This is a genomic window from Dysosmobacter welbionis (genome assembly GCF_005121165.3).
In the GTDB taxonomy this organism is placed as follows: domain Bacteria; phylum Bacillota; class Clostridia; order Oscillospirales; family Oscillospiraceae; genus Oscillibacter; species Oscillibacter welbionis.
This window is the reverse complement of record NZ_CP034413.3, coordinates 457898-569844: the sequence shown is the minus strand read 5'-3', so window position 1 is coordinate 569844 and position 111947 is coordinate 457898. Positions and strand designations below refer to the sequence as shown.

The 111947-nt window shown below is 59.8% G+C and carries 115 protein-coding genes, 1 tRNA gene, 1 other RNA gene and 5 pseudogenes (1 of these 122 cut by a window edge); 66 read left to right on the top strand and 56 right to left on the bottom strand.

The features are described from left to right. The 5 genes from EIO64_RS03015 to EIO64_RS02995 form a co-directional block, all read left to right on the top strand. A protein-coding gene (locus EIO64_RS03015) for an NADH-quinone oxidoreductase subunit NuoE family protein (protein WP_025545751.1) crosses the window boundary here: on the top strand, nucleotides 1-263 show its 3' portion. The gene continues 220 nt to the left of window position 1, outside the view; only the last 263 of its 483 coding nucleotides appear in the window; its start codon lies beyond the left edge, outside the window; it ends in the stop codon at nucleotides 261-263. 11 nt (nucleotides 264-274) lie between these two features. Then, nucleotides 275-2158: a (2Fe-2S) ferredoxin domain-containing protein gene (locus tag EIO64_RS03010; RefSeq protein ID WP_119311925.1), complete on the top strand. Its 1884-nt coding sequence runs from the start codon at nucleotides 275-277 to the stop codon at nucleotides 2156-2158. A 13-nt stretch (nucleotides 2159-2171) separates the two neighbouring features. Beyond that, the gene (locus EIO64_RS03005) at nucleotides 2172-3878 is read left to right on the top strand and encodes a [FeFe] hydrogenase, group A (protein WP_119311313.1); all 1707 of its coding nucleotides are present in this window, start codon (nucleotides 2172-2174) and stop codon (nucleotides 3876-3878) included. A gap of 147 nt (nucleotides 3879-4025) precedes the next feature. Further along, entirely contained in the window at nucleotides 4026-4433 is a 408-nt protein-coding gene (locus EIO64_RS03000) for a ribonuclease Z (RefSeq protein ID WP_119311312.1), read from the top strand. Next, a complete protein-coding gene (locus tag EIO64_RS02995; protein WP_021750920.1) occupies nucleotides 4430-5284 on the top strand; it encodes a DNA/RNA non-specific endonuclease in 855 nt (284 codons plus the stop codon). Before EIO64_RS03000 ends, EIO64_RS02995 begins: the two co-directional genes overlap by 4 nt. A gap of 46 nt (nucleotides 5285-5330) precedes the next feature. Here the strand turns inward: EIO64_RS02995 and EIO64_RS02990 are convergent, their stop codons facing one another. Beyond that, the gene (locus EIO64_RS02990; RefSeq protein WP_021750919.1) at nucleotides 5331-5564 is read right to left on the bottom strand and encodes a hypothetical protein; all 234 of its coding nucleotides are present in this window, start codon (nucleotides 5562-5564) and stop codon (nucleotides 5331-5333) included. A gap of 223 nt (nucleotides 5565-5787) precedes the next feature. Here EIO64_RS02990 and EIO64_RS02985 point away from each other — a divergent pair, with 223 nt between their 5' ends. The 3 genes from EIO64_RS02985 to EIO64_RS02975 are packed head-to-tail and all read left to right on the top strand — an operon-like array spanning nucleotide 5788 to nucleotide 7634. After that, on the top strand, nucleotides 5788-6291 hold the full coding sequence (locus tag EIO64_RS02985; protein ID WP_025544457.1) for a GreA/GreB family elongation factor: 504 nt from the start codon (nucleotides 5788-5790) through the stop codon (nucleotides 6289-6291). A 30-nt stretch (nucleotides 6292-6321) separates the two neighbouring features. Next, entirely contained in the window at nucleotides 6322-6672 is a 351-nt protein-coding gene (locus tag EIO64_RS02980; RefSeq protein WP_021750916.1) for an arsenate reductase family protein, read from the top strand. Beyond that, a complete protein-coding gene (locus EIO64_RS02975; protein ID WP_249390778.1) occupies nucleotides 6651-7634 on the top strand; it encodes a tRNA dihydrouridine synthase in 984 nt (327 codons plus the stop codon). The genes EIO64_RS02980 and EIO64_RS02975 overlap by 22 nt, the downstream gene beginning before the upstream one ends. 65 nt (nucleotides 7635-7699) lie before the next feature. On the opposite strand, the gene EIO64_RS02970 is transcribed toward EIO64_RS02975, so the two are convergent. Then, complete coding sequence (locus tag EIO64_RS02970) at nucleotides 7700-7990, bottom strand: PPC domain-containing DNA-binding protein (protein ID WP_346730068.1); 291 nt, start codon at nucleotides 7988-7990, stop codon at nucleotides 7700-7702. Continuing rightward, the gene (locus tag EIO64_RS18955) at nucleotides 7987-8118 is read right to left on the bottom strand and encodes a PCC domain-containing protein (RefSeq protein WP_346730067.1); all 132 of its coding nucleotides are present in this window, start codon (nucleotides 8116-8118) and stop codon (nucleotides 7987-7989) included. The genes EIO64_RS02970 and EIO64_RS18955 overlap by 4 nt, the downstream gene beginning before the upstream one ends. 142 nt (nucleotides 8119-8260) lie before the next feature. Here EIO64_RS18955 and EIO64_RS02965 point away from each other — a divergent pair, with 142 nt between their 5' ends. Continuing rightward, nucleotides 8261-8809: a helix-turn-helix domain-containing protein gene (locus EIO64_RS02965; RefSeq protein WP_158629681.1), complete on the top strand. Its 549-nt coding sequence runs from the start codon at nucleotides 8261-8263 to the stop codon at nucleotides 8807-8809. Between the two features lie 149 nt (nucleotides 8810-8958). Here the strand turns inward: EIO64_RS02965 and EIO64_RS02960 are convergent, their stop codons facing one another. From EIO64_RS02960 to EIO64_RS02905, 11 genes and pseudogenes are all read right to left on the bottom strand, one after another. Beyond that, the gene (locus EIO64_RS02960; protein ID WP_021750912.1) at nucleotides 8959-10068 is read right to left on the bottom strand and encodes a PTS sugar transporter subunit IIC; all 1110 of its coding nucleotides are present in this window, start codon (nucleotides 10066-10068) and stop codon (nucleotides 8959-8961) included. A 112-nt stretch (nucleotides 10069-10180) separates the two neighbouring features. Then, on the bottom strand, nucleotides 10181-10693 hold the full coding sequence (locus tag EIO64_RS02955; protein WP_036631139.1) for a transcription repressor NadR: 513 nt from the start codon (nucleotides 10691-10693) through the stop codon (nucleotides 10181-10183). A 94-nt stretch (nucleotides 10694-10787) separates the two neighbouring features. Beyond that, a complete protein-coding gene (locus EIO64_RS02950) occupies nucleotides 10788-11489 on the bottom strand; it encodes an ABC transporter ATP-binding protein (RefSeq protein ID WP_036631146.1) in 702 nt (233 codons plus the stop codon). 11 nt (nucleotides 11490-11500) lie between these two features. Further along, a complete protein-coding gene (locus tag EIO64_RS02945) occupies nucleotides 11501-12322 on the bottom strand; it encodes an ABC transporter ATP-binding protein (RefSeq protein WP_249390888.1) in 822 nt (273 codons plus the stop codon). A 19-nt stretch (nucleotides 12323-12341) separates the two neighbouring features. Then, on the bottom strand, nucleotides 12342-13418 hold the full coding sequence (locus tag EIO64_RS02940; RefSeq protein WP_119311309.1) for a branched-chain amino acid ABC transporter permease: 1077 nt from the start codon (nucleotides 13416-13418) through the stop codon (nucleotides 12342-12344). 9 nt (nucleotides 13419-13427) lie between these two features. Beyond that, entirely contained in the window at nucleotides 13428-14348 is a 921-nt protein-coding gene (locus tag EIO64_RS02935) for a branched-chain amino acid ABC transporter permease (RefSeq protein ID WP_021750907.1), read from the bottom strand. A 150-nt stretch (nucleotides 14349-14498) separates the two neighbouring features. Next, entirely contained in the window at nucleotides 14499-15695 is a 1197-nt protein-coding gene (locus tag EIO64_RS02930; RefSeq protein ID WP_119311308.1) for an ABC transporter substrate-binding protein, read from the bottom strand. Nucleotides 15696-15776: 81 nt separating this feature from the next. Beyond that, nucleotides 15777-16058 carry a hypothetical protein gene (locus EIO64_RS02925; protein WP_119311307.1) on the bottom strand — a complete coding sequence of 94 codons (282 nt, stop codon included), beginning with the start codon at nucleotides 16056-16058 and terminating at the stop codon, nucleotides 15777-15779. A 249-nt stretch (nucleotides 16059-16307) separates the two neighbouring features. After that, nucleotides 16308-17395: pseudogene (locus tag EIO64_RS02915) on the bottom strand (4-hydroxybutyrate dehydrogenase). Nucleotides 17396-17558: 163 nt separating this feature from the next. Beyond that, a complete protein-coding gene (locus EIO64_RS02910; protein WP_021750902.1) occupies nucleotides 17559-18533 on the bottom strand; it encodes a transketolase family protein in 975 nt (324 codons plus the stop codon). Nucleotides 18534-18547: 14 nt separating this feature from the next. Continuing rightward, on the bottom strand, nucleotides 18548-19381 hold the full coding sequence (locus EIO64_RS02905; protein ID WP_021750901.1) for a transketolase: 834 nt from the start codon (nucleotides 19379-19381) through the stop codon (nucleotides 18548-18550). A 649-nt stretch (nucleotides 19382-20030) separates the two neighbouring features. On the opposite strand from EIO64_RS02905, the gene EIO64_RS02900 reads away from it, so the two are divergent. The 3 genes from EIO64_RS02900 (at nucleotide 20031) to EIO64_RS02890 (ending at nucleotide 22339) form a co-directional block, all read left to right on the top strand. Beyond that, the gene (locus EIO64_RS02900; RefSeq protein ID WP_136890763.1) at nucleotides 20031-21035 is read left to right on the top strand and encodes a LacI family DNA-binding transcriptional regulator; all 1005 of its coding nucleotides are present in this window, start codon (nucleotides 20031-20033) and stop codon (nucleotides 21033-21035) included. A 61-nt stretch (nucleotides 21036-21096) separates the two neighbouring features. Further along, nucleotides 21097-21828, top strand: a complete 732-nt coding sequence (locus tag EIO64_RS02895) for a PHP domain-containing protein (RefSeq protein WP_119311199.1) — start codon at nucleotides 21097-21099, stop codon at nucleotides 21826-21828. A gap of 112 nt (nucleotides 21829-21940) precedes the next feature. Next, complete coding sequence (locus tag EIO64_RS02890) at nucleotides 21941-22339, top strand: hypothetical protein (protein ID WP_025544447.1); 399 nt, start codon at nucleotides 21941-21943, stop codon at nucleotides 22337-22339. A 69-nt stretch (nucleotides 22340-22408) separates the two neighbouring features. Here EIO64_RS02890 and EIO64_RS02885 read toward each other — a convergent pair whose 3' ends face one another. Beyond that, nucleotides 22409-23773, bottom strand: a complete 1365-nt coding sequence (locus EIO64_RS02885; protein WP_136890762.1) for an MATE family efflux transporter — start codon at nucleotides 23771-23773, stop codon at nucleotides 22409-22411. A gap of 190 nt (nucleotides 23774-23963) precedes the next feature. On the opposite strand from EIO64_RS02885, the gene EIO64_RS02880 reads away from it, so the two are divergent. The 11 genes from EIO64_RS02880 to EIO64_RS02835 all read left to right on the top strand — a co-directional run bounded on the left by EIO64_RS02880 (nucleotide 23964) and on the right by EIO64_RS02835 (nucleotide 31549). Then, entirely contained in the window at nucleotides 23964-24971 is a 1008-nt protein-coding gene (locus EIO64_RS02880; protein ID WP_158629679.1) for an adenosine deaminase family protein, read from the top strand. A gap of 89 nt (nucleotides 24972-25060) precedes the next feature. After that, a complete protein-coding gene (locus EIO64_RS02875) occupies nucleotides 25061-25396 on the top strand; it encodes a hypothetical protein (protein WP_021751899.1) in 336 nt (111 codons plus the stop codon). A gap of 143 nt (nucleotides 25397-25539) precedes the next feature. Further along, nucleotides 25540-26313, top strand: a complete 774-nt coding sequence (locus tag EIO64_RS19150) for an aminotransferase class I/II-fold pyridoxal phosphate-dependent enzyme (RefSeq protein ID WP_429835470.1) — start codon at nucleotides 25540-25542, stop codon at nucleotides 26311-26313. Continuing rightward, a complete protein-coding gene (locus EIO64_RS19145; protein ID WP_429835468.1) occupies nucleotides 26280-26813 on the top strand; it encodes a PLP-dependent aminotransferase family protein in 534 nt (177 codons plus the stop codon). Before EIO64_RS19150 ends, EIO64_RS19145 begins: the two co-directional genes overlap by 34 nt. After that, a complete protein-coding gene (locus EIO64_RS02865; RefSeq protein ID WP_025544024.1) occupies nucleotides 26810-27679 on the top strand; it encodes a radical SAM protein in 870 nt (289 codons plus the stop codon). The genes EIO64_RS19145 and EIO64_RS02865 overlap by 4 nt, the downstream gene beginning before the upstream one ends. Before the next feature lie 365 nt (nucleotides 27680-28044). Further along, the gene (locus tag EIO64_RS02860; protein WP_136890761.1) at nucleotides 28045-28482 is read left to right on the top strand and encodes a helix-turn-helix transcriptional regulator; all 438 of its coding nucleotides are present in this window, start codon (nucleotides 28045-28047) and stop codon (nucleotides 28480-28482) included. Between the two features lie 19 nt (nucleotides 28483-28501). Then, a complete protein-coding gene (locus tag EIO64_RS02855; protein WP_136890760.1) occupies nucleotides 28502-28909 on the top strand; it encodes a hypothetical protein in 408 nt (135 codons plus the stop codon). Nucleotides 28910-28933: 24 nt separating this feature from the next. Continuing rightward, nucleotides 28934-29356: a hypothetical protein gene (locus tag EIO64_RS02850; RefSeq protein ID WP_136890759.1), complete on the top strand. Its 423-nt coding sequence runs from the start codon at nucleotides 28934-28936 to the stop codon at nucleotides 29354-29356. Nucleotides 29357-29754: 398 nt separating this feature from the next. Beyond that, nucleotides 29755-30354, top strand: a complete 600-nt coding sequence (locus tag EIO64_RS02845; protein ID WP_136890758.1) for a hypothetical protein — start codon at nucleotides 29755-29757, stop codon at nucleotides 30352-30354. Nucleotides 30355-30748: 394 nt separating this feature from the next. Beyond that, on the top strand, nucleotides 30749-31021 hold the full coding sequence (locus EIO64_RS02840) for a CD3324 family protein (protein WP_021748380.1): 273 nt from the start codon (nucleotides 30749-30751) through the stop codon (nucleotides 31019-31021). Nucleotides 31022-31147: 126 nt separating this feature from the next. Next, nucleotides 31148-31549, top strand: coding sequence for an RNHCP domain-containing protein (locus tag EIO64_RS02835; RefSeq protein WP_081692079.1), 402 nt, complete (start codon nucleotides 31148-31150; stop codon nucleotides 31547-31549). Nucleotides 31550-31594: 45 nt separating this feature from the next. On the opposite strand, the gene EIO64_RS02830 is transcribed toward EIO64_RS02835, so the two are convergent. From EIO64_RS02830 to EIO64_RS02775, 12 genes and pseudogenes are all read right to left on the bottom strand, one after another. Continuing rightward, entirely contained in the window at nucleotides 31595-32464 is an 870-nt protein-coding gene (locus EIO64_RS02830) for a YitT family protein (RefSeq protein WP_158629678.1), read from the bottom strand. Between the two features lie 193 nt (nucleotides 32465-32657). After that, nucleotides 32658-33083, bottom strand: a complete 426-nt coding sequence (locus tag EIO64_RS02825; RefSeq protein WP_025544033.1) for an aspartate carbamoyltransferase regulatory subunit — start codon at nucleotides 33081-33083, stop codon at nucleotides 32658-32660. Between the two features lie 18 nt (nucleotides 33084-33101). Beyond that, the gene (pyrB, locus tag EIO64_RS02820; protein ID WP_025544034.1) at nucleotides 33102-34022 is read right to left on the bottom strand and encodes an aspartate carbamoyltransferase; all 921 of its coding nucleotides are present in this window, start codon (nucleotides 34020-34022) and stop codon (nucleotides 33102-33104) included. Nucleotides 34023-34115: 93 nt separating this feature from the next. Next, nucleotides 34116-34757, bottom strand: coding sequence for an orotate phosphoribosyltransferase (gene pyrE, locus EIO64_RS02815; protein WP_136890756.1), 642 nt, complete (start codon nucleotides 34755-34757; stop codon nucleotides 34116-34118). A gap of 35 nt (nucleotides 34758-34792) precedes the next feature. Further along, nucleotides 34793-34963, bottom strand: a complete 171-nt coding sequence (locus tag EIO64_RS02810; protein WP_021748387.1) for a hypothetical protein — start codon at nucleotides 34961-34963, stop codon at nucleotides 34793-34795. A gap of 21 nt (nucleotides 34964-34984) precedes the next feature. Then, entirely contained in the window at nucleotides 34985-35689 is a 705-nt protein-coding gene (gene pyrF, locus EIO64_RS02805; RefSeq protein ID WP_136890755.1) for an orotidine-5'-phosphate decarboxylase, read from the bottom strand. Nucleotides 35690-35729: 40 nt separating this feature from the next. After that, nucleotides 35730-36643 (bottom strand): annotated as a pseudogene (locus EIO64_RS02800) (dihydroorotate dehydrogenase). Continuing rightward, entirely contained in the window at nucleotides 36637-37374 is a 738-nt protein-coding gene (locus EIO64_RS02795) for a dihydroorotate dehydrogenase electron transfer subunit (RefSeq protein ID WP_021748390.1), read from the bottom strand. Before EIO64_RS02795 ends, EIO64_RS02800 begins: the two are co-directional and overlap by 7 nt. Further along, complete coding sequence (locus tag EIO64_RS02790) at nucleotides 37371-38687, bottom strand: dihydroorotase (protein ID WP_119311191.1); 1317 nt, start codon at nucleotides 38685-38687, stop codon at nucleotides 37371-37373. Before EIO64_RS02790 ends, EIO64_RS02795 begins: the two co-directional genes overlap by 4 nt. 128 nt (nucleotides 38688-38815) lie before the next feature. After that, complete coding sequence (locus EIO64_RS02785) at nucleotides 38816-39454, bottom strand: superoxide dismutase (RefSeq protein ID WP_119311914.1); 639 nt, start codon at nucleotides 39452-39454, stop codon at nucleotides 38816-38818. A gap of 137 nt (nucleotides 39455-39591) precedes the next feature. Continuing rightward, nucleotides 39592-39999 carry a NifB/NifX family molybdenum-iron cluster-binding protein gene (locus EIO64_RS02780; protein WP_249390777.1) on the bottom strand — a complete coding sequence of 136 codons (408 nt, stop codon included), beginning with the start codon at nucleotides 39997-39999 and terminating at the stop codon, nucleotides 39592-39594. Next, nucleotides 39996-40358, bottom strand: coding sequence for a DUF134 domain-containing protein (locus tag EIO64_RS02775; RefSeq protein WP_249390776.1), 363 nt, complete (start codon nucleotides 40356-40358; stop codon nucleotides 39996-39998). Before EIO64_RS02775 ends, EIO64_RS02780 begins: the two co-directional genes overlap by 4 nt. A gap of 144 nt (nucleotides 40359-40502) precedes the next feature. On the opposite strand from EIO64_RS02775, the gene EIO64_RS02770 reads away from it, so the two are divergent. The 4 genes from EIO64_RS02770 (at nucleotide 40503) to EIO64_RS02755 (ending at nucleotide 42216) form a co-directional block, all read left to right on the top strand. Next, the gene (locus tag EIO64_RS02770; protein ID WP_119311190.1) at nucleotides 40503-40913 is read left to right on the top strand and encodes a hypothetical protein; all 411 of its coding nucleotides are present in this window, start codon (nucleotides 40503-40505) and stop codon (nucleotides 40911-40913) included. An 18-nt stretch (nucleotides 40914-40931) separates the two neighbouring features. Beyond that, nucleotides 40932-41267, top strand: coding sequence for a hypothetical protein (locus EIO64_RS02765; RefSeq protein ID WP_119311189.1), 336 nt, complete (start codon nucleotides 40932-40934; stop codon nucleotides 41265-41267). A 99-nt stretch (nucleotides 41268-41366) separates the two neighbouring features. Next, a complete protein-coding gene (locus tag EIO64_RS02760) occupies nucleotides 41367-41747 on the top strand; it encodes a hypothetical protein (RefSeq protein ID WP_119311188.1) in 381 nt (126 codons plus the stop codon). 49 nt (nucleotides 41748-41796) lie between these two features. Next, nucleotides 41797-42216, top strand: a complete 420-nt coding sequence (locus EIO64_RS02755) for a nuclear transport factor 2 family protein (protein WP_119311187.1) — start codon at nucleotides 41797-41799, stop codon at nucleotides 42214-42216. 68 nt (nucleotides 42217-42284) lie between these two features. Here EIO64_RS02755 and EIO64_RS02750 read toward each other — a convergent pair whose 3' ends face one another. The 10 genes from EIO64_RS02750 to EIO64_RS02705 all read right to left on the bottom strand — a co-directional run bounded on the left by EIO64_RS02750 (nucleotide 42285) and on the right by EIO64_RS02705 (nucleotide 52723). After that, nucleotides 42285-44012: a phospho-sugar mutase gene (locus EIO64_RS02750; RefSeq protein WP_119311186.1), complete on the bottom strand. Its 1728-nt coding sequence runs from the start codon at nucleotides 44010-44012 to the stop codon at nucleotides 42285-42287. A gap of 46 nt (nucleotides 44013-44058) precedes the next feature. Then, a complete protein-coding gene (locus tag EIO64_RS02745) occupies nucleotides 44059-44367 on the bottom strand; it encodes a putative signal transducing protein (RefSeq protein WP_119311185.1) in 309 nt (102 codons plus the stop codon). Between the two features lie 13 nt (nucleotides 44368-44380). Beyond that, nucleotides 44381-44863, bottom strand: a complete 483-nt coding sequence (gene rlmH, locus EIO64_RS02740) for a 23S rRNA (pseudouridine(1915)-N(3))-methyltransferase RlmH (protein ID WP_021748402.1) — start codon at nucleotides 44861-44863, stop codon at nucleotides 44381-44383. Beyond that, nucleotides 44851-45651 (bottom strand): MBL fold metallo-hydrolase, encoded by an 801-nt coding sequence (locus tag EIO64_RS02735; protein ID WP_025544043.1) that lies wholly within the window; start codon nucleotides 45649-45651, stop codon nucleotides 44851-44853. Before EIO64_RS02735 ends, rlmH begins: the two co-directional genes overlap by 13 nt. Nucleotides 45652-45813: 162 nt before the next feature. Next, a complete protein-coding gene (gene murA / locus EIO64_RS02730; RefSeq protein ID WP_036629797.1) occupies nucleotides 45814-47112 on the bottom strand; it encodes a UDP-N-acetylglucosamine 1-carboxyvinyltransferase in 1299 nt (432 codons plus the stop codon). Between the two features lie 328 nt (nucleotides 47113-47440). Next, entirely contained in the window at nucleotides 47441-48241 is an 801-nt protein-coding gene (locus EIO64_RS02725; protein WP_021748406.1) for a two-component system regulatory protein YycI, read from the bottom strand. Between the two features lie 47 nt (nucleotides 48242-48288). Beyond that, on the bottom strand, nucleotides 48289-49572 hold the full coding sequence (locus EIO64_RS02720; protein WP_119311184.1) for a hypothetical protein: 1284 nt from the start codon (nucleotides 49570-49572) through the stop codon (nucleotides 48289-48291). A 39-nt stretch (nucleotides 49573-49611) separates the two neighbouring features. Then, nucleotides 49612-51390: an ATP-binding protein gene (locus EIO64_RS02715; RefSeq protein ID WP_249390775.1), complete on the bottom strand. Its 1779-nt coding sequence runs from the start codon at nucleotides 51388-51390 to the stop codon at nucleotides 49612-49614. A gap of 56 nt (nucleotides 51391-51446) precedes the next feature. After that, nucleotides 51447-52160 carry a response regulator gene (locus EIO64_RS02710; RefSeq protein ID WP_021748409.1) on the bottom strand — a complete coding sequence of 238 codons (714 nt, stop codon included), beginning with the start codon at nucleotides 52158-52160 and terminating at the stop codon, nucleotides 51447-51449. 14 nt (nucleotides 52161-52174) lie between these two features. Further along, nucleotides 52175-52723, bottom strand: coding sequence for an NUDIX domain-containing protein (locus EIO64_RS02705; protein ID WP_021748410.1), 549 nt, complete (start codon nucleotides 52721-52723; stop codon nucleotides 52175-52177). A 104-nt stretch (nucleotides 52724-52827) separates the two neighbouring features. Here EIO64_RS02705 and smpB point away from each other — a divergent pair, with 104 nt between their 5' ends. From smpB to ssrA, 4 genes and pseudogenes are all read left to right on the top strand, one after another. Continuing rightward, complete coding sequence (gene smpB, locus EIO64_RS02700) at nucleotides 52828-53346, top strand: SsrA-binding protein SmpB (protein WP_081692081.1); 519 nt, start codon at nucleotides 52828-52830, stop codon at nucleotides 53344-53346. A gap of 10 nt (nucleotides 53347-53356) precedes the next feature. After that, nucleotides 53357-53878: a peptidylprolyl isomerase gene (locus EIO64_RS02695; protein ID WP_119311913.1), complete on the top strand. Its 522-nt coding sequence runs from the start codon at nucleotides 53357-53359 to the stop codon at nucleotides 53876-53878. A gap of 15 nt (nucleotides 53879-53893) precedes the next feature. Then, nucleotides 53894-54651 (top strand): annotated as a pseudogene (locus EIO64_RS02690) (SDR family NAD(P)-dependent oxidoreductase). A gap of 221 nt (nucleotides 54652-54872) precedes the next feature. Next, nucleotides 54873-55236, top strand: a transfer-messenger RNA (tmRNA) gene (ssrA, locus tag EIO64_RS02685). Between the two features lie 215 nt (nucleotides 55237-55451). Here ssrA and EIO64_RS02680 read toward each other — a convergent pair. From EIO64_RS02680 to EIO64_RS02650, 7 genes are all read right to left on the bottom strand, one after another. Then, complete coding sequence (locus tag EIO64_RS02680; RefSeq protein ID WP_136890754.1) at nucleotides 55452-55913, bottom strand: integrase core domain-containing protein; 462 nt, start codon at nucleotides 55911-55913, stop codon at nucleotides 55452-55454. A 433-nt stretch (nucleotides 55914-56346) separates the two neighbouring features. Next, the gene (locus EIO64_RS02675; protein WP_207754063.1) at nucleotides 56347-62721 is read right to left on the bottom strand and encodes an S-layer homology domain-containing protein; all 6375 of its coding nucleotides are present in this window, start codon (nucleotides 62719-62721) and stop codon (nucleotides 56347-56349) included. 38 nt (nucleotides 62722-62759) lie between these two features. Beyond that, nucleotides 62760-62939, bottom strand: coding sequence for a hypothetical protein (locus tag EIO64_RS02670; protein ID WP_158629676.1), 180 nt, complete (start codon nucleotides 62937-62939; stop codon nucleotides 62760-62762). Between the two features lie 164 nt (nucleotides 62940-63103). Beyond that, nucleotides 63104-63970, bottom strand: coding sequence for a tyrosine-type recombinase/integrase (locus tag EIO64_RS02665; RefSeq protein ID WP_158629675.1), 867 nt, complete (start codon nucleotides 63968-63970; stop codon nucleotides 63104-63106). Nucleotides 63971-64311: 341 nt separating this feature from the next. Further along, the gene (locus EIO64_RS02660) at nucleotides 64312-65157 is read right to left on the bottom strand and encodes a tyrosine-type recombinase/integrase (protein ID WP_119311179.1); all 846 of its coding nucleotides are present in this window, start codon (nucleotides 65155-65157) and stop codon (nucleotides 64312-64314) included. Nucleotides 65158-65884: 727 nt separating this feature from the next. Continuing rightward, complete coding sequence (locus EIO64_RS02655; protein ID WP_136890752.1) at nucleotides 65885-66421, bottom strand: hypothetical protein; 537 nt, start codon at nucleotides 66419-66421, stop codon at nucleotides 65885-65887. Continuing rightward, complete coding sequence (locus EIO64_RS02650; protein WP_158629674.1) at nucleotides 66418-67620, bottom strand: helix-turn-helix domain-containing protein; 1203 nt, start codon at nucleotides 67618-67620, stop codon at nucleotides 66418-66420. The genes EIO64_RS02655 and EIO64_RS02650 overlap by 4 nt, the downstream gene beginning before the upstream one ends. A 413-nt stretch (nucleotides 67621-68033) precedes the next feature. Between EIO64_RS02650 and baiCD the strand changes: the two genes are divergently transcribed. From baiCD to EIO64_RS02615, 7 genes are all read left to right on the top strand, one after another. Continuing rightward, on the top strand, nucleotides 68034-69992 hold the full coding sequence (gene baiCD / locus EIO64_RS02645; protein ID WP_119311177.1) for a bile acid Fe-S flavoenzyme BaiCD: 1959 nt from the start codon (nucleotides 68034-68036) through the stop codon (nucleotides 69990-69992). Between the two features lie 62 nt (nucleotides 69993-70054). Next, entirely contained in the window at nucleotides 70055-70855 is an 801-nt protein-coding gene (locus EIO64_RS02640) for an SDR family oxidoreductase (RefSeq protein ID WP_136890751.1), read from the top strand. 25 nt (nucleotides 70856-70880) lie between these two features. Then, a complete protein-coding gene (locus tag EIO64_RS02635) occupies nucleotides 70881-71213 on the top strand; it encodes a nuclear transport factor 2 family protein (protein ID WP_025543945.1) in 333 nt (110 codons plus the stop codon). Between the two features lie 82 nt (nucleotides 71214-71295). Next, the gene (locus tag EIO64_RS02630; RefSeq protein WP_119311175.1) at nucleotides 71296-72789 is read left to right on the top strand and encodes an NAD-dependent epimerase/dehydratase family protein; all 1494 of its coding nucleotides are present in this window, start codon (nucleotides 71296-71298) and stop codon (nucleotides 72787-72789) included. A 14-nt stretch (nucleotides 72790-72803) separates the two neighbouring features. Next, a complete protein-coding gene (locus EIO64_RS02625; RefSeq protein ID WP_119311174.1) occupies nucleotides 72804-74198 on the top strand; it encodes a 2-carboxy-D-arabinitol-1-phosphatase in 1395 nt (464 codons plus the stop codon). A gap of 475 nt (nucleotides 74199-74673) precedes the next feature. Further along, nucleotides 74674-74802, top strand: a complete 129-nt coding sequence (gene tnpB, locus EIO64_RS02620; RefSeq protein WP_249390774.1) for a transposase — start codon at nucleotides 74674-74676, stop codon at nucleotides 74800-74802. Nucleotides 74803-75054: 252 nt separating this feature from the next. Further along, nucleotides 75055-75327 carry a hypothetical protein gene (locus EIO64_RS02615; RefSeq protein WP_119311172.1) on the top strand — a complete coding sequence of 91 codons (273 nt, stop codon included), beginning with the start codon at nucleotides 75055-75057 and terminating at the stop codon, nucleotides 75325-75327. A 170-nt stretch (nucleotides 75328-75497) separates the two neighbouring features. Here the strand turns inward: EIO64_RS02615 and EIO64_RS02610 are convergent, their stop codons facing one another. Beyond that, entirely contained in the window at nucleotides 75498-75641 is a 144-nt protein-coding gene (locus EIO64_RS02610) for a hypothetical protein (RefSeq protein ID WP_155979280.1), read from the bottom strand. 447 nt (nucleotides 75642-76088) lie between these two features. On the opposite strand from EIO64_RS02610, the gene EIO64_RS02605 reads away from it, so the two are divergent. Next, nucleotides 76089-76751 carry a manganese catalase family protein gene (locus EIO64_RS02605; protein WP_021748435.1) on the top strand — a complete coding sequence of 221 codons (663 nt, stop codon included), beginning with the start codon at nucleotides 76089-76091 and terminating at the stop codon, nucleotides 76749-76751. A 219-nt stretch (nucleotides 76752-76970) separates the two neighbouring features. On the opposite strand, the gene EIO64_RS19140 is transcribed toward EIO64_RS02605, so the two are convergent. The 3 genes from EIO64_RS19140 to EIO64_RS02600 form a co-directional block, all read right to left on the bottom strand. Further along, nucleotides 76971-77198: a DDE-type integrase/transposase/recombinase gene (locus tag EIO64_RS19140; protein WP_353866958.1), complete on the bottom strand. Its 228-nt coding sequence runs from the start codon at nucleotides 77196-77198 to the stop codon at nucleotides 76971-76973. Between the two features lie 78 nt (nucleotides 77199-77276). Continuing rightward, nucleotides 77277-77708 (bottom strand): IS3 family transposase, encoded by a 432-nt coding sequence (locus tag EIO64_RS19135; protein ID WP_119311170.1) that lies wholly within the window; start codon nucleotides 77706-77708, stop codon nucleotides 77277-77279. After that, nucleotides 77705-79486, bottom strand: coding sequence for an ABC-F family ATP-binding cassette domain-containing protein (locus EIO64_RS02600; RefSeq protein ID WP_136890749.1), 1782 nt, complete (start codon nucleotides 79484-79486; stop codon nucleotides 77705-77707). Before EIO64_RS02600 ends, EIO64_RS19135 begins: the two co-directional genes overlap by 4 nt. A 140-nt stretch (nucleotides 79487-79626) precedes the next feature. Between EIO64_RS02600 and EIO64_RS02595 the strand changes: the two genes are divergently transcribed. Genes EIO64_RS02595 through EIO64_RS02585 form a run of 3 tightly spaced genes read left to right on the top strand, consistent with a single transcriptional unit; the run spans nucleotide 79627 to nucleotide 81104 of the window. Continuing rightward, nucleotides 79627-79872: a hypothetical protein gene (locus EIO64_RS02595; RefSeq protein WP_136890748.1), complete on the top strand. Its 246-nt coding sequence runs from the start codon at nucleotides 79627-79629 to the stop codon at nucleotides 79870-79872. After that, complete coding sequence (locus EIO64_RS02590) at nucleotides 79872-80795, top strand: RluA family pseudouridine synthase (protein ID WP_021748441.1); 924 nt, start codon at nucleotides 79872-79874, stop codon at nucleotides 80793-80795. The genes EIO64_RS02595 and EIO64_RS02590 overlap by 1 nt, the downstream gene beginning before the upstream one ends. A 24-nt stretch (nucleotides 80796-80819) precedes the next feature. Then, nucleotides 80820-81104, top strand: a complete 285-nt coding sequence (locus EIO64_RS02585; protein WP_025543952.1) for a putative quinol monooxygenase — start codon at nucleotides 80820-80822, stop codon at nucleotides 81102-81104. Nucleotides 81105-81393: 289 nt separating this feature from the next. On the opposite strand, the gene EIO64_RS02580 is transcribed toward EIO64_RS02585, so the two are convergent. Then, on the bottom strand, nucleotides 81394-82056 hold the full coding sequence (locus tag EIO64_RS02580) for a CatA-like O-acetyltransferase (RefSeq protein ID WP_136890747.1): 663 nt from the start codon (nucleotides 82054-82056) through the stop codon (nucleotides 81394-81396). A 191-nt stretch (nucleotides 82057-82247) separates the two neighbouring features. Between EIO64_RS02580 and EIO64_RS02575 the strand changes: the two genes are divergently transcribed. From EIO64_RS02575 to cysK, 8 genes and pseudogenes are all read left to right on the top strand, one after another. Continuing rightward, a complete protein-coding gene (locus EIO64_RS02575; protein WP_021748444.1) occupies nucleotides 82248-82937 on the top strand; it encodes a 3'-5' exonuclease in 690 nt (229 codons plus the stop codon). Nucleotides 82938-83129: 192 nt separating this feature from the next. Next, nucleotides 83130-83771 carry a TetR/AcrR family transcriptional regulator gene (locus tag EIO64_RS02570; protein ID WP_021748445.1) on the top strand — a complete coding sequence of 214 codons (642 nt, stop codon included), beginning with the start codon at nucleotides 83130-83132 and terminating at the stop codon, nucleotides 83769-83771. A gap of 1 nt (nucleotide 83772) precedes the next feature. Beyond that, entirely contained in the window at nucleotides 83773-85416 is a 1644-nt protein-coding gene (locus EIO64_RS02565) for an RND family efflux transporter (protein ID WP_021748446.1), read from the top strand. 4 nt (nucleotides 85417-85420) lie between these two features. After that, a pseudogene (locus EIO64_RS02560) lies at nucleotides 85421-86160 on the top strand (ABC transporter ATP-binding protein). After that, nucleotides 86157-87380, top strand: coding sequence for an ABC transporter permease (locus EIO64_RS02555; RefSeq protein ID WP_136890746.1), 1224 nt, complete (start codon nucleotides 86157-86159; stop codon nucleotides 87378-87380). Before EIO64_RS02560 ends, EIO64_RS02555 begins: the two are co-directional and overlap by 4 nt. A 129-nt stretch (nucleotides 87381-87509) precedes the next feature. Further along, a complete protein-coding gene (locus tag EIO64_RS02550) occupies nucleotides 87510-88007 on the top strand; it encodes an RNA polymerase sigma factor (protein WP_036627189.1) in 498 nt (165 codons plus the stop codon). Next, nucleotides 88004-88846: a DUF3298 domain-containing protein gene (locus tag EIO64_RS02545; RefSeq protein ID WP_119311165.1), complete on the top strand. Its 843-nt coding sequence runs from the start codon at nucleotides 88004-88006 to the stop codon at nucleotides 88844-88846. The genes EIO64_RS02550 and EIO64_RS02545 overlap by 4 nt, the downstream gene beginning before the upstream one ends. Nucleotides 88847-89010: 164 nt before the next feature. Further along, nucleotides 89011-89940: a cysteine synthase A gene (cysK, locus tag EIO64_RS02540; protein ID WP_136890745.1), complete on the top strand. Its 930-nt coding sequence runs from the start codon at nucleotides 89011-89013 to the stop codon at nucleotides 89938-89940. 58 nt (nucleotides 89941-89998) lie between these two features. Here cysK and EIO64_RS02535 read toward each other — a convergent pair whose 3' ends face one another. Both EIO64_RS02535 and EIO64_RS02530 read right to left on the bottom strand, forming a co-directional pair. Then, nucleotides 89999-90793: a TIGR04255 family protein gene (locus EIO64_RS02535; RefSeq protein ID WP_025543959.1), complete on the bottom strand. Its 795-nt coding sequence runs from the start codon at nucleotides 90791-90793 to the stop codon at nucleotides 89999-90001. 60 nt (nucleotides 90794-90853) lie between these two features. Further along, nucleotides 90854-91648 carry a cell wall hydrolase gene (locus EIO64_RS02530; protein WP_025543960.1) on the bottom strand — a complete coding sequence of 265 codons (795 nt, stop codon included), beginning with the start codon at nucleotides 91646-91648 and terminating at the stop codon, nucleotides 90854-90856. Between the two features lie 179 nt (nucleotides 91649-91827). Between EIO64_RS02530 and EIO64_RS02525 the strand changes: the two genes are divergently transcribed. The 6 genes from EIO64_RS02525 to EIO64_RS02500 all read left to right on the top strand — a co-directional run bounded on the left by EIO64_RS02525 (nucleotide 91828) and on the right by EIO64_RS02500 (nucleotide 97131). Beyond that, nucleotides 91828-92181 carry a PadR family transcriptional regulator gene (locus tag EIO64_RS02525; protein WP_119311164.1) on the top strand — a complete coding sequence of 118 codons (354 nt, stop codon included), beginning with the start codon at nucleotides 91828-91830 and terminating at the stop codon, nucleotides 92179-92181. Then, nucleotides 92178-93305 carry a DUF2812 domain-containing protein gene (locus tag EIO64_RS02520; RefSeq protein ID WP_136890744.1) on the top strand — a complete coding sequence of 376 codons (1128 nt, stop codon included), beginning with the start codon at nucleotides 92178-92180 and terminating at the stop codon, nucleotides 93303-93305. The genes EIO64_RS02525 and EIO64_RS02520 overlap by 4 nt, the downstream gene beginning before the upstream one ends. A gap of 18 nt (nucleotides 93306-93323) precedes the next feature. Then, nucleotides 93324-94499 (top strand): DUF2812 domain-containing protein, encoded by a 1176-nt coding sequence (locus EIO64_RS02515; protein ID WP_136890743.1) that lies wholly within the window; start codon nucleotides 93324-93326, stop codon nucleotides 94497-94499. Next, nucleotides 94450-95640, top strand: coding sequence for a DUF2812 domain-containing protein (locus tag EIO64_RS02510; RefSeq protein WP_136890742.1), 1191 nt, complete (start codon nucleotides 94450-94452; stop codon nucleotides 95638-95640). The genes EIO64_RS02515 and EIO64_RS02510 overlap by 50 nt, the downstream gene beginning before the upstream one ends. 24 nt (nucleotides 95641-95664) lie before the next feature. Continuing rightward, nucleotides 95665-96882, top strand: a complete 1218-nt coding sequence (locus EIO64_RS02505; RefSeq protein ID WP_136890741.1) for a DUF2812 domain-containing protein — start codon at nucleotides 95665-95667, stop codon at nucleotides 96880-96882. Nucleotides 96883-96948: 66 nt separating this feature from the next. Then, entirely contained in the window at nucleotides 96949-97131 is a 183-nt protein-coding gene (locus EIO64_RS02500) for a DUF6774 domain-containing protein (RefSeq protein ID WP_021748458.1), read from the top strand. Between the two features lie 59 nt (nucleotides 97132-97190). On the opposite strand, the gene EIO64_RS02495 is transcribed toward EIO64_RS02500, so the two are convergent. The 5 genes and pseudogenes from EIO64_RS02495 to EIO64_RS02475 all read right to left on the bottom strand — a co-directional run bounded on the left by EIO64_RS02495 (nucleotide 97191) and on the right by EIO64_RS02475 (nucleotide 102651). After that, nucleotides 97191-97442, bottom strand: a complete 252-nt coding sequence (locus EIO64_RS02495) for a hypothetical protein (RefSeq protein ID WP_021748271.1) — start codon at nucleotides 97440-97442, stop codon at nucleotides 97191-97193. A gap of 12 nt (nucleotides 97443-97454) precedes the next feature. Further along, nucleotides 97455-97822 (bottom strand): annotated as a pseudogene (locus tag EIO64_RS02490) (RidA family protein). A gap of 60 nt (nucleotides 97823-97882) precedes the next feature. Then, nucleotides 97883-99142 (bottom strand): dicarboxylate/amino acid:cation symporter, encoded by a 1260-nt coding sequence (locus EIO64_RS02485; protein ID WP_021748273.1) that lies wholly within the window; start codon nucleotides 99140-99142, stop codon nucleotides 97883-97885. A gap of 46 nt (nucleotides 99143-99188) precedes the next feature. Next, nucleotides 99189-100358 carry a MalY/PatB family protein gene (locus tag EIO64_RS02480; protein ID WP_021748274.1) on the bottom strand — a complete coding sequence of 390 codons (1170 nt, stop codon included), beginning with the start codon at nucleotides 100356-100358 and terminating at the stop codon, nucleotides 99189-99191. 244 nt (nucleotides 100359-100602) lie between these two features. Next, nucleotides 100603-102651, bottom strand: coding sequence for a sigma-54 interaction domain-containing protein (locus tag EIO64_RS02475; protein ID WP_025543966.1), 2049 nt, complete (start codon nucleotides 102649-102651; stop codon nucleotides 100603-100605). 192 nt (nucleotides 102652-102843) lie between these two features. Here EIO64_RS02475 and EIO64_RS02470 point away from each other — a divergent pair, with 192 nt between their 5' ends. From EIO64_RS02470 to EIO64_RS02425, 10 genes are all read left to right on the top strand, one after another. After that, entirely contained in the window at nucleotides 102844-104121 is a 1278-nt protein-coding gene (locus tag EIO64_RS02470; protein ID WP_136890740.1) for an L-cysteine desulfidase family protein, read from the top strand. 492 nt (nucleotides 104122-104613) lie between these two features. Continuing rightward, nucleotides 104614-105312 (top strand): response regulator transcription factor, encoded by a 699-nt coding sequence (locus EIO64_RS02465; protein WP_119311154.1) that lies wholly within the window; start codon nucleotides 104614-104616, stop codon nucleotides 105310-105312. Then, nucleotides 105309-107345, top strand: a complete 2037-nt coding sequence (locus EIO64_RS02460) for a sensor histidine kinase (protein WP_119311153.1) — start codon at nucleotides 105309-105311, stop codon at nucleotides 107343-107345. Before EIO64_RS02465 ends, EIO64_RS02460 begins: the two co-directional genes overlap by 4 nt. Nucleotides 107346-107497: 152 nt before the next feature. After that, a complete protein-coding gene (pepD, locus tag EIO64_RS02455) occupies nucleotides 107498-108715 on the top strand; it encodes a beta-Ala-His dipeptidase (protein ID WP_346730066.1) in 1218 nt (405 codons plus the stop codon). Then, nucleotides 108715-108936: a hypothetical protein gene (locus EIO64_RS18950; protein WP_346730065.1), complete on the top strand. Its 222-nt coding sequence runs from the start codon at nucleotides 108715-108717 to the stop codon at nucleotides 108934-108936. The genes pepD and EIO64_RS18950 overlap by 1 nt, the downstream gene beginning before the upstream one ends. A 127-nt stretch (nucleotides 108937-109063) precedes the next feature. Beyond that, nucleotides 109064-109495, top strand: coding sequence for a PPC domain-containing DNA-binding protein (locus EIO64_RS02445; protein ID WP_119311151.1), 432 nt, complete (start codon nucleotides 109064-109066; stop codon nucleotides 109493-109495). A gap of 4 nt (nucleotides 109496-109499) precedes the next feature. After that, nucleotides 109500-110039, top strand: coding sequence for a phosphodiesterase (gene yfcE, locus EIO64_RS02440; protein ID WP_346730064.1), 540 nt, complete (start codon nucleotides 109500-109502; stop codon nucleotides 110037-110039). Nucleotides 110040-110053: 14 nt separating this feature from the next. Then, nucleotides 110054-110758: a DNA alkylation repair protein gene (locus EIO64_RS02435; protein WP_119311149.1), complete on the top strand. Its 705-nt coding sequence runs from the start codon at nucleotides 110054-110056 to the stop codon at nucleotides 110756-110758. After that, nucleotides 110755-111507 (top strand): class B sortase, encoded by a 753-nt coding sequence (gene srtB, locus EIO64_RS02430; RefSeq protein WP_021750077.1) that lies wholly within the window; start codon nucleotides 110755-110757, stop codon nucleotides 111505-111507. Before EIO64_RS02435 ends, srtB begins: the two co-directional genes overlap by 4 nt. Nucleotides 111508-111738: 231 nt before the next feature. Further along, nucleotides 111739-111814, top strand: a tRNA-Ala gene (locus tag EIO64_RS02425). Nucleotides 111815-111947 lie beyond the last annotated feature (133 nt).

Genomic DNA, 111947 nt, shown 5'->3' with positions numbered 1-111947 from the left:
TCATCAAGGTATGCACCGGCACGGCCTGCCACGTGCGCAAATCCGGACCCATTTATGACAGCCTGCGGGACGCTTTGGGTCTGACCGGAAAGCGGAAGACCTCCGCGGACGGCCTGTTTACCCTGGAGACCGTGGCCTGCTTGGGCGCTTGCGGACTGGCACCGGTCATGACCATTGACGGAGAGGTCCACGCCAAGATGACGCCGGAAGATGCGCTGGCGCTGGTGGAGGATATCCGCAGAAAGGAGGCGGCCACCGCATGAGACAGGTAAAGATGACGCGGGACAGCTTCCACGTGTTCCAGGCTAACGCCCGCAACGCCCTGAAGCAGAGCGAGCAGGTGCCCTCTATCCTGATCTGCGCCGGCACCGGCTGCATCGCCGGCGGCGCCATGAAGATCTATGACAATTTGAAGACGGAGTGTGAAAAACGGGGTCTGCCGGTCTACGTGGGCCTCAAACACGACACGGACGCGGAGAAGAGCCTCCATGTAAAGATGAGCGGCTGCCACGGCTTCTGCGAGATGGGGCCTCTGGTCCACATCGAGCCTATGGGCGTCATGTACATCCATGTGAAGCCGGAGGACTGCCATGAGATTCTGGAGAAGACCGTGCTGGGCGGCGAGATCATCGACCGGCTGGTGTATCACCTGGACGGCGTAGCCTACCCCCGGCAGGAGGACATCCCCTTCTACAAGAAGCAGCATCGGGTGGTGCTGGAGAACTGCGGCAGCAGCGATGCCGAGGACATTGAGGAGTACATCGCCAAGGGCGGTTACGCCGGTTTTGAAAAGGCCCTCTTTGAGATGACGGATGAGGAGATCTGCCGGTCCATCATCGACTCCGGCCTCCGGGGCCGCGGAGGTGGAGGCTTCCCCGCGGGCCAGAAGTGGGACGGTGCCCGGAAACAGAAGTCAGAGAAAAAATACATCGTCTGCAACGGCGACGAGGGCGATCCCGGTGCGTTCATGGACCGCTCCATTATGGAGGGTAACCCCCACAGCGTGCTGGAGGGCATGATGATCGCCGGCCGCGCCGTGGGCAGCGACGAGGGGTATATTTATGTCCGGGCGGAGTATCCGCTGGCCGTGAGCCGGCTGAAAGCGGCCATCGCCAAGGCGGAGGAGTACGGTCTTCTGGGCGATCACGTCATGGGCACAGACTTCTCCTTCCGGATCCATGTAAACATGGGCGCCGGCGCCTTCGTCTGCGGCGAGGGCAGTGCCCTGACAGCTTCCATCGAGGGCAACCGGGGCATGCCTCGGGTCAAGCCGCCCCGGACCATCGAGCACGGTCTCTGGGCCGAGCCCACGGTGCTGAACAATGTGGAGACTTTTGCCAACGTGCCCCTCATCATCCGCAAGGGCGTGGACTGGTACCGCTCCATCGGCACCAAGACCAGCCCCGGCACCAAGGCCTTCGCGCTGACAGGCAACGTGGTGAATACCGGCCTCATTGAGGTACCCATGGGAACCACTATCCGGGAGGTGGTGTTTGACATCGGCGGCGGCATCCGGGGCGGCAAGAAGTTCAAGGCCGTTCAGATCGGCGGCCCCTCCGGCGGCGCCACCACCGCCAGCCGCGAGCACCTGGACCTGCCCCTGGACTTCGACAGTCTGAAGAGCATCGGCGCCATGATCGGCTCCGGCGGCTTGGTGGTCATGGACGAGGACACCTGCATGGTGGAGACGGCCCGGTTCTTCATGGAGTTTACACAGAAGGAGTCCTGCGGCAAGTGCGTCCCCTGCCGGGAGGGCACCAAGCGGATGCTGGAGATCCTGGACCGGATCATCGACAACAAGGGCACACTGGAGGATCTGGACCTGCTGGAGGAGCTGGCGGACACCATCAGTAAGACAGCCCTGTGCGGCCTGGGGCAGAGCGCCTGCAAGCCCGTCCAGAGCACGCTGAAGTATTTCCGGGATGAATATCTGGCCCATGTAGTGGACCACCACTGTCCCATCTGCAACAAGGAAAAACCCCACCCCACCATCGACCCGGAGAAATGCAAGGGCTGCGGCAAGTGCCGGAAGAACTGCCCCATGGAGGCCATCACCGGCGCGGCCAAGCAGGTCCACGTCATCGATCCGGAGAAGTGCATCAACTGCGGCGCCTGTGTGACCAATTGTCCCTTCGGCGCCATCGCGGCCAGTAAGTGAGGAGGGGAGTACCATGGCAAAGGGAATTATGTACATTGACGGCCAGCGGGTGCCCTTCGACGGGGAGAAAAACGTCCTGGCTGTGATCCGGAAGGCCGGCATCGATATGCCCACCTTCTGCTATTATTCGGAACTGTCTGTTTACGGCGCCTGCCGGATGTGCGTGGTGGAGGACGAGCGGGGCAAGATCGACGCCTCCTGCTCCATGGAGCCCCGGGATGGCATGGTGATCCGCACCAATACCGCCCGGCTCTTAAAGCACCGGCGGATGATCCTGGAGCTGATGCTGTCCTCTCACTGCCGGGACTGCACCACCTGCGAAAAGAATGGCAGCTGCCGCCTGCAGGAGCTGGCCCTGCGCTTCGGCGTGCGGCACGTCCGCTTCAAGGACACCCGGCCCCACTATGAGATCGACACCTCCTCTCCGGCCATCGTCCGGGATCCCAACAAGTGCATCCTCTGCGGCGACTGCATCCGGGTGTGCGAGGAGATGCAGGGCATGGGTATCCTGAACTTCGCCCACCGGGGCAGCGACCTGGTGGTGTGCCCGGCCTTTGACCGCAAGCTCGGAGAGACCAACTGCATCAGCTGCGGCCAGTGCGCAGCCGCCTGCCCCACCGGCGCCATCACCATCTTTAACGAGATCGGCCGGGGGTGGCGGGCCCTCCACGACCCGAAGAAGCGGGTGGTGTTCCAGATCGCCCCGGCGGTCCGGGTGGCGGTGGGCGAGGCCTTCGGCCTGGAGCCCGGCGTCAATGCCATCAACAAGCTGGTGTCCGCCCTGAAGATGATGGGCGCCGACGAGGTGTACGACACCACCTTTGGCGCAGACCTGACCGTCATGGAGGAGGCGGACGAGTTCCTGGAGCGGCTGAAAAAAGGCGGCCCCTTCCCCATGTTCACCAGCTGCTGCCCGGCATGGGTGAAGTATGTGGAGGAGGAGCGGCCCCACTTCCTGAAGAACATCTCCACCTGCAAGTCTCCCATGGAGATGTTCGCGGCGGTGCTGAAGGATCAGTACGCCAGGAAGGACGAAGAGGACGGCCGCACCACCTACCACATCGCCATCATGCCCTGTACCGCCAAGAAAATGGAGGCCAAGCGGCCGGAGTTCCAGCATGACGGAAAACCGGATGTGGATCTGGTGCTGACTACGCAGGAGATCATCATGATGATCAAGGAGTCCGGCATCCGTTTCGCAGAGCTGGAGGGGGAGTCCCCGGACCTGCCCTTCGGCATGGGCACCGGGGCGGCTACCATCTTCGGCACCACCGGCGGCGTGGCGGAGGCCGTGGCCCGGCGGGTAGTGGAGGACAAGTCCAAGAACACCCTGCAGGCCATCCAGTTCTCCGGCATCCGGGGCAGCGAGACCATCCGGGCGGTGACGCTGCCGGTGGGGGACCGGGCGCTGCGGATCGCGGTGGTCCACGGCCTGGTGAACGCACAGAAGCTGCTGGACGATATCGAGAGCGGTCAGGAGTACTTCGACCTGGTGGAAGTCATGACCTGCAAGACCGGCTGCGTAGGCGGCGCTGGCCAGCCCTACGGGCTGATCCCGGTGAAGCAGCAGCGGGCAGAGGGCCTCTATGAGGCGGACCGCACCGCCCTCATCAAGCGGTCTGAGCGGAACCCCATCGTTACAAAGCTCCTGGAGGGAGCGATGAAGGGCCGCACCCATCAGCTGCTCCATGTGGAGTACAAGCGTCCGGACAAGGCGTAAGGATATCTTCCAAAGGGAAGCCCCTCCCAGGCGGGAGGGGCTTCCGCCCGGTACGGCGGCTTCCCCCGGCGGAAGCCGAAAAATTTTCCTTGCGTTTCGAGCGGAATTTGGGTATCGTAGAGAAAGAGCGCGAAGGGAGGATGCAGCATGATCCTGATGGCCTGTGTGGACGGCCGGAACGGCATGGCCTTCAACTGCCGCCGGCAGAGCCGGGACCGGGCGGTGCGGGCGGACCTGCTGGCAGAGGTCGGGGAGGCCTGCCTCTGGGTGAGTGGGGCCACGGCTCGCCAGTTCCCGGCGGAGGAGCAGAGCCGCCTTTGTGTGGACGAGTCGTTTTTGGAAAAGGCGGGGCCAGGGGAGCCCTGCTTTGTGGAGGACCGCTCTGTGGCGCCCTTTGCCGGGCGTGTGGAGCGGGTGGTGCTGTACCGCTGGGACCGGGCCTATCCGGCGGACCTTTACTGGGACCTGTCCCTGGAGGGCTGGACTCTGGCCCGGCGGGAGGAGTTCCCCGGCTTCTCCCACGAGATCATTACAAAGGAAGTCTATATCCCATGAATCGAACCCGCATTTCCCTGACGGCGGCGCTGCTGTCCTTGTGCCTGCTCCTCTCCGGCTGCATGATGCCCCCGGCGGAGGGCACCGTCACCTCCTTTTCTCTGGAGGATATTCCCGCCTGGTCCGGGGAGCCCTACGTGGCCGTCGATGGCAACCAGCCGGATTTTCCGGAGGAGGACATGACCTCTGTGTCCTTTGAGACGTACAGTGAGTTGGACACTCTGGGCCGTTGCGGCGTAGCCTATGCCAACGTGGGACAGGATCTGATGCCCACAGAGGACCGGGAGAGCATCAGTTCCGTCACACCCTCCGGCTGGATCAACCGGGAGTACGACGGGGAGTACCTGTACAACCGCTGTCACCTGATCGGCTTTCAGCTCACCGGAGAGAACGCCAACGAGGAAAATCTCATCACCGGCACCCGCTATATGAATGTGGACGGGATGCTGCCCTTTGAAAATCTGGTGGCGGACTATGTAAAGGAGACGGACAACCACGTCCTCTACCGGGTGACCCCGGTGTTCGAGGGTCAGAACCTGGTAGCCAGCGGTGTCCAGATGGAGGCTTGGTCTGTGGAGGACGAGGGGGAAGGCGTCTGCTTCAATGTCTATGTGTACAACGTCCAGCCCGGCATCACCATCGACTACGCCACCGGCGAGAGCTGGCAGGAGGGAGCGGAGCCGCAAAGCGGCGAGACCACGTACATCCTCAATACCAACAGCCACAAATTTCACGACCCGGACTGTTCCAGCGTGTCCGGCATGAGCACCGCCAACCGGCAGGAGTATACCGGCAGCCGGGAGGATCTGATCGCCCAGGGCTATACGCCCTGCGGCCAATGCAACCCATAAGCCGAAGCCGCCCGGGGATTCGCCCCCGGGCGGCTTTTTCAAATGTTCAACAGCAGCAGTTCACCGGCCGGACACAGTCGGCGGTGATCTGGGGCGGACAGCTCCGGGTCATGGCGCCGCTGAACTCGATGCAGACCTGCTGGCCCACCCGGAAGCAGCAGGCGTTGTCTGTATGGACCAGGACCTGCTGGCAGTTCTCGTGGTCGCAGACGCACAGTTCGCAGGGGCAGACCCGCAGGACGGTGGCGCACATGGTGACTGCGCTGGAAGTGCTTTCCATTTCAATTGCCTCCTCGACTCGTGATACACTTCATTCTATTCCCGGCGGAGGAAAGGGTGCCGGGGCAGGGAGCCGCCGGGGTTGTGCTTTCCTGCCGGACGTGGTAGAATAGCCGCAGAGCGGCGATTTCGCATTTCACCTGCGCCGGGTTCCCCACACCTGTGAGAGACCTGCAAAGCAAACGGACCCGGACCGCGACCCCAGCCTGAAAAGGAGCTGTGTCATGTACGACGAACTGACGGAAGTGGACATCAAAAAGATGCAGGAGGAGATCAACTACCGGACCCGGGTCCTGCGTCCTCAGCTGATCGAGGAGGTGCAGACGGCCCGGGCCTTCGGCGACCTCAGCGAGAACTACGAGTACAAGTGCGCCAAGCAGGCCAAGAACCGCAACGACAGCCGCATCCGCTACCTGGAGCGGATGATCCGCACTGCCAAGGTCATCGAGGTGAAGGACCAGGGTGACCGAGCGGGATTGTTCGACAAGGTCACGATCTACAACGAGCTGGCGAAGCAGGAGATGACGCTGCAGATCGTCACCACCTTGCGGCAGGATGCCTTAAAGGGCCTCATCAGCAAGGAGTCCCCTGTGGGAAAGGCTCTGCTGGGCCGTCAGGTGGGAGACCGGATCCAGGTGGAGGTGAGTCCGGAGGTGAAATACTGGGTGGAGATCCGGGCCATCGAGAAGGGCCGGGACGACGAGAGCCTGGAGATCAGCAGCTACTGAGCAGACAGATCAAAAGAAGGAGAGAGCATCATGTTGTTTTTGTGGTACCCCAAGTGCACCACCTGCCAGAAGGCGAAAGCCTTTCTGGACGAGCGGGGCGTCTCTTACGAGGCCCGGGATATTAAGCTGGAAAATCCTACGGCGGAGGAGCTGCGGGGCTGGTGGGAGAAGAGCGGAATGCCCCTGAAGAAGTTCTTCAACACCAGCGGCCTCCAGTACAAGGCTCTGGGCCTGAAGGACAAGCTGCCGGAGATGAGCGAGGAGGAGCAGCTGGCCCTGCTGGCCACCGACGGGATGCTGGTAAAGCGGCCCATTCTGGTGGGGGAGGACTTCGTCCGCACCGGCTTCCGCCAGGCGGAGTGGGAGACGGCACTGGGATGATCCAGCGGTACGACTTCGCCCCGCTGGATGGTATCACCAAGGTGGTGTTCCGGCAGGTGTACCACCGGATGTTCGGCGGGGCGGACCGGTATTTCATCCCGTTTTTCTCCCCTACGGATCAGCATATCCTGACCAAGCGGGATCAACGGGAGCTGGACCCGGCGGCCAACGCAGGGCTTCCTGTGGTGCCCCAGGTGATGACCTGCCGGGCACCGGACTTTCTGTGGGCGGCGGAGATCGTGGCAGACATGGGCTATACGGAGGTGAATCTGAACCTGGGCTGTCCCTCTGGCACCGTCACCGCCAAGGGCAAGGGTGCGGGCTTTCTGGCAAAGCCGGAGGAGCTGGAGCGGTTCTTTGACGAGGTATTCGCCGCCGTGAAGCTGCCGGTGTCCATCAAGACCCGGCTGGGGGTGAAGGAGCCGGAGGAGTTCGAGCGGCTGCTGGACATTTACAACCGTTATCCCATCGCCTGCCTCACCATCCACCCCCGGGTGCAGAAGCAGTTCTACAAGGGGACCGTGCACCGGGACTGGTTCGCCTGGGCGGCGGAGCGCAGCCGGAATCCCCTGTGCTACAACGGGGATCTGGTGACCGTGGAGGACTGCACAGTCTTTGCGGTGGACTTTCCTGCCATCGACGCGGTGATGATCGGCCGAGGGGCCATCGCGGACCCGGCCCTGCTGCGGAAGCTCCGGGGCGGCGTCCCCACCACCCGGCAGGAGCTCCAGACCTTCACCCGGACGCTGTATCAGTCCTACCAGGACTTCTATGGCCAGGTGGGCCCGGCGGCCCAGCGGATGAAGGAGGTCTGGTTCTTCCTGATCCACCTGTTCGAGGGCGGCGAACGCCATGACAAGAAAATGCGCCGCCTTCGGACGCCGGGGGAGTACGAGGCGGTGGAGGCATCCATTTTCCAGGAGCTGCCTCTGCGGGACCACGCGGCAGGGGCCTTCGGGTGAGGACAGCGTCCCCCAAAAGCGGAAAAGAGGCTGAGGAATACTCCTCAGCCTCTTTTCCGCGGATTTCAGAAGGAGATCAGATTCAGTCCCACCTCGTCGCTGAATACCCGGTTCGTCTCTCCGGGCAGGCAGGTGACCACTAGCTCGCAGGTGGCGCTGATGACGGCCTCGTTCAGATGCCCGCCGAAAGCGTGGCCCTCCTGGTCGGCGGCGCACATGTGGAGATGGCAGTAAAACGCGTCGTTCATCGTGTTGATGGTCCCCACCAGAGAGACGATCTCATAGACCCCCTGGAAGCGGTTGGACTTGTAAGCCTTGGCGCTGGAGTCGAACACTCCTACGGTGAAGTCCTTCACAGCCCCAGGCCGGTGACAGAGGCCAGTTTGACCTGTTCCTTTTCTGCGAAGATCTTCAGCTGGGCCAGGATCTCCTCGTCCCGGTCCAGGCGGACGATGTAGGCGTCCCCAAATTTCCGGTATTCCATGACAGTTCCTCCTGTTTTTGATCTCGGATATCCTAACGATACCATATCCCGCGGTCCGCCGCAAGCCCTTGCAGGGCGCGCAACACTTTGTTGCGTGACAAAGCGCCGGGACTGTGGTACGCTGGCAGCAGGAGGCGAGGTTGTGAACGCGGTGGGAAAAAATCTGAAGCAGCTGCGCCAGCGGGAGAAGCTGACCCAGGACGCCCTGGCGGAGCGGCTCCATGTGACCCGGCAGGCGGTGTCCTCCTGGGAGACCGGAAAGACCCAGCCGGATATCGAGACCCTGACCACCTTGGCGGAGGCGCTGAACGCCGACGTCCGGGAGCTGATCTACGGCCCGGGGCGAGAGGAAAGTTATCGACGCGGTCAACGGAAGTATGCAGCTTTGGCAGCCATCTGTGTAGCGGTGTTATTCATATTCTGCGTGCTGGAAACAGTATTAAGGCCCTTTGTGCAGCAGATTTGCTGGGAAACATATGACCTTATGCCGTGGGTATGGTACGCTTTGACTGTGCCGTCAGCTGCTGCTCTGGCGGCTGGAGGCCTTTTGATGTCCGGTACGGCATTGGTTGTCGACCTCCGCCTGCCATCCAAGCGGCTTCGGATGATGGCTTTGATATTTGGCGCTGTTGCCATTGGGTATTATCTAATATTTGTGATTTATTGTTTTGGGCATAGATTCATTTTTTAGCAAATATTCCTGGGTTTGTTGATTGGATCAAAAATATGAACTACTATACACTTATGCGATACAGCCCGTGGTTCTTGACTGGCTGTCTCGTGTTCCTTGGCCTGAACAAATAAAATTACCCGGACCGCATCGCGGTCCGGGCATTTTACCTACTGCGGCAGGGTCAGATCCCCCGGCTTGATCCAGCCGATCTTCCGGAAGAACAGCCCGAAGGCCCAGGTGAGGACAGCGGGGAGGACGAAGGAGATCAGGATCAGTCCCACCCAGTCAAAGGCGGTGGGGGCCATGGCGGCGGCCCCATTGGCCAGAGCCGCGTCACTGGGATTGACCCAGCCGGTCCAGACCCCCAGCTGGCCGCACAGGCCGCAGGTGCCCATGCCGGAGTTGATGGGGTCTCCGTTCATCTCCAGCTTGAAAAAGCAGGTGGCCAGGGGTCCGGTGACAGCGGAGGTGAGGATGGCAGGGAGCCAGATGCGGGGGTTCTTCACGATGTTGGGCATCTGCAGCATGGAGGTGCCGATGCCCTGGCTCACCAGTCCGCCCCAGCGGTTTTCCCGGAAGGAGAGGACGGCGAACCCCACCATGTTGGCGCAGCAGCCCGCTACGGCGGCGCCGCCTGCCAGTCCGGTCAGTCCCAGCACGGAGCAGATGGCGGCGGAGGAGATGGGCAGCGTCAGGGCGATGCCCACCAGCACGGACACCAGAACGCCCATGAAGAAGGGCTGCAGCTCCGTGGTCCGCATAATCAGCTGGCCAAAGGCGCTGGCTGCTCCGCCGATGGGGGGCGCAATGATCCAGGCCGCTCCCACGCCCACAAGGATGGTGACGATGGGCGTCACCAGGATGTCCACCTTCGTCTCCTTGCTGATGGCCTTGCCCACCTCAGCGGCGATGATAGCCACGAACAGCACGGCCAGCGGTCCGCCCGCCCCGCCCAGGGCGTTGCAGGCATAGCCCACCGTCACCAGGGAGAACAGCACCATAGGCGGCGCCTGGAGAGCGTAGCCGATGGCCACCGCCATAGCGGACCCGCTCATGAACGACGCCAGTCCACCGATGGTATACCCCACGCCATTGATGGTGATGACCTGGGCGGTGAGAAAGCCAATGTGGAACTGGGTGCCGATGGTGTTGAGGATCGTGCCGATCAGCAGGGAACAGAAGAGTCCCTGAGCCATGGCGCCCAGGGCGTCAATGCCGTACCGCTTGGCGGAGATCACAATGTTTTTGCGCTTCAGAAAGCCTTTGACCTGTTCCATGGGAGACACCTGCTTTATGTAGAATCAAAAAATACGGTTTACAGGTGTCTTGACACCTGCAAACCGTATCATACACAAAATCCCGGTTCCTGTCAACTGCTTTTTTACATGTTCAACCTTCCAGCAAGACGCCCAGCCGCCGCAGCTCCCGGCACACCCGGCCGAATGCCGCCTCATCCGGACAGGAGAGAGTGTGGAGATGGATCCCCTCCGTCAGTTCCGACAGCGGGCGGGCGTCGGACTGCGCACAGCGGGAGAGGAACTGCCCCACATCATAGCGGTTGGAGAGCTGCAGAGGGCCGGTCAGCTGCCCGTAAATGGGGTGGTCCACAATGACATCCAGTACCGTGCAGCCCTGGTCCACCATAGCGTTTAGCTCCTCTCCCATACCAGCGGCATCGTGCTGGACGGCCACCTGCCGCACCAGACCTCCCGTCTCTCGCAGGATCACGTAGCCCCGGGGCGTAGCGGAGATGTCTGCTCCAGCCGCCCGCAGCAGGGCAATATCCCCCACGATGATCTGTCGGCTGACGGAGAATTGAGCCGCCAGGGCCGTTGCGCTGACAGGCTGCTTTGCCCGCTGCAGAAGCTCCCGAATGGCCTGCCGCCGTTCTTCCGCGCGCATGGGATCCCTCCTTTCCGTCATGACAGCAGTATACCACATGCCCGGCAGATTGCAAAGAAAAAAGGAGAGCACACGCTCTCCTTTTTCTGAGACTTCAGCCGCCCAGATAGGCTTTTTTGATTTCCGGGGAGGCCAACAGCTCCGTTCCGGTGCCGGAGGTGACGATTTTTCCGGTCTCCAGCACATAGCCACGGTCGGCGATACTCAGGGCTGCCTGGGCATTCTGCTCCACCAGCAGAATGGTGGTGCCCGCCTCATGGAGGGTTTGGATGATCTTGAAGATCTGCTCAACCAGAATGGGTGCCAGGCCCATGGAGGGCTCATCCAGCATCAGCAGCTTGGGACGGCTCATCAGCGCCCGGCCCATGGCCAGCATCTGCTGTTCGCCGCCGGAGAGGGTGCCAGCGATCTGCCGCCGCCGCTCCATCAGCCGGGGGAAATAGGCGTAGACCTTTTCCAGATCCGCGTCGATGTCGCCGCCGGACCGGGTATAGGCGCCCATTTCCAGATTCTCCTCTACGGTCATCTGCAGGAAGACCCGCCGCCCCTCCGGCACCTGGGCGAGTCCCTTGGCCACGACCTTGTGGGCTGGGACGCCCATCAGGTTCTCCCCCAGAAATTCGATGGAGCCGGTGCGGGAGTGGAGCAGGCCGGAGACAGTCTGCAGCGTGGTGGATTTGCCGGCGCCGTTGGCGCCGATCAGGGTGACGACCTCTCCGGGATTTACCTCGAAAGAGACGCCCTTGATGGCGTGTATGGCGCCGTAGTAGACGTTGATGTCGCTGACTTTCAGAATCGGTTCCATGGTCACGCCTCCTTCTGTTTACCGAGATATGCCTCAATGACGGCGGGGTTGGATTGAATCTCTTCGGCGGTGCCCTTGGCGATGACCTGCCCGAAGTTCAGGACGCAGATGCCCTCGCAGATGCTCATGACCAACTTCATGTCGTGCTCGATCAGCATGACGGCGATCTGGAACGTGTCCCGGATCTTGACGATATTCTCCATCAGCTCCGCCGTCTCAGAGGGATTCATGCCCGCGGCGGGCTCATCCAGCAATAGAAGAGAGGGATTGGTGGCCAGGGCCCGGACAATCTCCAGCCGGCGCTGGGCGCCGTAGGGAAGGGAACCGGCCTGATGGTCCGCCAAGTCCGCCATCCCGAAGAGGGACAGCAGTTCCAGTGCCCGCTCATGAGCGGCCTTTTCCCGGCTCCAGTACCAGGGCAGGCGCAGAACGCCGGTGATGGCGGAGTAGCGCTCCTGATTGTGGAGACCGATCTTCACATTGTCCTCCACGGAGAGGTTGTTGAACAGGCGGATGTTCTGGAAGGTCCGGGCAATGCCCATGCGGTTGATCTGAGCTGTGGTCTTGCCGGAGGTATCCAGTCCATCCAGCAGGATGGTGCCCCGGGTGGGCTGATAGACCTTGGTCAGCAGGTTGAAGATGGTGGTTTTGCCGGCGCCGTTGGGGCCGATGAGGCCGGCGATCTCCGTCCGGCCGATGGTGAGGTTGAAGTCATTCACCGCCCGCAGGCCGCCGAAGTCGATGCCCAGGTGGCTGCACTCCAGAATGGGGGATTTGTCGATGTCCCGCTCCGGAATGATGGCATGGCTGGGAACAGGGACCATCTTGCCCTTTTCAAATTTCTTACTCATCGAGGGCTGCCCCCTTTCTTCTGGGAATGATCCGGCTAATCAGCGTCCGCACCTGCGGGTTGTTGGTGGCCAGCATCACCAGAATCAGCACAATGGCGTACACCAGCATCCGATAGTCAGAGAACTGCCGCAGGGCCTCCGGCAGCACATACAGGACAACTGTTGCCACGATGGAGCCCCAGATGTTGCCCAGACCGCCCAGCACCACATACACCAGCACCAGAATGGAGGTGTTGAAGTCGAACTGTACGGCAGTGACATTGGAGTAGTTCAGGCCGAACAGGGCACCGGCGGCACCTGCCAGGGAGGCAGAGGTGACGAAGGCAATCAGCTTGTACTTGGTGACGTTGATGCCTACGCTCTCGGCGGCGATCCGGTTGTCCCGGATGGCCATGATAGCCCGGCCGGTCCGGCTGCGGACCAGATTCAGCACCACCACCAGGGTAATCATCACCAGTGCAAAGCCCATAGCAAAGGTGGCGATGCGGGCGTTGCCCGTGGCGCCCTGGGCGCCCTTGATGATTTCGATGCCGTTTTCGCTGAGGCCGAGAGAGGACATGCTCTTGGTGCCGTCCACGTTCAGGGCGATGTGCAGGCCGTTCTCATCCCAGCCCACCAGAAGGCAGTTGATCAGATCCTTGATGATCTCGCCGAAGGCCAGGGTGACAATGGCCAGGTAGTCCCCCCGGAGCCGCAGCACCGGAATCCCGACGATGAAGCCCACGATGGCGGCAAAGAAGGCGCCCACCACCAGGGCGACGATCATCCGCACCAGATCATTTGGGACAGCAGATTGCAGGCTCATGGCGGCAATGATGCCGGAGAAGGCGCCCACGCTCATGAAGCCGGCATGGCCCAGAGACAGCTCTCCCAGAATGCCGACGGTCAGGTTCAGGGAGATGGACATGCACACGTAGCAGCAGATGGGAACCAGCATACCGCCCAGAGAACGGTTCACCAGTCCCTGGGCCTGGCAGACCGACACCACAATAAAGGCTAGGATCACGCCCAGATAGGTGGCGAAGTCCACCTTGGTGATGGTTTTCATGTTTTTGAAATAGCCTTTCATACCGCCACCTCACACTTTCTCAGGCACATACTTGCCCAGCAGGCCGGACGGTTTGACCAGCAGCACCACGATCAGCACGGCGAACAGGATCGTGTTGGACAACTGCGTGGAGATATAGGCCTGCGCCATGGCCTCAATGACGCCCAGCAGCAGTCCGCCCAGGAAGGCGCCGGGGATGGAGCCGATACCGCCGAACACCGCAGCGGTGAAGGCTTTGATGCCGGGCATGGAGCCGGTGGTGGGCTGGAGCACCGGAGAGTAAGAGCACAGCAATACCCCGGCGATGGCCGCCAGGGCGGAACCGATGGCAAAGGTCATAGAGATGGTGGCGTTGACGTTGATGCCCATCAGCTGGGCTGCGCCCCGGTCCTCCGAGCAGGCCCGCATGGCCTTGCCCATCTTGCTCTTTCCAGTGAAGGCGGTCAGCCCCAGCATGATGACCACGCAGGCCGTGATGGTCAGCAGCGCCACATAGGAGATCCGAAGCTGTCCGTCAAACAGCGTCAGCTGGCCGCTGACCACGGGGGTGAAGTTCTTGGGATTCGCGCCGAACAGCAGCTGCGCTGCGTTCTGCAGGAAGTAGCTGACGCCGATGGCGGTGATCAGCACCGCCAGGCTGCCGGCCTGGCGCAGGGGGCGGTAAGCCAGCCCCTCGATGACCACGCCCAGAACCGTGCAGACCACCATAGCCAGCAGCACGGACACCAGAGCCACAGCGCCGGTGGTCAGTGCGGAGGGATCCTCTCCCAGCAGGTTGCTGCCTGCAAACATGGTCACGTAAAAGGACACATAGGCGCCAACCATGATAACGTCGCCGTGGGCGAAATTCAGCATCTTGGCAATGCCGTATACCATGGTGTAGCCCAGGGCGATGATGGCGTAGATGCTTCCCAGACTGATGCCCGTGATCAGGTAGGATAGAAATTCCATAAGTATTTTCCTCTCTTTCCCCTTCTATGGCAGAAACCGGGGCGGTGACAGCTCCCCGCGTCGGTTTCCACCATAGAAGTCCAGGGAGGGCTGCCGGAGTTCCGGCAGCCGATCCCTGTCCTCTATTACAGTGGAGTGTGTGTTCCGCTGTCAGGGAGTGACATAGGTACCGTTTTCGATAATGACTGCGGTGGGGTCCTTGGACACAGCACCGTTTTCGTCCCAGGTCATCTCGGAGCCGGCGCTGGTCAGGCCGGTGACGGCCAGGGTGGGCATGACCTCGATCAGAGCATCGCAGATCTCCTCATTGGACATGTCGGCGGTGGCGCCGGCGGCCTGGATGGCTTGATACAGGGTGTAGATGGCGTCATACGCATCGGCACCGAACTGATTGGGGATCTCGCCGAACCGGTCCTGATACTCCGCCACGAAGTTCTGGGTCATCTCGTCCTCAGAGTCGGCGGAGAAGGGAGTCAGCAGGTAGACGCCTTCAGCCAGAGAGGCATCGAAGTTCTCGGCGGTCAGGATGCCGTCCATGCCGTCCACGCCGAAGAAGGTGGGGGCGTAGCCCATGGCGTTGGCCTGGGTCAGAATGACAGAGGCGGGGGTATAGTAGATGGGCAGGAACAGCAGATCGGCGCCGGCGGACTGGGCACCAGCCAGCTGGACGTTGAAGTCGGTCTGGCTGGCCTCGGTGAAGGTGCCCTCATAGACGATGTCCATACCGCGGGAATCGGCCTCTGCCTTGAAGTTGTCCCGGATACCGATGGAGTATTGGTCATCGTTTTTGTAGATGATGGCGATCTTCGGACTGTCGAAGTTCTCATCGATGTACTGGGCGGAACGGGAGCCCTGGTTGGAGTCGGTGAAGCAGATCTGGAACACGTTATCATTGTCGTTGATGGAAATGACATCGTCGCCGGAGGCGGAGGGGGTCAGGGTGAACACCCGGTCCTCATAGGACAGCGGGACCACGGAAAGGGCCGGCTGGGTGGTGACGGTGCCCACCAGGATCTGCATGCCGTCGTCCATCAGGGCGTTGTAGGCGTTGACGGAGGTCTCAGCGTCGTTGACGTCGTCCTCAGTCATCAGCTCAAACTGGATGTCGCCGCCCAGGGCATTGATTTCGTCCACCGCGATCTGGGCGGAATTGGCCACGCAGGTGCCGTAGATGGCGGCGCCGCCGGTCAGGGGGCCAATGACGCCGACTTTGAAGGCGCTGCTGCCGGAGCTCTCCCCGCCGGCAGAATCGCCGGAGTTGGAGTCGGCTTCATCCGAGCCGCCGCAGGCGGCCAGGCTGAGGACCATAACCATGGCCATCATGAGGGCAAAGAACTTCTTTTTCATCTTGCAATCTCCTTTTCTTGGTTCAGATTATACAAAAAAGCGGCCCCGCCAGATGCGGAGCCGCTTTACTGTATCAAACAGTTATGCACCTCGTCGCGATCTCGGCGTATGATGATACTCTGCTGCCAACAATACCAGTACCAGAACAAACAGGGCCACTGCCAGTACGGATACCAGAATGGCAAGGGGAATCAGGGCGCAAATAATAATGGACGCCAGCAGAATGGCGTCCAGAATCAGAGCAATATTCATCATGGAAGCACGGGACATCTCCGTGGAATAGGCGCAGGAAGCAGACGCCGCCTGGCGAGCGGACGCACCATTCATCATCATGGACTGGGAAGACGTCGTGTAAAATGCCATGGTGTTCCACTCCTTTCAAAACAGACAACCCGTTGATGTTGTTTCCAATTGTAGCGGCTCTCTTTCGGAAAGTCAATCCTCAATCTCAAAAAGAACGCCCATAAAATGTTTTTGATTTCATTATATTTTTGTGTGTACTGTACAAAAATGCAAAGAAAGGTGCGGTGTATAGAGGAAAGAAACCGCGTGGCGAAAGGAAAAAAGGAGAGACGGCAGCCGCCGTCTCTCCCTTCGTTGTCTGGAAAAATTTTAATAGCACTTGCGGTAGATGGCCTCTTCGGACTCCAGGTCGAAGGGGTAGTAGGCGTTGGTCATGAGGCGCTGCTGGTTGGCCTCGACGGACAGGGGGAAGGCCTTGAAGTCCGCCTCAGTGAAGCCGCAGTCCCGCAGGGGCCGCAGGGGCAGGATGCGCTGCAGCAGGGCGTTCATCTCGGGGATGGCGTCCTTGACCTCGCAGCCCAGGATGCTGGACACCAGCTCCTTGAACTTCATGATCTCACCGTCGGGCTTGTGCTCGTCATAGTAGTCCATGATGGCGCCGAAGAGCATATAGTTGCTCTCGCCGTGGGGCACGTGATAGGTGCCGCCCAGGGGAAGCTCATGCCGTGGACCGGGCCGCAGCCGGCCTTCAGGAAGGCAATGCCGGCGTAGAAGCTGGCGGTCACGAACTGATCCATATACTCGAACCGGGCGTCCTGGCCCTTTTCGTCGATCAGCTTGAAGCCTTTCAGAATCACATCCATAGCCTTCTCGCTGAAGAGCTCGGAGGTCATGGTCTTGCGGTGGGGGCTCAGGAAGGACTCGGTGGCGTGGACCAGGGCGTCGATGGCGGAGCAGGCGAAGGGCTTGTAGGGCAGGGTCTTGAGGAGCTCCGGGATCAGGCACACCTTGTTGGGGATGATGTCGTCGGACACCAGGCCCAGCTTGGTCTCACCGCCGGTGAGCACACCGTCCTTCTCGTCCTTGACGATAGCCACAGAGATGTTGGTGCACTCAGAGCCGGTGCCGCAGGTGGTGGGGATGGCGATGACGTCCTTCTCGTGCACCACGGGGAATCGCTTGAAGTACAGGTTGTGGACGGTATCGGGGCGCTTGCAGCCCAGCAGCTTGCACAGGTCCATAATGGCGCCGCCGCCCACGGCGATGACGCGGTCGTAGCTGTCGTAGGGGATGGCGTCGTACATGACCTGGATCATTTCCTCGCTGGGCTCGCCGGCACCGAACTTCTCCTGGAATACATAATGGCACTTGAGGCCCAGATCCTTCATGAAGGGGGTATAGATGAACTCGTTGGTCAGCACCACGTCCCGCTCGTTCAGCTTGAACTCCTCCGCCATCTGGGCGAAGGTCTGGAACTTGTACACTGTGGGAGCGAAAATAATCTCCCGCTTGTCAGCCATCAGGGAAGCGGAAAAAGCATCCATGATTCTTGTCTCCTTTTCAAAATGATATATGGCGATACAGGCAGGGCCCCTGAGGGACCCCGCCGGGTATCTGAACTTATTTGCGGGCGATGGCCTTCTTGACGGCGGCCACGATGTTGGCGGCGCGGAGGCCGTACTCGTCCATCAGGAAGTCCTGGGGACCCACCTGACCGAACTGGTCCTGCACGCCCACAAATTCCTGTACGGTGGGGGCGTTCCTGGACAGGCAGTTGGCCACAACAGAACCCAGGCCGCAGGTGACGTTGTGGTTCTCGGCGGTGACGATGGCACCGGTCTCCTTGGCGGCCTTGACCACCAGCTCCTCGTCCAGGGGCTTCCAGGTGAACATGTCGATGACCCGGACAGAGATGCCCTCTGCCTGCAGAGCCTCATAGGCCTTCAGGGACTCGTCCACCATGATGCCGGAGGTGATGATGGTGGCCTGATCCTTGTCGGACTCATGCAGCACCACACCCTTGCCGATCTCGAACTCGCTTCCCTCGCCGTACACCTGGATGATGCCCTTGCGGACGAACCGGGTGTAGGTGACGCCCTTGTCGATGTTCACCAGTTGGCGGGTGATACTGGCAAGCTGGTCATAGTCGGCGGGGTCCAGCACTGTGGTTTCGGGGATGGAGAGGTACATGGCTGCATCCTCCAGCGGCATGTGGGTGCCGCCGTTGAACGCGGCGGTGACGCCGGCGTCGGAACCCAGAACATGGACCGTCAGCCCGGCATAGGCAGCTGACATATAGATCTGGTCATAGCACCGGCGGGAGGAGAAGGTACCGAAGGAGTGGAAGAAAACCTTCTTGCCGGTGGCGGCGAGACCCGCAGACACACCGGCGGCGTTGCCCTCGGCGATGCCGGCCTCAAAGGCCCGGTCGGGATAGTGCTCCCGCAGCCGCTTGGTGTTGATGCAGCCCATCAGGTCGCAGTCCACATAGCAGATGGACTTGTCCTGCGCCATCATCTCGTCCAGGGTCAGGGCGAGACCGTCCCGGCAGGCCCGGGAGTCCTTTTCATGCTTACCGATCAGTTTCACGTTCATTGCTCTCACCCTCCTCAAGCGTTCTTGGCGTCTTCCAGAGCCTTTTCCGCGGCGGCCAGCGCCTCGGCCCACTGCTCCTCATTGGGCTGGGAGGAGTGGTCGTGCTTGGGCTCAGCGAAAGTGGCGCCCTTGCCCTTGCAGGTGTCCAGCACGATGCAGCTGGGCACGCCCTTCTTGGCGTAAGCGTTCTGGATGGCGTCGTAGATAGCCTTCACATCATGGCCGTCGATCTCCTGGGTATACAGGCCGAAGGATTCCGCCTTCTTGGCAATGTTGCCGTGGTCCAGGATGTCGGCGGTGGGGCCGTCCAGCTGATAGCCGTTGTTGTCGATGAAGTAGATGATGTTGTCCAGCTTGTGGGCGTATGCGAAGTGGAATGCCTCCCAGACTTGGCCCTCGTCGGCCTCGCCGTCGCCGATGACGCAGAACACGTGGCTGTCACGGCCATCGATCTTGTTGCCCAGAGCGGCGCCGGTGGCGGTGGAGGCGCCCTGGCCCAGAGAGCCGGTGGTCAGATCCACGCCGGGGGTCAGCTTCCGGTCGGTGTGGCTGGGGAACTTGGTGTGAGGATGGTTGAGGGTATAAGCTTCCTCCATGGGATAGTAGCCCATCAGGCCAAAAGTGGCGTAAGCCACGGGGCCCGCGTGGCCCTTGGACAGGACCAGCCAATCCCGATCCTCCCACCGGGGGTTCTTCGGGTCAAACTTCATAACCTCTCCGTACAGGACGGCCATCAGGTCCGCCAGGTCCATGGAGCCGCCCACGTGGCCGAAGCCCCGGGAGTGGATGACCTTCAGCGTTTCCAGCCGGATCTCAGCCGCCAGAACTTTGCACTTTTTTTCGTTCATGGGGTGTTTCTTCCTTTCCTTCACTTAAATTGCACGCCGCGCGGAAACCTGCGCCGCATAGGTTCGACAGGGGGACAGGTCGCTGAGAAGTGAGAATGCAATGTGTGTGCGCCAACAGAAAAAGCAAAACGATTACTTCGCTTTCAGAATACCACAAATTCCAAAACATGAAAAGGGGGTTATCAAAGGTTTTTGAAAATTCGTCCCGCCGGTGGTGCCGTGGGGCGAACCTGAAGAAGCGTGTATCGGCGGATTTCCCAATGTCTGCACAAAAATATGGTGGTTTTGACCAAAAATCAACCCTGACATTTTCTATATTTTACCCCATCCTCCTATACGGAGTCAATATGAGTTTGAATTTTCACAAGAATAACTTCCGGAGATAGGAAGGTACACAGGCGCAGGGGGAGTGACTCTCCAGAGAAAGGAAAACCATGGAAAGCAGCACTTCAAGGTTTTCCTCGATTTTCCAGAAACACCTACGGGCGGCAAGGCTTGCGGCGGAAGGCCCTGCATCGTTCTGTAATTGACAAGCCCCGGCAAATTCGCTATTCTATATGGGACGGCATACGCCTCCGGCCGGCTTTGGCGGGTGGGGAAAGCGTTTGCGCAGAATGCGCCGCACCGGCGGCGGGAAAGGCAGAGTCAGATGAAGAACGTCACGCTGAAGGACGTGGCCCGAGCGGCGGGCGTCTCTTATTCCACAGTCTCTCGCTCTCTGTCAGGCGGCCCACAGATCGGGCGGGAGACCCGGGAGCGGATCCTGCGCCTGTGCGACGAGATGGGCTACACCAAAAACTATGTGGCCCGCTCCATGGTCATGCGGAGGACGGAGCTGATCGGTCTGGTAGTGCCTTCTATTGACAATCAGTTCATGGCAGAGCTGGCGTACCACGCGGAGATGAGCGCCCGGGCGCGGGGCTACAATCTCATGCTGTGCAACTCCGGGCCGGATCTGCGGCAGGAGAAGGCGGTGGTAAAGCTGCTGGTGGGCCGCCAGGTGGACGGGATGCTGATCGTCCCCCAGGAGCACCGGAGCTGTGAGGAGCTCCGGGTCTACACGGAGCAGGTGCCCACGGTCTTCCTCAGCGAGGATCTGCGGGACGAACCCCTCAGCTGTGTGACCACGGACAATACCGGGGCCACCTACCTGGCCATGGAATACCTGCGGAGCCTGGGGCACCGGGAGATCCTGTACTTCGGCCGCAGGCACACCGTCACCCACCAGCTGCGGGCAGAGGGCTACCTGCGGGCCTGCCGGGACATGGGGCTGACACCGCGGATTGTGGACAGCAGCTTTCCCCGCTCCTCAGTGGCCGGCGGCTATGAGCTGGCCCGGGAGCTGTTTACCAAGCCCCTGGACTATACGGCCATCCTGGCCTCCACGGACTCCAACGCCCTGGGGATTCTGCGGGCGGCGGACGAGCTTGGGATCAGGGTGCCGGAGCAGCTGAGTCTGATGGGATTTGACAACATCGCATCTGCCGCCATGCCGCGGATCGACCTGACTACGGTGGAGCAGTCCAAGCGGGAGATGGCCCTTCAGGCGGTGGAGATTCTGTTGGATAAGATCGAGCGGGGCACCCAGGGCTACGTCCATCAGATCCTGATGCCCAGTCTGGTGAAGCGCAGCTCCTGCAGGGCGTTGACATGAGAGACGTCTGCCGTTCTGCGGCGCGGCGCACTGCTTGACGGATAAGAAGAGGCGATCAGCTATGAAAGAGTATCTCTACGACCCCCACACCCACACGGCGGAGACCAGCAAATGCGGCCATCTGCCGGCGGCGGAGGTGGTGGATCGCTATGCCGGGCACGGATTTTCCGGCCTGGTGGTGACAGATCACCTCCACCCGGAGTACTTGTCCCGGATTGACACGGACCACAACTGGGACCATGTGATCGACCACTATCTTGCCGGCTACCGGGCCTCCAAGGCCCGGGGAGACGAACTGGGGCTGGATGTGATCCTGGGGGCGGAGCTGCGCTTCCCGGAGAACGACAACGACTATCTGGTCTATGGCATTGACGAGACGTGGCTGCGGGCGAACCCATATCTGTGCTGCATGAGCGCCCGGGAGTTCTACCGGAAATTCCACGACCAAGTACTGATCGTCCACGCCCACCCTTACCGCGACGGCAATACCACGGTATTTGAAGATGCTGTCCACGGCACGGAGATCCTCAACGCCCATCCCCGCCATGAAAACCATAACGACCGGGCCCTGGAGCTGGCGAAGCGCCACCCGGAGTATCTGCGCTTGGCAGGGTCTGACACCCACGAGGATGGTGACGAGTGCCGGGCTGGCGTCCTCCTGCCGGAGCGGGTGCGGGATTCCTTTGCCTACCGGCGCATGATCGAAGGGCGGTGCTTCCGCCTCTGGTCGCCCGTCTTTCCGGAGCTGGCGGCGGCGGATGAGGCTCTGCGCCGGGCAGAACCTGCGGAATAACAGCTTGTCCGCGCCGCGGAGCCGAACAGAAAAGCGCTGCCTTTGGCGGCGCTTTCTTGCTTGACAGCGGGGAGCGGAGCCGGATATAATGGAAAAAACAGGAGGTGATGGGATGCGAAAGAGCATTGTGGTGCTGATCGTTGCGGTGCTGGCAGTGGCGGCCGGAGCGGTGGTGCTGTCCCTGTCGGCTCCCGTGTTGGACGAGGAGGTGGAGTACCGGCTCACCTCGCTCTATTACCGGGGACAGGAGATCTCGTCCCAGGTGGACGGGGACGAGGTGCTGGATCTGCTGGAGGGCGCCTCCCGCGGTCTGATTTCCCGGGGCGGACTCCCGGCGCATTCCTTCCGGGATATGGTGGAGGTGAACGTCGTCGGCGGAGAGGAGGCCCTGCACGTGGTACTCTCCATGGAGGACGGGCTCTTCGCCGTCTATCAGGATCCGGACTGGAGTTATGCCATTCGGGAGGGTGAGGCGCTGGCCGCCGCGGTGGAGGCGCTGCTGCCCGCATGAGAGGACCGTAAGACAACCTGAAAGCACCCCGCGGCCGTCGGCCGCAGGGTGCTTTTTCCTGTTTCGGGTTCAAATCTTGGCGGGCTGCATCTGTGACATCTGGCGCAGTACATACAGTTGAATGGGGACAGCCGCCGCCAGAGTGAGAAGATCGGAGACGGACTGGGCCATCTGGACGCCCAGAAGTCCCAACGGGGACAGGGAGAGAAGCCACACCAGGGGAATGAAGAAAATGCCCTGCCGGGCCATGGCGACAAAGGTGGCGGGAACGGTCCGCCCAATGGTCTGGAGCATCATGTTGCTCATGGTGATCCACGCCTGGAAGAAGAAAGTCACGCGCTGGAACCGCAGGGCTACCGTGCCGATGGCGATGACCCCCGGGTCATCCCGGAACAGGGCGATGAGCTGCGGTGCAAAGGCGAACCCCAGTGCCCCGATCACCAGCAGAAAGACGGCGGCCACCTTCACGCAGAACCAGAAGCCCTCCTTCACCCGGTGATACAGCCGGGCACCGTAGTTGAAGCCGCACACCGGCTGGAAGCCCTGGCCGAATCCGATCATGGCGGAGGCGCCGAAGGTGGTGATCCGCTGGACCACGCCCATGGCGGCGATGGCCGCGTCTCCGTAAGGCATGGCGGCGTGGTTGAGGCAGATGGTGGCCACGCTGGCCAAGCTCTGCCGGGCCAGGGAAGGCAGCCCGCCCTGGATGATGAGCTTGAAGTAGGACCATTTCAGCTGGACGCGGGAGATGTGGATGTGAAGGGTGGCGCCCCGGGTGCAGCCCGCCAGCAGCAGACAGAACCCGGCGAACTGGCTGATGATGGTGGCCCAGGCGGCGCCCGCCACTCCCAGGTCAAAGACGAAGATCAGCAGGGGATCCAGCCCGATGTTCAGCACGGCGCCGCTGGCGATGCCGATGGTGCCGTAGATGGCGTTGCCCTGGAAGCGCAGCTGGTTGTTCAGTACCAGGGAGGCGGTCATCCACGGCGCGCCGATGAGGATCACGCGCAGGTAGTCCTTGGCATAGGGCAGAATGGTGGGGGAGGAGCCCAGGAACGCGGCCAGGGGCGTCAGGAAGATCTCGCCGAAAACGCAGATGAGGAGTCCGGTGAACAGGGCGGAGAAAAAGCCGGTGGCCGCCATGTTAGAGGCCGAATCCGTATTGCGCCGCCCCAGCTCCCGGGAGATGAAGTTGCCGCTGCCGTGGCCGAAGAAAAAGCCCACAGCCTGGATCACCGCCATCATGGAAAACACCACGCCCACAGCGCCAGTGGCAGCGTTGCTGCGCAGCATCCCCACAAAAAAGGTGTCCGCCATGTTGTAAAAAGCGGTCACCAGCATACTGATGATGCAGGGAACGGCCAGATGGGAGATCATCCGGCTCACCGGTTCTTCTGTGAGCTGGTGGAATTTCTGTTCCTGTTCTTCACCCATGGAGAGCCCTCCTCCTGAAATATTTACATGATCCTAACAGAATTATAGCACGGCTCTGACAAAAGGGAAGGGTATTTTCCGGGGATTGGCACATCGGCGCCGGTATGGTATAATGGAAAACAGCGGGTCCGGTGGTTCCCTCCGGTGCCCTACATTCATTATAGAAAAAACAACCAGAGGAGCAAACGCAATGGAACATCTGACTGCCTTTTTGACGCGCATGCCCAAGGTGGAGCTCCATGTCCATCTGGAGTCCACCATGCCGGGGGAGATGCTGGCGCGGTTCGCGGCCCGGCAGGGGCGGGAGCTGCCCCGCCCGGCGGAGCGGCTGTACGACTGCTCTGCTGAGGACCTGAGCGACTTCCTCGCCTTTCTGGACAACATCTGCTCCTTTGTGGGCACGCCGGAGGAGCTGGCGGAGGCGGCGGAGCACGCTGCGCTGGAGAGTGGACGGGAGCATATCCTGTACAGCGAGATGATCCTGAACCCCACCCACTGGCCCCAGTTCTCGGTACCGGAGATCATCGCCGCGGTGACCGCTGGGTTTGACCGGGCTGCGGCACAGGGCGGCGCAGACTGCCGATTCACGCTGTCTCTCTCCCGCACCCAGACGGGGGCGGAGGCCATGGCCCTGGTGGAGGATATGAAAGCCCACCGGACCCACCGGCTGGCGGGCCTCTCCATTGACGGGAACGAGGCCCTGGCGGGCCGAACGGGGGAGCGGTTCCGTCCGGCGTTCCTGGCGGCGGGTGCGGCGGGCTTCGGCCGCACCGCCCACGCCGGGGAGAGCAGCGGGCCGGATGGCGTGCGGGACGCCCTGGATCTCCTGGAGGCGGACCGGCTGGACCACGGCGTCCGGGCGGCAGAGGACGCGGATTTGACGGCCCGGCTGGTGCGGGAGCGGGTGCCGCTGAACATCTGCCTGACCTCCAACCTGACACTGCTGTACCGGCGGCGGGAGGATCATCCCCTGCGGCGTCTGCTGGATGCAGGGGCGGTGGTGACCCTGAGCCGGGACGATCCTACCTTCCTGGGCGGGCTGACCCTGACGGAGGAGCTGCGCCGGGCCGCAGAATTCGCCTATATGAGTCGTGAGGAACTGCTGGCCTGCCAGGAGGCGGCGGTGGACGCCGCCTTCTGCGGACCGGAGACCAAGAACTTCCTGCGGCGGGCCCTTGCAGAATTTCAGCAGAGCTGACAGGCGCAGTCAGGCGTTGCCGCGCATAAGATGGGTTGTATCCAGGGCGGAAACGCCGGATATAATTTCCATGAAACGAGGGAATTCCTTTGCGTATCAATGAAGCCTATGAGCATGAGCCCATTTTACCATATCAGTCCGAAGAATCCTGCCCCCTGAACGGCTGCAACAAGGTCAGTACCCAGTGTGTGGATGTGACTGCCTCCGTGATCCTGTCCCCCACCGCAGTCATGGGCAGCCCCACCGTCACCTGTCAGGGCAATCCCACCATCACCTGCGCCACCAATGCAGACGGAACCATGTGCACCGTGACTATGACCCAGAAGGTCTGTGTCTCCATCCCGGTCCGCTACGGCACGACCATTTCTACCTGCGACCCCACCATCACCTGCGCAGAGAGCTGCATCGGCTGCGGCGGCTGCTGAGGAAAGCGGAACAGGGTCCCCGCCCATTTCGGCGGGGCCCTTTTCGTGTTTGCGCCCAGGAGAAATGGGGTTGCAAGTTTGTTGAAAAAACGATATACTGAATTGGATTTGTAAAGATTTTTCAACAGAAAGGAAGCGCTGTAATGACTGCTTATCCCAAGATGACCGCCGAGGAGCGGAAGGCGGAATACGCCGAGGTGACCCGGGAGTACGAGGAGCTGAAGGCCCGGGGACTGAATCTGAACATGGCCCGGGGCAAGCCCGGTAAGGCGCAGCTGGATCTGGTCAGCGATATTTTCAGCCTGATGCAGAAGCCGGAAGACTACGTGTCCGACGGCGTCGACGTGCGTAACTACGGCGAACTCAGTGGCCTGCCCGCCGCCAAGCGGCTGTTCGCGGAGATCCTGGGCTGCCGGCCGGAGCAGGTGTTCGTGGGCGGCAACGCCAGCCTGCAGCTGATGTACGATACCATCTCCAAGGCCTATACCCATGGCCTGCTCCACAGCGAGCGCCCCTGGTGCAGGGAGCCCGTGGTGAAGTTCCTGTGCCCCGCCCCCGGCTATGACCGGCATTTCAAGGTGACGGAGTCCTTTGGCTTTGAGCTCGTCACCATCCCCATGACGGACGAGGGACCGGACATGGACGCGGTGGAGAAGGCTATCCAGGACCCGGCGGTCAAGGGCATGTGGAACGTGCCCAAGTACTCCAACCCCGACGGCATCATCTACTCCGCCGAGACCATCCGGCGCATCGCCTCTATGAAGCCCGCCGCCCCGGACTTCCTGCTGATGTGGGACAATGCCTACTGTATCCATGAGTTCGAGGGGACTATGTGGAGTTCCCGGACATCCTGGCGGAGTGTGAAAAATACGGCAACGCCGACATGGTGTTCGAGTTCGCCTCCACCTCCAAGGTGACCCTGCCCGGCGCCGGCATCTCCTGCTTTGCCTGCTCCGAGGCCAACATGGCTTACATGGAAAAGCTCCTCACCGTTCAGGTCATCAGCTTCGACAAGGTGAACCAGCAGCGCCATGTGCTCTATCTCAAGGACAAGGCCCACACCCTGGAGCTAATGAAGAAGCACGCCGCCATCATGGGCCCCAAGTTCCGCTGTGTGGTGGACGCGCTGGACCGGGAGATCGCGCCGCTGGAGATCGCCTCCTGGCGGCGGCCCAAGGGCGGCTACTTCGTCTCTCTGAACGCCATGCCCGGCACCGCCAAGCGGACGCTGGCCCTGTGCAAGGAGGCGGGCGTCACCATGACCGGCGCAGGTGCCACCTTCCCCTATGGCAAGGATCCCCAGGACAGCAATATCCGCATCGCGCCTTCCCTGCCCCCTGTTGAGGAGCTGGAGCAGGCCATCGCCGTGCTGTGCGTCTGCCTGAAGATGGCGGCCCTGGAGAAGCTGGGCGTATGAGATACAAGGGAAGCGTTTACCGTCCGCCCTCTGAGGCGTACAGCCTCATCGTCCAGGTGACCTACGGGTGCAGCCACAACACCTGCGCCTTCTGCAGCATGTATAAGGAGAAGCACTTCGCCATTCGTCCCCTGGAGGAGGTGCTGGAGGACTTCCGCATCGCCCGGGGCGTGTACCGCCGGGTGGACCGGGTGTTTCTGGCAGATGGCGATGCATTGGTCCGGAAAGCGAATGAGCTTTACACCATTCTGGACACCATTCGGGAGCTGTTCCCAGAGTGTGAGCGGGTTACCAGCTACGCGTCCCCTGCCTCCATCCGTATCCGGACGGAGGAGGAGCTGCGGACGCTGCGGGACAAGGGCCTGACCATGGTCTACATGGGACTGGAGTCCGGGTGCGACGATGTTTTGAAGCGGATGCGCAAGGGCCACATGTCCGCCGAGATCGTGGAGATGGGCCGGAAGGTCCGCCGGTGCGGCATGGCGCTGTCCGTCACCGCCATCACGGGCCTGGGCGGCCCGGAGCTGCTGGAGCGCCACGCCATCGAGACGGCGGAGGCCTTCAACGCCATGAACCCGGAGTATATCGGGATGCTGACGCTGATGGTGGAGCCGGAGACGCCCCTTTACGACTGGGTGCGGGACGGCAGCTTCCAACTGCTGACCCAGCCCCAGGTGCTGGAGGAAACCCGGCTGCTGATGGAGCATCTGGACAGCCCCGGCAGCGTGTTCCGGATGAATCACGCCAGCAACTACCTGGTGCTGAAGGGCACGCTGAACCGGGACAAGGAGGCCATGCTCCGCACCATCGACGCGGCGGAGCACGACCTGAGCCGCCTCCGGCCGGAGGAGTGGCGGGGCCTGTAAAACCAAATGAAACAGCCGCAGAGCAACGCTCTGCGGCTGCTTTTTTGCCCGGGACCGCAGGCTTGACAGCCCCTGCCGGAGATGATACCATAGGGCCGATTTCCAAGCGGGGTGGGATGTCGGTTCTGTGCGCAAGACCAACTACCGGGCTGAAAAGGAGGCGGCATCCCCCTGTTTGGTGTTGCCCGGCCCCCCTTGAAAGTCCAACGTGATATGTGCAGCGGCGCAGCGTGAGCGGACATTCCGGGGCATGGAAACCTCAAAAAAAGGATAAAAAACCCAGTTGGCAACCGTTGGTTGCCGGAAAGTAAGCCGCGGGCGGTTTACTTTCATTTCTTGCTGGGATAGATTTGGAGATGTAAACAATGACCCTAGAGAAAAAATTGGCCTGTTTGCGAAAAAGAGAAGGGCTGTCCCAGGCGGAGGTATCGGAAAAGCTGGATGTGTCCCGGCAGGCCGTAACAAAATGGGAAACAGGGACGTCCAGGCCATCAATAGAAAATCTGCAATCTCTGAGCAGGCTCTATAACGTCCCGCTGGAGTATTTGCTGGATGAAAGCGGGGACGAACTTCCTGCTCCGGCGGCCCCGGCTGCAGAGAGGGCGCCGGAGCAGAAGGTACAGAAAAAAGAAAAGCAGTGGATGAGGCTGCTTGTGATCGGCGCCGTTGTTTTGGCCCTGCTGGTATGCTTCCTTTTCTGGTATGGAAGAGGGCAGAAGGAAAATGGCTTGGATTTACATTCAATTCAGGGAGAAGAAAGTACGTTGTTGGAAGAGCCGGATTTTAACTTGAATTGGGAGTAACAGGAAGGAGGTGAAACCAATGGGGATGAAAAGATATCTGTGCTTATTGTTCGCCTGTATTGCAATTTTTAGCTGTATTCCCGCTCAGGCCGTTGCAGCTGATATTGGAGAACAGGCAACAGAGATCGCAGAACCAAGAGCCACAGGCGAGTTTGATTTTGAGATTTCTGCGAAGAGCATGAGAAAAGCAAGCACCAGCTTTCCGATGGAATATGGGGAAACCGTTACCATTACGGCATCTTATTCTCCGGCGTCAGCGAGTGTCGACTTCGGACTGATCGACTCCGACGGGCTATTTTACCCTGTACGAGGAAGCAACGGGAGCATTAACCAGACGATCAGGATCGATCTCAGAGGGACCTATACATTTGCGGTAAGAAACAACTCCAGTTACAAAGTGAGTGTTTCCGGATTTGTAAATTATTAGGGATGTTGAAAGGAGGCGGCTTCTATGAAAAAAATTGCTGCGTTGGTTTTGGCTCTTGTGATGGTACTGTCATGTGGCATTACAGGTTCAGCTACGGAGTTTGAAAAAGAAGACAACCGATTGATTAGCACAGAAAATATTGAAATCAACGGTATCTCCACGACTGTGAAAACGTATGACGATCAGGGATTTATTGTCACAACGTATGAGTTTACTGATGAGGGCTTAACAGAGACTGACATGGAAGGCGCAATCAGGGAGATAGAATCTGAAATGGCTTCGGATGCTCCGATGCCTCTTGCATCGGGCCCTACGGCTACCGCGTCAAAGAAGTTCAACACGAGTGAACACTCTCCAACAGATGTTTCATTAACAGCATCCCAGTCTGGAACATTTTGTAAAAGTATTGATAATAATTACGCATATCTTTGGGTTGTTGGGGGGTAAGTAAAGCTGCTTATACAAGCCCTGATTATACTCCAAGCTCCATTTATATTACTGAGACATTTGAAACAACAGGGCTGCAAGTATCGGTTTCGTGGCCACCTGCGGTAACAAGCGGAAGCAAAATTTATGAAAGAACTCTGGGACCATACAATAATGTGAATTTTGTGACACTAAATTGGCCTCAAATCAGTGCAGCAAGCGGATTTGCAACGGCGTTTTCTCTTAGTGCAACTACAACAGTTGATGCAAATTTTGAAAATGGATCTGTTGTAGGTCACAGTGCATCAACATCATACAAACAGAATTTCCAGACAGGCTGGTAAAAAGTAAATTCCATCACGATGCCCCTAGTATATTATATACCAGGGGCATTGTGATAAATAATTTTGGAGGAAAGATTGAAAAAAAACACAAAAACAAATTTATTAAAAATGGCCGCCATACTTATAGTTATTACGATTATAAGTAATGTCTTCATTGGGTATCGACTTACACCAGAGAGCGCCGTAAAAGCTGTGCGTTTTTATCCGGCAGAAGCTCCAGTTATCCTGCTCAATGAGAGAATAAATTCAAATTGCGTATTTTATCTCGTGGATGCTGGAGAACAATATTATACTGTTTACTGTAAAAAAACAAAATTTTTATGGAGAGGGTATGTTGGCTCGAGTGGACAAGAAAAAACAGAAAGCGGCGTAGAACTTCTTAATAAATTTTGGGTGGGAGAAGATGTGGATGCGGGTTGGGTTGTATCAATTTCTCACGACCCAGAGGTGAGATCGATTAGAATCAAAAGTGGAGATACTGTTATTCAAAGAGAAGCTCCTCTCAATCAACCCGTTGTAATACAAATAAAAACAGATGATAGGAGCGATATGGATGTTAAATTTGAAGCGGTTGCTTTGTCGAGTTCGGATGAAGTGTTATATAGGTTGGACTACGAAATAAACGGCAATATAGTAGAAATGGGTAAGTATGGATGGATTCCAGAAAGAGGTTAATGAGAGTAATTGTGCGGAAAACTCATTGTCGCTATTGCGACGATGAGTTTTCCACTATAATGGTTTACCCGTTTGCGCTGTGCGTGAACGGATAAACCGTTACATAATTAAAGGATTTAGGGTACCTGTCCAAGAATGGTATTTTCCTGTTGCTTCCTGTAATAACGGATTTATGTTGACTGCCCCGGAGATCTATGGTATAGTGACAGCGGCAGAAAAAAATTCCTGCCACTGAAAAAACCGGCTGCAGCGGTCAGGGAAATGAGGGAATCCAGTTGCAATTGAATCATTGTGTTTCGGCGTTTGACGCATAGCAGAGGCTATCGCGTCAAACAAAGAGATTTGGCATATAGCCTCTGCTCATTCCAAATCACAAGAGCTTTGGAGGAGCATCATGCGCTATATGAAAGCAGCCGACGTGCTGCCGCCGGACCTGCTGGCCCAGGTCCAGGCGTATATCGACGGGGAGTATCTGTACATCCCCCGGCGGGAGACCAGCCGCAAACCCTGGGGCGCGGCCAATGGCCGCAAGGCGGAGACCCTGGCCCGAAATCAGGAGATCTATCGGCGCTATCGGGAGGGGACCTCTGTGGACCAGCTGGCGGAAGCCTACTTTCTGGCGCCGAAGAGCATTTGGAAGATCATCGCCCGCCTGAGAAATGAATAAGAACACAAGCGCCATGCGGACTCCCGCATGGCGCCTTCTTATTTCTGAACCGAGTTGACGGTTGCGGGACCGGCCTGCGGCAGGGTATGCTGAGGGCAGTAAGACAACACCAAGGAGGAATTTCCAATGTCCCAGCGAATCCCGCAAAAACCGAAACGGCGCCGCCTGGACTACCGGCAGGATCCCTGCCGGGATGTATTCACCTGCCGGGTCTGCGGCTGGCCGGTAGGACCTCAGGCTGCCGGAACCCAGCACCGCAACCACTGCCCCAACTGCCTTGCCAGCGTCCACCTGGATGACGAGCCGGGGGACCGGGCCGCCGACTGCGGCGGCACCATGGAGCCGGTGGCCGTCTGGGTCCGCAAGGGCGGCGAGTGGGCCATCATCCACCGCTGCAAGATCTGCGGCGTGCTCCATTCCAACCGGGTGGCGGCGGATGATAACCCCATGCTGCTGATGAGCTTGGCGGTGAAGCCTCTGGCCGCACCGCCGTTCCCCTTGGACCGGCTGGAGCGGGCGGCGGAGTAAAAACCTGAAAAATCGGCGGAGGCTGTACGGCCTCCGCCGGTTTTTCTATGCCACGTGTTTGAAATTCCCCCAGGTCTCATTGACACTGGAGACGCAGGCGAAGGTATCCGGGAAGCGGGCCAGAATCTCCTGGAACCGAACCACCTGATGGCGGTTCACCACGCAGATCAGCAGGGAACGGGGAGTCTCCGAGTACATTCCCTCCGCCTGGAGCACAGTGACACCGTGGCGCAGCTGCTGCATGAGCTGCCGGGAGAGCTCCTCCGGCTGCCGGGTGACCACCTCGAATTTCATGGCGGATTTGCCGCCCTTCAAAATGGTGTCGCTGATGCTGGAGCTGAGATAGCAGTAGATCAGGCACAGGATCACCGGCTCGAACTGGCAGCCGTAGACGAAGAAGGACAACACCGCCACCGCGGCATTGAGGCTGAAGATCAGCCAGACCAGGCTGGCCTCCGGGTGCTTTTTCCGCACCCAGGCGGCTACGATGTCCGTTCCGCCGGTGGAGCCGTTCTGCCGGATCACCCAGCCGTACACAGCGCCGCTGACCACACCGGCCGCCACAGGCCCCAGGATGGCGGAGGAGCCGGAGTCATAGGCGATGGCGCTTAGGTCCATCTGGCCCAGCACCAGCGTGACGGCGGAGAACACCAGCACGAACACCAGCGTTTTGCGGGCGAAGTCCCGGTCGACTTTTTTCCAGGCCAGCAGGACCAGCGGCAGGTTGATGAGCAGGGAGAGGTAGCCGATATTGACGTGCAGCAGGTATTGCAGCATGGTGGCCAGGCCGTTGATGCCCGCCGGGGCAAAGGCGTTGGGAAAGACAAACAGCTCATAGCTGACGCCCATCAGACAGGCCAGACCGGCTGTGATCGCGTAGCTGCGCAGAGCGGTCCAAGAGGGATGATGCTTCATAGGAGTGCCTCCGTTTTCTGAAATCCGGGCCGCAGTATACGCCATTTTCCTCCAAAACGCAACAGAAATTGCAAAAAAAATTCTGCATTGCAGGAAAACTTTCCTGCAATGCAGAATCCGTATATACGGCCCTGCCGGAGGGGAAAAAACTGGATGTCCACGCAGTCTGAACGGGCAGTGCCGTCACGGGGAATCAGAACTTCTTGTCCTTTGCGGTCTCACAGTAGGCGCAGCGATAGGTGTGAGTGGCGGGATCGCTCAGCAGGAATATGGCGTCCAGCTGGGGCTCTGCTACGGTGATGCAGCGGGGGTTTTTGCAGTGGATGACATTCACCAGCTTTTTCGGAAGCTCCAGATGCTTCTTTTCCACCCGCACGCCGTTGCGGATGATGTTGACGGTGATGTTGGGGTCGATATAGCCCAGCACATCCAGATCTACCTCCATAGGGGAGTCGATCTTGATGATGTCCTTCTTACCCATCCGGCCGCTGCGGACATTCTTGATGATGGCCACGGAGCAGTCCAGCTGGTCCAGATGGAGGTAGCGGTAGATGTCCATGCTCTTGCCAGCCTGGATGTGGTCCAGGACCACGCCGTTTTGGATGCTGTCGATGTTCATAGCGTCAATGCCTCCTTCTCACACCTGAATGCCCAGCAGCTTCAGGATCAGTGCCATGCGGATGTACTTGCCGTTCTTCACCTGTCTCCAGTAGGCGGCCCGGGGATCCTTGTCCACCGCCACAGTGATCTCGTTGACACGGGGCAGGGGGTGGAGGATGGACAGGTCCGCCTTGGCGTTCTCCAGCTTCTCCGGTGTCAGGATGTAGCTGTCCTTCAAGCGCAGGTAGTCCTCCTCATTGAAGAACCGCTCCTTCTGGACACGGGTCATGTAGAGAATGTCCAGCTGGGGGATGACGGACTCCAGATCCGTGGTCTGGGTGTAGGGGATGCCCTTCTTCTTCAGAGCCTCCTCCTTCACATACCGGGGCAGCTTCAGCTCGGTGGGGGAGATCAGCACGAAGTTGATGTGATCGTACCGGCTCAGGGCGTTCACCAGGGAGTGGACGGTGCGGCCGAATTTCAGGTCGCCGCAGAAGCCGATGGTGAAGTTGTTCAGCCGCCCCTTCTCCCGGTGGATGGTCAGCAGGTCGGTGAGCGTCTGGGTGGGATGGTTGTGGCCGCCGTCGCCAGCATTGATGATAGGTACCTCACTGAACTGGGAGGCGGCGTAGGGAGCACCCTCCTTGGGATGGCGCATGGCGATGATGTCGGCGTAGCAGCTGACGGTGTGGATGGTGTCGCCCACGGTCTCGCCCTTGGCGGTGGAGCTGGAGCTGGCCTCAGAAAAGCCCAGGGTGCTGCCGCCCAGGGCCAGCATGGCGGACTCAAAGGAGAGCCGGGTCCGGGTGGAGGGCTCGAAGAAGAGCGTTGCCAGCTGCTTGTGGGCACAGGCGTCCTGGTACTTGACCGGGTTGGCGATAATGTCCTCCGCAGTGGCGATCAGCTGATTGATCTCCTCCACGGAGAGGTCGGTGATGTCGATGAGATTTCTGGGCATGATGAACTCCTTTCAGGGGTGTGGTGGGAGGGAGCCGCTCCTCGGGCGGCAGGGAATAGCTCCCGGCAAAGCCGGAAGCGGAATGAGCGGAATTTATTTCGACGTGATCCAGGATTCGTCGGATGGGTTGGCCCGGAACCTCTTCAGCCGCTCAATGTCCTCCGGCTTGATCTTCCCCTCCTCAGCGGCCACCTCGCAGACGGCATCGAAGTTGGAGAGGGAGTGGTTGACGACGTTCGCGGCGGCCAGCCGGTCCAGGCCCTTTTGGAGCCCGTAAGTGAAGATGGATGCGACGCCGAGAACCTCGGCACCCGCCTCCCGCAGCGCCTCTACAACTTCAATGCAGCTGCCGGCGGTGGAGATCAGGTCCTCCACCACAACGACCTTCTGGCCCTTCTCCAGCCTGCCCTCGATGCGGTTCTGGCGGCCGTGGTCCTTGTTGCCGGAGCGGACGTAGCCCATGGGCAGGTCCATCAGGTGGCCCACGATGGCCGCGTGAGCGATGCCGGCGGTGGACGTGCCCATCAGCACCTCCGCATCCGGGTAATGGGTGCGGATCAGCTCCACCAAGCCCTTCTCCACGGCCGTGCGGACGGCGGGAGCGGTGAGGGTCAGGCGGTTGTCGCAGTAGATGGGGCTCTTGATGCCGCTGGCCCAGGTGAAGGGCTCGTCCGGCCGCAGGAACACCGCGCCGATGCTCAGCAGATCGTGGGCGATTTCACGTTCTAAGTTCATGGAAAAATCCTCCTTATCCAAATGTGCGAAGATGGTCAGTGCTTTCGGCCGACCCAGAAAGCACTTGCGGCCACAATGGCTGCAAGGTACAATAGCGCCGACTCGGTATAACCGAATGGCAGGGCTTTGATCCAGATTACTCCGAATGCCAGTACCATGAAAAAGACAGCAATGACAAGGGCAAGTTCCATCAAATCAAATTTCATGCAGACGTGCCCCCGTTCCGCTCAGCCCCAAAAGTCCTTGACCGCTCTCCGATAAGCGGCCACCGGGTCCTCCGCCTGGGTGATGGGACGGCCCACCACGATGTAGTCGCAGCCGGACTTGCCCGCCTTCTCCGGGGTCATGATCCGCTTCTGGTCGCCGGCGGCACTGTCCGCGAACCGGATGCCGGGGGTGACGGTCAGGAAGTCCGCGCCGCAACGCTCCTTGACCAGAGCCGCCTCCAGAGGAGAGCAGACCACGCCGTCCAGGCCGCTGGCGGCGGCGTTCTTGGCGTAGGAGAGCACCGTCTCTGCCATGGGGGTGTCGATCAGCAGCTCGTTTTTCAAGGCGGCGGCGTCGGTGGAGGTCAGCTGGGTGACGGCAATCAGCAGGGGGCGGGTGCCGTCGGGACGAGTCAGGCCCTCCAGGGCGGCCCGCATCATCTCAGAGGTCCCGGCGGCGTGGAGGTTCACCATATCCACATCCAGTCGGGAGAGGACCGCCATGGCCCGCTTCACGGTGTTGGGGATGTCGTGGAGCTTCAGGTCCAGGAAGATCTTGTGGCCCCGGGCCTTGATGTCCCGGACCACCTGGGGGCCCTCGGCATAGAACAGCTCCATGCCGATCTTCACAAAGGGCTTCTCCCCGGCGGGGAACTGGTCCAGGAAGGAGAGGGTCTCCTCACGGGTGGGGAAGTCCAGGGCGATGATGACGTCTTTTGCGCTCATATTCAAACAGTCCTTTCTGTAAATTTCTCGGTGACAGCGTTCAGCCGTGCGCCGCGCCGGTCAGGTCCGCGATACGCTCCACGCCCAGCCTTTCGCACACGCCCGGCAGGGCTTCGATGATCTTCTTGCAGGCATAGGGGTCCCGCAGGTTGGCGGCGCCGATCTCCACGGCGCTGGCCCCCGCCAGCATCATCTCACACACGTCCTCCGCAGAGGAGACGCCGCCGCAGCCGATGATGGGCAGCTGCACCGCCTCGTACACGTCCCACACCATCCGCACCGCCACCGGGAACACCGCGGGGCCGGACAGTCCGCCGGTGCGGTTGGCGATGAGGGGCTTTTTCGTTTTCAGGTCGATCCGCATCCCCAACAGGGTGTTGATGAGGCAGATGCCGTCGGCTCCCGCGTCAGCGCAGGCCCTTGCGATCTCCGCGATGTCCGTGACGTTGGGGGAGAGCTTCATGAAGACCGGCTTCCGGGTGACAGCCTTCACGGCCCTAGTCACCTCCGCCGCAGCTTTTGGATCGGAGCCAAAGTTCCTGCCGCCGGCGTGGACGTTGGGACAGGAGATGTTCACTTCCAGAATGGACACCTGCTCCACGTCGTTGAGCTTGGCGCAGTTCTCAGCGTACTCCTGAAGAGAGAAGCCCCCACGTTGGCGATCACCGGCCCATGAAAGATCTTTGCAATGTTGGGCACCTCCTCCGCGATCACCGCGTCGATGCCGGGGTTCTGGAGGCCCACGGCGTTCAGCATCCCGGAGGCGGTCTCCGCGATCCGGGGCTGAGGGTTGCCCGGACGGCTCTGTGCGGTAGTGCCCTTCCAGGAGAAGCTGCCCAGGAGGTCCAGGTCATACAGCTCTGCGTACTCCCGGCCATAGCCGAAGGTGCCGGAGGCGGGGATTACGGGATTTTTCAGCTCCACCCCTGCAAGGCGGACAGACAGGCTTACCATACGATTTCCTCCTTGTACAGAATGGGACCGTCCTTGCACACCCGCTTGTAGCCGTTTCCCGTGGGCACGGAGCAGCCCATGCAGGCGCCGAAGCCGCAGCCCATCCGGGCCTCGAAGCTGAACTGCCCGCCGGTGAGCTGGGGCAGGCCGTGGACGGCCTTCAGCATGGGGGTGGGGCCGCAGACGAAGGCGTAGCCGCACTCCGGCACGTGACGGGCCAGATCCGTAACAAATCCCTTTGTGCCCAAGCTGCCGTCCTCCGTGGCCACCATCAGGCGGCAGCCCAGCTTGCCGAATTCCTCCAGGTAAAAGGCGTCTCCGCCGGAGCGGAATCCCAGTCCCACTGTGGGGGCGATGCCCGCCTCCAGCATCCGCTGGGCCAGGCCGTACAGGGGCGCGATGCCGATGCCGCCGCCCAGCAGGATGGGGTGGGCCCCGCCCTTTGCCAGATCAAAGCCGTTGCCGAGACCCGACAGCACATCCAGCTCTGTGCCGGGGACGCACCGCACTAAGTCATGGGTGCCTTCGCCCACCACCCGGACCAGGAGCAGCAGGGCGTCCTTCGTCCAGTTGCAGATGGAGATAGGCCGCCGGAGGAATTTGCCGGGCAACTGGATGTTCACGAACTGCCCCGGCGCCGTGATGGCGGAGGTGTCGCCGGACAGCACCAGCTCATAGGTGTCGGCGGTCAGCTGCCGGGCGTGTTCCATGGTAAAGAGGGATTGTTTCATAGGTAGTCCTCCTGACAGGGGGGAATGGGGGTCTTATTGATGTTGCGGGAGCTGGCGGTGTACACCAGATTCCCGTTGCAGATGGTCTTGTCCACTCCGGCGGTGACGGTCCAGCCGTCAAAGGGCGTGGAGCGGCCCCGGGAGAAGAAGGCACCGCTGTTGATGGCATGGGGCCGGTTCAGATCCAGCACGGTCAGATCCGCGATCTCTCCCGCCTCGATCTTTCCGCCGGGCAGGCGGAACAGCCGCCGGGGATTGACGCACAGGGCGTTCAGCAGCGTGGCGAAGGGGACGATGCCCGGCTCCACCAGCTCCGTATACAGCACCGGGAAGGCACACTCCAACCCCACGATGCCGTTGAGGCTGCGGAGTCCCCTAGACTTCTCCTCCGCGCTGTGGGGGGCGTGGTCCGTGGCGATGCAGTCGATGGTGCCGTCCAGCAGCCCTTCGATCAAAGCATCCCGGTCCGCGGCGGAGCGGATGGGGGGATTCATCTTGAACCGGCCGTCATCCATCAGGTCCTCGTCGCAGAGGATCAGGTAGTGGGGCCCGGTCTCGCAGGATACCGGCAGCCCCTCCGCCTTGGCCTTGCGGATGAGGGCCACGCTCTCCTTGGTGGAGACATGGCACACGTGGTACCGGCAGCCGGTCTCCCGCACCAGCTCCAGATCCCGCTCCACCTGTTTCCACTCGCTCTCAGGGGCGTTGCCGGGGAAGCCGTTCCGCTTCGCCCACTCCCCGTCGTGGATGCACCAGCCGGGAGTCAGCAGGGACTCGTCCTCACAGTGGGCAGTGATGGGCTTGTCCAGCTGTTTTGCGAGTTCCATGGCATCGCGCATCTGGTCGGCGGACTGGACGCCTTTCCCGTCGTCGGAGAAGCCGCAGACAAAGGGCTCCATAGCCGGCATGTCCGCCAGCTCCGCGCCTTTTTCGCCCCGGGTGATGGCCCCATAGGGATACACCCGCACCCGGCCGTCCCGGGCGATGGCGTCCAGCTCCGGCCACAGGTGCTCCAGGGAGTCCGGCACCGGATTCAGGTTGGGCATGGCGCACACCGCCGTGTAGCCTCCTGCGGCGGCCGCCGCCGTGCCGGAGGCGATGGTTTCCTTATAAGAAAATCCAGGCTCCCGAAGATGAACATGTACATCAACGAAACCTGGAACAATGACTTGATCCTGACATTCAATTACGGAAAAACCTTCCTGGGAAAGGGAGGGAGAAACGGAAACAATACGGCCTTTGGAAATGGCAACATCCACATTCTGGAAAGTTCCATCCCGGAAAACAGCCCCGCCGGTCAGCAAGAAATTCATGGGTACGCTCCTTCCTCTGCGTCTTCATTCGACATATTATCATAACGGAAAAGGAAGCAGTTGTCAACGCCTATTTTCTGGAGTTTTCCAAAAGCGGCGGCGATTGCCGCCGCCTCTGGAATCTTCCATCAGGGCCGGGGCGGACGGCAGGCCAGGCAGCCGGTATAGAGCCGGGAGACCTCAGGCCAGTCCACCAGTCGCCACCAGGCTTCGAAGTAGTCCGCCCGGCGATTCTGGTATTGGAGATAGTAGGCGTGCTCCCATACGTCGCAACACAGCAAGGGGATCAGGGGCAGCGGTGTGTCCTGGTTTGCGGTCTTTTGGACAGCCAGGTGCCCCTCGCCGTCTGCGGATAGCCAGGCCCAGCCGGAGCCGAATTGCCCCAGGGCCGCCTTGCGCATGGCCTCCTTCAAACCTGCCATGCCGCCGAAGTCCCGTACCACAGCGCCCTCCAGCGCCATGTCCGGGGCGGAGACCGGCAGGGGGTGGAGGGTGCGGAAATACAGGTCATGATTAAAGACGCCTCCGGCGTTGTTCCGAACGCCCTGTCGCAGGCCATCCGGCAGTTCCTCCCAGTTTAGGCACAGCTTCCAAAGCGGCCAGGACTGATAGGCGGGCGTCCGCTCCAGCAGCTGGTTCAGAGCGTCCACATAGGCGGCGAAGTGCTTGTCGTGATGGAAATACAGCACTTTTTCGATCAGCTCCGGCGCCAGCGCGTCATAGCCGTAGGGCAGGGGCGGCAGGGTGAAGGGATAATGCTGTTCCATGTATTGCTCCAAGGGGATCATCCTTTCCGGCGAAGTGTCAAAGTCCGCTGTTCCCATCCTATGCAGAAAGGGAATCCCATATTTCCAAAAGGTGCTGCACAAAAACCGGGAGGGCGTTTCGCCCTCCCGGTCCGGTCTCAGCAGTGGCCGCAGGTATGGCCGCTCTCGTGGTGGCCGCAGCCGTGGTCGCCGCAGGTGTGCTCCTCACCGTGGTGATGGTCGCAGGTGGCTGCATCGGCGCTGACCAGCGTGCCTGCCAGCAGTTCTGCCACCCGGGTGTCCGCGTCGCCCTGGCAGCCGGCGTACAGCCGGATACCTGCCTCCGCCAACGCCATCTGGGCCCCACCGCCGATGCCGCCGCAGATCAGGGCATCCACCTGATGGTCCTTCAAAAAGCCAGCCAGGGCCCCGTGTCCGCTGCCATTGGTATCCACCACCTGGGAGGAGGCTACGGTGCCGTTCTCCACATCATAGAGCTTGAACTGTGCCGTGTGGCCAAAGTGCTGGAACACCTGGCCGTTTTCATAGGTGACTGCGATTTTCATGAGGACGCTTCCTTTCCGTCTTGGGAGGCACACCGGCCGCAGGGCCTGCTGAAGCCCCGGCAACTTTCCTGGGGACAGAGGGCGTAGCTGCCGCCGCCGATCTGCAGCGGACGGCCTTCCACCAGAAAGACCGCCAGCTTCTGTCGGGCCTGGGCATAGATCCGCTGAACGGTAGTCCGGGCCACCCCCATCTGGGCGGAGGCCTCCTCCTGGTTCAGGCCCAGGTAATCCATCAGACGCACCGCCTCATACTCCTCCACTGTCAGCTCCACGGCCTCCCCGTGGGCGGGCTGTTCCGGAGCAAAGCGGCAGTGGGCCGGCATCTGGCAGACCCGGCGGCATTTGGCGCTGCGCGGCATGGGTGTTCCTCCCTTGTTTTGAACATATGCCCATTATATATGATTTTGAACATATGTCAAGAATAACGTTGGAAAAATCTGCGTTCCGCCTTGACAGGCCCAGGGCGGTCCCTTTATGATGGAGCCAGAGAGGGGGCGGTTCTCTTGAAAAAGAAGTGGAAAATCCTGCTGGCGTGCGTCGTGGCAGTGACGGCAGCATGTGCTGCGGCGTGGTATCTCCTTCCCCGCCCCGCGGTAGGGGAGGACTACGAAGTCCAGTATATCAATGTGGGAGAGACGCTGGAGAATATTACCGGTCAGATAGACCAGAATACCTGTAACGCCCTCAATGACCTGCTTCGGCAAGCAGAGAGAAGGGGGTACCGCAGAAACGTCTTTCCAAGGCAGCTGCGGGAGGACACGGTGCAGATCATAGGCGTCGACAGCCATGGACCCTGGTTCTTTGAGCTGGACGGCGAAGCTTGCGTACTCTGCGACGGACAAAGGGGCGGCTACCCCATTATTGACGGCGAAGGGCTGCTGAAACAGGTCTGGGCCCTGCTGCCGGAGCCGTGACAGGGGAGGGATGCGCCTGTGAAAAGAAAATGGAAAATTTTGCTGGCGTGCGTTGTGGTAGTGGCAGCGGTGGCGGCCATGACTGTGGGAATCTGCGCACGGTATGTCCTGCACTACCCTGCGGTGGGAGGGGACTTTGAAATCAGCTTCATCAGAGCAGGGGAGACACTAGAGGACATCACGGAACAGATCGATCAGGATACTTTAGACGCCATCAAGGGACTGGTGCTGGGCGCGGAAAGAGGGGGTACCGTGTTGGCTGCTCTCCATGGCTCTCGGAGAGCAGTGTGGAGATCAACGGGAGAGACAGTGAGGGGCTATGGCATATCTATCTGGACGAGGACACCGCCGTAATTTATGATGGTGACAGACGGTATCCCCTCATCAATGGCGAAGAACTCCTGGAACAGCTTTGGGCCCTGTTGCCGGAGCAGTGACAAAGAAGGGGCGCATATGAAAAGAACATGGAAAGTTCTGCTGGTATGTGTTGTGGCCGTGGCAGCCCTGGCTGGCTATTTCTTCCTGCTACCCGCCCCGGCAGGGGGAGAGGACTTCCAGCTGCTGGAGGTCCGGCAGGACGGACGGGATTTGACGGCGTCGCTCCGGCCGGAGCAGCTGGCGGACCTGGAGGCTACAATGCGGGGGGCCTCTAGGTTCCGCTGGAAGAATCCCGTTGGGGTATATCCTCTGGAAGCGGATACCGTCATGCTCCTGGGTGCCAATGGGGAATCCGTCATCCTGGTGGGCAGTCAGGGGCGCTTTGCGGTGGACGGCTATCCCCTGCACGACGGGGAGACCCTGCTGGCGGAGGTTCAGAACATCCTCGCATCCTAATTCATTTTGCTTATAGATAAGAGCAGATACAGCGGAAAGGAGCAATCAGATGGAACAGCGGGAAGCGGCCATCTGCCAATGGTTCGACATGTGGCTCACCAAGCGGGACACCGGCATCCGGGACCTTTTCGCCCCGGACGCGGTGTACATCGAGAGCTGGGGCCCGGAGTACCACGGCGCGGACAAGATCGCCTGGTGGTTCACCGAGTGGAATCGCCGGGGCACGGTGGAGCGGTGGGATATCCGCCAGTTCTTCCACAAGGGGGACCAGACGGTGGTGGAGTGGACCTTCGCCAACCGGATGGACGACGGCCGCCGGGAGGTGTTCGAGGGTATGACCCTGGTCCGCTGGACGGCAACGGGGCAGATCGCCCGTCTCCAGGAGTTCGGCTGCAACCTGGGCCGTTACGACCCCTACGCCCACGGCCCGGAGCCCCGGTTCCGGGAGCAGCAGGCGGCCTGGTTCTGAAAACCCAAAAAGCGGCGCCCGTTCCGAAAGGAACGGGCGCCGTTGTTTGGATACTAAGAAGGGACGTCTTATTTTTGCAGCGTCTTGACCCACTGGCCGTACTTCTCCAGATTGGCGTCACAGGCGGCAGAATCCGCGCCCTGGGTCAGAATATACACCTTGATCTTGGGCTCCGTGCCGGAGGGTCGCACCAGAATGGTGGTGCCGTCCGCCAGCTCGAACCGCAGCACGTTGGAGCCGGAGAGCTCCATGGCGCTCTTCGCACCGGTGGCGCAGTCCACCACGGACCCGTCGGTGTAGTCCTTCCGGGTGACGACTTTCACGCCGGAGATCTCCGCCGGGGGATTCTCCCGGAGATTCTTCATCAGCTGCGCCATATCCTTCAGACCGTCCAGGCCGGGCATCACCAGGTTGTAGGTCTTTTCGGCGTAGTGACCATACTTCTCGTATAGCTTCTCCAGGGCGTCGAACAGCGTCATGCCCTGGGCGGCGTACCAGGCGGCCATCTCCGTCAGCAGCATGGAGGCGGTGACGGCGTCCTTGTCCCGGACGTAGTCGCCCAGCATGTAGCCGTAGCTCTCCTCATAGGAGAAGATGACCTTTCCTTCGCCGGCGGCCTCCAGGGCGTTCTTCTTCTCCGCCATGAACTTGAAGCCAGTGAAGGTGTCGTAGCAGGTGACGCCGTTGGACTCAGCCACCTTCCGGGCCATCTCCGTGGTGACGATGGTCTTGAGGGCCACGGGCTTCTCCGGCATTTTGCCGGAGCGGCGCATGGCGCCGATGAGGTAGTCCAGCAGCAACACGCCGGTCTGATTTCCGGTGACGGGGCGGTACTCGCCGCTGTGGTTCCGGATCATGATGCCCACCCGGTCGCTGTCCGGGTCAGTGCCCAGGATGAAGTCCACGTCATTCTCCCGGGCCAGGTCGATGGCCAGATAGAAGCCCTCCGGGTTCTCCGGGTTGGGGGAGACCACGGTGGGGAAGTCGCCGTCGATCACCATCTGCTTGGGCTCACAGATCAGGTGCTTGATGCCCAGGGTCCGCAATGCCTCCGGCACCAGCTTGTAGCCGCAGCCGTGGAAGGGAGTGTACACCAGCTTGAAGGTGTCCGCCACCTTGGCCACGGTTTCCTTGTCGTTAATCATGGCAGTGACGTTGGCCATAAACTTCCGGTCCGTCTCCTCCCCCATAGTCTCAATGAGGCCGGCCTTCACCGCCTCGTCGAAGTCCATGCGCCGGATGCCATTGAAGACGTCGATCTGTTCCAGAGCAGCGGCGATGGCGTCGGCGTGGTGAGGGGGCAGCTGGGCGCCGTCCTCCCAGTAGACCTTGTAGCCATTGTACTCCTTCGGATTGTGGCTGGCGGTGACATTGATGCCCGCCTGGCAGCGGTACTCCCGCACGGCGAAGCTCAGCTCCGGCGTGGGGCGGAGGGACTCGAAGATCCGCACATGGATACCGTTGGCGGCGCAGACCTCCGCCGCCGCCCGGGCGAACTCCATGGAGTGGTTCCGGCAGTCCATACAGATGGCCACGCCCCGGCGCTTGCCCTCCTCGCCCTCGGCGCAGATGACCTGGGCAAAGCCCTGGGTGGCCCAGCGGATCACATGGATGTTCATGTTGTGCAGGCCCACGGCCATGATGCCCCGCAGGCCGGCGGTGCCGAACTCCAGCGGGCCGTAGAACCGGCTCTCAATCTCCTTGGGGTCATTTCGGATGCTCTCCAGCTCCGCACGCTCCGCGTCGGACAGGGCAGGACTCGCCAGCCACTTTTCATATTCCTTCATAAAATCCATGCGAGAGATACCTCCTGTTGTGTAAATTGAGAACGGAGGCGGGACATTAGTCCTGCTCCGGGATTTCCGCGGGGGTGTTCAGCAGCGCCTGGGCCTCCTCCAGTTGGGAGGCGGGGACCCAAATCTCTACTCCCTGGGAGGCGAAGCCTCCCAGCACCTTGCCCAGGGACCCATTCTGGAAGGCGGGGATGCCGCAGCTTTCCAAAAACGACACAGTGATGTCCGCCTGGCTGTCTAGCTCCCACTGGATGTCCAGCTTGGCGGCGGGTTCCGGTGCGCCTGCCTCGTCTTTCGGCCAGCGGTCCAGCAGGTCCCGGTCCGCCCGGGCCCAGAAGTCCTTTGCCGGTTCTGTCATAGTTCCACGTCCTTTACTTGTGATATTTGGTGCCTGCGTTGATCTGATACGCCCGGTAGATCTGTTCCAGCACCATCACCCGGGCCAGATGGTGGGGGAAGGTCATGGGAGACATGGAGAGCCGCAGCCTGGCCTCTGCTTTGATGGAGGGGTGCAGGCCAAAGGACCCGCCGATGAGAAACACCAGATGTCCCACGCCCTGGCTGGCCCAGGCAGCCATCTGCCGGGCCAGCGCCTCGCTGGACCGCGGCTCTCCCTCCACGCACAGAGCGATCAGGGCGGCGCCGGATGGGAGCTTGGCCCGGATGGCAGCAGCCTCCTTCAAAAGGGCCGCCTCGATCTGGGCGGGGGAGGGGTCCTCCGGCAGCCGCTCCTCCGGCAGTTCTACCAGCTCCAGCTTACAGAAGCGGGACAGCCGCTTGACGTACTCCGCCGCGGCGTCTATATAAAATTTCTCCTTCAGCTTTCCGACACACAGGATCGTCACCTTCTGCATACGGACCTCCTGCTCACGGTGTGGGCTGGGCCCAGGCAGTCCCTGGGAGCCACAGACAGCAGAGGCGAGACACCTGCGGCGGAGAGAGCCCGTTCTACGGCAGTTTGCGCCATGGCGGGCGTATTATTCTCCCGGCTCAGATGGGCCAGGATGATCTCTGATGTGCCGCTCTGCGCCAGAACGGCGGCAAAACGGGCGGCATCCTCATTGCTGAGATGGCCTTGTGCGCCCAGAATCCGCTGTTTCAAATAGTAGGGGTAGGGCCCGCTGCGGAGGGTCTCGATGTCGTGGTTGGCCTCCAGCACCGCCAGATCCACGCCCTCCAGAATGTCGGCAGCCTCGTCGGTGACGTAGCCGGTATCCGTCAGGACACCGACGGCGCCGCCGGCGGCGTCCAGCCGGAAACCACAGGAACCGGGAGCGTCATGGGATGTGGGAAATGCCGTCACGGCAAACTCTCCGATAGACTGGGGGATGCCGAAGTCCAGCGCGTCCAGCCGTGTCTCTGCGCCGGGCAGCCGCCAGGATAGCTCCCGGGCGGCCCGCTCGGTGGTAAAAACCGGGGCGGCGCAGCGCTTGAGCAGCGTCTGCAGGCCGGAGATGTGGTCCGCGTGGGTGTGCGTGATGAGAATGGCCGTGAGGCTTCCGAGCTCCAGGCCCAGCTCCCGCAAAGCGGCAGTGATGCGGCGGCAGGAAATGCCCGCATCCAGCAGAATATAGCTCTCCCCGCAGGAGAGCAGCAGCGCGTTCCCGGAGGAACCGCTTGCCAGCGTATGTACGGTGGTCAAAAAACATACCTCTTCCGGTGAAAAGTAAGACGTCCACAAGGGAGGCCGTCGACGAAAGTCGCCATCCTCCATCGCGGACGTAAAATCGCTCGATCTATGGAAATGTCTTGATTGTATAACCCCGCGGCAGCGGGGGAAACCTAGAGAAGCCTGTACCCCGTTTCAGCCAATGTGAGCCTCCAGCTCCTCGGACTCACCGGGGACCTCCACGGTACGGATGGAAGCGCCAAGGCCCTGGAGCTTGGTGACGATATCCTCATAGCCCCGCTCGATATACTGTACGCAGCTGATCTCGCTCTCGCCCTTGGCAGCCAGGGCAGCGATCACCAATGCCGCGCCGGCCCGCAGATCGCAGGCCTGGATGGGCGCACCGGTGAGATGGTCCACACCCTCCACCACAGCGGTCTTGTCGTCTACCTGGATGCTGGCGCCCATGCGCTTGAGCTCATCCACATAGCGGTAGCGGTTGTTCCAGACGCTCTCCGTCACCAGGGAAGTGCCCTCCGCCAGGCAGAGGACGGTGGTGATCTGGGGCTGCATATCTGTGGGGAAGCCCGGATAGGGCATGGTTTTCACATTGGCCTTCTGCAAGGGGCCGCTGCGGCGGACCAGAAGGGTGTCCTCCCGCTCCTCTACCTCCACGCCCATCTCCACCAGCTTGGCGGTGATGCAATCCATGTGCTTGGGGATGATATTCTTCACCAGGATCTGGCCGCCGGTGGCAGCCACGGCGGCCATATAGGTGCCTGCCTCAATCTGGTCGGGAATGATGGCGTAGCTGCCGCCCCGCAGGCGGTCCACGCCCTGAATTTTAATGGTGTCCGTGCCGGCACCCCGGATGTTGGCGCCCATCGAGTTGAGGAAGTTGGCCAGGTCCACGATATGAGGCTCCTTGGCAGCGTTCTCGATGACGGTGTTGCCTTCCGCCCGGACGGCGGCCATCATGATATTCATGGTAGCGCCCACGGAGACCACATCCAAATAGATGTTGGCGCCCTTGAGGCGGCCGGTCTCCGTGGAAGCGTTGATGAAGCCGCCCTCCACCATGACCTTGGCGCCAAGCGCGGTAAAGCCCTTCACGTGCTGGTCGATGGGGCGCACCCCGAAGTTGCAGCCGCCGGGCATGGCGACCTCCGCCTGGCCGAAGCGGCCCAGGAGAGAACCAATCAGATAATAGGAGGCCCGCATCTTCCGGGCCAACTCATAGGAGGTTCGGGTGGAGCGGATGCGGCTGGCGTCGATCTCCACTGTATGGCGGTTGATGACGCGGATGCCGGCACCCAAATGCTCCAGAATCTTCAGGGACAGCGTCACATCGGAGATCTGGGGGATATTTTCGATCCGGCAGACCCCGTCCACCAGCAGAGCGGCGGGAATGATGGCAACGGCGGCGTTTTTGGCGCCGCTGATCTCTACTTCACCAAACAGGGGATGACCACCCTGTACAATATACTTTGTCAAAGTCGATACCCTCTCTTCAAAAGGCGCTTTCTTTTGTGGCGGCACCTGTAATTTCTATGAAACAGTGTGCCCGGCCCGTGCCGCTTCATACCCGCTAAAGACCTGCGAAACCGGAGAAATTTTCCGGATGGGGAAGCTCACACACCCAAACTATACCATATCCCCGCGCAAAATGCAAACCCTTCCTGCGAGCCGGACGGGTTCCGCGTCAAAATTCGTCAAAATTCCAAAGCCGCCGACGGCTGAAAACAGCCGCTTCAGGCCGAATCGCGGCGCACAGGCGGAGAAATTTGGAAACAAATTATCTGCCCGGCAGGGCTCCAGTTACTCAGCCGGAGGAGACCGCGCCGGTGTAGCAGTTGACATAATAATCAGCCGTATCCGTAGAAACGCACCAGGCGGGCACCAGGGCCATAGGAGTGGCTGTGGTGCTCTGCAGCTCATAACAGAGGTACAGGTCCGTCACGGCAGTGACCACCGCGCCGCTCTGAACGGTGCCGAGGAAGGCATTGAGGGCATCCAGAGCGGACAGGGCACCGTTCCCATTGGCGGTCTGTCCCGCCTGGGGCAGGTGGGTACCGCTGACGGAGGCCACCCGCCCGCCGGAGATGGAGAAGGAGACGGTGCAGTTGACCACCGGGGCCCCGTCGTAGGTCTGGACCGCGGAGGCGCTGCCGTCCTCCCCATCCAGGGAGAAGGCGAGGGCTTCGTAGTGGAACGCACGGCAGAAGGCCCGGCACAGGGCGTCCGCTGTCTCGCCGCTCTGTTCGATCACCACGTCAAAGGTGCCGTCGGACCGGAAGACGGCGCTGCCGTTTTCGCTTTGATAGGTGGTGACGCCGCCGCCACCATCAGACATGACCAGCTCATCTCCCAGGAGAAAGCCGGCCAGCTTCTCATCCTCGTCCGGGTCCCTGGACAAGGTCAGGCCGGCGGGCGGTGTGGCGCCGGGGATAATGCCGTCATCCAGAGAGACACCCTCCGCCGCGAACAGCTGCACCATCTGCTGACGGGCCTCTGCCTGGGCGGAATAGCCGGTGGTCAGCCGTACTCCCAGCAGGCCCAGGAGGCAGAGATTCATCAGAGCCAGGATCAGAATGATGATGTTTTTCAGACGGAAGCTCTCCATCCGTCGGACCTCCTTTCCACCGCCGGAGCGGCTTGTATCCGCTGCACTCAGTCCGCCAGCCAGCTGGCGGATACCGAGTCTCCGCCGCCGTCGGCATAGCCCACAGACAGCTCTGTGCCGGGATGCTCCGCTGCAATGGCCAGCGTCTGCCGCAGCGGCAGCAGGAGCGACGTCTCCCCGGCGGTGCTGTACTGCCGGAACCGCAGGGTGAGGCGGGTGACGCTGGTGCCGGAGAGCGTGATCTCGGCGGCGTGTCCGCCGTCGGAGAAGCGAATGGGGACACCATCGATCTGATATCCGAACAGAAGCTGGGTGGTGTCTCCGCCCTGACTGACGGACTCCAGATACAGCCTTGCCTCGCCGGAGCGGTCCTCTGTCAGCTGTTCCAGCAGGATACTGGCACCCAGCACGGCTTCCGCCGCAGTGGGGACCTCCTCCTGTGCGGAGATCTCCAGCGTAGCATCTGTTCCGCTGCGGTAGGTGATCTCCCCGGAGGGACGGATGTGAAGGGAGCGATCGGCTTCGACCTCGGTGATGACCTCCGTGCCGTCGGCCTCCGCATAGCGCTCCCGCGTGTTGATGTTGAAGCCGAAAGCCGCCAGCAGCCAGTCCGTGCCGGAGATGGATGAAGCGGCAGAGAGGACCGGCAGCTGCGGTAACTCCGTCGGCAGGATGGAGAGGGGAAACAGCTTGCCGTATAGCGGCTCCATCTCCACAACCTCAAAGGCGAAGGAGACGCTTCCCATGCCGGACTGGCTCACTGCCTCTGTAAGAGAATCTATGGAGAGGGCGGTGGAGGCGACGGTGCCGGTGAGGACGGTATCAGCACCGTCCCATACATAGAGATGGACGGAGCCGTCCGCCCCTGCGGCCAGCAGCAGACAGCGGGCATTTCCCTCCAACGCGGTGCCCTCTGCACCGGTGAGCTCGGCAAGCACCTGGAGGGGCAGGGGATTCAAAAAATCAAAATAGATGGAAGGGCCCGAGAGGGCACCCCGAAAGGCATCCGTTGCAGAAGGAGCAAGGTGCTGGACGGAGCCCAGAGCCTCCCGCAGGCCCAGGGCGGAGAAGCCGTCACTGTTGGTAGTGAAGCCCAGGCTGCCATACCGGCCGTAGGAGTCCGTGAGGACCACCCGTACCGGAGCGGGAAACTCCCGCAGCCGGGAGGGTGAGCCCTCGCCGGTCAGCCGCTCCAGATAGAGCGGGTCCTCCGACGTGCCCAGATTGTACAGCTGCAGCTGGGCGAACAGGAGCACCGCCGAGACGGACAGAAGCGCGATGGCGATGTTCTGGATGAGGTTGCGGCGCCTGCGCCGGGCCGTTTGATCCATGGGCAGCCTCCTTTCAGCGGTTTTGCGGATGTGACTTTCTCAGATGGGGTTGGAGGGCCCGCCGATGGGCAGCGTCAGCCGGATGGTGGTGCCGGGGCCCTCGTGGGGCGCCAGGGCGATGGTGCCGTGGTGGCGCTGGACGATCTCCCTGGCGATGGAGAGACCCAGGCCCGTGCCGCCGGACTCCCGGGAACGGGCCTTGTCCACCCGATAAAAGCGGTCGAAGATCCGGTCCCGATCCTTCTCTGGGATGCCGATGCCGTCATCGCAGACCTCCATCCAGACCTCCGCCTCTGTGGAGCCGGCGGTGATGGTGATGTGTCCGCCGTCGGGCGTATATTTGACGGCATTGCCGATGACGTTCATCATCACCTGCTCCAGCCGGCTCCGGTCCCCCACGATCAAGGGCAGGCTCTCCGGCGGAGTATAGGTCAGCGTGTGCCCGTGCTGCTTGGCGGCCAGGGCATTGGCACGGGTGACGCTCTCAATGGCGTCCCCGAAAGGAAAGCGGGAGAGCACCAGCTCCGCATTGCCCGCATCCAGGCGGCTGAGGGTCAGCAGATCCTGAACAATGTGGGTCATGCGGTCCGTCTCCGTGATGATGATGTCCAGAAAGCTGTTGGAGGTCTCCACAGGGATGTCTCCCTCCGCGTCCCGCAGGGTCTCGGCATAGCTGCGGACGTTGGTGAGGGGGGTGCGCAGCTCGTGGGAGACATTGGCCACGAACTCCTTGCGCCGCTCCTCGTTGCGGTGCTGCTCCGTCACGTCATGAAGCACCACCAGCACGCCGCCGCTGGCCTGGTCGGAAAACGGCGCCAGAAACAGCTCCAGCGTCCGGTCCCCCACCTCCATCTCCGCCTCGGCGTAGTTGGGTCTTTGGAGGGCCAGGGTCTCCTGGAAGGGATAGACCTGACCGAAGAGGGTATCGTAGGTAGTGCCCTCCGGCACACTGCGATGGAGCATATTGGTGGCGGCGGGATTGCAGTGGATAAGGAGGCTGTCGTGGTCAAAGGCCACCACGCCGTCGGTCATGTGGAGGAACAGGGTGTCCAGCTTGTTCCGCTCGTTCTCCACGGCGGCCAGCGTGGCTTGAAGGACATCGGCCATCTCGTTGAAGGTGCCCGTGAGGATGCCGATCTCGTCAGTGGACTCCACGGGGAGCTGGCTGTCAAAGTCTCCCGCGGCCACCCGCTCTGCCCCGGCGGTGAGCTTTTCGATGGGGCCCACCATGGTCTTGGACAGCAGGAAGCTCAACAGGACAGAGATCAGCAGGCCGATCACCAGCGCCTGCATGATGATGAGGAAGAGCTGGGAGTTCAGGTCCGTCACTGTGTCCTTGTTGTCCAGGATGTAAATGATGTAGGCGTTTCCGCCCCCCATGATGGGGATGGCTGCGTCCATATAGTCGGCGGTGATGTCGCTGCGGTCTCCCACCAGGGTGCTGTCGCCCTGAGCCACGGCATTCCGGGCGGTCAGCAGGTTGGCGGTCTGCTCCCGGGGGAGCTCTGACGCCTCTGCAGACCCGTCCAGGTAGGTGCCGCTCTGCCCATCCAGGATGAAGTAGTTCCGGGTGCGGTAGTCGATGCCCAGGGAGCCGGCCCGGCCCTCCAGCATCTCCTTGATGCCGGCGGCGCCGTCCGGTTCGGCCGCCCGGGCCCGGAGGGTGGAGACATAGCCGTCGCTGTCGTCGCTGAACACGGCGCTGATCTGCTCGTAAAAGGTGTCGATATAGAAGCTGGAGACGCTGGTGGTCAGGAATGCACCTACCACCGCCATCAGCGAGGTGATGAGCAGCAGCAGAATCAGCATCAGCTTCATGTGCAGGCTGCGGAACACGGCGAACACCTTCTTTCCTTAGAGAATGGGGGGCGGAGTCATTTCACGGAGAAGTAGTAGCCGGCGCCCCGGCGGGTGAGGATGAAGACAGGATTGGCGGGGTCGGCCTCGATCTTCTCCCGCAGGCGCCGGACCGTCACGTCCACGGTCCGCACGTCGTCGCCCACATAGCCGTAGTTCCACACCTGCTCCATCAGGTCGATGCGGGAGTAGACCTTGTTGGGATGGCTGGCCAGAAAGGTCAGCAGCTCATACTCCCGCTGGGTCAGGTCGATGGCCTTACCGGCCCGGAAGACCTGGTGGCTGTCGGTATTGATAGACAAATCCCCGGACACGGGCATGGCGGAGGCCGCGGCAGAGGCGGCAGCCGGCGGCGTCATGGTGGTCCGCCGGATGTTGGCTCCTACCCGGGCCACCAGCTCCCGCATAGAGAAGGGCTTGGTGATATAGTCGTCGGCACCGATCTCCAGCCCCAGGACCTTGTCCGCCTCCTCCTCCCGGGCGGTGAGGATGATGACGGGAACGCTGCTGCCCTGATCCCGCAGGGCGCGGCACACGTCAAAGCCGTTTTTCTTGGGCAGCATTACATCCAGCAGGATCAGGTCCGGATTGGCGGATACCGCCTGAGCCAGGCCGTCCTCTCCGTCATAGGCCTCCAGCGTCTGATAGCCCGCCCGCTGGAGATTGAACCGCAGGATGTCCACGATATTCTTCTCGTCCTCCACGATCAGGACGGTTTTCGGATCGCTCATGGCAGAGTCTCCTCTCAAAGATTCAGAAGCACTTTTGCCTTCAGCACGGCGGCGATGGTCTTGCTGTCCTCGATCTCCCCGTCCATGACGCGGTGGACCATCTCATTGAAGGGAATGCGCTCCACATTCAAGAATTCATCCTCGTCCAACTGCTGGGACTCCATGTGCAGGCCCTTTGCCAGGAAGAGGTACAGCCGCTCACTGAGACAGCCGGGGGAGGGCAGGGTCACGCCCATGGGCAGGAAGGTGTCCGGCACGGCACCGGTCTCCTCCTTCAGCTCCCGCAGGGCACCGGCCACCGGGTCCTCGCCCGGCTCCAGCTTTCCGGCGGGGATCTCCAGCAGCGTCTTTCCGATCACATAGCGGTACTGGGTGACGGTGAGCACATTGTTCCGGTCGTCCAGGGCCAGAATGGCCACGCCGTCCACATGCTCTACTACCTCGCGGAAAGAGGTCCTGCCGTTCGGCAGCTGCACCTGGTCCACGTGCAGGCTCAGGAAGCTTCCCTGGTACTTTTCCTCCCGGCTGAGGGTCTTCTCCGTCAGATCCGCAGTCTGATTCATATAGCATTCCACCTTGTGTCTATTTTTTGTATATTCAGGACATACTCAATCACTTTATTATAGCATATCCTCCAGAAAAAGCCAACTGTGACTTTCTCTTGAAGATGCGGGGAAAATATGGTATTATAATAAAACCTTCCAGGAAAGAGGTGAGCCCCACGGAGAAGAAGGGAATCAAGATCGCGGCCCAGAACCGCAAGGCCTTCCACGACTACTTCGTGGAGGACCGGTACGAGGCGGGCATCGAGCTTGCGGGCACGGAGGTCAAGTCCATCCGGGCCGGAACGCTGAATTTGAAGGACGCCTACTGTACGGTAAAGGATGGGGAGCTGTTCGTCCATGGGATGCACATCTCCCCCTATGAGAAGGGCAACATCTTCAACCGGGACCCGGTGCGCTCCCGGCGGCTGCTGATGCACAAACGAGAGATCCGCAAGCTCCATGCCCTGGTGAAGCAGGACGGCTATGCCCTGGTGCCCCTGTCCGTCTATTTTAAGGATTCCCGGGTGAAGCTGGAGATCGGCCTGTGCCGGGGCAAGAAGAACTATGACAAGCGGGCGGCTGCCTCCCAGCGGGACGCCAAGCGGGAGATTGACCGCACCCTAAAAGAAAGGAATCGATGATATGTCTGACATGACGAACCCTATTGTCACCATCACCATGGAAAACGGCGCTGTGATGACCGGCGAGCTATACCCCGCCAAGGCTCCCAACACGGTGGCCAACTTCATCTCCCTGGCCAACAAGGGCTTTTATGACGGCCTGATCTTCCACCGGGTCATCCCCGGCTTCATGATCCAGGGCGGCTGCCCCGACGGCAACGGCATGGGCGGCCCCGGCTATGACATCCGGGGCGAGTTCTCCGGCAACGGCTTTGTCCAGAACGACCTGAAGCACACCACCGGCGTGCTGTCCATGGCCCGGGCCATGCATCCGGACTCCGCCGGCAGCCAGTTCTTCATCATGGTGGCCCCGGCGCCCCATTTGGACGGGCAGTACGCCGCCTTCGGCCAGGTGACCGGAAACGTGGAGGAGGCCATCCGCATCTCGGAGGTCCCCACCGACTGGAACGACAAGCCCAAGACACCGGTGGTCATTCAGAGCATTCGGGTGGACACCCAGGGCGTGGACTATCCGGAGCCTGAAAAGCGCTGAGAGGGGGAGAGCCCAATGAAGACGGCCATCATCACCGGCGCGTCCTCCGGTCTGGGACGGGAGTTTGCCCGCCAGCTGACGGACATATTCCCGGAGATTGAGTGCTGCTGGCTCATTGCCCGCCGGGAGGACCGGCTGGAGGAGATCGCCCGGGAGATGGTGGGGGTGGAGACGGTCTGCCTTCCCTTGGACCTGTGCGATTCCATGTCCTTTACCACCCTGCAGGAAAAACTGGCGGCGGAGAAACCGGAGGTGGCGATCCTCATCAACAACGCCGGCTGCGGTTACCTGGGCCGGATGGGGGAGACGGAGACCGCTGTCCAGACCCGGATGGTAGATCTGAACGTCAGGGCCATGACGGCGATGACGAACCTGGTCATTCCCTATATGCCGGCGGGGGACGCATCCTCAACACGTCTTCCATCGCATCCTTCTGCCCCACGCCCCGGATGACGGTGTACGGCGCTAGCAAGGCGTATGTGTCCTCCTTCACTGTGGGCCTCAGTGAAGAGCTGAAGCGAAGGGACATTACCGTTACGGCGGTGTGCCCCGGCCCCATGAAAACGGAGTTCCTGGACGTGGGCAGCATCACTGGCCGTTCCCCGGCCTTTGAGTACCTGCCTTACTGCGACCAGGTGCGGGTAGCGGCGGGCGCGCTGCGGGCCGCCAAGGCGGGCAGGACTATGTACACGCCGCGGCTGTTCTACAAATTCTACCGGTTGCTGGCCAAAGTCGCGCCGGTGAAGCTGATGGTAAAATTTACCAAAACCTGAAATGTCATGGAATTGTAACACATTCCGACAGCGGGATGTGTTACAATCTCCATTGGTATCCTGCCAGATATCCCAGAAAGGCCCTCGGCATGGAGATGCGAATCGCAGGCTCCCATCACAAACCAGTGAAGCGTTTGTGATGGGAAGTGGAGGGACAACGGAGCATTGCGAGCTCTCGGTGCAGCCGGGAGCGGGTAGAGCACAGTCTGTCCCGACGACAGGGGGGTGTACCGGTTTCGACGGGGGTATGGAGGCGGGACCAGCGGGCGGCGGCGCCTGACCGCCATAAAACGGGCAATTTATAAATCAAATAACAACAGACAAGTTGCTATTGCTGCCTAATTAAAGGCGGCCGTCTGAACCGGAGTGGCCACAGGCCGGGGAAGGCGTCGTTGATGTGGCGTCCGTGCGGCGGGTAAGAGTTGCCCCGCCCACGCATGATGACTCTCACCTGACCGGACGGCGTGACGGCTTGCCATCCGGAAGGGGAACAGGGAGAAAGACTCCCGCAATAACCGTCTGCGCCCGGAGAAAGTCCCGTTAAAGTGCTTTCGGACAGGGGTTCAACTCCCCTCACCTCCACCATTGTGAATGCCCCTATCCGATCTGAACAAATGCATGTCATTGTTTGGATTGGGTAGGGGCAATTTATGCCTGAACTTTTTGCACTGCAAGGAGGTCAGAATTTCCTATAGTTCTTGCCTTGTGTCATCTGCAAAATACAAACAGGACAAAATCAAAATACAAAACATGTAATCGGCCAGATTCGAACCCCTGATATGTCAGCACACCGCTCCCCTTCACTTGCTGTTCATGAATGCCTCTTCCACCCGACAGGGTATGCGGTTTTTCAACGTGCGATGCGGCCGCTGTGTGCTGTAAAGCTCGATGTACTCGATGCAGGAGGCAAGACATTGTTTGAAGTCTGCCTCGGAGGTATAATCCTTCCGGTAAAGCTCTTCCTGTTTTAGTGTGGCGGAGAATGGCTCGGCGACAGCGTTGTCATGGGGACGCCATGAATTGGAGAAGGATTGTACTACAGTGTGCGCATGAAACAGCTGTCTGAACCGATGAGATGTGCTCTTGCCAGTTGATGTCACCCCCTTGCAGATCGCGCAGTAGTCGCCCTGCCGCATCCCGGTGGCGATGATAAGCTTGAGGTAGGTCTCGTACTTGAGTTTTCTTCCTCCAGTGCAGAACTGCGTCCTGCCAAGGAGACAGGAGGAAGAGGGAAGTAAAAAAGAGGGGATGTCAACAGGCATCCTCTCCTGCGTGAAAGAAAGGGGGATACAAAATAGAACCCGTGTGTTTCATGGGCCTAAAGCCAAAAGTTAAGACAGCAAATTATAAACGGAATCTAAAAAGATGTTCCAATGCCAATTGTCCGGCAGTGCACTTCTCGGCAATGGATAAAACGAATGAGTAGTTACAAGAAAAATGGGGTATTACGGCACACCGCAAAAGGTTTCCGGATTTGTCATGTGCTTCTCCAATGATTCAGCAGGCCCATCCGGCAGAGGGATGCTGTGTTTTAACAGAGCGGTATTGAAGTGGGATGCATTGCCGCCTTCTTCCATTTCTGCAAAGGCGGCAATGCGGCAATTAAGTATATTACGGCTTAAAGAACTCCTTATTTTATTTATGCATACGGAGGAAAGGGAACGAAGTCCCTTTCCTCCGTACTGTTCAGTATGCTTACCAGAGCTGTGTCCAGTCTTCGCTGCCGCTGGTGCGGTCGTAGTCGTGGGCATTGGTGGCCTCTGCGACCTCGTAGTAAGCCCAGTGAGTGTCCGGCACATCGGTGAACTGTTCCAGTTCATCTGCGTGGCGGTCCACATAGGCTTCATCCGCACTGCGGTCCAGCATCCGGTTGACGATGGTGGTCACCTGGGCGCGGGTGATGGTGTCGTAAGGACCGAAGCGGCCATCGGAGTAGCCGGTGATCCAGCCATACTTGATCGCGCCTACCACATAGTCATAGAACCAGTCGTTCTCGGATACATCCGTAAAGATGTTCTCCCCACTGGTGTCCAGTTCTGCAAAGCGCATAGCGATCACGGTGAACTCCGCACGGGTGATCGCCCGGTCGGGGGCAAATTGCCCGTTGCCGATACCGGCGACGATGCCCAGACTGCCCAAGGTATTGACCGCCTCGGCATACCATGCGTCCGGGGCCACGTCGGAGAAGCTGACCGTGATGGGCACATTCTTATTGAGCAGGAGGTTATAGAACATCTGCGCCACCTGGGCGCGGGTCATGTTATCGTCAGGCCCAAACCACCCGCCGCCATAACCGCCGAGATAGGCACTGTGGTCCTTGGTGTTCAGCCAGCCAGATACGCCGGTGTCGTCCGGGTCTGCCACACCGCCGTTCTGCTCGGCAAAGACCGCCTCGATGGTGTGCTTTTCACGCACATTCTCAAAGGTGTACTTATCCACAGCGCCGACGCTCTCGCCGTCCACCAGCACATCCTCGATCACATAGCCCGCATCCGGGGTAATGGTAAAGGTTTTGCTGCTGCCACGGACCACGCGAACGCTTCCGTCAGGGCTGATCTCTCCGCCCTTACCGGCGCTGGCCGTGATGGTGTAGCGGGTGGTGTGACTTCCGCCGCCGCTGCTGTCGCGGGCGAAGCTGGCCGTGATGGTCATGTTCTCGGAGATGCTTATCATCTCATAGCTGCTGACCGCGCCCACGCTTACGCCGTTTACTGCCACATCGGAGATATGGTAGTCGGAGCTTGCAGTGATGCTGAAGCTCTGACTCTCGCCTCGCTTCACCAGCAAGGTGCCGCTGGGGCTGATGGAGCCGTTTTCACCGGCCCGCGCCGTGACGGTCAGGTAGGTCGGCGCATCGGGAACGTCGTCGCCGTTCTGATCCTCGCCAAAGTAGGCCACAACTTCGCTGTTTGCCTGCACGTTCTTGAGCGTCCAGGTATCCTTGAATGGATTTTCTGCATCATTGTTGGAGTAGACCACCTTGCCGTCCACAGTGATGTAGTCTAGTGCGTAACCTCCATAGGCGGTAATGGTGAATACAACATCATCGCCCGCGTCAACGGTCTTGCTGACGGGAGTAATGGTGCCGTTACCGTCGTTTACTCTGGCGGTGACAGTGTATCTCTCGCTTGGCGCGGGATCGTACTTGTCGGGAACGCCGTCGCTGTCCGCATCGGCGGAGAAGGTCACGACGATGCTGCGGTCGGCCTGCACATTGGTGAAGGTGTAGGTCTTGCTGTCCGCATCATAGCCGGCCAGATTGAGGTTGCCGTCGTTCAGATACGTGTCACCGTCAATGACGATCTTATCCACCGCATAGCCGGAGTCGGGAATAAAGGTAAAGCCTTGGTCGCCGCCCTCTGCAACGGTGGTGTCTCCGCTCGGATCGATGCTGCCGTTGGGACCGGCATAGGAGCGAATCACATAATTCTCGCCCAGCACGTCGGCTGTGCCATCGTTGTCGGAATCATAGCCCCAGACAGCGTACACGGTGATGTCTTCATCGTCGAAGGTCACGGCGGGAACGATTTGTACATACTTGAAAGCTTCGGTATCGGTTCCCTTGAAAATCTGTCTGTGCTGGTTGAGGGACCAACCGATGAACACCACGCTGTCGCCGCTGCCATCGCCCGCACTGCGGTAGGAGAGGCGCGTCATGCCGATGGAGGCTAACTCGGGCACATGCGCGGGAGTGGTTTCTACGGGGGGGGCGCTCTCCTCGGTAGGGATGGATTCCTCAACAGGATCGGTTGCGGCAGGTTCGCTCTCTGTGGGCTCTTCCTCACCTGCGGACTCTCCACTGGGGAGCGTCTCTGTCTCCGGCTCGTCTGTGGGGCTGGGAATCACAGCGGAGTCATCCGTGGCTGGCGCCAAGGTGTAGGTGGGTTCTTCGGTGTCCAGAACTGCGACCTGCCCGGAAACATACTTGATTTCTCCGCCGTCGGGGACGCCAGCGACTTGATCACCGTCGTTGATGGCATTGCCGTCATAGGCCAGGGTGTACTTGCCGTCTTCCTCCACGTCGGGCGCGCCGTTCTCGTTGGCGTCATAGCCCCAGACGGCATAAACTTCATCGTTGGCAGTCAGGGTGAGCTTGTCAATGGTATTCGGGCCGTCCTTATCGGAAGCGCCGTAGATTTTAGTGTCCTGCTCAGCGCTCCAGCCGATGAAGATGATCATGGTGCCATCTTCAGCCGTCTTGTGAGTCGGTTTGTCGGTGGTGTTCAGTTGATAGTTTTCCGCTTCATCCGCGCTTACTTTCTCCTGCCCCGGCCCGCCGAAACCGCCGTTGGCATCGTAGGTCAGGGTGTAGGACGCAGAAGGATCGGGGCCGGGTTCCACATCCTTGGCATTCACGGTGATGCTGATGGTGGTCATCAAGGGAATGCTGTTCGTGTTCGTGACGCCCTCCGGCAGCGTGAGCGTGCCGTTCAGGGTGAAGGTCTGCGCCTCTGCCTTGCTGGGATCATAGCTTGTGTTTTGAGTATCCCACGTAACATTAGCCTGCATATCGCCCTTCGTGGTCTGAATCGTCACCTGCGTTGGAAGCCCCATCTCCTCAATGGCGGTGCCGTTTTCCACGGTGATTGCCGCAGGCGGTACGACATTGATCAGGTTGGGCTTTTCCGTGGGTTCCGTCACATCCGGCTTCTGGTTGCCATCAGTATCATAGCCCCATACGGCGTAGATCGTCAAAGCCGTGCTGTCGATGTAAACCCTGCCAGGCAACAACGCGATCTTCTCAAACGCTTCCTGATCCTCCTCGCCATAGATTTGGCCGGTTTTCGTTCTGGACCAGCCGATGAATACAACGGATGTTTCGTTGACGGGGGTGTGGGTTGGCGTTTGGCCGCTTAGCTCCACGGTGGTTCCTTCCCAAACGGTCTGCTCATCCGGCAGGTCGAAAACCTCTCCGCCGCTCTGTGCGTTGCCGCCATAGGTCAGCGTGCCTTGCCCGCGATAAGTCGCCGTGTACATTTGGCTTTCCTGTACAGTCGCTTCTATTGTTCCGCTCTTATCGTATTCCGGACTCCAGCCCGCAAACTGCCAGCCCGTGCTTGCTGTCACGGCAGGGGCCTCCGGATAAGAGCTGTAGCCCGGCAGCAGCTTATCATAAGTCACTGTCTTTTCGCTATCGGCAAACGTCCCGTGCTCCCCAGCCCGGAAGGTGATCGTAATGTACTGCTCGTCGTCGGGCTTTTCGTCGTTGTTCTTATCCTCGTTGTAGACCGACGTGTAGCTCTTGTTGGCGTCTTCCGCCCCCACGGAACTTCCAACGGTGATGCCGTCGCCCTCCGTGCCGGAGCCATAGGCGTGCTTGCTGTCATCCTGCCAGGAGTCAAACAGGTAGGTATCTTCGGGAATTACTTTGGGGGCCTCGGGATAGGTCTCCGCCTCAAAGCCTGCTTCGTTTGCTTTTACAAGGAATACTTTCAGAGCACGGGAGTCCGTGTCATAGATGTAATCCTTTCCTGCCTCCATCTGCTCCCACATGGTGTCCTCAATATCCCAACTGCCATAGCCGGTGCCCCGGAAGGTCAGCGTCACCGTGTAGGTATCCGGCTTGTCGTTGTTGTCCGTGTCAAGATAATAATAGACATCGGCGGTATTTGGTCCATCCTCGGTCACGGTCAGGCTGCCGGATGTCCCCTCATTGGAAGTCACATAGCCGTTACGGGCAGGGCGGCCGTATGTAACAGTTTCGCCGGGTTTCCGGTAACTGGTAAGGGTACGGGCGAGGCCAAACTCTCCGCTCTCCTGCTCGGTGTAATAGCGGATGGCAACTTCTTTATGGCCTTCGGCAGCGTCGTAATGCGCATCAAAGGTGAGATCTGCCGCGTCTGCACCGACGGGTTGGTTCGCATAGTCGGCGTAGCGGCTGGATTCATTTTTATTGTTGAACCAGCCCGTCCAGACCATACTGTCCGCCGTTGCGTTGACCTGCGGGATCTGCGGATACTTGTCGCCCTCCAGTTCGCCTTCCACTGGTTTTACCAGCTTGTAGGTCAGGGTCTTTTGATCCTCTGACAGTGCTCCGCCGGATGTCAGATTATTAGGATCAATGATTCCGTTTTCACCGGCATTAAACGTCAGGGTGATGGTGTGGTTGTCCGGCTTATTGTCATTGTCCGCATCCTTGTACAGGTAAACGGTTTTCTCCACACCCGCTTCGATCATCGTCCCCGCAACGGTTGTCGTAGAAGCAGTATAGCCCTCCGGTATGGACTCACTCACATCCACAGAAAATGCCTGCTTGATGGCAATTTGCTCTGTGATATTCTCTGGCAGAGCAGGCACCGCGGTGTCGGGCTGCTCACCCGCACCCCACTGGAATTTCACCGTCAGGTTGCCCTTTTTCACATCAAAGTGGAAATCTAAGGAGCTAACCGATTCCTTAACGACTTGGATCTCTCCACCCTCTCGCAGCACAAAGTCCTCATCGTTATAAGTGTCTTTCCACGGCTCATCAGAGCTGCTAATATACTCTCGGATATGCTCCCGGCCACGTTCCTCGTTCGGTCTGAACAGGGCGTCGCCCTCCGCCACCGTGCGCAGGTAGTTCGCCGCCGGAATGTCACTGCCGTTGATGTCGGTCGGGTCTTCGATGTACAGGTTGATGGTGATATTCCGCTCGTTCACTTCATTCACAGGAACCCAGTGTGGTACAAAGATGATGGTGGTCCCAGCGGCATCGGCGGCTACATCTTTTACATCTACAATATCGCCGGCGTGATACACTGGGGCACTGGTTCCTCTTACAACGTAGCCATCCGGCGAATACCCCTTTACCGTCTCATAAGGTGTCCGGCTGGTGATGGTGATGGTATCCTTGTTGCCCTCCACCACTGTGAAGCCCGTCTCTGGTTCGCCAATCAGGTCGTTGTTATTCCTATCATTCCGGTATTCCACCGAATAGGTGATGGGAGTCGCGGTCAGGAAAAGCTCTATGTTGTCTCCCAAGCCATTGGGAAGATCAAAGCGGTACTGATATTGCTCCTGCGTATAGCTCGGTTCTCTCCCGTCGTGCAGATTTCCGATATTCTTTTCAAAATTCATCTCCGCTTCGCTTACCTGACCGTTGACCTTGACGGTAAGCTGCGGTTTTTCATAGCCTGGCTTGAGATTGAAGTAGAACTCGTTGCCGGTTCTGCCCGTCTGGAGATACACATGGTTTACGCTTCCCGGAACATATTCCTCAGCGCCATCGTCCCAGCCCACAATATTTCCTATGCCGGACAGTTCCTTGATGATGACCTCGTTTCTGTCTGTGCGCTTAAAATTACCTTCGCTGATATAGAGGTCAGTGTACACATCGGATATCGTAACCTCATAATCATTCTGATAATGAATTGGAGCTGCTGTAGTGTCCTCCTGCACCAGAGTTATCCGTACTGTTTCGCCGCTTGGAAGGGTAGACTCTACATAAGCACCCTCGCCGGTCTCTGTGCCAGGAGTCTGAACCTCGTGGCCGTTGATGACCAGCATATTCAATGTGTACCGATTTAACAGGCTGCCCGCTGTTGACTCAATTCTAAAAGTGATCGTTCCGCCCGGCGTTATGCTCTGATTATTGTTACCGCTGGTAATGCGGCCATTGCGGAATGCGCCGTCAGTTGTATTATATGAAAAGGTATATGATGTTGCAGCTGTCTCGGTGATCGTAATAGTCAGTTCGTTCTGTACGTTATCCACCGTAAAGAGCATTTCACCGGTGTCCTGGCCAAAGACTGTACCGGTGTTGGAAATGTCAGTATCTCCTGCCTTTACGACCAGTCGTTGTCCCTTGGCCGACGGCATTGCCCGAAAGGTCAGGGAGTCACCCTTCTTCACCAGATCGTCCCCGGCGGTCTTCTCCGCGCCGGTCACATGATACGTTACCGGATACTTGGAGACATAGTAAAGGTCAATGGTTTCGCTCTCGCCCAGAATGGACAGTGCCCCGCTGATGGAGCCGTAGTAGGTGATATCCTGCCCCGTCAGAGTGCCCGCTTCATACACGCGCTTCCCGTTCACCTCGGCGTGATCGAAGTAAAGGTTTTCCCCGGTCAGATCGGGCGCGGTTTCGCTCAACTGACCAGCCTGCACATTTTCTTTAGGGGAGTCGCCTTTCACGCCATCCTTGTAGATGGTAAACTTGGCCGCAGACACCGCCCCTTCCTCTCTCTGGCCCAGATCCTGATACGGGGCACCGCCAGAAGGCCCCCGCTGCCCGCCGCCAGCGCAGCCGTGGGGAGCAGCCCCATCAGCATAGCCAGCGAAAGGACCATTGCCAACAGTCGCCTTTTCATGGTATCTTCCTCCTTGCACAGACCTGGATTTGGCACACAGCCGCGGTCTGCAAAAATCGGTGTTTTTCCTATGGAGCTTCAATTCCCTCCATAATGCCTCTATCCGGCCTCCGGCGGCTGCCTGGCCAGGCATTGAAACGCCCCCGCCAAAGGAATTCCACCGTTCATAACTCCTCACCTCCCTTGTAGCAGTCGCTCCAACCTGCAGTCAAAGACTCCTTTTCCAGCAGGCGGTCATACGTCTGCTCGGCCAGCAGCTCCAGATTGGCCCGGATGCTCTCTTGCGTGGCAGTACATAATTTTCGCAGGCACCGGGGGTTACATTTTTCCGCCGATACCCGCGCGTCGCGGGCCAGCGATTGGATGCGGACGTTAATATTTCCACGGTCCATCAGCTTACCGTACCGGGTGCAGAACACCGGGCCGCTCCCGATCCCCCGCTCCCCGGCATAGGCCAGCAGCTCCGCGCGCAGGCAGGGCGGGACACGCAACCGCCGTGGAGCAAACACCCATCCTTCCTGTACGGCCTCCACAGTCACACGGGACAGGGAGCGAAGCGGCAGGTCCATTGTGCCAAACAGCAGCACCAGCAGATAAGTCTGGCGTTTCTTCAGGAGTTTCGCCGCCTGGAGCAACCGGAGATATTCATTCCGGGTCAGCTCCGGCGAAGACACTTCCCCGTTTATAGGGATCTGACCCGCCTGGAGATCCCGCCGTCCGGCAAACTCCAAAAGACCGTTGACTGTGGCCGTGCAGCTATTTACGGTGCCGGGGGAATAGCCCTGCTCCAACAGTTCCGACTGCCAGCTGGAGAGAAAGGCGGGGTCCAGATTGCTGTCCTCCGGCAGGTATTTCCGCAGCTTGGAGAGGTTGCGGCGGTAGGTGCTGATTGTCCCCTTTGTCCGCCCATGCTCCCGCAGGTTTTCCAGAAAACGCAGTTCCAGCTCGTCTGTCAGGCGCAGTCCCGGCCTGCTGAGGCGTTCCGTATTCTCGGAAAGGCTCGGCCTTTCCTGGCTCTTTTCCAATGGCACATCTATCACCTCGCAGCGTCAGAATTAACATTCTGACCACAGTTTTAGCGCACAAGTGCCCAGCAGAAGGACCAAGCACAAAAAATAAAGCCCCCTGCTCCCAATAAAAGGAGAGCAGGAGGCGCACAAAACCAAGCCGCAAAAAATCTCCTTTTGCGGCTTGCTTTTCCATGCCCGGAAGTTAGGAAGTTCCTTGCTTTTCGAGAATAGAAATGGTATAATTTCTTTATGTATATAGTCCCGCAGGTAGAAAAACCGTTTTGTTTGGGGCGGAATGTTAATTCAGTTTTCGCCGGGTATATCCCGGCGTTTGTGCTATCTGTGCGGAATGTTAACTCCGCCTATGACACCAGCCCCAGACGGTCGAGCTGCCGCTGGTGCTCTGCCCCGGAGGTTAGGAGATAGATGCGGGTTGTTTCGATGGAACTATGCCCCAGTACGTCCGCCAGTTTTGCGATATCCCGGTAGGCCCGGTAGTAGGCCGTGGCAAAACAATGGCGCAGGTTGTGAGGGAACACCTTGGAGGGTTCCACGCCCGCATGGACGCACAGCCGCTTCATTTCTGCCCATATCTGCCGCCTTGAAAGGCTTTTGCCGTTTCCTGTGAGAAAGATCTCGCCGGAAACGGTTTTATTTTTCTTGGCGTACTTCAAGAGTTTCCGGGCCAGCTTGGTGGGAATAAGAATGGTACGGACTTTCCCTTTCAGAGAAATTTCCGCCCGGCCCCGCTGAACGGCTTCCACGGTGAGATAGCGGATCTCGCTTACCCGGACGCCGGTGGAGCAAATGGCTTCCATCACCAGCGCCAGCCGGTCCCTGCCCAATTCCCGCGCTGCGGCGATCAGCCGGTCATAGTCCGGGCGGGTCAGTTCACGGGCCGGGTCCCGAAACAGCCGCCGCTGCACCCTGACAAACCGCGTCCGGCAGTCCTCCCAGCCAAGAAAACGGAACAGGCCGTTGAGGGCGGACAAGGCCGCGTTTACTGTGGAAGGCGCCCGGTGCTCGGCCAGCAGCCGCTCCTTCCAGCTAGTCACAGCCTCTTTGGTCACGGCGGCTCCATTCAGCCAGCAGACAAAAGCCTGCACATCCCGCAGATACTTCTCCCGGGTGCCAGCGGCCCGCTCTTCTATGCGCAGATAAGTGTCATAAGCGGTGATCTGTTCTGTACTCAAAATTCGGATATTCATATTAAAATCCCTCCATTCAGATAGTGTGTTCAGTTTACCTGATTGCCGCGGAGGTATCTTTACAATTCCCGAATCTTTCTTAAACACCAATTCACTTTTCTTCTGGAACAAAAATGGTTTGACTGAGTGCAGGTTTTTTTGAAAAGAGACAAGCAAGATGGCCTCCGGTTTAAGGAGGCCATCTTGCTTGTCTCTTAGGTAGGTGTTCTGAATTTGACAACCGGCCAGGTTCATCTAATTGCTCTGGTTCGCCATCTCCTGTGTCCCGGCCCAAGCTGTCTCTATCTTCTTTTGATGAGCAGGATAGCCGTTGCGCTGGTCAAAGCGGTATGCGATGTCCGGTGCCTGCTGGTGGAACCAGTCCGCCAGCTCTGTGGGGTCGTACGCCCCATCCGACCGGTAGAGCGGGAACTGCTCGGATAGGACAAGTCAGACCGTTTCCTGTGCCCCGGCGACTTGGGTGAGCAGGAGCCAGGCATCACAAAAGTAGCCCATCCTGGTATCCTGCGACCAGCTTTGGGGATACTCTCAAGCGTCTTTTCCAGCGTCCGGAGCTTGCGGGGCAGGCCGAACAGAGCATAATAGGGCAGCAGGTCCTCCTCCGTTCCACATTCATTCCTCTTCATTGGAGCGCTCGAACGCCTCCCGGCTAGCCCGGATTCTGACCGGGCCGTGGGGTATGGCATCATAAGCTTTTGGTTTTAGTAATTCCCAGCCTTTGTGGTATTTAAGTTGAATGATATTTATTAAGACCAATCTGCCGATGAAGCCTGGTCAACCATTCCAGCAGGAAGGGAATGCTTTTTCCGTTGGCACCAATTCCCGGCTTGGAAAGTGCGGCAACGATCCGCTGGATATGTACCATCTCCTGCGGAGAAAAATTCGCAAAGTTCGGTGGCGACGGAACATCAATAGAAAGAAAATCAAATTGTGAAATGGTAGTTAAAAAGGTATATGTGCTGTAGGAAAATAGGCAAGAAAGAAGTGTGAGCGGAACGGACTGCGAGGGTTTAATACTGTAAAAGTGGTGAACAAACAAAAGGCAGCAACTCCCGGCCTCCAGGGAATAGGCATCCCCATTGACTATGAGGCACCCGCCTCCATGGTCTACCAAAATAAACTGACAGCCTTCCTGATAATGATAGCCAGTGGCATTGTATACAACCTGGCGGCGCATTTGAACATTGCCGGGAAGCATGTCCTGATGCAGCCAATTCCGGCTCAAGCCACTGTGATTGTATATATTCCCGCCTTCCAGAATCATGCGTAATCCCTCTTCTTTCTCTCCCGATATTGCGCAGGAGTCTCACCACACTCCAACTTAAATAAGCGAATGAATGTATGCACAGAGTTGAATCCGGATTCCATAGCAACATCACATATCGGCAAGTCGCTGGAAGCTAGTAGCCCCGTTGCAAACTGCAGACGAATACGGTTGACATATTTATGGAATGTAATATCCGGGCCATATTTTTCGCTCAATAGGCGGTTGATGATACTCTTGGTCAGGAATAATTTCTGCGCACAGGCATCACATGTGACCGAAGATCGAAAATTCTCCATCACATAGACTTGGATCTCTGAGAGCTGGTCATTGATCAGCCCCTGGGCCTGGGTTCTATTCAGCAGCATTTTTTCACGGTACTGCTGCGGAGTTGCTCCCCGCAACCTCAAAAAGTCCCGATATAGTGCACTTTCACTCTTGAACCCTGCAAATTTTGCCATCATGGTTCCAGTAACATTGCTGCGCAGCAGGCAAGCGCATGCATTGCATACCTGTGCATGACGCAGCACAGCGTTAAACCCCTCCAGACAAACCCGGCGCAATTCTCGGTTCAGCTGGAGTGTGGAAATGTGAAAAGACTCTGCCACAGAGGCAGGCGTCAGTGCCTTCAGGCTGTGCTGCCCTATATAAAGGAAAATCTGACCACACAGGGGCATTGGGAAAAGCGGAGCCACGGAGACAGCAGTTCCATACAGAAGCCGCAGCTGATCTGAGATGCATAGCCGGATCAGCCGACTGTCCTCGTCTGCGCACTGGGCTTCCTCTCGATAGAGGCTTAAAAGTTGCTCGACTAGCTCACGATCCACCTGACAGGCAGGCAGAACCACTGTAGATTCCCCAAAAGCCAAATCATCTTCGGCAAAGCTTGTGACAAAGTAGGCCATCTCCGGGTAGGGATAGATGAGCACTTCCATGCACAGAGGCTCCTCTGAAGACGCTTCAAACCGGAACACATGAAATTGGTGCATACTGCAAAAACAGCCTTGGCTTAATGGGTATAAGGTCTGGTTCACTCGTAGAAAGCCTGAACCAGAGCGAACGTAGAACATCACACACTCGTCTTCCCAAAAGAACGGTGTTATTTCTGAGACGGTATAGGTCTGAACCACACCGTACCAAGAGGCGTGGGCTGTAAAATACCGCTGCGGCTTCTCCAGCATTCTCACGATCTGTTCCATCGGCATCCTCCGTTCTTCCTTTTTGAGAAGATTATACAGCTTACCTACTCCGAGCTCAATACATATATTCTTTTTGTAAAAAAGCGGGAGCATTTCGGATTTTTTTGCACACAGACCTTGAAGTATATTTTGGAAATACGCCAGGAAGAACAGAGCAAATCTACAAGAACCGTTCCGATTCTCCTGTGAGGAATCTGTTTTTTTAAAAGGATCGCTGCAAGTAACTTGTGATTTCTTTCAAATCTTTGCAGCCTCTTTTGCTGTTATAATAAATATACAGACAAGATAAAATTTGAGTTCACTTATGATAATTGCACAGAATATATCCCTTTGTCTCCCACAGAGCAGAGACGGTAGACAGAGCGGATCTAGTATGCGCAATTGTCAGGAACAGCTGTTGAGGAGGCAGAAAAATGTCATTCGAGAAACTATTTTCTCCCATCAAGATCCGGGAGTTGGAGCTGCGCAACCGGGTGGTGATGTCCGCCATGGGCACCCATGAGAGTGCGGCCAGCGAAGACGGGCGCATGGTGACAGACAAACTGATTGCCTACCATGTGGCCCGAGCCAAGGGCGGCTGTGGGCTGAATACCATTGAGGTTTGCTCTGTGGATGCCGCAAGCGCCCCTACTGGCTTCCTCTCCATCGCCGATGATCGATATATTCCCGGAATGAAAAAGCTGTGCAGCGCAGTTCACGCTGCTGGCGGTCGTGTCGCTGTTCAGCTGTGGCAAGGCGGCCTCGCCGTAGCAAGCGACCCACAGGCGCAGATTTTGCTTCCCTCAGATATGCCGCTCTCTCCGGAATATACAGTTCCCGGCATTACAGAGGAGCGCATTCAATCCGTTATTGAAGCGTTCGGCCAAGCGGCCCGCCGCGTCGTAGAAGCCGGGATCGACGTCATTGAGTTCCATTGTGCACACAACTATCTGCCGCATTCTTTCCTTTCTGGCGGGATCAACCGGCGCACAGACGGATGGGGTGGCAGCTTTGAAAACCGCAAAAAGTTTCCTTTGGCCTGTATTCAGGCGATTCGGGCCAATATGCCGGAGGGGATGCCCCTGTTCATGCGGATAGACTGCCAGGATGATATGCTGGAAGGCGGCCTGACCATTGAAGAGGTCATTGATTTCTGCAAGTGCGCCGGAGACGCTGGTGTGGATGTGCTGAATATCTCCCGGGGCAACATTCTGACTGCAGCTACCGTATATGAAGTTGCACCTGTGGACATTCCCCACGGCTTCAACGTGGAGCCTGCCGCACGTATCCGCCGGGAGACCGGTCTGCTGACGATGCCCTGCGGGAGGATTAACACGCCGGAGATGGCCGAGGATATCCTGATGCAGGACAAGGCGGACCTTGTGGTCATGGCCCGCGCCCAGTTGGCGGATCCCGAATTCTGCAACAAGGCTAAGGCCGGAAAGCTGAACTCTATCAAATACTGCATCGGCTGCGACCAGGGCTGCTATGACTATTTCTGCCGCTGCCTGGAAGATCCCTCGCTGGAACACATTACCTGCCTGCGCAATCCCGCTGTTCTGGAGGAAGAGACCATGGCTCTGCGTCCGGCCCCTCAGGCCAAGAAAGTCCTAATCGCCGGAGGCGGCATCGCGGGGATTGAGGCTGCAGATGCCCTATACAAGCGCGGACATCATCCAATCCTCTGCGAAGCCGGAGACACTCTGGGCGGACAATTTGTGCTGGCCGGTGCCGCGCCCCGGAAAGGCGATTTCCAACGGGCGGCGTACATGGCGGCAGAAAACATCCGTGACTTGGGCGTGGAGATCCGAACCAACACGCCGGTGACACCCGCACTCATTGCGGCAGAAAAACCGGACGCCGTCATCATTGCCATCGGCTCCAAGCCGATTATCCCCAATATCCCGGGTGCTGACAGCGGTTGTGTCGTGGAGTCTCATAAACTTCTGGCCCAGAAAGATGTGTCCGCGGGCAAGGCCGTGGTGATCGGCGGCGGACTGGTTGGCATGGAAGTGGCTGAATTTCTGGCTGGGAAGGGTTCCAGCGTGACGGTCGTAGAGATGAAAGACTCAGTTTTGGGTGAGCTGGGACAATTGCGGAAAATCGGCACACATATGGCAATGGCGCAGGAAGATATCCAGGTCCTGGTAAATACCACCTGCAAAGAAATCCGGGCGGACGAAGTTATCGTGGAGCAGGATGGGAAGGAACGGATGCTTGCGGCAGATCTTGTGGTCATGGCGATTGGGTCCAAGCCGGTTCCCTCTCAGGATCTACAGGATACCTGCGCTGAAGCAGGGATTCCCTGCTATGTGGTGGGCGACGCACTGGCGGCGCCGCGGCTGGCTCTAAACGCTATCCATGAAGCCTATCGGGCCGCCCTCTCTATTTGATTTGTTTTCCCCTTCGCATTCTGAAGGTGCGAAGTGATAAAAATGAAGGAGGTCTCATCAATATGGGAATTTACGCAATCACCGGAGCATCATCCGGCATCGGCGCGGCAATCGGCAGACAGCTGAAGGCTCAGGGACACTATGTCATCAACATTTCCAGAAGGGCCGCTGCTGAAGACGCTGCGGACGTCAACATCTCCGCAGATCTGGCGATGAAAGCAGAGCGGGGACGGGTACTGGAGGCGCTGTATGCTGCGGCGCCAGATGGACTGGATGGCTTCGTGTCCTGCTCCGGCGTTGGCCCCACCCAGCCTGCGGATGTCATCGTCAGCATTAACTATTTTGCTGCCAGAGAAATGACAGAAGGCGCCTATCCGCTGGTGGAGAAAAAGAAGGACGTCATCTTGGTGGTGTCCTCAAACTCCGCCACGCTGCCCCAGCTGAACACCGAACTGGTGGACATCATGTTGAACCAAAACGATGAGGACGCAGCGGTTGCCTATGGTAAAACACTGGAGGGACCTGCCAAATATCAGGCGTATCAGGCATCCAAGAATGCTATCGCCCGCTGGGTACGCCGCTGGTCCGGTTCTTGGGCAGCTCGCGGCGTCCGCATGAACACCATCGCTCCCGGCGCTACGCAGACTGAGCTGATGGATCAGGGTGTGGCTGACCCGGATTTCTCTGCCAACATGATTAACTACCCTATCCCCATGCTGTATAACACCGGCAAGTTCCTGCCTGCTGATGATATTGCCAAGGTTGCTCTGTTTCTGCTGAGTCCAGAGTCTGTGGCGATATGCGGTGCTATCATTTTTGCCGACGGCGGAACGGACGGCTTCCTGCGCACCGAGGGATTGTGATAAAAATTGAAGGAGGAATCCAACTATGAATCCACTGACCAATTATGCGGAAGTCTTCAATAAAAACGACTCCAAACTGTTTGCTGAACTGTTCGCTGACGATTGCATCTTCTATGACACCGCTCCTACCTGTGCAGGCATGGACCCTATGTTTGTCAGAGGAAAAGAGGGCGTGGACATGATTTTCAATATGTATTTCCACTCAATGCCCATGAGTGCCAAGCCGGTCTCGCTCAACGGCAATGTTCTGGATTACATCATCTGCTACCCCGGTATTGAGATACCCTGCCGCGGCGAGCTGCTGGAAGAAAAAGATGGCAAAATTGCCCGGTACCATGTGTGTTATCGCGCAGAGTAAACATGACAATATCCTCCTTTCAAAATTGAAAGGAGGATATTGTCAAAAAGGGCAGTAAGTAAGGTAAGGAGGCTGAACAAGCATGTTAAGTAAAAAAATCATATTTCTTACTGGTGCCACTGGCACCATGGGAGAGGAGGGCCTCAAGCAGATCCTATCCCGGTCCGACCGCTTCAACCTTCGCGTTTTGGTCCGGCCTTCCGCTAAGAACAAAGCATTTATGTCCCGCTATGAACATGACGCTGCGTTGGAGATTGTCTGGGGGGACCTCTGCTGCTACGACGATATCCTGCGCTGTGTGACAGGCGCGGATTATGTGTTGCATGTGGGGGCGTTCGTTTCTCCCGAAGCCGATAAACTGCCGCAGCGCAGTCTTGAGGTCAACCTTGGATCGACTATGAATATCATCCGGGCGATCAAGGCACAACCAGATCCGGATGCGATCAAACTGGTCTATATCGGAACAGTGGCAGAGACCGGCTGCCGTCTGCCCCCTATCCACTGGGGGCGTTGCGGAGATCCCATCAAGGGATCTGCATTTGACTATTACGCAGTCTCTAAAATCGCCGCCGAGAGAGCGGTCATTGAGTCCGGGCTCAAGCATTGGGTGAGTCTGCGTCAAACAGGAATTATGCCCTCCAAGGAGTCGGCAGCCCGGGAACCGATCATTTTCCATCAGCCGCCGCAGAATCTTTTGGAATGGGTGACTTCCATCGAGTCTGGGCTCCTCCTGGCAAACGTATGTGAGGATTGGGTCCCGGAGAAGTTCTGGCGGGGCATTTACAACATTGGCGGCGGCGAGAGCTTTCGGCTGAACTATATACAATACTTTGATGATATGCTGAAACCCTTTGGCTTTGGATTCAAGGATGTATTTGAGCCCCGATGGTTTGCCCGATTCAATTTCCATGGCCAGTGGTATACGGACTCAGACGCACTCAATGATATCCTGAGGTTCCGTGTGATGACCTATCAGCAGTATATCGCTGGCGCGTGGCAGGCCATGGAGACGATGATTGCAAACGGGGATGCTGCGGCCCTGCCTACAAAGGAGCGGATGAAGGCCATGCACGAGCAGATTGCCCATCAGGAGATGGGAACGCTGTGGATGCTGGAAGAGGGACACGATGACTGGGTGCGCGCCTTTTTTGGAAGCCGGGCGGCAGCCTTGGCACAGCCAAAAAGCTGGGATGAGGTGGAATTCCCCGAGCCCAGCCGCACACCGGTCTATCTGAACCACGGCTATGATGAGAGCAAGCCACTGGAGCAGCTGGGGCTGAACGACATGAAGGAAGCCGCGGAGTTCCGTGGCGGTGCCTGCCTCGATTATACCGCCGGTGATTTCTACAGGCCCGTGCGCTGGCGTTGCGCGTTCGGACACGAATTTGAGGCCAGTCCGAACCTGATATTAAAGGGAGGGCACTGGTGCCCGGAGTGCGAGCGCAATGCTTGGAATTATGGAGCCGTCGCCGCCCGCAGCCCCTTCTTCAACCAAGTGTGGGCTCCGTTGCACGACATCTCTGAATCCTTTTCCATCCCTAAAAAGGTAAACGATCTGGGCTATCAGGGCAAGTAAGGAGGCTTGTTGCCATGAAACGTCTGTTTAAGACATTTAGTATATTCTGTCTGGCCTGTGTGCTGCTGTCCGCCTGTTCCCAGCAGCCCCCCGACACAGCTCCTGTGCAGGAGCCCGTTCAGGATGGGGCTGTGGAAGAGGCGCCGGTATACGTCTATCTCACCCGTCACGGGCAGACTTTGACGAATCAGACCGGCCGCTTTGTCAGCGGCCGCGGCAACACGCCGCTTACAGAGGAAGGTCGCAAGGTAGCATATGCCGTGGGCCTGGGGCTCTCCGGCGTCAAGTTTGAAGCCGCCTATGCCAGTACGCTGGGCCGCACCCAGGAAACTGCGCGCATCATCCTCTCCCAGAGTCAGACATCCAGAGATCTGGAGATCATACCTGTCGAAGACCTGAAAGAGGTCGATGGCGGCTCCTATGAGCCGATGAGTTATGCCGAACTGATGACGGACGAGGGTATGCAGTTCAGCGGTGTGACAACTGAGGAATTCACAAACCAGTTCCATGAAAAGGATCCGGAGGGACTGGCCGAGAGTTATGAGCAGATGAAAGACCGGGCCTTTGAAAGTTTCCAGAGGATCTGTGAGGAAAGGGCCCAAAACGGCGGCGGAAATATCTTGATGGTGGCCCACGGTGGAATCAACAGCATGATCGCAGCAGAGATTATGCAGGAGCAGGAACTGGAGCCGCTGGACAACTCCAGTATTGTCCTGATTGAGTACAAAGACCATACATACACCGTTTTGGATTTTAATGATCTGAGCTATGCACAGAAAGCCCAGGAAAAAATGGAATCTCCTGATCCGGTGGAGATTTATCTAACCGTTCATGCCGAAACCGCGGCAGATGCCGCTATGCGTTTGAATGGGCAGCTGGATACTGCACTGACAGAGAACGGTCAGGCACAGGCTGCGGAACTTGGAAAGGCACTGGGGAATCTGGAGTTTGCGGCCGTGTATGCCAGCGATCAATTCAAGGATATCCATACCGCACGGATCATCGTGGAAAACAGCGCGGTAAATCCCGATCTCATGGTCAATCAGAACATGGATCTGCGTGGGGTGGGCTGCGGCTATTTTGACGGAGAATTGCGTGCGGTTGCGGATGCTTTGGCAGGGGAAGAGCCCACTGCCCATGCCCGTCTCGCCGCATATGCAGCCGCAGACAAGACCGGTATGACAGAAAACTATGAAAGCGCCCGCCAGCGTCTCACGGGCGCCCTCCAGACAATCTGTGAGGAAACTTACAGCCACGGCGGCGGCAATGTTCTGGTAGTGTCTTCGGAATTGGCCGTCCAACTGCTTGCAGAAGCCCTCGGTTCCTCTGAGAAAGCGGTCGCTCTGAAAAATGCGGATGTTGTACATATTACATTTGACGGAGATGTATTCACAGTACATCCGCAATAAAATTCATATAGATATACTTCTTTTCCTCCAAATTTCCTGAAAAAGGGGAACGGGCCATCCGCAAGGTTGGCCCGTTCCCCTTTTTGGGCATGGACTGGGTATCGCCGCGTGTCAGTTCGGGCCGCAGAGCCCTCGTATCAATGATGCCGACGTCCAGATGCCTGCCATGGTGGACAGATCATTTCCCTCCGCATCGTACATCACGGTATAGGTGATGTAACTGTCAAAGGTAGGGACGGATAAGGCGAAGTAGAACTCCCATTGCTGCCTGAGCGGGAGAGAGGGGGTGGAGTGGTTGCAAGCATCCGGAACGGAAAAGGGAAAGCAGGCATCTATTCAGGTGCGGACACGGCTGCAGTGTGGACGATTTGCCAGGTACTGAAATCATGCTGCGTAACTTCACCAGAGCAGACAAGGTATATATCTCGCCTGCAGCTATACGGATCTGCGGAAAGGAATCGATGGGGTGGCGGCCATGGTGCAGCAACGGTTTAAACCGGACCCGTTCACCAATACGCTGTTTCTGCTCTGCGGCAGACGGCTGGACTGCATCAGGGAGTTCTGCAGGGACCGGGATGGATGCATCCTGCTGTATAAGCTATAAGCGGCTGGAACAGGCGCATACCAACGGCCGCAAAACGAAAAGGAGGTACGGCGGTTGACGCCGCAGCGATACCGCTGGCTGATGGAGGGGTTGAAAATGGAGCGGTCAAAGGTTCGCCGCCCGGGGAGTGGCCTACATATAATTGGGGTAGGAAACGGCTGAAAGCACTGGAGGTTTTGAACGCTTTGGCCCCAATATAGCATAATTCACCCATGAAAAACGGAAGAAATCACGGGACAAGCACCCCTGGAGATGGTAACCATTTCACGGGCGGAATATGAGTGTCTGAAAGCGGAAAGAGACGAGTTGAACCAGAAACTGGACTGGCTTCTGGAACAGGCACATCTGAGCAGGAAGAAACTCTGTGGGGCGTTCTCGGAGCGGCTGGGAGAGGAACTGATGAACCGGTTGAGACGCATGTTTGATGAGACAGAGGCATGGCTGTCCAAGCGGAGAGATAAGCGGACAAAGGCGGCCGCCCATACCCGGCGCTCCTTGAATACCCCCACCCAAACTGAACGGTGACAGATATCTGTTCAGTTTGGGCGGGGGTATTCATAACGGGTAGAGGCCAGCGCACTGCGCAGCATTTCACATTCCCGTTTGCCCATGTCAACACCTTCACGCAAAGGCATCTGGCTGTGGTATTACGGAAAAGGTTACTCTTTCCTCTCTTAGAAATTCTGCGATTGCATTCACGGCTTATCCTTCTTTTCCGTGATTGCCTTCATAACTTCAAAGATCCGGACCGTACTGTGTTGGGCTTCTACAAGGAGGTCGGGCATGATTTTAGCTGTGGGGAATCTTTTGCGAAGCGTGTGGATGATTTTATCATCCACAGCATCTTTGCCGCCTGCTTCGTATTCCTGAAGCAGTTTGCTGAACTGTGGACAAGCATAGGCACAGCGAATGATCCGACAGATCTTACCTTTTCCGTCGCTCAGGAAAGGTTTTTGACCGATATCTCAACAATGGCGGAAGCTCCGGTTTTAGCATGGTCCCTGAGGTAGAGATTCCCATTTTTTCATCTTTGTGTTTATCACCGATTTCTGCTGCCGATTATTAATCATTGCTTCCCATTTTGAACAGCGATAAAATGATTCACCGCTCGGTTTTATCGATTGCTTTGTAAATGTACGCGGTAAAATTGTTTGCTCTAGCTGCAGTTCCGCGACTGATGGCCCTATTCCTTGATTCGGCCTAGCATCTCCTGAGCCGCTTTCTGCCGGTATATTTCGGAGCATATCAAGCAAACTAAGAATTACCACGAAAAAGGAGCGGTAGATATGTTTAAGCATGAAAAGCAGTTATTCCATCCGGTGGCCGTGGAGCGGCCGAATCCCCAGTATGCAGCATTGCTGCAGGAGCAGCTGGGAGGCGGCAACGGTGAGCTGAAAGCGGCTATGCAGTATCTGTCCCAGAGCTTCCGCATCAAGGACCAGAAGATCAAGGACCTGTTTCTGGATATCGCAGCAGAGGAACTGGGACACATGGAAATGGTGGCCCAGACCATTAATCTGCTCAACGGCCACGATGTAGATGCAGATCAGGTCAAGGCGGGCGAGATCCAGAGCCATGTGATCTTGGGCCTGAACCCCGGCTTAATCAATGCCTCCGGCTATTCCTGGACCGGCGATTATGTGACCGTGACCGGCGATCTGTGTGCGGACCTGCTCAGCAACATCGCTTCTGAGCAGCGGGCCAAGGTGGTCTATGAATACCTGTACCGCCAGATCGACGACAAGAAGGTCCGTGAAACCATCGACTTCCTGCTCAACCGGGAGGAGGCTCACAACCAGATGTTCCGGGATGCCTTCAACGAGGTGCAGGACAGTGGCTCCAACCGGGATTTTGGTACGACCAAGGCGGCGAAAATGTATTTCTCCCTCTCCAATCCCGGCCCCAATACCTTTGCTGGAAACGAGGTTTCCGCACCTAAGTTCGATTGATAGAATAAGAGAAACGACCCTACCCAATCTGAACAAGTTTGTAGGACTTATCAGATTAGGTAGGGCTGTTTTATGTGCGAAATCCTTGCAGCACAAGCTTTTTTGAGGAAAGGTATTCGAAAGTAAAATGTGACATAAAAATGGGAACAGTTCAAATTCTGGCTGCAAGCAGTCTGATTTTCTAAGTCTGAACCTCTGTGTCTCACGGCCATCAGCTCCTTACGGAAATCCATCGGCCTTTTGCAAAGTCAAACAAAATCCGCAGTCACTGTGAAAAATGAATCCTGTCTCTGGCTTACGCAACTCATACGCCATTTTGTAATGTAGCCGTAATGAGCTGCGTGCTGTTTTTCGGGAAACTTTGTGCGCGATCACTTTACGGGAAAATAGCTCCAAGATCACGCAGATATAAAGATATCGATTCTCTATACTTAAAACAGGCCACATCACTGGCCCGGATTTGATTGCTTGTCTGCTGAAAATTGCTGACGGAGGGTATTTTCTTCTCCTCCGGTTCTCGCAGTTTCAAACTCTGGATAACCCCATCTCCCGCATCAGGTCAGCGCCAAATTTGGCGCCGACCTGATGCCCGCGCCGTGCGAGAATCATCCAAATCTTTTCAGCGCCAAGTACCTGCCGATATTCAGCAAAGACCTCACAGATCAGAAGGCGGTATTCCTCCCTGCGTTTCTCAAACTGGGCATTCGCTCGTTTGTTGCGAAGAATGTGATTGCAGAGTGTGCCGCGTGGTATCTCCAATGCTTCGCAGAGAGTATGGACATCGTCTTGCCCACAGGCAATGCCCCTCTTTTTCCAGGTCCAACGCCTGGAAGGGCCTCCGCGATTTTGATATTCATAACACAAGGCGTAAAGTGCTATTCCGCCGAGATACCGCCCCTTGACAGAATACTTGTACGTACGGTGCAGAACGCCGATTCCTGATGAAAGGCCCCTCACCCATTCTGCGCGTCGATCTGTTCTTTCAGCTCATTCAGATATACCCACCGCTCCGTCTTTTCCTCCAGAGCGGCCTCCAGCTCCGCCTGACGGGCCTGGAGCTCCTGGAGCTTCACATAGTCGCTGCCGCAGCTCTCCTGCTCCGTCTGGCAGGCGGTGATCTGAGCCTCCAGCTCCGCCAGGTCCGCGTCGATGGTCTCAAATTCCCGCTGCTCCTTGAAGGTGAATTTCAGTTTCCGTTCCCGGGGACGCTCTGCCGCGGGCTTGGGCTTTTCCGCCTTGGGAGAGGGGGCCTCTTCCGCCCGGCGCTTGGCCTGCCAGTCCGTCCAGTTGCCGGTGAACCGGTGGATCTCCCCGTCTCCCCGGACCTCGAAAATGGACTCCGCCAGCTTGTCCAGGAAGAACCGGTCATGGGATACCGCCAGAATGGGGCCGGGGAAGCCCAGGAGATAATCCTCCAAAATGGAGAGGGTGGTCACGTCCAGGTCGTTGGTGGGCTCGTCCAACAGCAGCACGTTGGGGGCTTCCATCAGCACGGACAGCAGATACAGCCGCCGCCGCTCCCCGCCGGAGAGCCGCCCGATGGGCACAGACTGAAGATCACCGGGGAAGAGGAACCGCTCCATCATCTGGTTGGCGGAGAAGGTGCCCTCATCGGTCCTGACCTCATCGGCGATGTCGTGGATAAAGTCGTAGACCCGCTGGTTCAGGTCCAGCTCTCGTCCCTCCTGGGAGAAGTGGCCGATCTTCACGGTGGCGCCCACCTCCACCGTGCCGCTGTCCGGTGCCAGTTCGCCTGCCATCAGGTGGAGCAGGGTGGACTTCCCGGCGCCGTTGCGGCCCACGATGCCGATGCGGTCACCGCGCAGCAGGTTGTAGGAGAAGCGGCTGACGATGGGACGGCCGTCAAAGGCCTTGGACACATCCCGCAGCTCGATGATCTTCTTCCCCAGGCGGCTGGAGGCCGCCGCCATCTGCACGGCCTCGTCCGTTTCCGGTGCCTCCTGGTTCAGCAGGGCCTCGTACCGCTGGATCCGCTCTTTGGACTTGGTGGTCCGGGCCTTGCAGCCCCGCATGATCCACTCCCGCTCCACCCGGAGGATAGACTGGCGCTTGCGCTCACTGGCCTCCACCATCTCTGCCCGCTGCTCCCGCAGCTCCAGGTACTTGGAGTAGTTGGCCTCATAGTGGTACAGCTTCCCCTGGGAGAGCTCCGTGATGTGGTTCACCACCCGCTCCAGGAAGTACCGGTCATGGGTCACCATGACCAGGCCGCCCTTGAACCGGCGGAGCCAGTCCTCCAGCCAGGCTACCATCTCGCTGTCCAAGTGGTTGGTGGGCTCGTCCAGAATCAGCACGTCCGCCGGGTGGATCAGGGCCGCCGCCAGGGCCACCCGCTTCCGCTGGCCGCCGGAGAGCGTCCCCACCTTCTGGGCAAAGTCTGTGATCCCCAGCCGGTTCAGCATGGCCTTGGCCTCATACTCATTCAGCTCCCGGAACTCGGCGGGGAAGTGGAGGAAGACCTGCTCCAGCACCGTGGCGGATTCCTCCATTGCCGGGTTCTGAGGCAGCAGACTGACCTGGACGTTGGGGTTCCGGGAGATGGTGCCGCCGTCCGGCTCCGTGACGCCGGAGAGAACCTTCAAAAAGGTGGACTTGCCGGTGCCGTTGATGCCGATAACGCCCACCTTGTCCCCCTCGTTGAGATAGAAATTCACATCATCCAGCAGCTGGCGGCTGCCGAAGTTGATGGAGAGATGTTCTGCGGATAAGAGCATGGGAGTTCCTCCTGAAAAAAACTGCTCCTATTGTACCATGAAGGATGGCGTTTTACCAGAGCCAAAACCCTTGCAAACAGAGTGGCGTCAGAGTACAATAACAGAGAAATGAGGTTTTGCCATGCAGGAGTTCCGGCCTTTTGAGCCCTGTCGTTCCTTCTGTTCTGCCTGCACCGGGGGCGGGGGCCTACCTGCTGGGCGGTGGATACGTGCTGTTCGACCTCCTCGCCATCGCGGCGGAGCTGCTTTTCTGGCATCGGCTGCTGGTGGCCATGTTCGACACGGCGGCCTGGTACTGGAGCGGTCTGTGGGGTGTGTTCTCCGCCTTGGACGCCGCCTGTCTGCCGCTTGGGATTTTTCTGCTGCGCCGAAGGAGAGGTGTCTGATGGAGACGATTTCATATACCCTGCCGCCGGAACAGGACGGCGCCACGGTCCGGCATATCCTGAAGGCTGCGCTCCATGTCTCCTCCCACGCCATATCCCGGCTGACCCGGACGGAGAACGGCATCCGGGTTAACGGCATCCATGCCCGTACAGTGGATATCCTTCACACCGGTGACGTGCTGGAGGTGGAGACTAGCGACCACCGTCCGCCCCGGGTGCGCCCCACGCCGGGGCCCTGGCCCCTGCCCATCGTCTGGGAGGATGGCCATCTGCTGGTGGTGAACAAGCCTGCCGGTATGACGGCCCACGCCTCCAATTTCCTGCCGGACACGCCCACCGTGGCCGGAGCCCTGGCCTGGCAGCGGGGCGCGGACTTCGTGTTCCACCCGGTGAACCGGCTGGACAAGGGCACCACCGGACTGATGGTGGTAGCCAAGAGCGGCTACATCCACGACCGGCTCCGGTACGCGCTCCACACGGAGAGGTTTTGCCGGGAGTACCGGGCGGTGTGCATCGGCTGTCCGGATCCGAAATCCGGCACCATCGACGCCCCCATCGGCCGGGACCCGAATTCTGTGGTGGGCCGGTGCGTCCGGCCTGACGGTGCCCGGGCCGTCACCCATTATGAGGTGCTGGGGAGGTCGAACGGCCTGTCCCTCCTGCGGCTGCGGCCGGAGACAGGGCGGACCCATCAGCTCCGGGTGCACATGGCCTCCATCGGCTGCCCCCTGGCAGGGGACTGGCTGTACGGGGAAGAGGACCCGGACCTGATCCCTCGGCCGGCCCTCCACGCCTACGCTCTGGATCTGGACCATCCGGTGACGGGAGAGCATCTGTCCCTGACGGCGCCCATCCCGGCGGACATGGCCCGGCTGGCGCCGGAGCTTTTGACGGAAACAGAGTGCGCAAGTGAAGAAATTTGACCATAAAATGGAAGGGGATATCTTATGTTAACTTGGAACGTCACCTATCACTGCAAGTCCGGCCAAAGGGAGGCCTTTTATCAGGCCCTCTGTGATTTGGGCATCCGGGCCAACTCCCTGAAAGAGGAGGGGAACCTGAAGTACGACTACTTCCTGGCGGCGGAGGCACCGGACGACCTGCTGCTGGTGGAGAGCTGGACCACGCCGGAGCTCCAGCAGGCCCACTGCCAGACGGAGATCTTCGGCCGTCTTCAGGAGCTGAAAGCCCAGTACTGCGACAGCGTCCAAATCGACAAGTTCAACGATTAAACGGCCTGGGAGCGGATGAAGAGTTTGAAAAAGCACGTCTTTGATCTTCTCTGGGCCTGCGGTGGACTACTTTGGCTCTATCTGGCGGTAAAAGATGTCATTTATACCATTACTGCCAATTCCCGGACTGGTTGGCCGCTGGAGTTTGCACTCGCCGTTAACGGAGCAATTTGGCTCGGAATTTTGGCAGCTATGATTCTCCTGTACCGAGTCATCCGGAAGAGTATCTGGAAGTAATTGAAAAATTATTACACCGGGCGGCCCGAAAGCGGGCCGCCCGGTGTCTGTTTTAGCTTATTTCAGGTGCGTCCAGCAGCTCCTGTAGCTCCAGGAAAAACCGGGACAGATGGAATCCGTCCGCCACGGCGTGGTGGATATTCAGGGAGACGGGCAGGATCGTCCGGTCTCCCTCCCGTTCATATTTTCCCCAGGTGACCACCGGGGCCAGATAGGTGCCGCTGTCGAAGATGTGCATGTCGAAGCTGCGGTACCGGACCCAGGGCAGGCACGACACATCAAAGGTGTTGGGCGGCACGTCCGTCAGGTCGAAGTGGTCCAGGGCGGCGTACCGTGTCCGATCCTCCAGAAAGCGGCGGTGGAAGGTCTCCAGGTCCGAAGAGAAGGGCGTCACCAGCTTCGCAAAGGTCTCCCTGTCCGGGTGGAAGTGGGCGTAGTAGGGCTCGATCCGGTCCCAGAGGACCAGTCGCCCCTGATCGTCCCAGCCGTACCGGAACTCCGCGTGGGCGTTGAGCACGTTGGACACCGCCCAGATCATGGCGGGGTAGAAGCGGAAGCCACTGGCCGAAAGCTGCTTCAGGAATCGGGAGATCTCCAGATCCACCGTCAGGCTCATGACACAGCGCAGGTCGTCGATAAAATGACGGAATACAGGGCCTCGTTCCCAGGTATCCAGTTCCACCACAGTGTGGGACGGGCAGAAATTGTCGTTCATATAAGCCTCCTAAAATAATTGGTTGATTTTAGGAGGCGGTGTCAAGTCCGCGCTTCACAGAGTACCCTCCTCTCCGAGATTCTGCCTTCATTTTATCCGGCCCGGGGGAGAAAGTCAACGGCGGCACCCCCTTGACAATTCCGGCTGGCCGCCCTATTCTGAAAAGACAACATTCGACAGGAGGGACTGCCATGGAGACAGGCCTTTGGAAGCAATTTGACCGGATCGTGGTATTCGACACGGAGACCACCGGCATCGAATTCGGGCGGGACGAGATCATCGAGCTGGGGGCCGCCGCCTTTTCCGCGGAGGGAGAGACGGACTGCATGGACCTGCTGCTCCGCCTCTCCCCGGGGCGGACGCTGCCGCCCTTTATCACCCAGCTCACCGGCATCACGGAAGAGCAGCTGGAACAGGAGGGCGTGGAGAAGGCCGACGCCTGTGAGGCGTTCTGCAACCTGTTGGGCGGGGGAGAGCGGACGCTGCTGGCGGCCTACAACGCCCAGTTCGATCTGAACTTCCTCTATCATTTCCTGCGGCCCTTCGGGCGGGCGGATGTCCTGCGGGCACCCCGGTTTCTGGATGTCCTCACGGTGTACCGGGACCGGCGGGATTACCCTCACAAGCTCAACGATGCCATCACAGCCTACGGATTGGAGGATCAGGCGGTGAACAGCCACCGGGCGGTGGATGACGCCCGGGCCGCAGCGGTGCTGCTGGAGGCCATGGCGGCGGAGCGGGACGATTTGGATCGGTATGTGGATCTATTCGGCTACTCCCCCAAGTACGGTGTCTCCGGACGGCGGATCGCTTCGGTGGAGTACCGGCCTCAGCCCTATCAGCGGGTCCGACCTCTGTATGAAGTGACGGAAACACTGTGAAATATTTGTGAATTTTCGCAATTCCCTCTTGCAATATGACAACTTGTCAGCTATGATAAGCGACAGGTTGTCATGTTTCTTTTTTCCATTCGCCGGAAACCCCTTGACCTTCCCCCGGGAGGAAGGTATAAAATCAGGGGCGGCGCTGAAGAAAACGGACCTTCTATTTCGTATAAGAGAGGATGAAACAGCGTGCCGAGCAGCACTTTTTTGAATCTGCCGGCGGAAAAGCAGGAGAAGTTGTTGGAGGCGGCCACCCGGGAGTTTTCCCACCGGCCTTTCAACGAGGCGTCCATCAACCAGATCATCAAGGAGGCAGGCATCCCCCGGGGCAGCTTTTACATGTACTTTCAGGATAAGGAGGACCTGTTCCGCTATCTGCTGAAGGGATATGTGGATCAGTTGTTCATGCTGCTGGAGGAGTTTCTGCTCCGAAACGGCGGCGACATTTTTCAGGCGCTGTTGGATCTGTATGATTACGTGCAGGCAAAAATCGACAATCAGCACCTGGGAGAGATCGGCGCCATGACCGGAATCATCCGCTGCAACAGCGGGATGCAGAAGAATGGGCTGCTGGAAATGCTGGATGCGGAAACGCTTCTCCAGCGCCTGGGCGGCGCGGTGAATCCGGACCTGCTGGACCTGCGGCAGGACCGGGACCTGGGCGACATCCTGGGCACACTGCTGGTTGTGGCGGCTCCCATGATTTACACCGGCCTGCAGGCCGGTGGCGATCCCGGGACCCGGGATCGCCTGGAAAACATTCTGAACATCTTCAAGCGCGGTATGGGGAAGCGCCCCACCGCGGAAATCGAGAACAAGGAGATTACATAACATGGAAACTGAATGGATGAACGAGACCTCCGCCGAGGCGCCCAGCGTGCCCGCGCCGGAAAAGACGGAGAAAAAGAAATTCTCCCTGAAGGGCTTTGGCGGCAAGAAAAAGAAGCGCTGGCTGAAAATTCTGATTATTTTGGTAGTGGTGATCGCCATTGTGGCGGGCTGCGTGTCCAGACTGACCAAAAACGTCAACACCCAACTCAGCAGCAGCTATCTGGTGTCCACCGTCACCCGGCAGGATCTGACGGTCAGCGTCTCCGGCACCGCCACGCTGCAGCCGGCGGACTCTTACAACGTCACCACCCTGCTCTCCGGCGATATCGTCAGCGCTCCCTTTGAAGAGGGCGACCTTGTGACCAAGGACACCCTGCTCTACACCATGGACAGCAGCGACGCCCAGGATTCCATGGACCGGGCCCAGATCTCCGTGCAGCAGGCCCAGATGTCCTATCAGCAGGCCCAGGAGGCCCTGCACCCCACGGCGCCCATCTCCGGCACGGTGAGCGAGATCTACGTCCACAACGGCGAGAGCGTCACCGCTGGGACGCAGCTGGCGAAGATCGTGGCCAGCACGGAGCTGTCCATCGACTTCCTGTTCCCCTTTGCCTCCCCCAGTGACTTCTATGTGGGGCAGGCCGCCACCGTGTTTGTGGACGGCTACGCCGGCTCTCAGATGGGCACGGTGACCTATGTCTCCAACTCCACCACCATCACCAGCAACGGCAAGGAGGCCGTCTCCGTCCGGGTGCGGCTGAACAATCCCGGTACGGTGTCCGACGCCGTCACTGCCTCCGCCATCATCGGCAGCTATTCCAGCTACGGCCAGGCTCCGGTGTCCATGCCCGCCTCTTCTGTGGTGTATGCCTCCGGTTCCGGCACGGTGAACGATTTCTCCAAGCTGGCCGGCAGCACGGTGACCAAGGGCGAGGTGCTGTGCACTGTGGAGTCCGAGACCATCCGGGACCAGATCGAGAGCGCACGGCTGAACCTCCAGTCCGCCCAGCTCTCTGCCAGCACTGCCTCCGGCGCAGTGGATGACTACAACATCAAATCTCCCATTGCCGGCACCGTGATTGAGAAGAACTTCAAGGCCGGCGACAAGGTGGACGGCGCTTCCTCCGGCACGCTGGCGGTGATTTACGACCTGAGCTATCTGGAGCTGGAGATGGCAGTGGATGAACTGGACATCGGCAAGGTAGAAGTGGGGCAGGAGGTGCGGATCACCGCCGACGCTCTGGAGGGCCAGACGTTCTCCGGCGTGGTGGATAAGGTCAGCATCAACGGCACTACCGCCAACGGTGCCACCAGCTATCCCGTCACCATCATCATTGAGGACTACGGCGATCTGCGGCCGGGCATGAATGTCTCCGCTCAGATCATCGGCGAAGTGGTCCCCAACGCCCTGTGCATCCCCGTGGATGCGGTGGAACGGGGCAACACGGTGACTGTTCCCGGCCCCGGCGCCCTCAGTGAGGACGGTTTGAGCGTGGTGGACGTCACCAAGCTGGAGACCAAGGAGGTCACCCTGGGTCGGAACGATGACGAGTATATCGAGGTTACCGACGGCCTGGAGGAGGGCGATGTGGTCCTCATCAGCAACCAGGCTTCCAGTTTGATGGACATGATGATGGGAGGCTGATCCCGTGAGCCATCTCATTGAACTGAAAGACATCTACAAGATCTACCACATGGGAGAGGAGACCGTCCACGCCCTGGACGGCATCAACCTGACGGTGGATCAGGGGGAGTTCGTGGCCATCGTAGGCTCCTCCGGTTCCGGCAAGTCCACGGCCATGAACATTATCGGCTGCCTGGACGTTCCCACGTCGGGAACCTACCACTTGGGGGCATTGATGTGTCCACCATGGAGGACGACCAGCAGGCGGAGATCCGCAACAAAATGCTGGGCTTTATCTTCCAGCAGTATAACCTGATCCCCAAGCTGACGGTGCAGGAAAATGTGGAGCTGCCGCTGCTGTACGCCGGCGTCTCCGCAGAGGAGCGCCGCGAACGGGCCATCCAGTCTCTGGAGCGGGTAGGTCTGGCTGACAAGCGGAAGAACCTGCCCAGCCAGCTCTCTGGCGGCCAGCAGCAGCGGGTCTCCATCGCCCGGGCCCTGGCGGGGAATCCGTCGGTGATCCTGGCCGACGAGCCTACGGGCGCCCTGGACTCCCGCACGGGTCGGGAGGTGCTGCGGTTCCTGCAGAAGCTAAACCAGGAGGGGGACACCGTGGTCCTCATCACTCACGACAACTCCATCGCTGTTAAGGCCAAGCGCATCGTCCGTCTGCAGGACGGCCGGATCATCTACGACGGGGACGCCAGTGATCCCCAGGCCGTGGTCCAGCCCCAGGAGGACGCGGGAGAGGGGGAGCCGGCATGAATTTCACCCAATCCTTCAAGCTGGCCATCAAATCCCTGCTGCTCAGCAAGATGCGGGCGCTGCTGACCATGCTGGGCATCATCATCGGCGTGGCGGCGGTCATCATCATCACCAGCCTGGGCAACGGCATGCAGAATTACATGAACGCCCAGTTCGAGCAGCTGGGCTCCAACCTGATCCAGGTGATGGTCTACGGCCGCGGCGAGGGCGGCACCCGGGACGTGAGCACGGAAGATATGTACGCGCTTGTGGAGAAGTACCCCCAGTACCTCTCCGGCGTCACGCCCTATGTGTCCGCCACAGCCAAGGTGCGGCAGGGAACGGAGGACTTCGACCGCACCAGCATTTACGGCGTCAGCGAGGCATTTTACCGCGCCGACACCCAGAAGACCATGCAGGGCTCCAGCCTGGAGAATGGCCGCTTCCTCCGCTACATTGACGTGGAGCGCCATCAGAATGTGTGTGTCATCGGTTCCTATCTGGCGGAAAACGCTTTCCGGACGGATCCGCTGGGTCAGACGATTTCCGTCAGCGGCGTGCCCTACATGGTAGTGGGCGTACTGGCGGAGAGCGGCGACAGCACCGAGGGCAGCGTCGATGATGTGATCTACATCCCCTATGCCAATGCCCAGCGGCTGGGGGGCGGATATGGGGACATGTATCTGATGACCAGTACGGACCGGGATACGGCGTCTGCTGCCAAGGGCATCATTGAAAACCGGCTGTTCAAGACCTACCAGTCCTCGGACTACTACATGGTCATGACCTCCGCAGAGATGATGGACGCCATGGACTCCATGCTGAACACCCTGATGATGATCCTGATCCTCATCGCGGCCATCAGCCTGCTGGTGGGCGGCATCGGTATCATGAATATCATGCTGGTGTCCGTCACGGAGCGGACCCGGGAGATCGGCATCCGAAAATCCCTGGGTGCCAAATGCCGGGACATCCGTAGCCAGTTCATCATTGAGGCCGGCACTACCTCCGCCATCGGCGGTGCCATCGGCATCTTACTGGGCATCCTCATGGCCAACGTGCTGACCAATGTCATCGCTCTGGTGCTGGGCACCGGCAACGATGGCTTCGTGGCTATGCCCACGGCTGGCGGCATCGGTGTGGCCTTCGGCGTCTCCGTGGCGGTGGGCATCCTGTTCGGCTATCTCCCCGCCAACAAGGCGGCCAAGCTGAACCCCATCGACGCCCTGCGTTACGATTGATTCCAGCCGATGAAAAGAGACCGGGAGACCGGTCTCTTTTTTGCGCAGAAAATTTTTCAGAAAATTGTTCTCCCTCCAAACTTTTTCCGCTCCCGGCGCGTCTATACAGCAGAACGAACGGAAAGGACCATGAGAAACGTGTCACATATCCTGGAAAAGCAACTGACCGACTATCTCGTAACGGATCAGGCGCGGTTTTACCGACTGGCGTACAGCTACCTGAAAAACAGGGAAGAGGCTCTGGACGCGGTGCAGACCGCCGTCTGCAGGGCACTGGAGAAACAGGGGGAGCTGAAGGAGCCGGAGGCCCTCCGTGCGTGGTTTTATCACATTCTGGTTCACGTGTGCATGGACGTGCTTCGCAGCCGAAAGCGGGTGACGCTGATCCCGCCGGAGGCACTGGACGCCGGCAGCTATGAGGACCCTCTGCCTTCGGACGGCACGCTAGCCCAACGGGTGGACGCTCTGCCGCCAGAGGTGGGGACCATCATCAAGCTGCGGTTCTATGAGGACCTGTCTCTCAAGGAGATCAGCACCGTCACCGGCTGGAATCTGAACACCGTGAAAACCAGACTGTACACCGGCTTGAAGAAATTACGGATATCAATGGAAGGAGATCAATTATGAACGAATTCAAGCGTGCACGAGAAGAATATGAGTCCACCCCCATTCCGGAGGAGCTGGACGCCCGGGTCCGCGCAGGCATCCGGCAGGGCAGGACCAGCAGCCGTAGCCGCGGTTATAAGGTGGTCCGGCGGACTGCGGGCAGCGTGGCCGCCTGTCTGGCTGTGCTGATGGCGGGCCTGAATGTCTCCCCGACCTTCGCGGCTGCGGCTGCGGATGTACCGGTGCTGGGCGGGCTGTTCCAGGTCCTGACGATCCGGGACTATGAGACCGTGGAGAACGGCATCGACTACAAGGTGACCGTCCCCGGTGTGGAGTCTGAGGGCGACCTGGCCGAGAAGGTCAACGCGGAGATCCAGGAGCGGGTGGACGCCCATCTGGCCCAGGCTCAGGCGGACTGGGATGATTACAAGGATGCATTCCTGGCTACCGGCGGCACCGAGGAAGAGTGGGCCGACCGGGAGATGAACGTGCTTATCGACTACGAGATCAAGAGCCAGACCGACACTACGGTCTCCTTTGTGGTGGATTTCGCTGAGGGCTGGGTCGCTGCCATGCAGCAGCGGTACTGCTACAACCTGGACCTGGCCAACGACAAGGACATCACCCTGGCCGACGTGCTGGGCGAGGACTGGGTCGGCATCTGCAATGACGCCGTAAATGCGAAGATCGCGGCGGATGAGAGCGGCCTCTTCTTCACCCCGGAGCAGGGCGGCTTCACCACTGTGGATGACGCCACCTCCTTCTATCTGAATGAGGACGGCTCTGTGACGCTGGTGTTCCCCGAGTACAGCATCGCCGCCGGTGCCGCCGGGATTGTGGAAATCCCCGTGGTGGCCTGAGTATACCATCTCAAAGCGGCCCGCCTGTCGGCGGTCCGCTTTTTTTCTTCCATATCCTATAAAAATGCTATGAATTAAAGGCGGATTTTCGGCAAATGGTCCGTTGCAAACCCGGTGCGGCAGGTGTATCATGAGGCTATTCATTCAGAACGGAGGGATTTCCAATGCCTATTTATCACAGCGTCACTGAGCTGATCGGCCGCACGCCCTTGCTGGAGCTGTGCAATTACGAGCGGAACCACGACCTGAAGGCCGTGCTGTTGGCCAAGCTGGAGTGCATGAATCCCGCGGGCAGCGCCAAGGACCGGGTGGCTGCCAACATGATCGCCCGGGCGGAGACGGAGGGCCGTCTGGCTCCCGGCGGCACCATCATCGAACCTACCTCCGGCAACACCGGTATCGGTCTGGCTGCCGCAGCTGCGGCAAAGGGCTACCGTGTGATTCTCACCATGCCGGACACCATGAGCGTGGAGCGCCGGGCTCTGATCGCCGCCTACGGCGCGGAGATTATCCTGACGCCGGGAGCGGCGGGCATGGCGGGTGCTGTGGCCAAGGCGGAAGAACTGCATCAGTCCATTCCCGGCAGCATCATCGCAGGACAGTTTGAAAACCCCGCCAATCCAGCGGCACACGAGAAGACCACCGGCCCTGAGATCTGGGCGGACACGGAGGGGAAGGTGGACATCTTTGTGGCCGGGGTCGGCACCGGCGGCACTGTCAGCGGCGTGGGCCGGTATCTGAAGGCACAGAACCCCGCTGTGCGCGTGGTGGCCTTTGAGCCCGCTTCCTCGCCCCTGCTGACGGAGGGCCATGCGGGCCCACACGGCCTTCAGGGCATCGGCGCCAACTTTGTGCCGGAGAATCTGGACCGCAGCGTCCTGGATGAAGTCCTCACGGTCACGGATGCGGATGCCTACGCCACGGGCCGGGAGCTGGCCCGGACTGAGGGCATTCTGGTGGGCATCACCTCCGGCGCCGCCGTGTGGGCAGCGGCCCAGCTGGCCCGGCAGCCGGAGAACGCCGGCAAGACCATCGTGGCCCTGCTGCCGGACAGCGGCGAGCGGTATCTCTCCACCCCCATGTTCCAGAAGTGACAACATGTACAAAAAGCCCGGGAGACGTCCGTACACGTCTCCCGGGCTTTTTCGCAGATTATCCGGCCTCCATGGCGTCCCGGAGCCTGTCGGTGACAGCACCTTCAAACAGGCGGGTGGAGTGGCCGTGGAGCGTCTCCAGCGCACCGGCGGCCAGGGTGCAGGGGGTGTTTCCGGTCATGGACAGATCCATGTCAAAAATGAACTTCACCTCCGGGTCCTGGGGAACGCCGGGGGCGTTCCGCTTCACCACACCGGGGCCCGCGTGGACCTTGGCCTGACAGCTGGAATCCAGCTTCAGCGTCAGATCACAGGCGCAGTTGAGAAAGCGGTCCTCCGGGAGCTCCGCCTCCTGCATGGGAGCGGTGTAGGCAGGAGAGAACAGCTCCGCCCAGCGGGCACCCTCCAGCCCCAGCCGGGCACGGGAGAAGATGTTCACATACCGCAGGCCCACCCGCTGGAAATAGGCGGGCTTGTACAGCCGGATAAAGGCGGCCAGCGGCTTGTCCAGCTGGCGGGCAAACTCCTCCCACCCGGGATAGTGGAGGGTGGACAGAGCGATGAAGTCCTTGGTGAGATTCAGCTTCCACTGGTTGTCCTCGGAGACGAAGTTGTGATTGGTCACCGGAGGCTGCTGCTCCACCTTGGGATTGGGGCTGCCCAGCCCGGTGATGCGGGGCGGCGCGGCGTCCTGGCGCCGGGCATACTGGGGGAACTCCGCGCGGATGGCCTCCTGAAAATCGGCGGGCTCCACGCTGTTGATGGTGAGAATAGACGGGAACCGCAACTGGCAGATGACCTCATGGGCCGGGGCGTTGCGGTAGTGGGTCCGGGGATGATCGGAAAACAGCATGTGGCTTGCTCCTTTGCTTCTTGATGGCCCTATTTTAGCCCCCTGGCTGAGAAATGTCAATTACAGGTAGAACCGGTGGCAGCCGATGGTCTTGAGATACGCCCGGTTGGCGTTGATCCAGGTGCCCTGGGACAGGGCGGGCGCGTAGAAGTAAAGAGCCTTGCCGGCGGTGTTCTCGCCGTTCAGGACCCGCTTGGCCGCCTCCACGGATTTGGCCGTGGGGGGCAGGTACACTGTGCCGTTGGAGACGGGCGTGAACTGGACATCGTGCTTGCGGTCAAAGATCACGGCGGGAATGGTGTTGGGGAACTCCTTCGCCGCAACCCGGTTCAGCACCACATTGCCCACGGCGATCTGGCCGGTCATGTTCTCGCCCCGACTCTCGGCGCTGATGATGCGGCTGAGCCAGTAAAGGTCCATGGCGTTGTGATCCGCGCCGGGAGAGGTCACCGCCGCGCCGCCCAGCTGGGGATCCCAGGCCACGCTGCCGCCCAGGGCGGTGGCCAGAGTCCGCAGGGGGATGTAGGTCCGGCCACGCTCCACAAAGACCTTGCCGCTGTATGTACGGCCGTTGACCGTCACGGTATTTCGGGACGGGTTTGCGGTGACGGACTGGCTGCCGGAGGCGGCGGCAGCCACCTTTCGGCTGCTGTCCCACCAGACGCTCCAGCCGCCGAAGGCATCCAGCAGTCCCCGGAGGGGAACATAGGTCACGCCGCTCTGCAGGTAGTTGACGCCCTGACTCAGAACGGTGCCGTCCACCTGGACGGGCACCACCCGGCTGGGGGCCGCCTTGACGGTGGCGCAGGTCAGGGTAAGGGCGGCCAGCAGGCCGCAGAGAAGTTTTCGTTTCATGGGGAAAATTCGTCCTTTCTGGTTTGTCGCTGCTGTACAAGAGCATACAGGAGGGAGGGGGCGGGCTGCAACCCTCAAAACATTCCAGAGCTGGAAGCGAACAGACAGCTTGACAATATCGTGCAACGATATTATAGTGAACCCAGAAAGTATCGTGTTTCGATATTAGGGGGGATACCATGGCCAGGGAGCCGCTGAAAGTCCTGACGGAGAGCATGTTCTATGTGCTGTTGAGCCTGCTGCGGCAGGAGCGGTGCGGCACGGAGATTGTCCGGTATGTGGATGACGCCACCGCCGGTCGGGTACCCCTGGGGCCAGGGACGCTGTACACGATTCTGGCAAAATTTCAGGAGGAGGGCTTGATCCGGGAGGCGGCGGTGGAGGGGCGGAAGCGGACCTACGCCATCACGGACCGGGGCCGGGCCCTGTTCCGGCAGGAGCTCTCCCGCCTGCGCCTCTGCGTGGCCGATGGCGAGCGGGAGGAGCTGGCGTCGGAGCGGCTGCTGCCGGGGATGAGAGAGGAGGCACCGTGAAAAAGCGTTTTCTCATGCCGGAGGCCTATTGGGATACCGCCCTTCTGGAGCGGTGGCTGGAGGAAAAAGCTGTCCAGGGCTGGCGGCCGGTGTCGTTTTCTCGCTATGGCAGCGGAAAGTTTGAGCCGGCGGAGCCCAGGAAGCTCCGGTATCGGCTGGAGCCCCTGCGGACAGAGACCTATGACGCCCAATGTGAGCGGGAGGAGACTTACCGGGAAATGGGGTGGGAGCCTGCCGGCGTCCTGGGGGACTATCGGGTCTATGCCTGCGCGGACCCACAGGCGCCGGAGCTGTTTACAGATCCCTCTGCCCTGTGTCTGACCTGGGAGAGGCAGCTGCGGCTGTTCCGGCGACATAGGCTGATCTCCATGGTGCTGATTGTTGTCTGGACGATCTTGCAGTTTCGCAGCCTCTGGGAGAGCGGCCAGCCGGTGGATGTGTTCCTGAAAGGGATGTGGGCTGTGTGGCTGCTTGCGGTGGTCTGTGCCCTGGAGTGGCTCTGCGGCAATCTGCGGGCGCTGCGGGGCGTTCAGCGGATGCGCCGCCAGCTGGAGGCGGGGATGGCGCCGGATACTGAGGACCTGGATGCGTCGTTACGGCGGCGGAGGCGGCAGAATCTCGTCTCCTGGGGGATTTGCGGACTGGTGGCTGCACTTGCCGTATCTGTATTCGGCAGCCAGCAGGAGATGCCCTTGTCCGACGCGCCGGAGCCCTTGCCCTATGTCTCCATGGAGGCAGTGGCCCCGGAGGCCGCCGCCCTGCCCTTGGATTCATCTGTTTACCGGGAGAGACGGAGTCTGCTGACGGATCACCGGGAGGTCAGCCAGTTCCGCTGGGATTTTAAAGCGTCCCTGTGGGCCGGTTTCGACCGGGTGCGGTTCACCTTCCTGGCGGAGGCCCTGTATCGGGAACGCTTAGCGAATTTCTTGGACACCTGGTCCGTGGTAGAGGTCCGGGAGGTGGCGGACAGCCGCTTTGACCAAGCGGTGGTGATCGACACGGATAAAAACCGATGCTTCATCGGCCGGATGGGGCGGGCGGTGCTGATGGAGCGGGTGCGGACAGACCGGGACCTGATGGATCACCTGGACAACTTCGCCGCCGTCCTGGCGGAGTTTCAATAGAAAAAGAGGGGAAACGCCATGCTGAAGCTGATGCCCATGAACATTTACGACGTAGCCGCCCAGCAGGCCCGGATGGAGGACCAGGCCGCCCGGGGGTGGTTTGCCGTCTCGGTTCCCGGTATTTTCTTCCTGGCGGTCTTTGAGAAGGGGGAGCCAAAGGCTGTTCGCTACCGACTGGAACCTGCCCCAGTAAAGGAGAGCTGCCCGGACCCAGAGCGCCTGGCGGCCTACCGGTCTATGGGCTGGGAGTATGTGGACACCTCCGGCAAGTCCGTGCACCTGTGGCGATGCGATGATCCCGATGCGCCGGAACTCCACACGGACCCGGAGACAGAGGCCCAGGCATATGACCGGCTGTTCCGCCGCCAGCAAAAGGTGACGCAGTTCTGGGCCGCGGTCACGGCGCTTCTGGCGGTGCTGGCGGTACAGACGCTTCTGACAGAGAGAACCCTTCTCGTATGGAGTGTGCAGGAGTGGAAGCCACTGTGGCGGGAGGCCGCCTATTGGGGCTTTCTGCTGGCACTCGCATTGGCGGCGTTCCGGCAGTGGTGGTCTCTACGACGGTATCTGCGGCCTCTGCGGGCGGGAGTACCCGTGTGCCACAGGCGGCCTTACCGGCTGGCCTGCGGATTGTCCCTGGCGATCATGCTGCTGTGGGGAATTTACATCGCATCACTCTGCGCCGATATGGCGGACCCCAGATCGCGGCCCTTTGAACCGGCGGAGACCTTTGACGAGCCGGTCCCATATATCACGGAAAAGGGATTGCAGGAGGTCCAGGCCATCCACTGGGACAACTGGCTTACCACAGACCAGTGGTGGACCTTTGAGGGCATGGGCGACTGGGAGACGGAGAACCGCTACTACCGCCTCCGTTTCCCCTGGCTGGCGGACGATCTGGTAGACGGCATCTTGGCGGACTACCAGGAGAAAGGCTGGCCCATCATGGCCTGGCAGATCCCCGGACTGGACGAGACCTGGGTGTCCACTCGCGACGACTACGGGTATTGGTTCCTAGTGGTCCGGCTGGGGGATCAGGTGTGGAGCATCTCCACAGGCACCACGGAGCCAACGATAGATCTGGCGGAGCGGTACGCCGCCGTCCTGGCGGAGGTTCAGCAGAAAGAGAAGGGGGGAGCGATCTATGAGCGGTCGGCAGGAATACAGGGAGTTCCGGCCTGTGGAGCTCTATGACGTGGCTGCTGTGGAGTCCTGGCTGGAGGAACGGGACCGGGAGGGCTATCACCTGCTGCGGTTCCGGGGGCTTTACGGAATCTTTTGTCAGGATTGCTCCGTCGCTCCCAGCCGCTACCGGCTCCAGCCCCTGCTGCGCAAAGAGAAGTCTCCGCTGCCGGAGATGACGGATGCCTACAGAGAGCTGGGGTGGGAATATGTTTGCACCTTGGCGGGGACCTTCCACATCTGGCGCTGCGGCGACCCGGCCGCCCCGGAGCTGGACACGGACCCGGTGGTCCAGAGCATGGGGTACGGGTATCTTGAGCGAAAAATGCGGCGCCATCTGCTGCGGCTGCCCGCGATCCTGCTGGTGTGCCTGGGGATCTGTGTCCTTCCCTGGTTCTGGGGCGCCGGGGACATGCCTCTGGTGGATCAGCTGGAGCATGCCCTGCCGGGCGAGGGACTGTTCTGGCTGCTGATGGCGGCGGCCGTGGTGGGGGTCGAGCTGCTGGACGCCTTCCGGATGCGCCGGCTGCTGCGGTCGCTGGGCACCGGCGTCCCTCTGGAACGCCCCAGATCCTGGCGGCTCCAGAAACGGGTCACGCAGGCGGTAATGGTCCTGATTTGGGCGGGCGTCCTGATATCCTGGCTGCTCCCGGATGGCGGAGATCCCCATTTCACCCGGTCGGCCATGGACGGGGACGGCGAGCCGCTGGCGGAGGTGGTATATGTGGATCTGCGGGAGCTGGAGGGCTCGGAGGAGCTGACCGGTTTTTCCGCTGAGCGCAAGTCCCTGCTGTTGGCACCCCGGATGTACTGGACCCGGCAGTCCACGGAAGGCCCCGGCGGCCCGTTGAATCTGATCTCCGGCAACACCTCGTATTACCGCATGGGGACGAAAGGGCTGGCCCTTCGGGTGGAGGAAGAGCTCAAGACCTGGCAGAAGTGGTTCGGCGGCGGGGAGCCGGAACGGCTAAAGGTCCCCGGACTGGACAGCTTCTGGTGGGCCGGAGATGAGCAGCTCTCCCGGCGGGAGGATCCGTGCCAGTGCGTGGTGGCCCGGCGGGGAAACTGCGTGCTGATGTTTTCCTATACCGGGCACAAGGACCTGCGGATACAGACTGACTACTTCGCCGCCGTTCTGATGAAATTTCAGTAGATCAGCGGAGAGGGGGAGAGGAGAATGGGCGCTGAAAACAGACATGGGCAGAGCTCCTATCGGAAGAGCTGCCCCATCAGCATCTACGACGTGGCGGCGGTGGAGACCTGGCTGGAGGACCTGGCCCGCAAGGGGGAGAACCCCGTCTGCTTCACGGGCAGCCGGGTGGACCTGTTGCTGGACGAACCGTGGGAGTGCCGCTTCCGGCTCCAGCCCCTCCAAAGGTGGAAAGAGGCTTTGGACCCGGAGCGGGTGGAGGCATACCGGAGCATGGGCTGGCGGCTGGTGGGGCAGCTGGGGCCCTTCTGGGTCTGGCGGTGCGATGACCCGAATGCCCCGGAGCTGGACACGGACCCGGTGGTCCAGGGAGAGGGATACCGATACTTAAAGCGGCGGATGATCTTCCGCACAGTGGGGGGCGGGCTGATCTGGCTGGTAATGACGGCGTATTTCATCCTGGCGGTGGCGCTTTCGGCTGCTTCTCTGGAGAACATCCTGAGAAACGCCAGCTGGCTGGGCTTTGTAGCCGCGCCGCTGGTGGCTGCGGCGCTGCTGACCATCTTGGGGATGCAGCTCTGGCTGGATGCCCGGAACACCTGGCGGCTGTGGAAGACTCTGACGGCGGGCGTCCCGCTGGAGAGGCCCAAGCTATACCGCCGTCAGCTGCGGCTGGGACAGCTGGCGTGGGGCGCTGCACTGGTCATATCTGTGCTGAATCTGGTGGTCAGCATTCAGAATCTGGACGGCAATCCCTCTGGTTGGGACCATGCGGCGCGGACGGTTTATGAAGCGGGGGAACGTCCGCCGGTGCAGATGGTTCTGGCGGACCTGACAGCCCTGGACGGCCTGGAGCCTTTGCGGACAGAGGTGCAGGAAAAATCCCTTCCCATCGCGCCGGAGATGTACGCTGCCCGCCAGTCTGCGGTGCTGCCCGACGGGGAGCAGGCTTTTCTCCAGACCGCGTATTACCGTATGCTGACAGCCGGATTGGCCCAGACCTTGACGGCAGAGCTGACGGAGAACCGGGCCGGCTTTCTGGACAGCCGGCCGGAACTGCCGCTGGACCCAATAGAGGCCCCGGCTCTGGACGGCTTCTGGTGGGCAGAGGAGGCGGACGGAATCGGAAGTCCTGAACAATTCGCCGTGCTCCGGCAGGGAAAACAGGTTCTTACCCTTTGGTACACCGGCTCTGCGGACCTGCGGACAGAGACGGCGTATCTGACCTCTTTGCTGGAGAAATGACACGCCGCCCCCGTCAAGAAATCCCTCGCCGCCTCATACACTGTTCACCAGGGAGGGGGCCGAGGGATGGATGCCTATGATTGGAGCACAGGAGTCTACGCCACAGCGGTGGCCATGGCAAAATGCATGACCACGGAGGAGCTGTCCCGCACGGCGATCCTGCTGACCCAGCTGGGCACCACTCTGGGCACCCTGGCGGCCCTGCGGCAGATGGAGGAGGGCGGTACAGGAGCCGTCACGGAGGTTTGAAGAACAGCAGAAACCCGGCGGGGGACCTTTCAGGTCCCCCGCCGGGCTTTGTGATCGCTTTATTTCAGCACGTCCCCGAGATCCAGCGTGACGGTGCCGTCCTCCAGGACAAAGGCGGGGATGCCGATGCCGCCGTTTTTCTTGACGGCCTCATAGTGGGGATCGCTGTCCCGCAGGGCCAGATAGGCCTTCAGGTCCGGCAGGCTGGCGGAGAGATTCTTGAACTCGATCTCCGCCTTGACCTCGGACAGGCGGTTCAGGGCGTACAGGGTGTCGGGGCACAGGTGGCTTCCAATGACAGTGACTTTCATCTGATACCTCCGTTACTTCAGCGCGATGGCTTCGATCTCGCAGAGCACGCCCTTGGGCAGCTCCCGCACGGCCACGCAGCTGCGGGCGGGCTTGGAGGTGAAATACCTGGCGTACACCTCGTTGAAGGCGGCGAAGTCGCCCATATCCGCCAGGAAGCAGGTGGTCTTGACAACTTTGTCAAAGCCGGAACCGGCAGCCTCCAAGATGGCGCCCACGTTTTTGCAGCTCTGCTCCGCCTGGGCGGAGATACCTTCGGGGTAGTGCCCGTGGCGGGGTCCACCGGGATCTGACCGGAGGTGATGACCAGATCTCCAAAGGCGTAGCCCTGGGAATAGGGGCCGATGGCGCCGGGGGCATTCTTGGTTTCAATGACGTTCATGTGAAAAACTCCTTTTCTAAAATTGGATAGCTGATAAAATCAATCTGGAAAGCGATGGAATCAGGCGGTCTCCTTCTTGGCGGCCACAGCCTTCACGAGCCAGTCCTTGCCCTCCACCAGACGGGTGACGATCATGGAGGCGATGGTGTCGCCGGAGGAGTTCAGGCAGGTGGCGGCAGGGTCGAAGATGAAGCCCAGGGTGGCGATGATGGGGAATGCCTCGGCGGGGAAGTTGAACATGCTGACAATCAGCATCTCGCCCACCAGGCCGCCGCCGGGAGCGCCGGAGAGCACAAAGGCGGAGAGAATGGCCACAACGATGGCCATGGCATAGGTCTCCGCGCCGACGAAGTCCTTGCCGAAGACGCCGTACAGGAAGGCGATCTTCACGATGGAACTGAGGACGGAGCCGTCCATGTGCATGGTGCAGCCCATGGGCAGCACCAGGTCGCTGACGTCCTTGGGCACGCCGATGTTGTCACAGGCCTCCTTGTTGACCGGAATGGTGGCGGCGGAGGACTGGGTGGCAAAGGCTGTGATGGCAGGCGGGAAGATGTTCTGGATCATCATCCGGACGCCCAGCTTGCCGCCGGCCAGGAAGGCATATAGCGGGAAGAAGATCACCGCATAGAGCAGGCACAGGGGATAGTAGACCAGCATGGACCGGCCGTAGTCACCCACGATCTCTGGACCATAGGTGGCAACCAGGTTGGCGAAGTAGGCGCCCAAGCCGATGGGAGCGATGAACATGATGACGCCCACGAACTTCATGATGATGTCATTCAGGTTGTTCAGCAGCTTGCCCATAGGGCTCTCGTCGCCGCCGCAGGCGGACACGCAGAAGCCGAAGATGATGGCGAAAATGATTAGGGGCAGCATGTTGGACTTATCCCACAGGTCGGAGAAATCGGACACAGTCAGGGAACTGACCAGCAGCTCGCCTGCGCTCTGGGCCTCGCCTACCTCGCCGGTGGTCAGCTGGATGGAGGCGCCTGCGGAGGGGCTGAACAGGTTGACCCAGGTCAGCACGCAGGCCGCTGCGATCAGGCCGGTGAAGATGAAGGTGCCGACGGTGGAACCCAGGATCCGGCCCAGGCGCTTCATGTTGGCCATGCTGCCCACTGCGGAGGCGATGGACACAAACACCAGAGGAACCACAATGGTGAACAGCAGATTCAGGAAGATATCGCCGATGGGCTTGATGGTGGTACCCACAGAGGGCGCGAAAGCGCCGATCAGGGCGCCGATGGCGATGCCGCCCAGAATCAGAATCAGGCCTCCGTACTGCTGCCAGAAGCTCTTCTTTTGAATGGTTGCCATGTTCTTTCTCCTTTTCCCTTATTTCTCTGCGCGCTCTTGCTGGGGATTACAGGCTGTTGACAGCGGCCTCCAGCTGGCGCATGGCCTGTTCCAAAGTGGCGCGGGGGCAGGCGGCGTTCAGGCGCATGAAGCCATTGAGGCTCCGGCCGAAGGAGCAGCCGTCGTTGAGGCCCAGCTTGGCCTTCCGGATCATGAAGTCGTGGAGCGCCTCATTGCCCATGCCCAGCTCCCGGCAGTCCAGCCACATCAGATAGGTGGCGTCGGGGGCATAGGTCTTGATCTTAGGGATGCGCTTTTCACAGTAGTCCACCACATAGTCAAAGTTGGCGGAGAGATAGGGAAGCAGCTGGTCCAGCCACTCATCGCCCTGGTTGAAGGCCGCCTCCATGGCGGTGAGGGAGAAGGCGTTGTTCCGGTGGATATCCATGTTCATCCAGAACTTGTCAAAGACCTCCTTTTTGTGCGCGTTGGGGAACACCACTGTGCTGGCCTGCAGGCCGGCCAGGTTGAAGGTCTTGGTGCCAGAGATGCCGGTGATGACGTTGGCGGCGATCTCGGGGGACAGGGTGGCAGTGGGGATGTGCTTTTTGCCGTGGAAGATCAGGTCGGAGTGGATCTCGTCGGAGACCACCAGCACGTGATGCTTCAGGCACAGTTCCATCATCCGGCGCAGCTCCTCTTCCGTCCAGACATGGCCCAGGGGGTTGTGGGGGGAGCACAGCAGGAACAGGTCCGCCTGCTTCAGTTTCTCCTCAAAGTCTGCCCAGTCAACGGTCCACTTGCCGTCCTTCTCCACGAACTGATTCTCCAGAACCTTGCGGTTCCATGCCTCGGTCATATCATAGAACTCGGAGTACACCGGCGTCTGAATCAGGACGCTGCCACCCTCCGGGGTGAACAGCTTCACGCAGGCGGACAGGGTCTGCACCACGCCCAGGCTGAAGCTCATGAGGGACTGGTCGATATCCCAGCCGTTGCGGCGCTTCTGCCAGCCCCGAATGGCCTCAAAATAGCTGTCCGGCCGGGCGGTATAGCCCCAGATGCCCTCCTCGGCCCGGGCCTTCAGGGCGTCGATGATGGGCTGGGCGGTCTTGAAGTCCATGTCCGCGATCCACAGGGGGATCACGTCCTCTGTGCCGAATTTCTTCTTCCGCTCGTCATACTTGGCGGAGTGGTTCCCGGAGCGGTCCACCACCGCGTCAAACTGGTAGGTCATTAGTATCCATCCTTTCTGCGGCGTTCTTGTGCGCTGATGCTTTGTTATATAGCAAAATATATGCCAAAAAAGCGGGAATTACCGAGGAAACGGAAAAAGAATTTAAAACAGAGGAGACAATCGGAAATTCTAACCAAAAATCTCCGGGCGGGTTTGGCAGATAAGCCAAACCCGCCCGGAGCCGTATTTTGGTACCGGTTTTCTCAAATTTGCTTTCAAATGGTTTTATTGGTTGATCTAAATATCAAATTCGACCAGTTTCGTATAGCTGCCGGCCCTCCGGCGTCAGCTGGCTGCCGCCCCTCCCCCGGCTGACCCGGACCAGTCCCTGGTCTGCCATCTGGGCCAGAATGCTTCGGATTTCCTGTTGGGAAGTGGGGACAAAAGCATCCCGCGCCAGCTGCAGCAGCCGCTCCCGGCCGATGGGCTGCCGGGCCTCTGAGGCCTGATACAGCTGTTCCAGCACAAAGCGGAACACATCAGAAGAAGGCTGCTGCGGCGTCTCCGGCAACTGCCGGATCGGCGCCTGCGGGGCTCTGTGGAACACGGTGGGGGGCAGGTCCTCCATGGTGATGGGATCGTGGCCGGTGTAGAGAAAGTACTCCACTACGTTCCGCAGCTCCCGGATGTTGCCCGGCCAGGAGTAGGATTTCAGAAAGCCCCGCACCTGAGGCGTCAGGCGGAAGCTGCCGCCCAGCTCCTTTTGGAACTGCTCCAGGATCAGGAACAGATCGTCCCCCCGCTCCGACAGGGGCGGGATGACGATGGGCAGGGTGCTGAGACGGTAATACAGATCCCGGCGGAAGGTGCCCTCCGCCACCTTCCGCTCCAGAGACTCGTTGGTGGCGGCCACGATCCGCACGTCGATGGGAATGATGGAGGTGCCGCCCACCCGCATGATCTCCCGTTCCTGCAGGACCCGGAGCAGCTTGACCTGAAGAGCCGGACTCATGCCCTCCACCTCGTCCAGAAACAGCGTGCCCTGGTGGGAGATCTCAAGCAGGCCCAGGCGGCCGCCCTTTTTGGCGCCGGTGAAGGCCCCCTCCTCATAGCCGAAGAGCTCGCTCTCCAGCAGGTTTTCCGGGAAGGCCGCCACGTTGATGGCCACGAAGGGCCCGTTCCGCCGCCGGGAGGCCCGGTGGACCGCGTGGGCGAACAGCTCCTTGCCGGTGCCGGTCTCGCCGATCAGCAGGATGGGGCTCTCGCTGACAGCCATCCGCCGCAGCACCTCCTTGGCCTTCTGGATGGCATCCGACTCCCCGATCACATCCTCAAAGCCGTACTTGGCGCGGTAGCCCTTGTGAAGCAGCTGGTTGCGCAGCTGGCTCTGCCGGGCCTCCACGTCGTTGAACCGCTGCAGGATGGCAAACGCGCCGATGCAGGCCCGCTGCCGCATCACCGGCACCACCTCCGCGCTGACGTTGATGCCGTTGAGGCGGATGATTTTGGCAGGCAGCCGCTCCCGTTCCTGTAAACATTTCGAGAAGGGGAGATAGGGGAAGACCTGAGAGGCCGGCTTGCCCATCACCAAGTCGGCGCTGGTACGGGTGATTTCCTCCGCATGGCGGTTGCAGGCGAAGACCTCGCCCCGTTCGTTGACGCCCACCACGCCGTCCTCCAGCGTCTCCATTAAAATATGGAATTGGCTCTCGAGCCGGATGGAGCGGGCGAACATCTGGTCAAAGCTGTAATTGCTGGTTGCAATCGATTGGAAATAGGTCTGGAACTTCTCCGTCTCCAGCAGATGCTCCAGCCCCAGCCGCAGGGCGATCTCGATCATCATGCCGGAGGTGCAGGCCCGCTGTCCCACGTCGATTTTGGTCTCGATCTCCTCCGGCACATAGCGCATCTCGTCCGGTGTCACTGCGATGTGCACATCCCCCGGCAGCTCTGCCCCGGGATAGAAGGGAATCCAATGGACGTGGGTGATGCCGAACTGCTCCAGCTGGGCGATGGCCTCCCGGGCCATGGTCTCCGTCATGTTGACAAACAGCACCCGGCTGCCGGCGGGCAGTTCCTTCAGCCGCCGCAGCTCCTGCCAGCGGAAGGAGGCCTGCACCGCCATGGTCTGACTGTCGATAGGCACGTGGCGGGCCAGCTCTTCCGGCGACCCAAAGGCGTCCGTGGAGGCGGCAAACAGATCCGCATGGGGCAGCATGCCCATGGCGCTCCCGTCCATGACGGAAAACACCGAGACATCCGCCACCTCTCCGAACAGGCCCTCCACATCCCGTCCATAGGAGCGGGCAGCTCTGGGGTCCAGCGCAATGATGGAGATTGCCTTTTTTTCCACGCAGCTCACCTCCCAATTAACCATTTACTTTGACCATTTTCCCATAATTCGCTCTCCTTTACAAGGGGGGAGAGGCTGTTTTTTCAGGAAATTCACGGGGGAAGCAGTTGGCACGAGATTTGCTTATCTTATCAGGTTGAATATGTTGCGGGCCATTGGAGATTCGCCTGGATACAGAAAGGAGCTTCCCTCATGATTACGAAAGAAGAACTGCTGACCCTGCTGCGGCAGGAGGTCGTCCCCGCTCTGGGATGCACGGAGCCGGTGTGCGTGGCCCTGGCCACCGCTGACGCCAGCCATGCCATCGGCGGAGACATCGTCTCCATCAAGGTGGAAGTCAACCCCGGCATCTATAAGAACGGCATGAGCGTGGGCATCCCCGGCTTCTCCCGGGTGGGGCTGAAGTACGCCGCCGCTCTGGGCGCCTGCTTGCACAACCCGGAGAAGAGCCTCCAGCTGCTGGAGGACATCACCCCCGCCGTCAGCGACGAGGCCATCCGGCTGGTGGAGGGTCGCCATGTGGTGGTGATGATCAAGCAGGAGGAGACACAGTTGTATGCCCGGGCAGAGGTAATCACCACCGCCGGCATCGGCATCAGCGAGATCCGGGGTACCCACTCCAACATCGTCCTCACCGTGCGGAACAACGACGTGCTGGTGAAGAAGGAGTATGCGGCCGGTGGACAGGATGAGCTCCATGAGCGGCTGGCTCCCATGACTGTGGCGGAGATCCGCGCCCTGGTGGACCAGTGCAGCGAGGAGGAGCTGGCCTTCATGCTGGATGGCATGGATATGAATGAGAAGCTGGCCGACTTCGGCCTGGAGCACACCCTGGGCGTTGGCATCGCCACGGCCCTGAAGAAGGCAGACCTGCTGGGCGACAGCTTCGCGGCCAACACCATGCTGCGGGTGGCCAGCAGCGCCGAGGGCCGCATGAGCGGCTGCCCCTACGCCGTTATGAGCAGCGCCGGCAGCGGCAACCACGGCATCACTGCCATCATCCCTGTGGTGGAGCTGGCCAAGCACCTGGGCTCCTCCAAGGAGCAGCTGGAAAAGGCGCTGGCCTTTTCCCACACCCTGAACGTGTATATCAAGATCTTCACCGGCAAGCTGTCTGCCACCTGCGGCTGCGGCGTCTCTGCCGCCACCGCCTCCGCCGCGTCCATGGTGTGGCTGATGGGCGGCAGCGATGAGCAGATCGGCAAGGCCATCATCAACATGAGCGGCAACCTCACCGGTATGATCTGCGACGGCGGCAAGATCGGCTGCGCCCTGAAGCTGGCTACTGCCACCAACGCCGCCATCATGTGTGCCCAACTGGCCATGAGCGATGTGGTGCTCCAGTCCACGGACGGCATCTGCGGCAAGACGCCGGAGCAGGCCATCCGCAACATGGGCCTGGTCAGCACCCCCGGCATGGTGGAGACCGACAAGACCATCCTGGACATCATGATGAAGAAGGACGCCTAAATGTATGCGCCTGCGTCCTTCAAAGCCGCCCGGCGGGAAACTCCCGCCGGGCGGCTTTTTTCCGGGGTTGATTTTTCCGGCGAAATCCCCTACCATAGGAGTATCTTAAGCAGCGCGGTGCGCTGCGGAAAATGGAGTGAACAGGACAGCCGGGAGGAACTGCTGATCCCTTCTGCCAGGAGACCGTCCGCATCCCCGGCCCCTCCGGCCGGGAGCAGGGGGTGGCAGAACTGGTACAGTGGGAAGATGGAGGAATCCGGCTTCGACGAGGTCCAGACAGACCGCTGCGGCAGCGTGCTGGGGCGGATCCGGGGCAGGCGGCCCCCGCCCGTATGGGCGGGGGCCGCTCCGTGCGTTCAGAGATTCCCGTTTGTCCGGCTGTGCCGCCCGGCGGAAGGCGGCACCGAAAGCGGTCTTCATAAAATCTTAAGAAGTTTCCCGGTTTTTTATTAAACCGCCATCCGGTATCATGGAAGCCAAGGAGGGAGCCCCATGTATAACATCCTGATCTGCGACGATGAACAGGACATCGTCAACGCGCTGAAAATCTACCTGGCCAATCCGGACTACCATTTGCTGGAGGCCCACACGGGTCAGGAGGCTCTGGATGCCCTGGAGCGGAAGGACATCCATCTGGTGCTGCTGGACATTATGATGCCGGAGATGGACGGGATTACCGCTTTGGCAAAGCTCCGGCAGGTGAGTAACGTGCCGGTGATCCTGCTGACTGCCAAGAGCGAGGACACGGATAAGATCCTGGGCCTCAACGTGGGGGCAGACGACTACATCACCAAGCCCTTCAACCCGGTGGAGGTGGCTGCCCGGGTCCGCAGCCAGCTGCGGCGGTACTTCCAGCTGGGGAGCGGTGCACTCCGGCCGGAGGTGCTGACCCTGGGCACTATCCAGATGGACGACCGGGAGAAGACCGTCGCCGTGGATGGGGATCCGGTAGCTCTGACGCCCACGGAGTACGATATTCTGAAGCTGCTGCTGGAGCACCCGGGGCAGGTGTTCTCCCCCAGGGAGATCTACCGGAAGGTATGGAAGGACGCTCCCTTCGGCAGTGAGAACACAGTGGCGGTTCACATCCGCCACCTGCGGGAGAAGATCGAGATCGACCCGGCGGAGCCCAGATACTTAAAGGTGGTCTGGGGCCAGGGGTACAAACTGGAAAAGGGGATGCGGGCATGAAGGCCATCGAACAGAACATCGAAAAGGAGATCGCCCAGGCGGTGATGGAGGAGCAGCCCATGCAGCCTCCGGCACCGAAACGGAAAAAGAGGCTCACGGAGAGTACGGCGGCCAAGGTCATAGCCTTTCTGCTGATGCTGGTGATGACCGCCGTTACCGCCGGCGGTGTGCTGGGCGCGGTGTTTTTGTACAGCACCGACGTCTATGTCACCAGCGAGACGGCTTTCAAGCAGGAGCTGTTTTCCAATATCGCCTGGGGAGACGGGCAGACGCTTCTCAATTTCCTGATCTGGAACAGTGAAGAGCAGGTATACCAGATGAATACGGAAGCAGCAGACAGCTACTGTGCGGAGCGGAACATCTCTTACGTCATGGTACAGGATAAGACCGGCAGGGAGCTCTGGTACACGGGGCTTGCAGAATATGATAGTCCGTGGCAGTTCAGATTTTCCTATGACTGGGCAAATCCGGAACGGCCCAGCGCCGGCGTTGTTGAGAACGCTTATACCGTGCGGATTACAGTGCCGCTGTCCTCTGTGTTTGTTTATGACGACGACTACGCCCTGGCCAACCGGCTGGCGGAACTGGCCTACGCCCTCCGCTACTGGATCTACGCCATCATCGCTGCTGCGGCGCTGCTGGTGACAGTCTGCTTCATCTTCCTGCTGTGTGCCGCCGGGCACCATCCTTACGTGGACGGCGTCCGTCCCGGCTGGGGGACACGGATCCCACTGGACCTTCTGACGGCGGCGGTGGCACTGGGGCTGTTCTTGGGCATCCAACTGGTGGTGGAGGCCAACTTTGGAGGCATTGGCGTGGTGCTGGCTGTGGTACTGGGTCCTGCCGCCCTGGCGGGCGTCTTTACCGGCTGGTGCATGTCCCTGGCCCTGCGGCTCAAACTGGGTGGCTGGTGGAGGAATACAGTGGTCTATGTGGCCCTCCGCTTGCTCCGCCGTGGCGGCGGGGCGGTCCTTCGGGCCCTGGGCAGCGGCCTCCGGGGCGCAGCGCATGGGCTGGCGGGACTGCTTCACAACGTCCCCCTGGTGGGCAAGACCGTGCTGGTGTTCCTGGGCCTCTGTGTCCTGGAGGGCCTTGGGATCCTGTTCAGCATGTTCGCCTGGAGCTGGGGCCTGCTGGCGCTCCTGTGGATCTTTGAGAAGCTCCTGCTGCTCCTGGCGGTGCTGGCTTTGGCCCTCATGTGCCGGAAGCTGCTGCTGGGCGGCCGGGCTCTGGCCGCCGGGGACCTGAGCTATCAGGTGGACACCAGCCGGATGGTGCTGGACTTCAAATCCCACGGCGAGGACCTGAACCACATCGCCCAGGGCATGGCGGCGGCGGTGGACCAGCGGATGCGCAGCGAGCGGATGAAAACGGAGCTCATCACCAACGTGTCCCACGACATCAAGACGCCCCTGACCTCCATCATCAATTACGCGGACCTCATCGGAAAGGAGCCCCCGAACAGTGAGAAGATCCCGGAGTACGCGGCTGTCCTCACCCGCCAGTCCGAGCGGCTGAAGCGGCTGATCGAGGATCTGGTGGAGGCGTCCAAGGCCTCCACAGGGAATCTGGAGGTGAATCTGGCCCCCTGCCAGCCTGGCGTGCTGCTGACCCAGGCGGCAGGGGAGTACGAACAGAAGCTGAAGGACGCGGGCCTGGACCTGGTAACCCGGCAACCGGAGACAGCGGTGACCATCCTGGCGGACGGCCGACGGCTGTGGCGGGTGTTCGACAACCTGATGAACAACATCTGTAAGTACGCCCAGCGGGGCACCCGGGTGTACCTGACGCTGGAGGAGCGAGACGGCCAGGCGGTGATCTCCTTCAAAAACACCTCCCGGGCGCCGTTAGATATCCCGGCGGAGGAACTGCTGGAACGGTTCGTCCGGGGAGACGCCGCCCGAGGCGGCGAGGGAAACGGCCTGGGCCTTTCCATCGCCCGGAGCCTGACAGAGCTCCAGAAGGGCACCCTGGAGCTGACTGTGGACGGAGACTTGTTCAAGGTGGTCCTGCGGTTCTCTGAGCTTTCGTGAGAGACAGCGCACGGGGAAGAGGCACCGGCAAAATGGCCGGCGCCTCTTCTGTTTTTCCCAATCGGCTTGCGCCGCCCCTGGGAATGGGATATACTACAAGGCGGAAACAGACGGCGGCGCCGGGAGAATGGCCCGCCGGGAAAGGAGTGTTTATGCGCGTGTTGGAACAGTTGGAGCCCCAGGGGGTGTTCCGCTTCTTTGAGGAGCTGTGTGCCATCCCCCACGGCTCCCGGAACTGCCAGGCGGTCAGCGACTGGTGCGCAGCCTTTGCCAGGGAGCGGGGGCTGGAGTGCCATCAGGACCAGGCGGGGAACGTCATTATCATCCAGGAGGCCACGCCCGGGTATGAGGCGGCGGCACCCGTCATTCTTCAAGGCCACCTGGATATGGTGTGTGAAAAAGAGCCCGGCTGCACCAAGGACATGGCCGGAGAGGGCCTGGACCTGCTGGTGGAGGACGGCTGCGTCCGGGCGAAGGGCACCACCCTGGGCGGCGATGACGGCATTGCGGTGGCCATGGCCCTGGCGATCCTGGACGATCAGGCGATCCCCCACCCCCGGCTGGAGGTGGTCCTCACCACGGACGAGGAGATCGGAATGCTGGGAGCGGAGGCCCTGGACGCCGCGCCTCTCCGGGGGCGGAAGCTCATCAACGTGGACTCCGAAGAGGAGGGGATCTTCACCGTCAGCTGCGCAGGCGGAAGCATGGCCCAGTGCACTCTGCCCGTGACCCGGGCGCCCTATGGCGGCGCGGCGCTGGAGGTGACGGTCCGGGGGCTTGCCGGGGGGCACTCCGGCACAGAGATCCACAAGGGCCGGGCCAATGCCTGTGTGCTGCTGGGCCGATTGCTCCAGGCCATGGCGGAACGGACGGAGCTGCGCCTGGTGACGGCGGCGGGCGGCGGAAAGGACAACGCCATCGCCGTGGAGGCGTCCGCCCAGGTGGTGGTATCTGACGATGCCGTCGCCCGGCAGGCGGCGGAGGCATTGGCCGCGGATCTCTCCCGGGAATATGCCGCAGCGGACCCGGGCCTCCGCGTGGAGGCGGCGCCCTGCACCGTGCGGGAGACGCCTATGGACTGGGCGTCCACAGAGCGGGCAGTCTGCATGCTCACCTGCCTGCCCAACGGCGTCCAGGCCATGAGCATGGAGATCCACGGTCTGGTGCAGACCTCGCTGAACCTGGGCATCCTGGCTGCGGAGCAGACGGCCCTGACGGCCACCTTCTGCGTCCGCAGCTCCCTGGGCAGCCAGAAGGAGATGCTCCACCGTCGCCTCCGGACCCTGATGGCGCAGCTGGGGGCACTGTCTCCATCTCCGGGGATTATCCCGCTTGGGAGTACCGGCAGGACTCCTCCCTGCGGGACCTGATGACGGAGGTCTTTCAGGAGCAGTACGGCCGGAAGCCAAAGATCGAGGCCATCCACGCGGGCGTGGAGTGCGGTATTCTGAGCGGCAAGCTGCCGGGGCTGGACTGTGTGTCCATTGGCCCGAATCTGCTGGACATCCACACCCCGCGGGAGCGGATGGAGATCGCCTCCGTCCAGCGGGTGTGGCGGTTCGTGCTGGAAGTGCTGAAGCGGTCCAAATGAGGCGCAGGGGCGCGGCGGAAGCCGCGCCCCTGCACATTGTCGCCGGAAATCCGTTGTACGCGGCGCCGTTCCGTGGTACAATAGCCGCAAAGCCGCCGGAGACGGGGGCAATCAGGGAGGGAACATCATGTATCATTGTTTCCGCCTCCGCCGGGGGCAGGATTTGTACGAGGAGATCGAGGCCTATGTGAAGGCGCATCATATCGCCGCCGGGGCAGTGGTTTCCGGTGTGGGCTGCGTCTCCCGCTGGCGGCTGCGGGACGCGACCGGTGTCCGGGTGCGCAGCGGAGAGGAGGATGTGGAGATCGTCTCCCTGATGGGCACCGTATCGGAGTACGGCTGCCACCTTCACGCCAGCTTCAGCCGGGAGGACCTCTCCGCCTTCGGCGGCCACCTGCTGCCGGGGTGCACGGTGAACACCACGGCCGAGATCGTACTGGCAGAAATCCGGAGCTGCGTGTTCACCCGCCGGCCGGACAGCGAGACCGGTTATGAGGAGTTGGAGATTGGGCCCGCATACCCGGAAGAGACACGAAACGACAGGAGAGAAGAACGATGAACGTATGGATCGCGTCGGACATTCACGGCAGTGCCCTGTACTGCCGGAAGCTGCTGGACCTGATGGAGAAGCGGGGGCGGACCGCCTGGTGCTGCTGGGGGACCTGCTGTACCATGGCCCCCGGAACGACCTGCCGGAGGGATACGATCCCAAGGCGGTCTTTGCCATGCTGAACAGCGTGAAGGACCGGATCCTCTGTGTCCACGGCAACTGTGATGCGGAGGTGGACCAGATGGTGCTGCACTTTCCCATCGAGGCGGACTTCCAGGTGGAGGAGCTGTGCGGCAGGCGGCTGTTCCTGACCCACGGCCACCATTTCAATGTGGATCAGCGGCCCTCCCAGACCCTGCTGGACGGGGCGGGGTATGTGGTCTACGGCCACTTCCACGTGCCCATGAGGCGTCTGGAGGACGGGGTGTGGTATTGGAACCCCGGCTCTGTTTCTATCCCCAAGGAGAACAGCTGGCACGGCTGTATGCGGATGACGGAGGACGCCGTCCAGTGGCTGGATCTGGACGGCAATTTGAAGGACGAGCTGCGCTGATGGGAGGCGGGGATATGACGGACATCCAAACTGCGCTCTTTGCCCTGCGGGACCCGGCCTATCAGGCTTTTCAGAGCAAGCTGATACCCACCATAGACCCGCAGACGGTGATCGGCGTCCGGATGCCGGCTTTGCGGAAGCTGGCCCGGGAAATCGCCGGAACGCCGGTGGCAGGGGGCTTCCTCCAGGAGCTGCCCCACCGCTATTATGAGGAGAATAACCTCCACGGCTTGCTGATCTCGGCGATCCCGGACTATGACGGTGCCGTGGCGGCGCTGGAGACATTCCTGCCCTATGTGGACAACTGGGCCACCTGCGACCTGTTGAGCCCGAAGGCATTCCGGAAGCATCCGCCGGAGCTGCGGAAACAGATCCGCCGCTGGGTGGAGGATGCGCACACCTATACTGTCCGCTTCGGCCTGGGGATGCTGATGAGCTTTTATCTGGATGAGGGGTTTCAGATGGAGGACTTGGATCTGGCTGCCGGTGTCCGGCGGGAGGAGTATTACGTGAAGATGATGGCGGCTTGGTATTTTGCCACCGCCCTGGCCAAGCAGTACGACGCGGCGCTGCCCTATCTGCGGCAGCGTCGCCTGGACCGCTGGACCCACAACAAGACCATTCAGAAGGCTGTGGAGAGCTATCGGATCACGCCGGAGCAGAAGGACGAGCTTCGCAGCCTGCGCTGGAAGGACTGCGCAAAGGAGGAGGGGGTATGAAGGGCCGGAGCTGCGGGCTCTTTCTCTGCCTGTTTCTGGGCATTGCCTGCTTCAGCGGATATCAGGTCCTGCGGATCCTGCACGAGTACCGGGTGGGAGCAGACGCCTATTTCAAACTGGAGCAGTTTGCGTCCCTGCCCCCTGCGTCGGAGGAGACGGAGGAGACGCCGGCAGAGCTGGCCTGGCCGGAGGTGGACTTCACGGCCCTGGCGGCGGTGAATCCGGATGTGACTGCCTGGCTCTACGGCCCGGACACCGGCATCTCCTACCCGGTGGTCCAGGGGACGGACAATGACTATTACCTGGACCATCTCTTGGACGGCACGGCCAACAGCGCCGGGTGCCTTTTTGTGGACACATCATGCCGGCCGGATTTTTCTGGCCGCAACACGGTGATCTACGGCCATCGGATGAAAAACGGCACTATGTTTGCCGCCCTGGGGAATTATCAGGAGCAGGTCTACTATGACGCCCACCCGGTTTTTCTGCTGGTGACACCGGAGGGGCGGTATGTGGTGGAGCTGTTTTCCGGCTACGTGGCGGACACGGCGGAGAGTGCCTGGATGCTGGATTTCTCCGATGAGCAGGCGTACCTGGCCTGGCTGGAGGAGGTGGGGGAGAAGTCCGCCTTTTCCAGCAAGGTGTCACCCAGGGCAGAGGACCGGGTGGTGACGCTCTCCACCTGCAGCTATGAATTTGAGAATGCACGCTTCGTCCTCCACGGTGTCCTGCGGCCTGAAGAGGAGTGAAAACCCCCTATTGAAAAAATTTGAAAAATCGAAAAATAAGTGTTGACATTTGGCGATGATCTTGTTATACTTATCAATGTTCCGAGCGCGAAAGCCGCATAGGACAAGCGGTTCGGGGGTATAGCTCAGCTGGGAGCGCAAGCAACCGGGTGTGCTCCCCCGCAACGGAGAGTAAAGTCAAAAAATTGAATAGCTCAGAAATCCAGCAAAATCAAGGGTTTCTGGCAACATGGGGGTATAGCTCAGCTGGGAGAGCGCTTGAATGGCATTCAAGAGGTCAGCGGTTCGATCCCGCTTATCTCCACCAAAAACAATGACTCACACAGACCAAATGTGTGAGTCATTGTTCTATCCATACGAAAACACAAAGAGGACGGACACCTGATTCCCTTCCCCGGAGAAAAACCAATATAGTTATTGAAGCGGAGATTCGATGATAG

Bases quoted from the DNA above. Each gene is read 5' to 3' on its own strand.
- EIO64_RS03010 (WP_119311925.1), top strand. From the start codon at position 275: ATGACGCGGGACAGCTTCCACGTGTTCCAGGCTAACGCCCGCAACGCC.
- EIO64_RS03005 (WP_119311313.1), top strand. From the start codon at position 2,172: ATGGCAAAGGGAATTATGTACATTGACGGCCAGCGGGTGCCCTTCGAC.
- EIO64_RS03000 (WP_119311312.1), top strand. From the start codon at position 4,026: ATGATCCTGATGGCCTGTGTGGACGGCCGGAACGGCATGGCCTTCAAC.
- EIO64_RS02995 (WP_021750920.1), top strand. From the start codon at position 4,430: ATGAATCGAACCCGCATTTCCCTGACGGCGGCGCTGCTGTCCTTGTGC.
- EIO64_RS02990 (WP_021750919.1), bottom strand. From the start codon at position 5,564: ATGGAAAGCACTTCCAGCGCAGTCACCATGTGCGCCACCGTCCTGCGG.
- EIO64_RS02985 (WP_025544457.1), top strand. From the start codon at position 5,788: ATGTACGACGAACTGACGGAAGTGGACATCAAAAAGATGCAGGAGGAG.
- EIO64_RS02980 (WP_021750916.1), top strand. From the start codon at position 6,322: ATGTTGTTTTTGTGGTACCCCAAGTGCACCACCTGCCAGAAGGCGAAA.
- EIO64_RS18955 (WP_346730067.1), bottom strand. From the start codon at position 8,118: ATGGAATACCGGAAATTTGGGGACGCCTACATCGTCCGCCTGGACCGG.
- EIO64_RS02960 (WP_021750912.1), bottom strand. From the start codon at position 10,068: ATGGAACAGGTCAAAGGCTTTCTGAAGCGCAAAAACATTGTGATCTCC.
- EIO64_RS02955 (WP_036631139.1), bottom strand. From the start codon at position 10,693: ATGCGCGCGGAAGAACGGCGGCAGGCCATTCGGGAGCTTCTGCAGCGG.
- EIO64_RS02945 (WP_249390888.1), bottom strand. From the start codon at position 12,322: ATGGTCCCTGTTCCCAGCCATGCCATCATTCCGGAGCGGGACATCGAC.
- EIO64_RS02940 (WP_119311309.1), bottom strand. From the start codon at position 13,418: ATGAAAGGCTATTTCAAAAACATGAAAACCATCACCAAGGTGGACTTC.
- EIO64_RS02935 (WP_021750907.1), bottom strand. From the start codon at position 14,348: ATGGAATTTCTATCCTACCTGATCACGGGCATCAGTCTGGGAAGCATC.
- EIO64_RS02930 (WP_119311308.1), bottom strand. From the start codon at position 15,695: ATGAAAAAGAAGTTCTTTGCCCTCATGATGGCCATGGTTATGGTCCTC.
- EIO64_RS02925 (WP_119311307.1), bottom strand. From the start codon at position 16,058: ATGGCATTTTACACGACGTCTTCCCAGTCCATGATGATGAATGGTGCG.
- EIO64_RS02910 (WP_021750902.1), bottom strand. From the start codon at position 18,533: ATGAACGTGAAACTGATCGGTAAGCATGAAAAGGACTCCCGGGCCTGC.
- EIO64_RS02905 (WP_021750901.1), bottom strand. From the start codon at position 19,381: ATGAACGAAAAAAAGTGCAAAGTTCTGGCGGCTGAGATCCGGCTGGAA.
- EIO64_RS02900 (WP_136890763.1), top strand. From the start codon at position 20,031: ATGAAGAACGTCACGCTGAAGGACGTGGCCCGAGCGGCGGGCGTCTCT.
- EIO64_RS02895 (WP_119311199.1), top strand. From the start codon at position 21,097: ATGAAAGAGTATCTCTACGACCCCCACACCCACACGGCGGAGACCAGC.
- EIO64_RS02890 (WP_025544447.1), top strand. From the start codon at position 21,941: ATGCGAAAGAGCATTGTGGTGCTGATCGTTGCGGTGCTGGCAGTGGCG.
- EIO64_RS02885 (WP_136890762.1), bottom strand. From the start codon at position 23,773: ATGGGTGAAGAACAGGAACAGAAATTCCACCAGCTCACAGAAGAACCG.
- EIO64_RS02880 (WP_158629679.1), top strand. From the start codon at position 23,964: ATGGAACATCTGACTGCCTTTTTGACGCGCATGCCCAAGGTGGAGCTC.
- EIO64_RS19150 (WP_429835470.1), top strand. From the start codon at position 25,540: ATGACTGCTTATCCCAAGATGACCGCCGAGGAGCGGAAGGCGGAATAC.
- EIO64_RS19145 (WP_429835468.1), top strand. From the start codon at position 26,280: ATGGTGTTCGAGTTCGCCTCCACCTCCAAGGTGACCCTGCCCGGCGCC.
- EIO64_RS02865 (WP_025544024.1), top strand. From the start codon at position 26,810: ATGAGATACAAGGGAAGCGTTTACCGTCCGCCCTCTGAGGCGTACAGC.
- EIO64_RS02860 (WP_136890761.1), top strand. From the start codon at position 28,045: ATGACCCTAGAGAAAAAATTGGCCTGTTTGCGAAAAAGAGAAGGGCTG.
- EIO64_RS02855 (WP_136890760.1), top strand. From the start codon at position 28,502: ATGGGGATGAAAAGATATCTGTGCTTATTGTTCGCCTGTATTGCAATT.
- EIO64_RS02850 (WP_136890759.1), top strand. From the start codon at position 28,934: ATGAAAAAAATTGCTGCGTTGGTTTTGGCTCTTGTGATGGTACTGTCA.
- EIO64_RS02840 (WP_021748380.1), top strand. From the start codon at position 30,749: ATGCGCTATATGAAAGCAGCCGACGTGCTGCCGCCGGACCTGCTGGCC.
- EIO64_RS02835 (WP_081692079.1), top strand. From the start codon at position 31,148: ATGTCCCAGCGAATCCCGCAAAAACCGAAACGGCGCCGCCTGGACTAC.
- EIO64_RS02830 (WP_158629678.1), bottom strand. From the start codon at position 32,464: ATGAAGCATCATCCCTCTTGGACCGCTCTGCGCAGCTACGCGATCACA.
- EIO64_RS02825 (WP_025544033.1), bottom strand. From the start codon at position 33,083: ATGAACATCGACAGCATCCAAAACGGCGTGGTCCTGGACCACATCCAG.
- pyrB (WP_025544034.1), bottom strand. From the start codon at position 34,022: ATGCCCAGAAATCTCATCGACATCACCGACCTCTCCGTGGAGGAGATC.
- pyrE (WP_136890756.1), bottom strand. From the start codon at position 34,757: ATGAACTTAGAACGTGAAATCGCCCACGATCTGCTGAGCATCGGCGCG.
- EIO64_RS02810 (WP_021748387.1), bottom strand. From the start codon at position 34,963: ATGAAATTTGATTTGATGGAACTTGCCCTTGTCATTGCTGTCTTTTTC.
- pyrF (WP_136890755.1), bottom strand. From the start codon at position 35,689: ATGAGCGCAAAAGACGTCATCATCGCCCTGGACTTCCCCACCCGTGAG.
- EIO64_RS02795 (WP_021748390.1), bottom strand. From the start codon at position 37,374: ATGAAACAATCCCTCTTTACCATGGAACACGCCCGGCAGCTGACCGCC.
- EIO64_RS02790 (WP_119311191.1), bottom strand. From the start codon at position 38,687: ATGAATTTCTTGCTGACCGGCGGGGCTGTTTTCCGGGATGGAACTTTC.
- EIO64_RS02785 (WP_119311914.1), bottom strand. From the start codon at position 39,454: ATGGAACAGCATTATCCCTTCACCCTGCCGCCCCTGCCCTACGGCTAT.
- EIO64_RS02780 (WP_249390777.1), bottom strand. From the start codon at position 39,999: ATGAAAATCGCAGTCACCTATGAAAACGGCCAGGTGTTCCAGCACTTT.
- EIO64_RS02775 (WP_249390776.1), bottom strand. From the start codon at position 40,358: ATGCCGCGCAGCGCCAAATGCCGCCGGGTCTGCCAGATGCCGGCCCAC.
- EIO64_RS02760 (WP_119311188.1), top strand. From the start codon at position 41,367: ATGAAAAGAACATGGAAAGTTCTGCTGGTATGTGTTGTGGCCGTGGCA.
- EIO64_RS02755 (WP_119311187.1), top strand. From the start codon at position 41,797: ATGGAACAGCGGGAAGCGGCCATCTGCCAATGGTTCGACATGTGGCTC.
- EIO64_RS02750 (WP_119311186.1), bottom strand. From the start codon at position 44,012: ATGGATTTTATGAAGGAATATGAAAAGTGGCTGGCGAGTCCTGCCCTG.
- EIO64_RS02745 (WP_119311185.1), bottom strand. From the start codon at position 44,367: ATGACAGAACCGGCAAAGGACTTCTGGGCCCGGGCGGACCGGGACCTG.
- rlmH (WP_021748402.1), bottom strand. From the start codon at position 44,863: ATGCAGAAGGTGACGATCCTGTGTGTCGGAAAGCTGAAGGAGAAATTT.
- EIO64_RS02725 (WP_021748406.1), bottom strand. From the start codon at position 48,241: ATGGAGAGCTTCCGTCTGAAAAACATCATCATTCTGATCCTGGCTCTG.
- EIO64_RS02720 (WP_119311184.1), bottom strand. From the start codon at position 49,572: ATGGATCAAACGGCCCGGCGCAGGCGCCGCAACCTCATCCAGAACATC.
- EIO64_RS02715 (WP_249390775.1), bottom strand. From the start codon at position 51,390: ATGAAGCTGATGCTGATTCTGCTGCTGCTCATCACCTCGCTGATGGCG.
- EIO64_RS02710 (WP_021748409.1), bottom strand. From the start codon at position 52,160: ATGAGCGATCCGAAAACCGTCCTGATCGTGGAGGACGAGAAGAATATC.
- EIO64_RS02705 (WP_021748410.1), bottom strand. From the start codon at position 52,723: ATGAATCAGACTGCGGATCTGACGGAGAAGACCCTCAGCCGGGAGGAA.
- smpB (WP_081692081.1), top strand. From the start codon at position 52,828: ATGCGGGGAAAATATGGTATTATAATAAAACCTTCCAGGAAAGAGGTG.
- EIO64_RS02695 (WP_119311913.1), top strand. From the start codon at position 53,357: ATGACGAACCCTATTGTCACCATCACCATGGAAAACGGCGCTGTGATG.
- EIO64_RS02680 (WP_136890754.1), bottom strand. From the start codon at position 55,913: ATGCCTGTTGACATCCCCTCTTTTTTACTTCCCTCTTCCTCCTGTCTC.
- EIO64_RS02670 (WP_158629676.1), bottom strand. From the start codon at position 62,939: ATGAAAAGGCGACTGTTGGCAATGGTCCTTTCGCTGGCTATGCTGATG.
- EIO64_RS02660 (WP_119311179.1), bottom strand. From the start codon at position 65,157: ATGAATATCCGAATTTTGAGTACAGAACAGATCACCGCTTATGACACT.
- EIO64_RS02655 (WP_136890752.1), bottom strand. From the start codon at position 66,421: ATGATTCTGGAAGGCGGGAATATATACAATCACAGTGGCTTGAGCCGG.
- EIO64_RS02650 (WP_158629674.1), bottom strand. From the start codon at position 67,620: ATGGAACAGATCGTGAGAATGCTGGAGAAGCCGCAGCGGTATTTTACA.
- baiCD (WP_119311177.1), top strand. From the start codon at position 68,034: ATGTCATTCGAGAAACTATTTTCTCCCATCAAGATCCGGGAGTTGGAG.
- EIO64_RS02640 (WP_136890751.1), top strand. From the start codon at position 70,055: ATGGGAATTTACGCAATCACCGGAGCATCATCCGGCATCGGCGCGGCA.
- EIO64_RS02635 (WP_025543945.1), top strand. From the start codon at position 70,881: ATGAATCCACTGACCAATTATGCGGAAGTCTTCAATAAAAACGACTCC.
- EIO64_RS02630 (WP_119311175.1), top strand. From the start codon at position 71,296: ATGTTAAGTAAAAAAATCATATTTCTTACTGGTGCCACTGGCACCATG.
- EIO64_RS02625 (WP_119311174.1), top strand. From the start codon at position 72,804: ATGAAACGTCTGTTTAAGACATTTAGTATATTCTGTCTGGCCTGTGTG.
- tnpB (WP_249390774.1), top strand. From the start codon at position 74,674: ATGGTGCAGCAACGGTTTAAACCGGACCCGTTCACCAATACGCTGTTT.
- EIO64_RS02615 (WP_119311172.1), top strand. From the start codon at position 75,055: ATGGTAACCATTTCACGGGCGGAATATGAGTGTCTGAAAGCGGAAAGA.
- EIO64_RS02605 (WP_021748435.1), top strand. From the start codon at position 76,089: ATGTTTAAGCATGAAAAGCAGTTATTCCATCCGGTGGCCGTGGAGCGG.
- EIO64_RS19140 (WP_353866958.1), bottom strand. From the start codon at position 77,198: ATGTGGCCTGTTTTAAGTATAGAGAATCGATATCTTTATATCTGCGTG.
- EIO64_RS02600 (WP_136890749.1), bottom strand. From the start codon at position 79,486: ATGCTCTTATCCGCAGAACATCTCTCCATCAACTTCGGCAGCCGCCAG.
- EIO64_RS02590 (WP_021748441.1), top strand. From the start codon at position 79,872: ATGGAGACGATTTCATATACCCTGCCGCCGGAACAGGACGGCGCCACG.
- EIO64_RS02585 (WP_025543952.1), top strand. From the start codon at position 80,820: ATGTTAACTTGGAACGTCACCTATCACTGCAAGTCCGGCCAAAGGGAG.
- EIO64_RS02580 (WP_136890747.1), bottom strand. From the start codon at position 82,056: ATGAACGACAATTTCTGCCCGTCCCACACTGTGGTGGAACTGGATACC.
- EIO64_RS02575 (WP_021748444.1), top strand. From the start codon at position 82,248: ATGGAGACAGGCCTTTGGAAGCAATTTGACCGGATCGTGGTATTCGAC.
- EIO64_RS02565 (WP_021748446.1), top strand. From the start codon at position 83,773: ATGGAAACTGAATGGATGAACGAGACCTCCGCCGAGGCGCCCAGCGTG.
- EIO64_RS02555 (WP_136890746.1), top strand. From the start codon at position 86,157: ATGAATTTCACCCAATCCTTCAAGCTGGCCATCAAATCCCTGCTGCTC.
- EIO64_RS02550 (WP_036627189.1), top strand. From the start codon at position 87,510: ATGAGAAACGTGTCACATATCCTGGAAAAGCAACTGACCGACTATCTC.
- EIO64_RS02545 (WP_119311165.1), top strand. From the start codon at position 88,004: ATGAACGAATTCAAGCGTGCACGAGAAGAATATGAGTCCACCCCCATT.
- cysK (WP_136890745.1), top strand. From the start codon at position 89,011: ATGCCTATTTATCACAGCGTCACTGAGCTGATCGGCCGCACGCCCTTG.
- EIO64_RS02535 (WP_025543959.1), bottom strand. From the start codon at position 90,793: ATGCTGTTTTCCGATCATCCCCGGACCCACTACCGCAACGCCCCGGCC.
- EIO64_RS02530 (WP_025543960.1), bottom strand. From the start codon at position 91,648: ATGAAACGAAAACTTCTCTGCGGCCTGCTGGCCGCCCTTACCCTGACC.
- EIO64_RS02525 (WP_119311164.1), top strand. From the start codon at position 91,828: ATGGCCAGGGAGCCGCTGAAAGTCCTGACGGAGAGCATGTTCTATGTG.
- EIO64_RS02515 (WP_136890743.1), top strand. From the start codon at position 93,324: ATGCTGAAGCTGATGCCCATGAACATTTACGACGTAGCCGCCCAGCAG.
- EIO64_RS02510 (WP_136890742.1), top strand. From the start codon at position 94,450: ATGAGCGGTCGGCAGGAATACAGGGAGTTCCGGCCTGTGGAGCTCTAT.
- EIO64_RS02505 (WP_136890741.1), top strand. From the start codon at position 95,665: ATGGGCGCTGAAAACAGACATGGGCAGAGCTCCTATCGGAAGAGCTGC.
- EIO64_RS02500 (WP_021748458.1), top strand. From the start codon at position 96,949: ATGGATGCCTATGATTGGAGCACAGGAGTCTACGCCACAGCGGTGGCC.
- EIO64_RS02495 (WP_021748271.1), bottom strand. From the start codon at position 97,442: ATGAAAGTCACTGTCATTGGAAGCCACCTGTGCCCCGACACCCTGTAC.
- EIO64_RS02485 (WP_021748273.1), bottom strand. From the start codon at position 99,142: ATGGCAACCATTCAAAAGAAGAGCTTCTGGCAGCAGTACGGAGGCCTG.
- EIO64_RS02480 (WP_021748274.1), bottom strand. From the start codon at position 100,358: ATGACCTACCAGTTTGACGCGGTGGTGGACCGCTCCGGGAACCACTCC.
- EIO64_RS02470 (WP_136890740.1), top strand. From the start codon at position 102,844: ATGATTACGAAAGAAGAACTGCTGACCCTGCTGCGGCAGGAGGTCGTC.
- EIO64_RS02465 (WP_119311154.1), top strand. From the start codon at position 104,614: ATGTATAACATCCTGATCTGCGACGATGAACAGGACATCGTCAACGCG.
- EIO64_RS02460 (WP_119311153.1), top strand. From the start codon at position 105,309: ATGAAGGCCATCGAACAGAACATCGAAAAGGAGATCGCCCAGGCGGTG.
- pepD (WP_346730066.1), top strand. From the start codon at position 107,498: ATGCGCGTGTTGGAACAGTTGGAGCCCCAGGGGGTGTTCCGCTTCTTT.
- EIO64_RS18950 (WP_346730065.1), top strand. From the start codon at position 108,715: ATGACGGAGGTCTTTCAGGAGCAGTACGGCCGGAAGCCAAAGATCGAG.
- EIO64_RS02445 (WP_119311151.1), top strand. From the start codon at position 109,064: ATGTATCATTGTTTCCGCCTCCGCCGGGGGCAGGATTTGTACGAGGAG.
- yfcE (WP_346730064.1), top strand. From the start codon at position 109,500: ATGGATCGCGTCGGACATTCACGGCAGTGCCCTGTACTGCCGGAAGCT.
- EIO64_RS02435 (WP_119311149.1), top strand. From the start codon at position 110,054: ATGACGGACATCCAAACTGCGCTCTTTGCCCTGCGGGACCCGGCCTAT.
- srtB (WP_021750077.1), top strand. From the start codon at position 110,755: ATGAAGGGCCGGAGCTGCGGGCTCTTTCTCTGCCTGTTTCTGGGCATT.